The sequence below is a fragment of the Hydrogenophaga aromaticivorans genome, assembly GCF_013387465.1.
Lineage (GTDB): Bacteria > Pseudomonadota > Gammaproteobacteria > Burkholderiales > Burkholderiaceae_C > Hydrogenophaga > Hydrogenophaga aromaticivorans.
In genome coordinates this window covers 604,019-717,768 of sequence record NZ_VYGV01000006.1, presented here as the reverse complement: position 1 = coordinate 717,768, position 113,750 = coordinate 604,019, and the positions used below count along the sequence as shown (strand labels likewise).

Below are 113,750 nucleotides of genomic sequence, written 5' to 3'. Positions count from 1 at the left end.
CAGTGTGGAAAACAGATAGCCCGCGATGAACACCACGCCGAACATCAGCATGCCCTCGTAGAGCCAGCAGGCCATGCGGCGCGCGATCGGTGGGGCGGTGAGGGCGCCTGCGGTGGGCGCGAAAGAGGCAGTTTCGGTCATTTTTTGTGATCAGGACGGGCTCCGGATTGTCGCATTGCGGCCCAAGCCAACCGGTTTTGCTCAAAAGCTCAAGTCGCCGGCTGGCGCAAGGGCGTGTTGCAGTGCGATAATGTCAGGCTGCAATTCAAAAAGGCAAACGGGTCAAGGTCCGGCGGGGTATGTGTCCGCTCATGTCCATTGGCCTCAAGTCCTGACACCGCTTCACAAGAGTGGGTGGAGGGGCACCCAAGGTATTTCGTCAGAGAAATTCTCGAAAGGTTCATCATGGAAATCAACAAGGCCGAACTGGCCTCCGCTGCCGCTGCCCACGGCGCAGCCACCCAAGAACTCCGCGGCGCAGAGATCCTCGTCAAGGCCCTTCAGGCCGAAGGCGTGAAGTACATCTGGGGCTACCCCGGCGGTGCTGTGCTGCATATCTACGACGCTTTCTACAAGCAGGACACCATCCAGCACGTGCTGGTGCGGCATGAGCAGGCCGCTGTGCACGCCGCCGACGGCTATGCCCGCGCCACGGGCGATGTGGGCGTGTCCCTGGTCACCTCGGGCCCTGGCCTGACCAATGCCGTGACCGGCATCGCCACCGCCTACATGGACAGCATCCCGATGGTGATCATCGCCGGCCAGGTGCCCACGGCCGCGATCGGGCTGGACGCCTTCCAAGAGTGCGACACCGTCGGCATCACGCGCCCCATCGTCAAGCACAACTTCCTGGTGAAGGATGTGCGTGACCTGGCCATGGTGATGAAGAAGGCCTTCCACATCGCGCGCACCGGCCGTCCCGGCCCCGTGGTGGTGGACATCCCGAAAGACGTGTCATTCAACAAGACCGCCTTCGCCGGCTACCCCGAGTCGGTCGAGATGCGTTCGTACAACCCGGTGCGCAAGGGCCACGGCGGCCAGATCCGCAAGGCCCTGCAACTGCTCCTGACGGCGAAGCGTCCCTACATCTACACCGGTGGCGGCGTGCTGCTGGGCAATGCGGTGCAGGAACTGCGCACGCTGGTGGACTTGCTGGGCTATCCCGTCACCAACACGCTTATGGGCCTGGGTGCCTATCCCGCCTCCGACCGCAAGTTCCTTGGCATGCTGGGCATGCACGGCACGGTGGAAGCCAACAACGCGATGCAGAACTGCGATGTGCTGCTGGCCGTGGGCGCGCGCTTTGATGACCGCGTGATCGGCAATCCCAAGCACTTCGCGCAGAACGAACGCAAGATCATCCACATCGACATCGACCCGTCGAGCATCTCCAAGCGCGTCAAGGTCGACGTGCCGATCGTCGGCGACGTGAAGGATGTGCTGACCGAGCTGATCAACATGGTGCGCGAAACCACCATCCGGGCGGATGAAAAGGCGCTGGCGGGGTGGTGGGAAACCATCGAAGGCTGGCGCTCGACGGACTGCCTGAAGTACGACCGCGGCAACAAGGACGTGATCAAGCCGCAGTACGTGGTGGAAACGCTCTGGAACATGACCAAGGACGCCGATGCCTACATCACGTCCGACGTGGGTCAGCACCAGATGTGGGCCGCGCAGTACTACAAGTTCAACGAGCCGCGCCGCTGGATCAACTCCGGTGGCCTGGGCACCATGGGCGTGGGCATTCCCTACGCCATGGGTATCAAGCTGGCCAAGCCCGAGAGCGAAGTGTTCTGCGTGACCGGCGAAGGCTCGGTGCAGATGTGCATCCAGGAACTCTCCACCTGCCTGCAGTACAACACGCCGATCAAGATCGTGGCGCTCAACAACCGTTACCTCGGCATGGTGCGCCAGTGGCAGGAGCTCGACTACGAGGGCCGCTACAGCCACAGCTACATGGACGCACTGCCCAACTTCGTGAAGCTCGCCGAGGCCTACGGCCACGTTGGCATGCTGATCGAGCGCCCGCAGGACGTGGAAGGTGCCTTGCGCGAGGCGCGCAAGCTCAAGGACCGCACGGTCTTCATGGACTTCCGCACCGACCCGACGGAGAACGTCTTTCCCATGGTGCGCGCCGGCAAAGGCATCACCGAGATGACGCTGGGCGCCGAAGACCTCTGAGCTTTTCCCCCTGCCACCCCGAGTGGCAGTCCCTTCGACGAATCTATTTGCAGCCAAGCCTGCGCATTACCGTGCGCAGGGTAGGGCTCAGAAAAGAGGAATCTCATTCATGAAACACATCATCGCTGTCCTGCTCGAAAACGAACCCGGTGCGCTCTCGCGCGTGGTGGGCCTGTTCTCCGCGCGGGGCTACAACATCGAATCCCTCACCGTGGCGCCCACGGAAGACCCCAGCCTCTCGCGCATGACGATCCAGACCACCGGTTCGGACGACGTGATCGAGCAGATCACCAAACACCTGAACCGGCTGATCGAAGTCGTCAAGGTGGTGGACCTGACCGAAGGCGCCTACACCGAGCGTGAGCTCATGCTGGTGAAGGTGCGCGCGGTGGGCAAGGAGCGTGAGGAAATGAAGCGCATGGCCGACATCTTCCGTGGCCGCGTCATCGACGTGACGGAGAAGAGCTACACCATCGAACTCACCGGCGACCAGGGCAAGAACGACGCTTTTCTGGAAGCCATTGATCGCGCGGCCATTCTGGAAACGGTTCGCACCGGTTCCTGCGGCATCGGTCGGGGTGAGCGCATCCTGAGGGTTTAGATAAGCCCACCCCTGCGCCGCTGCGCGGCTTCCCCTCAAGGGGACGGCGCCAGTGGCCCGGCGAAGCCGGTTCCACGGCACCCGCTGGATAAGTCACTTCCGCTGGTTACCATTAGCGGTTTTTTTCAAGATTTCAACTGGAGCAACCTCATGAAAGTTTTCTACGACAAAGACTGTGACCTGAGCCTGATCAAAGGCAAGACGGTTGCCATCATTGGCTACGGCTCGCAAGGCCACGCACACGCCCAGAACCTGAACGACAGCGGCGTCAAGGTGGTGGTCGGCCTGCGCAAGGGCGGCGCCTCCTGGGACAAGGTTGGCAAGGCCGGCCTGACCGTGATGGAAGTCAACGACGCCGTCAAGGCCGCTGACGTGGTCATGATCCTGCTGCCCGACGAGCAGATCGCCGAGGTTTACACCAACAACGTGGCGCCCAACATCAAGCAGGGCGCTTCGCTCGTGTTCGCCCACGGTTTCAACGTGCACTACAACCAGGTCGTGCCCCGCGCCGATCTGGACGTGTGGATGGTCGCCCCCAAGGCGCCCGGCCACACCGTGCGCAACACCTACACCCAGGGTGGCGGCGTGCCCCACCTGATCGCCATACACCAGGACAAGAGTGGCAAGGCCCGTGATCTGGCCCTGAGCTACGCGATGGCCAACGGTGGCGGCAAGGCCGGCATCATCGAGACCAACTTCAAGGAAGAGACCGAGACCGACCTGTTCGGCGAGCAGGCCGTGTTGTGCGGTGGCGCCGTCGAACTGATCAAGATGGGTTACGAGACCCTCGTCGAAGCCGGCTACGCCCCTGAGATGGCCTACTTCGAGTGCCTGCACGAGCTCAAGCTCATCGTCGATCTGATCTACGAAGGCGGTATCGCCAACATGAACTACTCGATCTCCAACAACGCGGAGTTCGGCGAGTACGTGACCGGTCCTGAAGTCATCAACGACCAGTCGCGCGCCGCCATGCGCAACGCCCTGAAGCGCATCCAGAACGGTGACTACGCCAAGATGTTCATCCAGGAAGGCCGCCTGAACTACCCGAGCATGACCGCCCGCCGCCGCAACACCGCCGATCACCAGATCGAAGTGGTGGGTGCCCAGCTTCGCGCCATGATGCCCTGGATCGCCAAGAACAAGCTGGTCGACCAGACCCGCAACTGATCTGGTTTTCCGCTTGCACAAGGGCCACTTCGGTGGCCTTTGTGTTTTCTGGGGTCCATGCACTGGCTTACACTGCCAGCCTGCGCTCTGCGCGCTCCATTGCGGCTGACGCCAAGAACCACCCATGCACGACGGATCCGATCCCCTGAACGAACCCAGCGCCGACATCCCCCGGCGCCGCAAGGGCATCTACATGCTGCCCAACATGATCACGCTGGCCGCTTTGTTCGGCGGGTTCTACGCCATCGTCATGGCCATGAACGGGCGCTTCGATCTGGCCACGGTGGGCATTTTTGCGGCCATGGTGCTGGACAGCCTGGACGGCCGCGTGGCGCGCATGACCCATACCCAGAGCGCCTTCGGTGAACAGATGGACTCGCTGTCGGACATGGTGTCGTTTGGCGCCGCGCCGGGGCTGGTGGCCTATGTCTGGGTGCTCAAGGACATTGGCCGCTGGGGCTGGATCGCCGCCTTCGTCTATTGCGCCTGTGCGGCGCTGCGTCTGGCGCGTTTCAACGTCAACACCGGCGTGGTGGACAAACGCTATTTCCAGGGCTTGCCCTCACCCGCCGCCGCGGCGCTCGTGGCCGGCTTCATCTGGCTGGCGACCGAACTGGAGCTGGACCGGTCCGTGCTGACGTGGCCCATGTTTGCGCTGACGCTGTATGCGGGCCTGACGATGGTGACCAATGTGCCGTTCTACAGTTTCAAGGACCTGAGCCTGAAGAAGAGCGTGCCGTTCGCCGCCATCGTGCTGGTGGCTCTGGGCATCGCTGTGATCAACATCCATCCGCCCACCGTGCTCTTCGGGCTGTTTGTGGTCTATGGACTGTCGGGCTACGCGATGTACTTCTGGCGCAAGGCCAAGGGACGCCCGACCAGCGTCATCAGCACCTCCACCGACGAGCCCGACGAGCGCGGTCTGCACGAATAGGATCCGCGCATGATGCCCATGGTTTTCCTCCATGCGGAACGCCGGGGCTTTGTGATACATTGCCAGCCATGAAACAAGTTTCGCTTTCGCTACTACTGGGTGTCCGACACGGGCAGGTCTGGTAACGCGAGAGTGATTTCCAACAACGGCCCGTTTGCACCCGCAGCGGGCCGTTTTGTTTTGGACTGCGGGTTTTTTCAAGCGCTGCCCACGAGGCAACCCACCGGAGAATCACATGACGGACAAGCTCATCATTTTTGACACCACCTTGCGTGACGGCGAGCAGTCGCCCGGCGCGTCCATGACCAAGGACGAGAAGCTGCGCATTGCGCGCCAGCTGGAGCGCCTGAAGGTTGACGTGATCGAAGCTGGTTTTGCCGCCAGCTCCAATGGTGACTTTGATTGTGTGCATGCCATTGCCAACACCATCAAGGATTCCACGGTGTGCTCGCTGGCCCGTGCCAATGACCGCGACATTGCCCGTGCGGCCGAGGCCCTCAAGGGTGCCAACAGCGCCCGCATCCACACCTTCATTGCGACCAGTCCGTTGCACATGGAGAAGAAGCTGCGCATGACGCCCGAGCAGGTGCTGGAGCAAGCCATCCAGTCGGTGCGTTTTGCCCGCAACCTGTGTGCCGACATCGAGTTCAGCCCTGAAGATGGCTACCGCAGCGACCCGGATTTTCTCTGCCGTGTGCTCGAAGCGGTGATCAAGGAAGGAGCCACCACACTCAATATCCCGGACACCGTGGGCTACGCCATTCCCGAGCTGTATGGCGAGTTCATCCGCAGTCTGCGTGAGCGCGTGCCGAACTCCGACAAAGCCATCTGGTCGGTGCATTGCCACAACGACCTCGGCATGGCCGTGGCCAATTCGCTGGCCGGTGTGAAGATTGGCGGTGCGCGCCAGGTCGAGTGCACCATCAACGGTCTGGGTGAGCGCGCGGGCAATTGCTCGCTGGAGGAGGTCGTGATGGCGGTGCGCACGCGCCGCGACTATTTCAACCTCGATGTGGGTGTGGACACCACGCAGATCGTGCCAGCCAGCCGCATGGTCAGCCAGACCACTGGTTTTGTGGTGCAGCCCAACAAGGCGGTGGTGGGGGCGAATGCCTTTGCGCACGCCAGCGGCATCCACCAGGACGGGGTGCTCAAGGCACGCGATACCTACGAAATCATGCGCGCCGAGGACGTGGGCTGGGCCGCCAACAAGATCGTGTTGGGCAAGCTCTCAGGTCGCAACGCCTTCAAGCAACGCCTTCAGGAGCTCGGCATCGAGATGGAGTCGGAGAGTGAGATCAACACCGCTTTCGCCGCGTTCAAGGAACTGGCTGACCGCAAGAGCGAGATCTTCGACGAGGACATCCTGGCGCTGTGCAGCGATGAGAGCGTGAGCGCTGAAAAAGAGCAGTACGGGCTGGTTTCCCTTTCCCAGCGCAGCGAAACGGGGGAGCGCCCGCACGCTGAGGTGGTATTCACCATCGCAGGCAAGGAATACCAGGGCATCTCCGACGGCAACGGGCCGGTGGATGCTTCGCTCAAAGCCATCGAAAGCCACGTCAAGAGCGGGGCCGAGCTGGTGCTGTATTCGGTCAATGCCATCACGAGTGGTTCGACCGAAAGTCAGGGCGAAGTGACGGTGCGTCTGCAGCACAGCGGGCGGGTGGTCAACGGCGTGGGAGCCGACCCGGACATCGTTGTGGCGTCGGCCAAGGCCTATCTGAGCGCGCTCAACAAGCTGGAAAACAAATCCGACAAGGTTGCGGCTCAGGGTTAAATCCAATGGAATCAAGGACTTGTAACAAAGCCAGGTGATATGCGTGAAACAGATACCAAAAGTAGCACCTGTTCCACCGTTCACTGAAGAAGATGTCGCAAGTTTTTGATATTGCTAGTTTTTTTGACATCTCATATACTCCGCTCCAGCACAACCCGCGCGCTGGAGTGGAGCGATGACTTATTTCCCCGACTGCTTTCAGAAAACCTTGCAGATTGCCGTCTGTACGGTGCTGGCTGCTGCATTGCTCATGCCGATGAGTGGTCAGGCTGCCTCTGAACGAAAGCAGTCCGGAAAGAGCAAAAAGCCGGTGGCCACCAAGGTGGTCGAGCGCAAGAAATCGACGACCCGGAAGATCTCTGTGGTCAAAGTGCCGCGCAAACAGGTGGTGGCGACCAAGGGGAAGCGGCTTAGCCGTGAAGAGGCCCGCCAGATCCAGCGCCTGGAGGCGCGCAGGCTGGCCAAGACGCCGATGACGGCCACGGCCCGTCGCCTTGAGGCGCGCAAGGCCAGTCGTCTGGCGCGCAGCAACAAGGGCAGCATGCAGCTTGCGGCGTACCCGCGGGCAAGCCGCTCCAGCATGGTCCGTGTGGCGAGCCTTCCGAGCCTGTCCACCGGTGAGCGTCTGGGTTTGCGTTCAGTGAACGACCCACTGGAACTCAACTCCAGCGTGGCGCTGGTGATGGACCAGGACACGGGCGAAGTGCTGTTCAGCAAGAACGATTCGGCGGTGTTGCCCATTGCTTCGCTGACCAAATTGATGACGGGCCTGGTGATCGCCGATGCCAACCTGCCGATGGACGAAATGATCACCATCACACAGGATGATGTGGACACCCACAAGGGCAGCCGATCCCGTCTGGCCGTGGGCACCACGCTGAGCCGCGGTGAAATGATGCACCTGGCGCTGATGTCCAGTGAAAACCGGGCGGCCAATGCCTTGGGGCGCACCTACCCTGGCGGTCTGGCGCATTTTGTCCGACTGATGAACGCCAAGGCCCGTGATCTGGGCATGATGGACACACGCTACGTCGAGCCTACCGGATTGATGAGCCAGAACCAGTCCAGTGCCCGCGATCTGGCCACACTGGTGTCGGTGGCTTATGAGCGCCCGATCCTTCGCGACCTTTCCACATCGCCCAGCCACCTGCTGGAGCTGGGCAACCGCACCCTGCAGTTCAACAACTCGAACCGCCTGATCCGCAACCCGGATTGGGACATCGGTCTGCAAAAAACCGGCTACATATCGGAAGCCGGGCGTTGTCTGGTGATGCAGGCCAAGGTGAGCGGTCGCAAGCTCATCATGGTCTTCCTGGATTCGGCCGGTAAATTCGGTCGGGCGCAGGATGCTGAACGGGTCCGCCACTGGGTCGAGGCCCAAGGCGCCAGCCAGCGAGTGATGGCCAGCAGACCGCAAGGCTGATCGATCTACCTGTAGCCAAACAAAAAAAGAGGGACCCTTTGCGGGGTCCCTCTTTTTTGCTTTTGTAAGGTCAACGGTTGTTGGCGATGGTAGCCGTTGCCTTCGGGCAACCCAGAGAGACCGAGATGTCGGCGGCGGTTGCACGCAGCTTCGGAACCCAGCTTTCGTCGATGCGGTCGGCGGGCGCAGAAATCGACAACCCTGCCACCAGTTTGCATTGGTCGTCGTAGATGCCTGCTGCCATGCAGCGCACGCCGAGTTCAAGCTCTTCGTTGTCCCTGGCCAGTCCGGCCTGGCGACACTGCGTGAGTTCACGTTCCAGCGTGGCCAGCTGCGTCAGGCTGTTGCGCGTGTTGCCGGCCAAGCCGGTGCGCGCGGCGTAGGCGCGAACGCGCTGGGGGTCATCGGCCGCCAGGAAGAGTTTTCCCACCGACGTCAGGTGCAGGGGCGCACGACCACCGATGGCGCGCACGACTTGCATGCCCGAGCGTTCGCTGTAGGCGCGTTCCACATACACGATTTCGTCGCCCTGGCGCACGCTCAGGTTGACCGGCTGCTGGATCAATTTGTGCAGCTCGCGCATGGGAGCGAGCGCTGCGTCGCGCACGCTCAGGCGCGCCTTGACCAGATTGCCCAACTCGAGCAGCCGCATGCCCAGTCGGTAACTGCCCGCCTCGGGCCGGTCGACGAAACGGCCGATCGTGAGGTCGTTGAGGATGCGGTGGGCGGTGGAAGGATGGAGCCCCGTCTTTTCGCTGATGTCCTTGAGTGAAACAGGCTCTTCGCGTGCTGCCAGCACTTCGAGGAGGTTGAACATGCGCTCGATCACCTGGACGGTTGGCGTGCTGGGGAGGGAGTCTGAACGTTTGGTCATGGCAGCAAGAGGTTGACCTGTATTTTACAAGATGAAATTGCGTGGCGCGAATGTGCAATCACCCGCCGCGGGTGCGGTCGGTTGCCAGGCGATCAGGCAACCGGGACCCAGGTGCCGTTGAGCAGGACTTCGTGTGGCCGAAAGCCCGCCTTGTAGCTCATCTTGCTGCTCTGCGCGATCCAGTAACCCAGGTACACATGGGGCAGGCCGAGGGATCGGGCCTGTTCGATTTGCCAAAGCACGCTGTAGGTGCCATAGCTCGCCTTGTCGTCGGGTTCGTAGAAGGTGTAGACCGCCGAGAGGCCATCGTTGAGAACGTCCACGATGGACACCATCTTGAGCCGGGCCGGACGGCCGCTGACCGCCGGTTCATAGAACTCGACGAGACGCGAATTGACCCGGCTCTGCAGCAGGAACTGGGTGTACTGGTCGATGCTGTCGTGGTCCATGCCGCCGCCCGCATGGCGGCTGTTCTGGTAACGCAAGTACAGCTGGTAATGTTCGGGGATGAAGCAGAGCTTGAGCACCCGGGTCTGCAACTGGGCGTGGGTCGCCCGGCTGCGGCGCTGGCTGCGACTGGGCTTGAACTGGGCCACCGGCAAGCGTAGGGGAACGCAGGCCTTGCAGTCATCACAGTTCGGGCGGTAGGTGAACATGCCGCTGCGGCGAAAACCGTGCGTCACGAGATCCGAATAGGCATCGTTGTGGATCAGGTGGCTGGGGGTGGCGACCTGTGAGCGGGCCATGCGGCCCGCCAGGTAACTGCACGGGTACGGTGCCGTGGCGTAAAACTGCAGCGCCTGCAGTGGAAGTTCTTTGAGGTGGGTCACGCTCGTTCGCCGTCTTCGGAGAGGAGGTGTTTCCAGTATACGGGCTCGAAGCGCCAAACCGGCGCCGGTTGCGGCGTGGCCTGTTGCAGGTGCCGGCTGAAGACTTCGCGCGGCATCAACTGTCCGCCCAGAGACGAGAGGTGGGGCGTGTCCTGCTGGCAGTCGATCAGGGGAATGTCCTGCGCCCGGCAGAACGACACCAGCGCCATCAGTGCAATCTTGGATGCATCGCTCTGGCGGCAGAACATGGACTCGCCAAACACCATGGCGCCCAGGTTCACGCAGTACAGACCGCCGACGAGCTCACCATCGATCCAAGTCTCTACGCTGTGCGCCCGGCCCGCCCGATGCAGCTGGATGTAAGCCTGCACCATGGCGGGCACGATCCAGGTCCCGTTTTGACCCTCGCGGGGAATGTGGGCGCAGGCCTGGATCACCCGGTCAAAAGCGCTGTCGAAACGAACTTCCAGCCGGCCTTGCAGCAACAGCTTGTGGATCGTCTTGCGCAGGGAGCGGTGCAGCCGCACGGCATGGCAGTGCAGCACCATGCGCGGATCGGTGCTCCACCACAAGATGGGCTGTCCGGCGCTGTACCAGGGGAAGATGCCCTGGGAATAGGCGGCGACCAGCGTCGGCACGTCCAGCACGCCACCGGCGGCCAATAGACCGGGGGCCGGATCGGCAGGTCCCCAGGCTTGTTCAACCGGGGGGAAAACGTCACCGGGTTCAAGCCAGGGCAGTGCGGGCAAGGTGGGTGAAGACGACATGCCGCTATTGTGCTTCGCCGTTTTCACCTGCTGGCGGAGAACCTGCCATCAACCCTGGTGTCGGACATGGCGGGAAGCCGCAGCGAGCAGCCGGCGCAACGGCCAGCTCAGGCCACCACCGAGCACAATGCCCACCGCGTCGGCCAGCAGGTCAAGCAGATCACCCTGTCGCCAGCCCGTGGCTGACTGGGCGAACTCGATCGCGCCCCCCAGCAGCAGCAAACCCAGACACACTCGCAGGACCGGGGTGGCGGGATACGCCGCCAGTCCCAGCACCGCGAGGACGAGAAAGCCTGCGGCGTGCTGGGTCTTGTCCCAGATGTCGAAGCTTTGTGGTGGCAGGTAGGCCACCGGCAGCAGGGACAGCACGACCACCGCCATGGTGCTGAGCCAGAACGATGTCTTGAGCAGGAGGGGCATGGAGCTTCTTGTCGGGTAGGGTGCTGAAGCCCCCTTATGTTTTGCAGTGTACCGACGAACCGTGTGGTTTCTTGAACTGACCAATGGGTCGGAGTATGTTGTGCCTCGCGTCGAGCTGTCTGCGACGTCAACAAAAGGAGACTGTCATGCGACTTCGGATCCAACGTGCCGTTTTGCTTTTGCCCATGGCTGTTCTGGGTGTGAGTCTGTCGACACCCGCGGTGTCGCAAAACGCGATGAGCTTTTTTCTGACCAGTGCCAACCCGGGTCAGGGCGCAGACCTCGGTGGGCTGGCGGGCGCCGATGCCTATTGCGAGAAGCTCGCCGCTGCGGTCAATGCGGGTGGCAAGAACTGGCGTGCCTACCTCAGTGCCACAGCGAGTGGCGGAAGCCCCGCCGTGAACGCCCGCGACCGCATCGGCCGTGGACCCTGGCACAACGCCAAGGGCGCGCTGGTGGCGGCCAGCGTGGACGAACTGCATGGAACCAACATGCTCAACAAGCAGACGGCGCTGACCGAAAAAGGCGAGGTCATCAGCGGCCGGGGTGACCCGGTCAACATGCACGACATCCTGACGGGATCGGCACCGGACGGGCGTGTGGCCATGGCGTCGGGTGACACGACCTGTGGCAACTGGAGCCAGAGCGGCGCTGGGTCTGCCGTCGTTGGTCACCACGACCGCATGGGCCTGGACGACTCCGCGCCCGCCAAGTCGTGGAACGCGTCGCACGGCACACGGGGTTGCGGCATGGACGCGCTCAAGGCCACCGGAGGGGCAGGGCTGTTCTATTGTTTTGCTGCGAACTGAATCGCCATCAGGCAAGAAAAAAGCACTTGGGTCGTGAGACTCAAGTGCTTGATTCGATTTCGAATTTCTGGCTCCCCGACCTGGACTCGAACCAGGGACCTGCGGATTAACAGTCCGTCGGGATGGGATTATACGGGACTTCCTGATACAACTTGCCATCCATAGAGCCTTTACAAATCAACAACTTGCGTCCAAAGTGATTTCAGGCCGTCCCAGGCCATCCCAGCCCAAACTGGCACCAGACTGGCACCAGACTGGCACCAGAGCAACCGCGGACTATGGCAAAAGATCAACTTTCGGCAGCAGCGGCAGCCATCCAATCGCTCGATGGTAGAGCCTTCGTGACCCTGCACAGCCGCCTGGATCGGGGTGGTGCTCTTCAGGCGCGCAAGCTGGCCAACGGTGCGGTGCAGCTGTACTGGCGGTATTCGTATGCCGGCAAGACCAGCCGAGAACCCATCGGCGTCTATGACCCGACGGCTCCACCCAAGAAGCTGCAGCCCACCGTTCGCGGCTTCGGCATCGCTGCCGCGCTGGAGAAGTGCAGGGCTCTGGCCGAGGTGCATGTTGAACGTGCCGACACGGGTGGGCTGCAGGAGGCCAAGGCCGAGACACGAAAAGCCTTTCTCGCCAAGAAATCGGAAGAGGCCGAGAAATCCACGCGCACCCTTGAGAAGCTGCTCGATACCTATGTGGAGTACCTGAAAACTCAGGGTCGTCGCAGCCACGTGGATGCGCAGGGGATTTTTCAGAAGCATGTGGCGGAAGCATGGCCGGCGGTGGCCAAGGCGCCTGCGGTGGACCTCACGCCCGACCAGGTGCTTGACATGCTGCGACGGCTCATCGAAAGTGGCAAAGGGCGCACTGCGAACAAATTGCGGTCCTACTTGCGAGCTGCCTATCAGTGTGCGCTGGATGTGCGGACCCTGGCCGCCATTCCAGTGGCCTTCAAGACATTCGCGGTAACGTTCAACCCTGCAGCTCAGACACGGCGTTCCCCGCAGTTCGACCGTGCCGACAAGCGCCCGTTGTCTCAGGCAGAAATGAAGGCGTACTGGAAGCTGATCGTTGACCGTCCAGGCATCGAGTCGGCAGCGCTGAGATTGCACCTGCTGACCGGAGGACAGCGAATTGAGCAGTTCATCCGACTGAAATGGGCGGATGTTGGCAACGACGCCATCACACTCTTCGACGGAAAAGGTCGGCCCAGCCAGGGCGCGCGCCCGCATCAGGTGCCCTTGGTTTCCCTCGCTGCCACAGAATTGAAGCGATTGGAGCGTGAAGGGGAGTACGTTTTCTCGACCACAAAGGGGGAAAAACCCATCAGCGCGCGCACGTTGACGGGGTGGGCCCATGGGATTGTGGGCACGGAGATTGAGGGGTTTCAGCTCAAGCGCATCCGCTCGGGTGTAGAGACCTTACTGGCCCGGGAAGGCGTCAGCCGCGAGGTCCGCGGGCATCTGCAATCACACGGCCTTACAGGGGTTCAGGCCAGACACTACGACGGGCACGACTACATCCCTGAAAAGCGGCATGCACTTGTGTTGTTGCTTGCATTGCTGGGTGACAGCGCTTCTGGCGCGCCTGCAGAATGATCGAGGTTCTTTCGGTTGCCATCACTGTCCATCGGCTGTTTCGCCAAGCCTCGCCGCCTCCAGACCTGCCGTGGCCGCATCAATGCCGCGCGTGATGCGCACACCGGTGTAGAGCGGCAGCGTCGCCATGGCGCGGTAGGCGGCGCTTTCCCGCTGGGCCAGCGGCATTTGCAGCGACTGGCCCAGAAGATCGACCTGGGCTGCCGGTGTCTCATTGAGGGCGGTGTAGCCGGCTTCCAGCGCCACATTCGGCAGACGGGCGGATTTGGCTGCGTCAAATTTCAGAAAAGAGATTCGGGCGATGATTTCACCCGAACTGCCGCTTAAAGCGCCAGACGCCGAAACCGAAGATCACGATTCCCAGCAGTACCAGACTCAGCAGCGAATCCCACAACACGTCCAGCCCGGCGCCCTTCAACAGGATGCCATAGCCCATTTCAATAAAGTGGTAGAGCGGCGAGAGGAACATAGCCTCACGCATCCCGGCGGGCATGGCTTCCGGCGGGGTCCAGGCACCGGAGAGGAAGATCATCGGCATCAACACGAGAATAGCCAGCATGGCCGCCTGGGCGAGGTTGCGGCTCAAAGTGGCGATGTAGAGACCCAGACCCGCCGTGGTGAAGGTGTAGAGCGTGGTCACTGCAAAGAACAGCACGAGGCTGCCTTTCATCGGCACGTCGAATATTCCGCGCAGTACGAAGAACAGGCTCACTGCGGTGCCCAGCAGGATGACCAGGGACATGGCGATGACCTTGGGCAGCAGGATCTGGATCGGCGTCAGGGGAGACACCAGCAACTGTTCGATGGTGCCGCGCTCCTTCTCGCGCACGGCGGCGGCGGCGGGCAGCATGATGGCCATGATGGTGATGACGGTGAGCAGTTCGGCGATGGGCATGAACCAGGCATCTCTCTGGTTCGGGTTGTACCAGACGCGGTGCTGGCTCTGGATTATGGGGACGTTTTGCATCGAATGCTCGGTGACACCCAGGCGGGCGAGCGCCTGATCGAAGCCGTACTGCCCGATGATCTGCGCGGCGTAGCTGGAGGCGAGAAAGCCCAGCACGGTATTGCTGGCATCCACCTGCACCTGCACATCCGTGGGCTTGCCCTGAAGGATGTCGCGCTCGAAGTGCGGCGGAATGTCGAGCACCACCAGTGCCTGCCCCTGATCCAGCAGGCGCTGCCCTGCGCGGTGGTCCTGCACCTCGCCGCCCAGCCTGAAGTGGGGCGGACGGAAGTGATAAATGAGCTCGCGCGAGGCCGCGCTGTGGTCGGCGTCATGCACCACCACCACGGCGTGATTGAGCTGCATGCTGACGTTGCCCGCCATATAGGTGTCGAAGACAAACAGATAGGCAATGGCGACCAGCAACAGCGTATCCCGCCCGAACTGGATCAGCTCTTTGGCCGTCATCGCTGCGAGGCGCGACCACCACAGGTAAAGCCGCGCGCGGTTTTCTGCCGGGTCGCCGTTCATGATTTCGGCCGCTTGTGAAACATGAGGAAGCTCGCCGTCCACAGCCCGACGGCGTAGATCAGCAGCGCCAGCACCTTGCCCCACAACTGTTCCAGCCCGACGCCCTTGAGAAAACTGCCGAGCACGATGTCGGTGTAATACATGGCGGGGAACAGATGGGCCTCGAACTGCCCGGCCGCATCCATCGAGGCAATCGGCACCAAAAGCCCTGAGTACAGCACGGAAGGAACAATGGTGACGATGACGGTGAGCATCATCGCCGCCACCTGGGTGCGCACGAAGAGCGACACCAGCAGGCCGATGCCGGTGGTGCAGCTCACATAGACCACCGAGGCGAGGAAGAAGAACAGCGGATCGCCCTTGAAGGGTGCGCCAAAGAGCTGCGTGGCCATGAGCCAGAGAATCAGAAAATTGATCACCGAGATCGCCACGTAGGGGGCGAGCTTGCCGATCAGGAACTCGCCGCGCGTCACGGTCGAGGCATAGATGTTGTAGATGGAGCCGTTCTCCTTTTCGCGTACCACGCCCAGCGCGGTCAGGAAAGGCGGGGCTACCATCAGCACGAACATCATCAGCACGGCCGCGATGGACCAGACGCTCTTCACTTCCTGGTTATAGAGATAACGCAGTTGCACCCCGACCGGCTGTGCCATGGCTTGCGCCGTTTGCGCCGACACGCCGAGCCGGCGCGAAATATAGTTGCCCAGCAGTTCGCCGTTGAAGGCCGCATTGATGGCGACCACGTAACCCTTGCTGCTGGAACTGCGAAACGGGAAGGTGCCGTCGATCAGGGTCTGTACCTCCACCGCCCGCCCGGACATCAGGTTTTCCTGGAAGCGCGGCGGGATGACGATGGCGAGCCGGATGCGGCTGTCGGCGAGCAAGGGTTCGATCTCGCGCTCGCTCGCCACGTCGCCCTGGTAGTCGAAGTAGCGCGAGTCGATGTAACGATGCAGATAATCGCGGCTCATGGCGCTCTTGTCGTGATCGACCACCGCGAACGGGATGTGCTCCACATCGAGGGTGAGGCCGTAGCCGAAGATCAGCATCAGGGACGCCGGCACCACGAAGGCCAGCGTGAAAAACAGCCGGTCGCGCAGAATCTCGCGCCACTCCTTGCGCGCCAGCGCGATGATGCGACGGACCTTCATGTGGATGCCTCCTGATGTTCCTGTTGCAGGATGCGATGCACGAACACATCTTCCAGGGTCGGGGGGCGCGGGGCGCCGTCAGGCGGCAGCCATGCTTCTTTTTGCAGCACGGCCTTGAGCGCGGCCGGGCTGTCGTCGGCGATGACGCGCCCGGCGTGCATCAGCACCAGATGGTCGCAATGCTCGGCCTCGCTCATGTAATGGGTGGTGATGAGGATGGCCACCTGCTCGACGCGCGCCAGATGCACTAGGATTTTCCAGAAACGGCGCCGGCCGATGGGGTCAACGCCAGAGGTCGGCTCATCGAGGAACAAGACGCGCGGCCCATGCACCAGGGCGCAGGCCAGCGCCAGACGCTGGCGGATGCCCATCGGCAATTTGCTGACCAGCTGAGCGGTGACGTCAGACAGCCCCGCCAGCGCCACCACGCGGGCCATGCGCTCAGCCAAGCGGCTGCCCGGCACGCCGTAAATGCGCGCAAACAGGCGCAGATTCTCCTGCACCGTCATGTCCTGATAGAGAGAAAACGCCTGCGATACATAGCCGATGCGCTCCTTGATGGCCTGGCTGGCGTGGCGCATGTCCGCCCCCGCCACCGTACCCGCGCCGCCGGTGGGCGGCAGGATGCCGGTGAGCATCTTGATGACCGTGGTTTTGCCGGCGCCGTTGGCCCCCAGCAGGCCGAAAATTTCCCCCTGACGTACCTCGAAACTGACCCGGTCGACGGCGCGAAAGTGGTCGAAATCGCGGCTCAGTTCCCGCGCCGCGATGGCGCTGCCATCGCCCTTGGGTGGCTCGCCATCCAGCCAGACCTGGGTCTGCCGGGCATCGTCCAGCCCGGCCAGTTGCCGTTGCTGCAGCAGGGCGATGAAGGCGTCTTCAAGCTCGGGCGCGCCGGCCTGCATCTCGCTCACTTGCAAGCTGGCAAGCTGCGCTGCGACCTGGGTACGGGCGGCCTGCGGCGTTGCCCCCGGCACGAACACGCGCAGTCCGGGGCCCACCGCTTCGGCCTGCGGGAACAGCGTTTGCAGTTGGCGCAGCGCCTCGACCTGCGGCTCAGCCACCAGCTCGACCAGCGTACCCGGCACCTCGCGCAGGATCGCGTCCGGCGCGCCCTCGATCAGCACCCGCCCGTCGAACATCAGGGACAGACGGTGAAAGCGCGCCGCTTCGTCCATATAGGCGGTGGAGACCAGCGCCGTGATGCCGCGCTCGCGCAGCAATTGAGTGAGGATCTTCCAGAAATCCCGCCGCGACACCGGATCCACGCCGGTGGTCGGCTCGTCCAGGATGATCAGCTCGGGTTCGTGGATCAGCGTGCAGACCAGACCGAGCTTTTGCTTCATGCCGCCGGAGAGCTGCTTCATCGGCCGGTCGCGGAACTTGTCCAGGCGCGTCATGGCCAGCAGATTGCCTTTGCGCCGGGCCAGTTCCGCAGGCGGCACATCGCGCAGTTCGGCAAAGAAGTCGATGTTCTCCTCGATAGAGAGTTCGGGGTAGAGATTGAGACCCAGGCCCTGCGGCATAAAACCGAGCCGACCCTTGACCCTTTCGGCAGCAGCTTCGGAGTCGATCTTTTCGCCGAAGACCTGAAGCGTGCCGCCCTCGAAGGAGAGCACCCCGGCGATGGCCTTCATCAGGCTGCTTTTTCCTGCGCCGTCGGGGCCGATCAGACCGTAAATCTCACCGCGCTCAATGCTGAGACTGGCACCGTCGACCGCCGTTTGTTTGCGGTAGCGTTTGACGAAATCCTGCACCCGCACGGCGGGCGCGTCCTTGCCTACCATCGCGGCCTGGCCCATGGCGCATCCTCTTTCCAGCGGATCACGGCATCGGCCGGCAGGCCGGGCGTGGCGCGATGCTGCGGGTTCGCGTCCAGATAGAGCTTGACCGCGTACACCAGCTTGACGCGTTCATCCGGCGTTTGCACCTCCTTGGGGGTGAATTGGGCCTGCGAGGCGATATGGCGCACGGTGGCCGCGAGCGGTTCGTCCGGAAACGCGTCGGTGTAGATGCGCGCCGGCAGGCCCAGGCGCACCTTGCCGATTTCGTTTGCCGGGATGAACACCTTGAGGTAGAGCCGGTCCAGATCAACGATGTCGAACATCGGCGCGCCGGGCGCGATGACTTCCCCCACATCAACCATGCGGGTGGTGAGCACCCCGGCCGCCGGTGCCTTGAGGGTCAGGTCGTCCCGCATGCTCTGCGCCTCGGCCAGCGCCGCTTTGCCCTGGTCGCGCTGTGCGGCCAGGGCCGCCACTTCATCCTCCCTGGCGCGGATGCGTTCCAGGCCCAGCCGGGCTTGGGCGAGTTGTTTTTCGGCGCTGGTCACCCCTTGGCGGGCAGCAATGGCCTGGTTTTGCGCCACCTGGCTGGCGAGTTCCATTTGTTCGTAACGATGCCGGTCCACCGTGCCGGATTCCGCGAGCCTCTTGAAACGGGCGGCATCCCGCTCCGCCTGTGCCGCGTTGGCGAGCGCCGTCGCGCGCTGGGAACGCGTGAGTGCCGCGCCAGCCTCGGCGGTCTGAACGGTCAGCGGCGCATCCTTGCGCAGAATCGCAAGCCCGGTCTTGGCCGCCTTGAATTGCGCTTCCAGTGCCACCACCGCCTGCCGCGCCTGCTCCACCCTAGCGTCCACCTGCGCGGCATCCAGCCGCAGCAGTACCTGGTCTTTTTGAACCGCGTCGCCTTCCCTGGCGAAGAGCTCGGCTACGCGCCCCGGCATCTTGCCTGCGACGAGGTAATGATCCCCCTCGATGCGGCCGTTGGCCTGGATCAAGCCTTCGGGCAGCGGCGACTGGCGCAGAAGAAACCACCAGGTGGCGAATCCAGCCAGAACCAGCAAGACCACGATGGTGGTCAGGAAAAATCGGTCTTTTTTTATGTTCATTTCGAGTCCTCCGCTTTGGTGGGTAGCGGCGAGTTGGCCCCTGTAGCAGTGGCCAGGTGCGCAGCAATGGAGTTTTGATCAGAACGCACGTGTTGCAAGTTCGGATCAGAGGCTGACTGAGCGATAAACACATGTGCCCGGCCAACCCCCACAGGATTGTCCGGACTCTGTTGCCAGCAACGAACCCCAACGGCTGCGATACGTTTGCCGACACGATGCATGTCACATACGGCGTACAGATCCATTGGACCGGCTGAGCTCAGATAGTCGAGCGAGAAATCCACCAGCTTGGGCAGTCGCTCCCCGCGCAAAAACGAATAGGTTGAGGCCAGTGCCGCGACCTGCATAAAGGCTGCAATAACGCCACCATGCAACGCCGGTAGAGTGACGTTTCCAACCAACCGCTCTTCGAACGGCAAGTGAAACACCACTGCCCCGGCCTCGCTGAACTCGGCAACGCGGACTCCAAGATGCCTCGCATAGGGAATCGCAGCCAGCGTCGAAGAGACCCTGTCGCCGTTCAGCAGAGCTGCGCCGTCGTGCACTGAATTCTTGTTCATGACTGGTGATCTTTCGCGAATTTGTTGATATCGAATGCATCTGATGAACTCGACGAGAGCACGAAAGTACCCATCGCGATGGCAACCAACCGACGCTGGGGACCACTGAGCAACTCGCAACGTGCGAAGGCGATGGGCGTGGTCAGCCGGTAGCACTCAGCCACGGCGATCAAATCGGCATCCATCGTGGCTGGTGCCAGATGGTCAACGCGCATATCCAGCGTCGCAATGGGCGCAAAGCGTCCCAGAGAACGGAAAACCGCCAGGCCGCAGGCAGAATCAGCGAGGCTGAACATCACGCCCGGAAAGAAGAATTGTCCAGCAGGGTCACCAGCAAGAAAGTCCTGTGCAGGCAAATGCATCCGAGTTTTGCCATCGGCGTCAATGTCGTCCAGACACATCCCGGTATCGAGTCCATGCGGCATGTGCTGTGAGAACAGGCGTGCCACTTCTTCGATAGAGATGGCGATTTTTTTCGGACTGGTCATGTGATGCGGTCTCCAATAAAGACGGGGGTTGTTCAGAGTTCGCCCGTGGCGCGCTTCAGACGCAGCCCCGCCAGGGCGGCATCAAACAGCGCAGTGGCGTGGTTGCTTTCGCTGCCGGTGCGCAAGGTCTCAGCATCCAGCACCTCGGTATGGGTGGACAGGCCGTTGGCGTAGCGGTCACGCGCCACCAGCAGGTTTTCCTCGGCCTGGGCGATGGTCGACTGGGTGACGATGAGGCGCTTGCGGGTCTCTTGCACATCCAGCCAGGTCTGGCGCACCTGCAGGGCAATGAGGGAGGCCAGTTCGTCGCGCTGTTCCGTCAATGCCGCGGCCTGGCGCTCAACCGCGTTAGCGCGGTGGCCGACCACGCCACCGTCGAACAGATTCCATTTAGCCCCCAGGGTGACCATCCATTGCCCCGGGTGTACTTGGTAGCGGTTCGCCTGGTAGCCGTAGCCGCCGGAAAGCGCTACCTGCGGGGCGGTTTCACCACGCACGGCGGCGGCCTGATGGCGCATCGCTTCAATCTGCCGCGCCAGTGCCGCCAGCTCGCTGCGCTGCGCCAATGCCCGCTCGGTCAGGGCGGGGGGCGGCTCCGGTGTCGTTGCCTCGGGTGAAAGCTCGTCGAGCGAAACGGGTTGATCCAGCGGCCGCCCCAGCAGGCGGTTGTAGACGGCGCGCGCCAGATCCAGTCCATTGGCCACTTGCAATTTGCGCTGCTGCGCATCGGCCAGGGCCACCCGAACAGAAAGCAGGTCGCTTTTGGCCACCATGCCCTGCTCATGCAGGTTTCCCACATCCTGTGCATGGGCCTGCAGGCTGGCGACGTGGCTCTCGGTGACCTTCAACATGCGGCTGGCGCGCAGCACGTTGACATAAGCATCGGCCACGCGCAGTTTGAGGTTCTGCGCGTCGGCTGTTTCACCCAGCCGCGCCGCCTCCAGACCCGCCGTGGCCGCATCAATGCCGCGCGTGATGCGCCCGCCGGTGTAGAGCGGCAGCGTCGCCATGGCGCGGTAGGCGGTGCTGTCCTTCTGCGCCAGCGGCATTTGCAGCGACTGGCCCAGAAGATCGACCTGGGCCGCCGGTGTCTCACTGAGCGCGGTATAGCCCGCCTCCAGCGCCACATTGGGCAGACGGGCGGATTTGGTTGCCTCCAGCAGGCTCGCCGCCGCGGCGGTGCCTTCATGTGACGCCTTGAGCCCGCGGTCAACGGCCAGTGCGGTGTCCCAGGCCTGTTGCAGCGACTCAGCGGCGGCGTTGCCGGCGAGCAGGGCAGCGGCCAGGCCGGCCAGCGGCAACAGGCCGCGAACTTTTATCGAGCGGTTCATACGATTCCTTTTTCCATGCTTGCTTCCTTCCGGTCCTTGTAGCGCAGCAGCAGATACAGCAACAGCGGCACCACGACCAGGGTGAGCACGGTGGAGGCCAGCGTGCCAAAAATCAGCGAAATGGCCAGCCCGCCGAACACCGGGTCGGTCAGCATCACGGCGCTGCCCAGCACGATGGCCAAAGCAGTGAGCAGGATGGGCCGCAGGCGCACCGCGCCAGCTTCGAGGATGGCCTCGCGCAAGTCCATGCCTTGCCGCCGGTAGTCCAGCACGAAATCGATGATGAGCAGCGAATTGCGCACCACCACGCCGGCCAGGGCGATGATGCCGATCATGGAGGTGGCGGTGAAGGGCTGCCCCATGAGCCAGTGCCCCGGAAAGATGCCTGCCAGTCCCAGGGGGATCGCCGCCATGGCGACCAGCGGCAGGCTGAACGACTGGTAGTAAGCCACCAGCACCAGAAAGATGAAGGTGAGCGCCAAGCCCAGCGCGCCCAGCATGTCGCGGTAGGTATCCAGCGTCATGCGCAGCTCGCCGTCCCACAGCAGGCGGGGGCCCTCCAGGGTGTCGGGCGCCACCGGGTTCAGGCGCAGGTTGCCGGTGGTCAGGCGGCTGCCATCGGCGAGCAGCAAGCCGTCCAATCGCCGGTCAAGGTCGAGCACGGCGTACACAGGGGCGGTGGATTCGAGCTCGCCGCCGACGTAGGTGACGCGCTCGCCATCCTTGTGCGAGATCGCCCGGTCGACTGAGCCGGGGACGACTTGCACCAGTTCGGACAGCGGCACCCGCTGGCCCTGCCGGTTGGTCACAGACACGCGTGCCAGCAGCGCGGGATCGATCTGGTGGCGCCGGGGAATCTGCAAGCGGATGGGCACCGGGTTCTTCTCGCCGGCGATGCGGGCCCGGCCCATGTCCTCGCCGTCGATCAGCCGACGCAGCGCGACGGCCACCTCAGCCACGCTCAGCCCGGACAGCGCGGCCTTTTCCCGGTCCACCGTCAGGCGGTACTGGTAGACGTCCTGGGCCTCGGAGTCGGTCACCTCCACCATGTCGCGCGTCTGCTGGAAGGCCGTCTTGACCTGCTCGGATAACGCGCGCAACTGCGGTAGATCCTTGCCATAGATTTCGGCCAGCACCGTGGCACGCACCGGCGGCCCCGGCGGGTCTTCCACCAGTTGCACCGTACTGCCAGGGTAACGCGCAGCCATGGCCTGCAGCGTGGGGCGCAGCTCGCGCACGATGTCGATCGAGGTCTTGCTCCGATCAGCCTTGTTCAGCAGGTTGACGCGGATCTCGGCGACGTGCGCCCCCTGCTTGTTGCCGGCGCCACGCAGCAAGCCGTTGAAGTCGATCACGCCGGCCTCGCCGATCCAGCTCTGGTAGTTGCGAACGTAGGCGTTCTCCCGCAACACGGCGCCGATCTCGCGCGCGAACCGATCTGTCGTCTCCACCGGCGCGGTCTCTGGCATGTCCAGGGTGATGTTGAAGGTGTTCTTGTCGTCCTTGGGCATCATGGTCATCTCGACGCCAAACCAGGACTGTGAACCGCCCACGCCCGCCGGGCGCAGGAACTGCCAGGCTGGCTGCAGAAGCGACACGGCAATGGCCAATCCGGCCAACAGGAACGCGAGCCAGCGGCTGCGCGAGCGATCCACCAGCGGTGACATGACAGCGCGGTAGAACCGGTGCAGGCGATCCTGGGTGTCGTGGTCTTCCAGATCGTGCCCTTCACCGGGCTTGAGCCAGCGGTTGGCGGCCCAGGGCACCACCGCGTAGGCCACCAGCAGCGAGACCGCCATGGCGACCGGCACGTTAAATGCGACCGGGTAGAAATACTGCCCCGGCATGCCGCTGACCACCAGCAGCGAGCCGAACACCAGCATCACCGCCAGCGTCGCCAGGTTGGTGGGGTTGCCGATTTCGTTGGTGGCCTGCACCGTGACCAGGCGTTTGTCCTGTTTGCCAAGACGGCTGTAGTTGCGGTGGATGTTTTCGATCACGACAATCGCGCCATCGACCAGCAAGCCCAGCGACAGGATGAGTGCGAACAGCGAAACGCGGTTGATGGACAGGCCAAAGAGATAGGCAGCGCCCAGGGTCAGGGCCAGGATCAGCGGCACGGTCACGCCCACGATCAGTGCTTCCTTCAGTCCCAGAAACGCGGCAGTCACCAGGAACACGGCCAGCACCGCGATACCCAGGTGCTCAATCAGCCCGCTGACGGCGGCGTCCGCCTTCTCGCCGTCGTTACGGGTGACGACCAGTTCGACCCCTGCCGGTACGAATTGCGCCTTCATGCGCTCGATGCGCTCCAGCACATCGTTGGCAACAAAGACGGCGTTGCTGCCGGCTTTCTTGGCCACGGCCAACGTGACGGCCGGCATCTCCGCCTGCTGCGCCTTGCCAAAACGCCCGTCCGCCGGGCCAAATGCGAGACGGCTCAGGTGCGTGCGCTCTTGCGGCGGACCGTCGACGACCTGTGCCACATCGCCCAGATAGATGGGGCGCCCGGCATGGCTGCCCACGATCACGCGCTTGAGGTCTTGCGCCGAGCTCAGAAAGCCGTCCAAGAACACCTGGCGGTTTTGGCCCTGTTGCACCACCGTGCCCAGCGGCGCGGCGACATTGCTTGCGCGCAGGGTGGCATGCACCTGGTCCAGCGTGACGCCGAAGGCCTGCAAGCGCTGCGGGTCCAACTCGATGCGCAGTTCCCGGTCGCGCCCGCCCTTGACGGAAATGGCAGAGACCTTGTCCAGGCTGCGTAGTCCTTCCATCAGGCGGTCGGCCAGACGCTTCAGGGCGTAATCGTCGTATATCTCGGAGGCCAGCGTGACCGTGACGATGGGCACGTCGTCCACATCCACGCTGCGAATGAGCGGCTCGCCCGCGCCCGCAGGCAGGCGCTCGCGCTGCCCCAGCACCCGGTCGTAGAGTTTGACAAGGGATTTTTCCTTGTCCTGGCCGACCTTGAACTGCACCATCAGCACGCCCATCGAATTCACGGCGGTCGCGTAAGTGTGATCAACGCCGGCAATCTGCTTGACGATGCCCTCCAGCGGGCGGATCACCAGTTCCTCTACCTCCTCGGCGGAGGCACCGGGCAGTGCCACCCATACCTGAGCACCGGGCACCACGATTTGCGGGTTTTCCTCGCGCGGGGTCAGCGTCACGGCCAGCAAGCCCAGCAGAGCGCAGGCCAACATGAAAAGAACCGTCAACTTGGACGTGGCAAAGAGATTCGCCAGCCGCCCGGCGCTGTTGAGCTTAGGGTCGCTCATCGCGCCTCCTTGACTGAGGTGACCAGATCGCCGTCACGAAGCGCGGGCACAGGCGCCGCCACAAAACGTTCGTCGGCGACAAGGCCCGCGTTCACCTCGACCTGATCGGGCCACTCGCGGGCTATGCGCAGCCAGCGAAAGCGTGCCCGGCCTTCGGCATCCACCACGAAGACACCGGTGAGCCCGCCGCGCTCGACCAACGCTTGTCTGGGCACCAATGGCGCCTGGCTCGCACCGAGCCCGAACGCCGCGCGCCCGAACATGCCCGACATCAGCCCCGCCGTTTCGGGCAGGGCGATCTTGACCTGGTAGCTGCGGCTGACGGGGTCGCCCGAGCGCACCACCCGGCTCACCGTGCCCTTGAGCGGCGCGGGCACGCCGTCGATGTTGACTTGCACCGGCTGGCCGGCCGCGATGGCGGCGACTTGGCCCTCCGCCACGAAGGTCTCGAACAACAGGCCGCTGCCCGACTCCAGGGTCAGCAGCGGCATGCCGGGCAGGGCGAGGTCGCCCGTTCGCTTGTGGCGCGCCACCACCACGCCGTCCACCGGGCTGGTGATCTCGGCGTAGGCGCGCTGGGCCAGCGCCGTGTCGAGACCGGCGCGCGCCTGGTTACGGGCTTCGCGCGCGGCCTCGAACTTCAGGCGAACCTTGCGCAATTCGTTGTCCGAGACGCTGCCGCGCTCGAACAAACGCTGGAAGCGCTCCAGGTCAATCTGTGCATCGCGCAACGCCGCCTCTGCCGCGCCGCCCGCCGCCTGGCCCTGGCGAATGCCGCCTTCCACGTCAGCGGCGTCGAGGCGGGCCAGCAACTGCCCGCGCCGCACCCGGTCGCCCTCTTGCACCAGCATGTCGCGGATATAGCCGCTCAGCCGCGAGGCGACTTCGACGCGCTGGGCCGACACCACCGAACCGACCGCCGTGTACTCCAGCGGCGCCCCGGCAGACGCGGTCATGACCGGCAGGGGGCGGCTGGTCGCAGCCGGTGCAGCCGCAGTCTGCGGCGCCTTGCCGCAGGCGCCCAGGAGTGCGGCCAGCGCCAGCGGCGCCAGGCAGGGGAGGCGGTTTTTTCTTTTTTCCACAAGAGGGTCTTTCATGATGATGTCGAGGTACAAATTTCTGGGTTGCATGCCGATGCCTGGGCGCCAAGGCTGGCCGCGATCCGTTCAGCCAGTTCGAGCGGGCGTTCGTTGTCTGTGGCCGCCGCGATGGCCCGCGCTTCCCGCGTCGCCTGGCGGCACAAATCGAGCGCGGCGTCCTGCAGGGCCGTGCGTGCCCTGGAAGGGGGCATGGCATCGGCTTCCAGTTGCAAAACGTGGCTTGAAACAAGGTATTGGCCGTAACGCCGGGCCGCGCCGGCGAGCGGCTCAGGGTAGCCCGCGAGGGTGGCGCCCGTGGCACCAGCCGCCTCACCCAGCGGCGCAGCCAGTTGTTGCCGGGTCTGCAACAGCCGCGACGGATCGTCTCGGGCATCTGGATCCAGGCCCAGCTGGGTGGCCTCCAGCTCCGAGGCCCGGTTGACCGCATCGGAAACCAGCGTCAGGACGCGCATGTCAGCGCAGCGCACCAGCAGGCGAAAAGCCCCGGTGGTCAGGTAGTCACCCGCCAGCACGGCGGCGGCGTTGCCCAGCAGCGCGGACGCGCCGCTCGTCGCATCGATGTGGGCATGCAACTGCTGCAGGCTGATATGGATCAGGTCCAGCGCCGTGCCCGCGTCGATGCCCGGCTGCGCTGGATAGAGACTACAGGTCACCAGCGCCCGGATCGGCGTATGTTGGCCAGACAGCAACAGGCGCAAGGCGCCGCGCACCGGCAAGGCCTCACAGGTCAGGGTACTCGCCACGGCGGCGTGGACGCTGGCGATCACGGTCTCGGGGAAGTTCGTGGGATGGTCGTCAATCATGGGTTTTTGTTCTTGTCCAAAGGGCCAGTTGTTCGACCGCGCTGCGGTAGCCGATGTCGATGATTTCTTCGGCGCGGTCGAATTCCATGAAGCGCACCGCGCCCAATGGCGGCTGAATCAGGATCTCTGGCCGGTCTTGCTGCAAGCCGGCTTCGGTGACGCGCGCCTGCATGATGTAAAGCGAGGCCAGCAGCACGTCGAAAATGCCGGGCAGTGGCTCCAGGGGCGCCTTGTGCAGCCAGGCCTCGAACTGCGCCAGCACCGGACTGTTGATGGCCTGCAGGCTCTCCAACAGGCGCGCCATGATGGGTGCATGGCCGTTGCTGTGGGCAGCGGGGTGGGACAGTCGGCCCGCCACGATGTCGTGGTTGAGGTCAACGGCGATGACCAGGTCAGCGCCCATGGCGCGCGCCACGCTCACCGGCACCGGATTGACCAGACCGCCATCGGCCAGGATGCGGCCATTGCTGCGCACCGGGGTCACGATACCGGGCACGGCGATGCTGGCACGCACCGCTTCGGTCAGGTCGCCCGTCGTGGCCACCACTTGCTCGCCATTGGTGATGTCGGTAGCCACGGCAGCAAAGGGCAGCAGCAGGTCCTCAATGCGGGCGCTGGGCACGTGGGCGCGCACGAATTCGGCGATTTTCTGGCCGTCAATCAGCCCCGAGCGGGGGAACACTGGGTCGAGCAGAGCGACGATGCCTGGCCAGTCGAGATTGCACAGTCTGGCGCTCAGGCCGTCAATCTTGCCCGAGGCAAAGACGGCACCAATGACCGCCCCCATGCTGGTGCCGGCCACCACATCGACCTCAATGCGGGCTTCCTTCAAGGCGCGCAGCACGCCGATGTGCGCCAGACCACGCGCCGAACCGCTGCCCAGTGCCAAGCCGATCCGGGGCCGCCTGGGTGGCGTCAGGCCTGCTGCCGGGGCTTGGCTGGTTTGTGGTTCGTTCATTGGCTTGCCCCCTTGTCCAGCCCCTGACCCGTGGGCCGGTGCCGCCCAGCGACGCGCCGGCGCAGACGCCGGATACCGTAGCGCAGTGAGCGCCGGAGCATCGTGGCCCGCGCGGGTCGCGTGCCATGGCGGGCCGGGAATTCACGCCCCACGGCGGCCTCGAAGACCTGAAAGCGCTTGAGATAGGCCTCGATCTCCTGGCGCTGCAGGCGCCAGGCGTCGATACGGCCGTACTCGTTCACGAGTTCGGTGAACAGCACCCGCATGCGCCGCGCCCCCCGGTCTTGCAGCACCTCGTCGGCCCGCTCGGTGGCGATGCGCGCCAGCGCCAGGCTGCGCTCCAGCAGGCGTCGGACGTCCTGTGCGCCGTCAAGATCACCCAGGCGCCCGATCTCCCGCAGAGGCCGTCTGGCCTGGGCCGCCAGCAAGCGCCTCAGGTCGGTCGCCAGGGCGTCGGCCAGGCTGCGCTGCACGTGGCTGAAATGCACCGGATCGCCGGCCAGGGCGCCAGCCCCGTGGCCGCGCAGATCCTCGAAATAAAGCTGGTGGTCGCCGAAATAACCGGTCAGCTGTTTGGACGCGGCCGCTTCGAGGGGTTCTTGCGGCGCCTCGCGTAGCGCCCGCGCCACCGAGCGCAGCGGTTGCCCGAGCGACAGCGGAAAACGCGAAAAGCGATAGGCTGCCTGGGCGCCCGGCACCTGCCGGTAGGCCACCAGTTCCATGCGCAAGGAAGCGTCTTCCTCGCAAACCTGGCGTGCCTCCTCGAAAATGTCCAGCGGCATGACCGGCAGCCACCGCCGCCCCAGCGGTGGCGAGCGGTCATAGCCGCCCGCGCGCAGGATGCGCACCACCACATCGGCGCAATTGAACTCGCTGCGATCCCACAGCAGGCGGCCTTGCCGGAATTCGTCTTCGATCCGGTGCGCCTCGGCCACCATCGCCGCCTTGCGCTCTGCCGCCACGCCCGCCACCCGCAAGCCGAGCGTCTCGCGGCCGTAGGCCATGCCGTAGGTGTTGGTGTGCACCTGTGATGGCGACGGCGGCTGCACACCGTACAGGTAGTCGGCCAGCGTCACGTGCTGCAGCAGGTTCGGGTCGTGTCCCGGCACGGCCACATAGTTGGCGCTGTAGACGGTGTCGTCGACGCGGATGGCAATGTGCCCGAACGGGTTTTCCAGCACCACGCGCTGCGGTGTTTTGGCGGTCGAGTAGGACAGCAGCAGCTCGATGTCGCAGGGTGCCTCGTCCTGGAGCCGCGCCAGCGCCGCGTCGATGTCGGTGACGGCGCTGCCGTGCTCGGCGCCGAAGTCCGGCGTCATACCCGGCGCGGGCAAGGCCGGGTCGAGCGCGAAGCGGGCGATGCGCCCGAGGTCGGCACTGTCGTGAAAGGCACGCTGGGCGTGGCGCATCGCCGCCTGCCGCTGCGGGCTGGCCAGCACAGCGGCGGCCAGTTCGCCCGCCTGCGCCAGCGTGTCGGCCAGCTCGGCCACCCCCAGCCGGACGAACAAGGCGGCGTTTTCCCGCTCATGGCCGCTCACCACGTCCAGCAGAATCGTGGGTGTGCCCACGGCGAAGGCCTCGGCCGGCGTCATGCCCCCGGCCTTGGTGATCAACAGGTCGGCCATGCGCATCCAGGCCAGCAGGTCGCCGTGCGGCACCAGGCCGCAGACCTTCAGCGCCACCGGCTCGGGCAGGCGCTTTTGCAGTGCCGTGAGCAGCGCCTGCTGCCGGGCGTTGGCGCCGCAGACGGCAATGATCTGCAGCGGGCCCTCGTGGTGGCGGGCCAGGCTCTCCACCACAAGCGTGTAGTCGCCGACTCCCTCCTTGCCGGAGGTGATGAGAACGGTGGGCACATCCGGGGCCAGACCCATCGCCGTGAGCGCCATCTCCCGGGTTGCGCCGTCGGCGGCCGGGGCGCGCACCGGCATGCCGCTGGTGGTGACCTTGTCGGGCGGAACACCCGCCGCCAGCCAGCGCGCTTCCAGGTCGGGGTGGGCGAGAAAGGTGCGGTCAATCCGTTTTGAGATGCGCGGAAAATAGCCCTCGAAGAAGTCCGTGTGCAGCCAGCCGATGCTCACCTGCGCCAGCAACCCGCGCTCGCGCAGGGTCCCGAGCACCTGCGCCGATCCGTAATGCGTGGCGAGGATCGCGTCGGGCGCCTGCGCCTCCAGAAAGGCGCGCACCTTGTCTTGCGGGTAGTCGTTGGACAGCCATGCCAGCGAAGGCACCCGGTTGCCGCGCGCCTGCAGGGCATGGAACAGCGCGTCGAAGCTTTCCGGGAGATTGCCGGCGATGAACCAGTAGAGCCTCTCGTCCACCCAGCGCCAGAGCGGGTGCATGAACTCGCGGATGTCCTGCAGGACCACGCGCGCGTCCGGCGCCAGCCGGACGATCTCCTGCTTGATGGCCTGCGCGGCGCTGATGTGGCCGTGGCCGATGGACGAGTAAAAAATGACGATCTTTCGGGGTGGAGTGGTCCCGGCATCGCCCGCCGCCAGCGGGTGCGCAGCCAGCTGCCGCACCCGGTGACGTCGCCGCGCCAGCGCCAGCCATGCCAGGGCAGCCAGCAGGGTGAATGCGACCACCAGCGCCAGCGCGATGAGCGGGTCCACGCCCAAGGTCTGCGGTCCGCTCATTCCTCGCCCCCGCTGCGCCAGATCGAGAGCAGCAGCCAGATACTGCCGATGACGGCGCCGACGAAGCCGAGCAGGCCGAAGAAGGGCAGCCCCAGCCAGGTGGGGCCGCCGGGTACGGTCATGACGATGGAGGAGCCGATGATGAGCGCCGCGATGACGATGACGATGCCGACCGTGAGTCGGCTGGCGGCGTTGTCGAGCTGGTTGCCGACGCGCTTGAGGTGCGTGACATCAATGTGAATTTCCAGCCGCCCGCGCCGGGCAGCGCGCAGCAGCCGGGAGATATCCTGGGGCAGACCGGCCACCAGGGACAGCGCCTCGCTGACCCCACGCCAGCCGCGCTGGAGGATGGCCGTGGGGGTGTAACGTGCGCGCAGCGCCTGTTCCAGCAAGGGCATCGCCTCACCGGCCATGTCGAAGTCGGGGTCGAGCTCGCGGCCCATGCCTTCGAGCGAGATGAAGGCCTTGATCAGCAAGCTCAGATCGGGCGGCAAGGCCAGTTGGTGCTGACGCAAAATGGCCACCAGGTCGGAGAGCATGGCACCGAGTCGCAGCTGCTTGAGCGCCACGCCATGGTATTGCTGCACAAAGGTCTGGATTTCCACAAGCAGGCCGTCCTCGTCCATGGCACCGTCGCCGGTCCAGTCGAGCATCACGTCGGCGACGCGGCGCGGCTCGTGCTTGACCAGCCCCAGCAGCAGGCCGGTCAACTGGTCGCGGCGCACCTCGGTGAGCCGCCCCACCATGCCGAAGTCGATGAAGGCGATGCGGTTGCCGGGCAGGTAAAACACGTTGCCGGGGTGCGGGTCGGCGTGAAAGAAGCCGTCCTCGACAATCATCTTCAACACTGCGTGCGCGCCCCGACGGGCGAGGACCTTGCGGTCGAGGCCGGCCTGGTTGACTGCGGCAAGCTTGCGCCCGGAAATGCCGGCGATGAATTCCTGCACGCACACGCGCTCGCCGGTCCACTGCCAATAGACGCGGGGAATGACGATGAGGGCGGGCCGCTCCTCGGGTGCCTCTGTTTGCACCACTTCCCCGCTGGACGGGAGGCCGGGCGAGTCCGGGTCGGCATAGCCGGCAAAATTCTCTGCGATGTGCTCGGCGTTGCGGCATTCGCCGGCGAAATCGAGTTCGCGGCGCAGCGACTGGGCAAACTGGCGCACCACTTCCTGCGGGCGAAAGGCGCGCAGTTCCGGACTTTCCCCCTCCGCGAGTTGTGCCAGCCTGGCGAGCCAGCGCAGGTCGGCTTCGATGATCGGCCGGATGCCGGGCCGACGTACCTTGACCACCACCTCGCTGCCGTCTTCGAGGCGGGCGCGGTGCACCTGTGCGATGGAGGCCGCCGCCAGCGGCTCGGGATCGAAGGTGGCGAACACCTCCTCGGGCGGGGCGCCCAGATCCTCGCAGAGTTGCTGACGGATGTCGGCCCAGGGCGCAGCGGGCGTGCTGTCCTGCAGCTTGCCGAATTCAATGATCCATTCCGGCTCGAACAGGTCGATGCGGGTAGCCAGCACCTGGCCTAGCTTGACAAAGGTCGGGCCCAACTCCTCCAGCGCCCGGCGCACCCGGGCGGGCGGCTCCAGGTGCGCCAGTTCCTCGGCCTCGCGCCAGTGCAACGCCCGCCCGGCCCGCTCCAGCGCATTGGCCAGCCCCATCCGGCGCACCATGTCGCCAAAGCCGTAGCGGATCAGGATCGAGGCGATGTCGTGCAGGCGGCCCAGGTCGCGCGCCGTCGTCAGCGTCTGCCACAACATCAGTCGCCGTTGCCTTTGGGATGGCCGGGTTTGACGTGATCGGCCAGACCGGTGAGCACGCCGGCAGCGATTTGGCGCAGCAGGTCGGAAGTGGCTTGCGCCAGATGCAGGCCGGCAACAACCTGAGTGCGTCCCGCCGTGCCAAGCTGGTGCGTGATGACGGCCAGGGTTTCCTTCAACTGTGCGCGCACGGCGGAGCCATAGAGGCGGGCGTGCCTTGCCAGATCGGACAGGATTTCTCCTGTGGCATCCTTGGCACCCGAGGCCGAGGTTTGCAGGGTTTCCAGGAACATCGCCTCCAGGCTTTCCAGGTCGTTGCGCGCGCGGGCGAGGTCCTCACTGGAAAATGTCTGCGCCCGGGCCGCCGCTTCTTCCAGCGCCAGTTTGGAGGCTTCGGCCAACTGCGCCAGCGCCGCGTCCAGCCCGGCGACAGCCTGTTTGAGGCGTGTCCGTGTGATGTCGGTTTGCGCCGCTGACTGCTGCAACTCCTTTTGCGCACCGGCCCGCGCGCCGCGCAAAACCGCACTTGCGATCTGCCGCAGGGATTCGATATCGAGCGAGCGCGCGCTGATCCTGCGCAAGGTGAGCTGCCGCACCATTTCCTGCACATCGTGACCCTGCTCGACGGCGCTACGCACTTCAGCTTCGAGCGTGCCGGTATCGTCACTGCCGCCAATATTGTTGCCTGTTTCGTTTTGCATGATGGTGATCCTCCTGAAGTGATGACCTGAACAACCGGGTGTCATGGCGGTGCCGCGCATAAAAAATATCGGCAGCCCTGATGGCTGCGATAGTTGTTACCTCATCGTCGCCTAGCGCGGGCCTTCCACGACCCGTCCGCCGATGCGACCAGGTCGTGCTTGCCAAAACCTCTACTCGATGCGACCAGGTCGTGCTTGCCAAAACCTCTACTTGTTGATGGCGTCTTTGGTTTTCCTGGCCATCTCCGTGATCGCATTCAGTGCCTTGTTGGCGGCATCCCTGGCGGCTTCTGCCGCATGCTGGGCTGCTTCCTTGCCAGACTCAGTTGCTTTTTTGACCGAGTCCTCGGCTTTCTGCGCCGCTTCGCTGGCGGCTTCAGCCGCCTGATTGGCCGCGTCCGAGATTTTTTGCAGCGCGTCCCGGAGGTCTTGCCTGGTTTTGTCGACGTCCGCAGCCGCGAACTCGGCAAGGCGGCCTGAGGCCACCTTCAGGTTTGCCTCAAGGCGGGTGCGCAAGCCGGCGACCTTCTCGCCCGCTTGATCGGCGGTGGCCTGCAAGAGCGCATCGGCATCGGCAACAATCTGCTTTATGTCGGCGATCAGTTTGTCTTTGGGCGTGGAACTGGGGGTGTTGGATTCAGACATGGGGTACCTCACGATTAGTGATGAAAATAGAAAATGAAAGCGCAACGCTGTGAAAATTTATCGGGCAGGCTGCCTGCCCGCCCGGAAAGGCTTATTTCGTCACGGCATCCTTGACGTCCCGCGCCGTTTCCTTGGTGGCTTCAAGTGCCTTGTCGGCGGCTTCCTTGGTCGCTTCCCAGGCCTTCTGTACGGCGTCCCGCGTGGCAACGGCAGCTTCCTGTGCAGCCTCCTTGCCGGACTTGGCCGCTTTTTTCGCGGCTTCTTCAGCCTTCTGAGTCGCCTCCTTGGTGGCTACAGCCGCTTTTTTGGCGGCTTCTTCGGCCTGCTGTGCGGCCTCCTTGGTGGCTGCGGTCGCTTTCCGGGTGGCTTCCCCAGTCTTGCGTGCCGCCAGCTTGGCGGCATCCTCGGCCTCCCGCGCCGCCTGCCGGGCAGCTTCCGCGGTTTTCTGCGAGGCGTCACTGACGGCCTGTTCAGCCTTCTCTACAGCCCGCTGGGCGGCTTCCGCGGCTTTGCGCGTTGCCTCTTTAGCTTCCTCGGCCGCTTTCTTCGCGCCTTCCTCCGCTTTCTGCAGCACGGACACCTTGGCCGGCTCGACCGGCTTTGCCGCGGGGTCTTCCGCCGCCTGTGCACTTGCGCCGACCAACAATGCAGACAGGATCAACCATTTTTTCAATTTCATCGCTTTTTCTCCTTGCAGTCATGGAGCAGGGACGTCTGCTCCGCACGTTTGCCCTGGGCAGGGCGTTGTTACGATTTTTCCTCGATAGTTCCGCCAAGACCGTTGCGCAGCAAGCCGACGATATGCCTCGCAATGGCCTCGGGGTCTTCGTGCTGGCGCTGGTAGCCCGGCAGGAAACGTCGCACCGACTGGGTTTCAAAGGGATAGATCACCAGACCAATTGTCGAAACGGCAAGCAGGTGGGCGTCATGGCTCGGGGCGAGTTCACCGGCAAGATTGCGCAGTGCTGTGAACAGGTCCCGAAAGACGCAGTCCACCAGGCTTTGCATGCGCTGCTCATTGCTGTCCAGCAGCACCCACTGCATCAGGCGTCTGAAGTCCTTTTCCCTGGCGAGCATGCGCGTGAAGAGTGCGACGAACGCTTCGAGCCGATCCCAGGGTTTTTCTCCACCTTCCAGAAGGGACTTCAAGGGCCCCACTTTTTCTTCGAAGGCATGGCCGACCGCATCCAGATAGAGCTGCTCTTTGTCCGAAAAGTGGTGGTAGAGGGCGGCAGGCGTCACACCCACGGCAGCCGCGATATCACGCATCGAAACCCCGTCAAATCCGACCGTTGCGAAGAGCGGAACTGACAGCCCGAGGATCTCTTTGCGCGTATGCCTGAAAGCTGGCTTCGCCATTGGATATCACCTGTATTTTGTACGTTACTTAACGAACGTTCATTAAACACCGGTTTTCATTATTCCACAACGCTTGGGAATACAAATTGAAGCGATGAATGGGTCTGGGCCATCAATCGGCATACGCTGCCGCATCTATGGCACACGCGCTATGTCAACATGGCCCGATACGCCACACCGAACTGTCTGGAACCCACACATGAACGAGTCCCCCACCTAGATGCTTTTTCACGTCGAGTCCGAGCGCATCGATGCCCACCTGAGCCAGTCCTTGTGCAAATCGGTCCGGATCGGCCTGGACACCGACATGGCCGGCAACCCCGACGCCTTCAACCCGGCCGAGCTGCTGCTCGCGGCGCTGTCGGCCTGCATGATCAAAGGCATTGAGCGCGTGGTGCCCATCCTCAAGTTTGAGTTGCGTGGCGTGAAGGTGATCGTGGACGGTGTGCGCCAGGACGTGCCGCCCAAGATGGACAGCATCCGCTATCAGATCGTTGTGGACACCGACGAAACGGACCGCCGCATCGACCTGCTGCACGACAACGTCAAGAAGTACGGCACGGTGTACAACACGGTGGCGCCGGGGACCGATCTGGCGGGCGCGATGCGCCGCGCGTGAGAAAGGCCAAGCGATGAGTGCCGGACACGAGCACAGCCACACCCCCGCCAATTTCAACAAGGCCTTTGCCATCGGCATCGGTCTGAACATCACCTTCGTGGCGATCGAAGCCTTCTACGGCTGGAAGATCAACTCGCTGGCCTTGCATCGCGGATGCCGGGCACAACCTGAGCGACGTGGCTGGTCTGGTGCTGGCCTGGGGCGGTGCACTGGCAGGCAAGCTGCGACCCAACCCCCGTCACACCTACGGTTGGAAGAAGGGTAGCATCCTGGCGGCGTTCGCCAATGCCTTGCTGCTGCTGGTGGCGATGGGAGCGCTGGTCTGGGAGGCCGTCGGCCGCCTGCTCGCGCCCGAACCGATGGCGGGCAGTGAAGGTCTGACCATCATGGCCGTGGCGGGCGTCGGCATCGTGGTGAACACGGCGACGGCCCTGCTGTTCATGCGCGGACGCGAGCGCGACCTGAACATCCGGGGCGCGTTTCTGCACATGGCCGCCGATGCGGTTGTGTCGGCCGGCGTGGTGGTCGCCGGTGCGCTCACGCTGTGGATGGGCTGGTTCTGGCTCGACCCGGTGGTCAGTCTGCTGATTGCGGCGGTGATCCTGTGGGGCACCTGGAGCCTGTTCCGGCAATCCCTGCACCTGCTGTTTGACGGCGTGCCTGACGGCGTGGACCCGCAGGCGGTGCACGACTACCTGGCAGGTCTGCCAGGTGTGAGCCGCGTGCACGACCTGCACATCTGGGCCATGGACACCTCGCAGGTGGCCATAACAGCCCACCTGGTGATGCCCGGCAGCCATCCGGACGACGCATTCCTGCAGGCGGCTACCGATGGCTTGCATGACCGGTTCGAGATCACCCATGTGACGCTGCAGGTGGTGCAGGTGCCGTTCACCGAACCCTGTGGATCGTGGGCCGCCCCGGGTATGCTTGGGCAGCCGTAACACCCCTGCCTGCCCCGGCCCCCGTCCATGTCCCGCGCCACCGCTCCCGCCCCCGCTTGTCCCATCGCCCCGCCCGCCGAGGAGGCGCGTGCGCGCGCCGAGGCGCTGGATGGCCTGCTGCACGCACAGGCAGCGGAACTCTGGGGCGGTCTGTCGCCCATCACGCTGGCGCTGGCCGCCACCGACTGGGCGCTCCACCTGGCCACCCAGCCCGCACAGACGTCGCGGCTCGTCAGTGAGGCCCTGGGAATGGCCACCCATTCCGCCAGGGCCGCGTTGACGCAGAGCCACCTGCCGCGCGGCGCCAGCGAGCGGCCCGATGACCAGCGCTTCCAGGCCGACGCCTGGCAGGCGTGGCCCTATGCATGGATCGTGCGCAACTACCTGGACGCCGAGCGCTGGTGGCGCGACGCCACCCACCGGCGTGGCATGACGGCCCACCACCGCGACGTCGTCGCCATGTTCGCGCGCCAGTGGCTGGACATGCTTTCACCGGCCAACGCCGGCCTGGCCAACCCCGAGGTGCTGGCACGCACGCTGGAACGTCGCGGGGACAACCTGCTGGAGGGCTGGGCGCACGCCTTTGACGACTGGCGCCGCCGCCAGGGTCTGGCGCAAATGTTTGACCACGGCCAACGCTTTGAGCCCGGCGTGGACGTGGCAGTGAGCCCAGGCCGCGTCGTGCACCGCAACCACCTGGTAGAGCTCATCCAGTACCGCCCGACGACGCCCGCCGTGCACGCCGAGCCGGTGTTCATCGTGCCGAGCTGGATCATGAAGTACTACATCCTGGACCTTTCGCCGCACGACTCGATGGTGCGCTGGCTGGTCAATCAGGGGCACACCGTGTTCATGCTCTCCTGGCTCAACCCCGACGAGAGCGACGCGCTGCTGGACATGGACGACTACCTGCAACTCGGCGTGTTCGACGCGTTGGCGGCCATCGGGCGGCGTGTGCCCGGCGAAGCGGTGCATGCGGTGGGGTACTGCCTGGGCGGCACGCTGCTGGCCATCGCCTCGGCGGCGCTCGCGCGGCCCGGGCGGGTGGCCGACGTCGAAGCGCTGCCGCCACTGGCGTCCTTGAGTTTTCTCGCCGCAGAGACCGATTTCACCGAGCCCGGCGAGATGGGCGTGCTGATCGACGAAAGCCAGGTCGCGCTGCTGGAGGAGATGATGGCCGAGCGCGGCTACCTCACGGGCCGGCAGATGGCCGCGAGCTTCCAGTTCCTGCACTCGCGCGAGCTCATCTGGTCGGCCACGCTGCGAGAACTCTGGATGGGCGAGCCGCTGCGGCCGAACGACCTGATGGCCTGGAACGCCGACACCACGCGCATGCCGGCGGCGATGCACAGCCAGTACCTGCGGCGCCTGTACCTGCACAACGAATTGGCCGAGTCGCGTTACTGTGTAGAGAGCCGGCCGGTGTCGCTGGACGATGTCCACCAGCCGATGTTTGTGGTGGGCACGGAAAAGGATCACGTGGCGCCCTGGCGCTCGGTCTACAAACTGCACCAGCTGACGGACGCCGAGATCACGTTCGTGCTGACCAGCGGCGGCCACAACGCCGGCATCGTCAGCGAACCCGGCCATGCGGGCCGACGCTGGCGCGATGCGGTGCGCCGCCCAGGTGACCCGTGGCTGTCGCCGGACGAATGGGAAGCCGCAGCCAAGCTACACGAAGGCTCGTGGTGGACCGCCTGGGACACCTGGATCAAGGCCAAGGGCAGCGGCCGAGAGGTGTCGGCGCGCCAGCTGACTGGACGCGACGGCCTGTGTGGCGCACCGGGAGCCTACGTGCACCAACGGTGTGAGGACTGAGCGCCGGCCCCGGCGGCAGCGTTCTTCAGGCTTCCGGTACGCTGACCCGCACCTGCCCGGACTTCACGCTGACCTTGTAGGTCTGCAGCGCCTTTTCGCCGCGCACGACGTTCAGCAGTTGGATGCCCGGCGGGAAGTTCGCCCAGTCCAGCACCGCGCCGGTGCGGATGTCGAAGCGCGCGCGGTGCAGCGGGCATTGCACCTTGCAGTCTTCCAGCAGCTTGCCGCGCGCCAGCGGCGCGAAGGTGTGGGTGCAGCTGGCTTGTGTCGCGAAAAAGCCATCGCTGAGGTGGTACAGAACGATCTTGTGCTTGTCGACGATAAAGGACTTCATCTCGCCGACGGGCAGTTCGTCCGAACGGCAAAGGGTGTGCCATGTCATGCTGGGGCTCCGTTTGCAGGGAATGGTTGATTGTTGGGCCACGGTGCGCGTCTGGCTGCGATGCGGCCTCTCTTGCGCAGGGCGTGCGGCGGGGCAGTTAGACCGACTGTCACGATGCCATCAACCGCACCGGCATGGACGCCAGTCGGTCGAAGAGGCGCGCTTCGGCGCGGATCGGCCACCAGTCGTAGAGGAATAGTTCCATCGGCCGCCACATCGCGACCCAGCCGGCGATCGACAGGCTGGCGCGCACCACCTCGAGCATGCCGCCCGGATCGAGCCAGTTCTCGGCCAGCTTGCTCGCGGCGAGGGTGGCGGCCAGGAACGCCAGGCCGATCAACAGGCTGAGCCTGCCGCGGCGGAACAGTTCGCGCAGTCGCCGCCGCGCCGAGGCGCCCTGCAGGTGGAAATGCGCGTGGACCGCGTCGCTGACGGATGCCGTTTCGGAAGACGGGTGTTCGAGATGCACGACCAGGCCGAGCGCCTCATCGCGCGGCAGGTCCTTGGCCGCGTCGACGATGAAGCGCTCGGCGCGCGGATCGAGGTTGCGGGTCGCGAGCGGCGACGCGTCCATGTGGTCGAAGAACTGCTCCAGCTCGGCCACATGCACTTCGATCTCGTTCACCGCCCGGCCTCCCGCGACCGCAGCATGCGCACGGTCTCGCTCTCGCCAAGAGGTGCGGCGCGCTTGACCCTCATGCTGTCCTGCCACTCGCGCGCGAAGTCGCGGCGCAGGCGGGCGTTGATGAGCGCAGTCAGCAGCATGGCGATGAACGCGCCGAGACCGGCCAGCGACATGTCCTTGTGCGCATCCCAGACGTCGCCCTGGGTTCCGAGGTAGGCCACCCCCAGGCCGCCGCCGAAGATCTCGGCCGCGGCCCACTCGAACAGTTCGAAGAGTGCAGAGGTCGAGAGGGTCATGTCCAGAGGCAGGAAGTAGCCCCAGAAGCCGCGGGCGTCGGCCACGCGCAGGAACAGCTCGCGCATCGGATAGGCCAGCAGCAGCCCGTACATCAAGTGCACGAAGCGGTCGAAGTGATTGCGCTCCCAGCCCATCACTTCGTTGAGCGAGCGTCCAGTCAGCGCCTTGATCCATGCGTCGTATGGAACCTCGGCGTAGGTGTAGTGCGCACCCACCGTGTGCAGGCAGAGAAACAGGAAGATCAGCGTATAGGACAGGCGCGACATCACAAAGCGGCGACGCGACGCCGACAGCGCGACCGCGAACACGACGACCAGCACGTTCTCAAGCGCCCAGTCGTCCCGGTACCAGGGGTCGATGGCGAGCGCGACCCACACCACGGCGAACAGCGCAGCGAGGAGGGCGAGGTAGCGACCGTGGGAGATCATGCGGCACGATACTTGATTTCAAGGTGGCCGCTGGTATCGATCAAGCATCAGTTGCCGCGAAAAATGGCATTTCATCGGGCGGAGGCGCGAGCCAATGGCATACGCTCTCCCAACATGGGCGCGAGCACATTCTGCAGCCAATCCGCGCAGCTACTTGGCATCAAGCTTTCGCGCGATCGCGATGAACACCCAGACAAGTGCCAATGGAACGAGCACGACGAGCAAGTACGGCAGCGAAAGCGCCACCCAGACGAGCCCGACGAACATGGCGCCACCCACGACAAACACGCCGACTCCAGCAAACACAAAGAGCAGGAGGATTGCGACACAGAACAGAGCAACGAGGTCGGCGATCAAACCCGCAACAAGTCCGTCTGGAGGGTGCGCAGTGAGCGCCAGATGAGCGTAAAAAGCCCTGCAAATGCGTAAAACAGCCCCCCTGGATGGCGCATGGCGCGACCGCGACCGACCAAATCTTCCGAAACTGGCTCATCGTGCTGAGGCGGTCAGCTTCGGCAGGGGTATTTCAGTAGCCTGCTAATCTTACTGTGTCATAAATGACATAATTCGATCTTCCAGACTTCGAGCTGGAGGATCTATGAGTGCAGCGGAACGCTTTGATCTCTACCTTGAACACCTGAGCGCAGGCTTGGGTCACGCAGACCGGCACGCCGGCCTTCGGGGCTACTGCACGGGCCTGATGCTCCCCCTGCCGCGCAAGAGCGTGGAGCCGATGGCTGCGAGAGTGGATCCGACACACGCCAGCGCACGGCATCAAGCACTGCACCACTTCGTGGCCAAGGCAGAGTGGTCAGACACCCAGATGCTGCGCCGCGTGTGCCAGTGGGTGATGCCCAAGATGGACTTCAGCCAGGGCGGCTGGTGGATCATCGACGACACCGGGTTCCCGAAGAAGGGTCGTCACTCGGTCGGTGTCACCCGTCAGTACTGCGGGATGCTCGGCAAGCAGGACAATTGCCAAGTGGCCGTGAGTATCTCGCTTGCGAGCAAGCAGGGCAGCTTGCCCGTGGCTTGGCAGTTGTACCTGCCCAATGACTGGGCGGCGGATCCTGAACGGCGTGCCAAGGCCGGCGTTCCAGATGAAGTGCGCTTCGCCACGAAGACGCAGATCGCATTGCAGCAGTTGCGCTCTCTGCTGGACGAAGGCGCGCCGCGCCACTGCGTGCTGGCTGATGCCGGCTACGGCGTGGACAACACCTTGCGCCAGGCGCTCAGCGATATGGGCTTGCTCTATACGGTAGGTGTCACATCTGCCGTCGTGGTCTGGCCGCCTGGTGTTCAGCCGCTGCCACCCATGCCTTACAGCGGCATGGGCCGACCGCCAGTGATGCCCAGGCGCACGGCGGCACTGCAACCGATGAGCGTCAAGGCGTTGGCGCAGTCGTTGCCAAGCCGAGCGTTCCAGAACATCAACTGGCGCGAGGGAACCAACGATTCACTGAACGGCCGCTTTGCGGCCGTGCGAGTGCGCCACGCTGGTGGCAATACGGGCAAGGCACGTCTGCGTCCCGAGCAGTGGCTGCTCATCGAGTGGCCGGCAAGCGACGCTGAGCCAAGCAAGTACTTCTTGTCCACCCTGCCAGAGGACACCTCGATCCACGAGTTGGTCGACATCGCCCATCAGCGTTGGCGCATCGAGCGTGACTACCAGGATCTGAAGCAGGATTTCGGCCTCGGCCACTACGAGGGCCGAGGATGGCGGGGGTTCCATCATCACGCCGCGTTGAGCATCGCGGCCTACGGATTCCTCATGGCCGAACGCCTCGCCGCCGACAAGTCTGTCGGCGGTAAAAAAAACTTCATCGAACGCCAAGTACCTGCCCTTCCCGAGGATTACATCCCCCGCGGAAGTCCTACGCGCGCAGCGCCACGTGGCGACGTCGATCACGACACTGCGTCATCGACTGAGCTACCAACTGATCGCTCGTCTCGGTCAGTGCCCCTGCTACGGAAGGGCAAGCGAAAAACTGGGCGGATTCAAGTCTGAAGTGCAACACCCTGGGGTTCAATGAACGAGGGTGGAATGTTGCGGGCTGTTGAGCAGGAGTTCTCGATAGACCGCCAGCGGGGATCGTACGCCCAGACCTTTGCGAGGTCGGTTGTTGATCTGATCGGCAATGGCATCGAGTTGCTCCTGGCTGTAGCCTGAGAGATCGGTGCCCTTGGGCAGGTACTGACGCACCAGCCCATTGGTGTTCTCGTTGGAGCCGCGCTGCCATGGGCTGTGCGGGTCGCAGAAGTACACCGCGATTTCCGTGCGGCGGCTGAGCTCCTTGTGCATCGCCATCTCCCGGCCCTGGTCGTACGTCATGCTCTGGCGCATGGGCGCTGCGATCCCCAGCAGCTTGTCAGAGAAGGCCTGCATCACGTTGGCTGCGCTGGCAGGTTTGAACTCAGGCAGTTTGATGAGCATGAGCAGCCTGCTGGTGCGCTCGACCAAGGTGCCCACCGCACTGGCGTTGGCCGCTCCCTTGATGAGATCGCCTTCCCAGTGGCCCGGAAACTGCCGATCCTCAATCTCAGGCGGACGCAGGTGGATGCTCACCATGTCGGGGATCTGACCGCGCCGGTCTTGCCCTTTGCTGCGAGGTACGCGCTTGTTGTGGGCGTGGCGCAGGGTGGCGATCAGCTCGCGCTTGAGCTCGCCCACGGGCTGGGCGTAGATGCAGTTGTAGATGGTCTCGTGTGACACGCGGTGCTCATGGCCTCTGGGGAGGATGCAGGCCAGTGTCAGGGCAATCTGTTCAGGCGACCAGCGCTCGCCCAGAAAGTGGCGCATCAACCCGAACAGGATGCCATCGCGATGGAGCTTGCCCTGTGGGCGGCCTTGCAGGCGTCGCCGTCGGGCGCAGGCACGCGCTGTGGTGCTCGCGTAGCCTGCGGGCTGAGCGTTGCGCCGCAGCTCCCGGCTGATGGTGCTTGGTGAACGACCCAAGACTTGGGCCATGGCGCGAACGCTGTACTTTTGCTGGGCCAGACTGGCCAGGGTCACGCGGTCTTCAGGCTGAAGCTGTTGATAGCGCTTGGATGGGGTGCTTTGCATCTGCGGACCTTACTCGGTGGCAGGTGTTGCACTTCAGACTTGAATCCGCCCTGCTCTTGTGACACAGTAAGACTAAGACCTTTGCCCGCCTGACCTGATGACGTCGAATCTCACCCGCCTGTGAATCCACCTGGTAAACTTGAAAGATGCTCTTTGCGATATCCAGGCCAATGATGGGGAGCGATGCTGCTTCGAACATGATGAACCTCCAAAGTGGGGTGGAAACACCCTCACTTTGGCATCCGCTGCCTGTTCAAGCCAGAGACCGAGATCGAGTGCACTGCACAGCACGTGATAGGTGGGGTGACCATGCCATCTGACTGGCTCAGAAATTCGAGGGGACTTCAGGCTAACAAAATCAAGTCCGGATTGCCGGGGGGGCTTGTATGCACAGGGCTACCACTGCGTCGGTCAGGTCATCAATCGAGATTCCCTTTTTAGGATTGAACCACAGCGCTGACCCGTTCAATAGTCCGAAGATCAAATGGCGCGCAAGCGACACCTCGCCTTGCAAGCAGCCGGTCGACGCGAGTTCTTGGAGCACGGGCGTCCATGTCGCTTCGTAGTCACCTTGCAGCTTCGCGATGACGTTGTGCTGCCTTGTGTTGAGAGAGCGGGACTCGTAGAGCACCGCATGCATGAAGTCGCTGCTTGGCCCCAGTAGCGTATCGAAATGCGATCGGATCAATTGCCGCAGCGTAGTCGCAGCGTCATGTTCGGCAAGGAGCACGATCGTCTGGCGCGCCAGCGCGCTACGCATGCCTTCCTGCATCACCTCATACAACAGCGCATCCTTGCTTTTGAAGTGACAAAACAGTGATCCGGAATGCATGCCAACGGCGCAGGCGATGTCGCGCGTGCTCGTGCCGTTGAAGCCGTTGCGTCGAAACAGTTTGGCCGCAGCCTTGACGATATCTTGGCGGCGGTTGCCTTCATTTCGCTCTTGCGGCGTCTTGCGTGGGCGGCCTCGCGGCCGCTTGGTTGCTGCGAAAGTGGGAAGGGAGCGCGCGGCACACATCATCCGCAAACGAGTAGCGACGCCTGCCAAAGGTGCCGGTTCGTAAGCTCAGGCCAGCCCGAAAGCGGCGGACGGAGGACTCGACCGTGTTGCGAACCTTGGTCCGGGTGGTCGGCGCCGGGGATGACGACCATCGGCTCAGTACGACTTCGGCAAGCCCAGCACATGTTCGCCGATGTAGTTGAGCAGCATCTCGTTGTTGATGGGCGCGATTTCCAGCAGGCGCACCATGGGCCACAGCGTAACAATGTCGTAGTCGCGGTCGAACCCGTAACCGCCGTGGGTTTGCAGCGCGGCCTCGACGGCGGCCACCGCCGCTTGCGAGCCCAGCAACTTGGCCATGTTGGCGTGGGCGCCGGCATCCTCTCCGGCGTCGAAGCGCTCGGCGGCGTTGTAGGTCATTAGCCGCGCTGCCTCGATCTGCGCCTTGGCCTGCGCCATGCGGTGCTGCAGTGCCTGGTAGGAGCCGATCGGCTTGCCGAAGGGCTTGCGATCCTTGGCATAGGCCACCGCCTTGGCCAGCGCATAGTCGCCCAGGCCGATGGCGGCTCCGGCGGCCAGCAGGCGCTCCGAGTTCAGGCCTTCGAACATCAGCTTGGCGCCCTTGCCGGCCTCGCCGATCAGCGCGTCGGCGGGCAGCTTGACGTTGTCAAAGAACACCATGTACTGGCGCTCGGCGGTCTCGACCTGGATGTTGAGTTGCGTCAGCTGGATGCCGGGCGTTTTCATGTCGAGCACGAACAGCGAGATGCCGTCGGTGCGGTGCTTCACCTCGCCTGCCTTGGTAGTGCGTGCGATCACCAGCATGTAGTCGGCATCGCGCGCGCCAGAAATGAAGACCTTCTGGCCATTGAGCACCCAGCCATCGCCGTCCGGTGTGGCCAGCGTGGTCATGGCAAAGCTGTTGGTGCCGGCATTGGGTTCGGTGATGGCAAAGCACAGTTTCTTCTCGCCGGTGCAGGTGGGCGTGACGAACTTGCGGATTTGCTCGGGTGTGCCGTTGCGCATGATTGGCACCCGGCCCAGGCCGGTGACGACCAGAAACAGCGTGGGAACGCCGGCCAGCGCCAGGGCTTCATTGAGCGCGGTGATCTCCAGCACGCCGCCGCCTGAGCCGCCGTACTCTTCCGGAACCGACAGGCCTAGCAGGCCGAATTCGCCGAGCTTTTGCCACAGCTCGTCGGGGAAGCGGTCTTCCTTGATGCACTGCAGGATGTAGCTGCGTGGGTACAGGGTGGTGACGCCGCGGGCGGCTTCCTGCACGTCGCGGATGCGATCACGCAGGGCTGCGGAAGCGGTGTTGGCAATGGCGGTGGTGGCCGGGGTGTTCATGGTTTGTGTCTCCGTCTTGGGTTAGTGGGTGAACGTTCTCAAAGAGCCATGTCGGCTGGAATGGGTACCGGAAAATCGAGCAGCATCTGCGCAAAGGCTTTGCCCTGCGAGTCCATGCGAACCGAAGCGATGCCGCCGCCGCCCAGGGCTTCGTGCATCAGAAAATTCAGCGCGTGCGTGCCGGGCAAATCGAAGCGCTGCACGCTGCCCTTGACGAGGTGGGCGAACCAGGCCGCCACCGCCTGCTCGCTCAGGGCGGCGCGGATGAAGGGCAGGTAATCGGGCTGGCGCGCCAGGATGCCGATGTTGGCGGCGTCGCCCTTGTCGCCGCTGCGGCCCCAGGCCAGCTTCACCAGCGGCACTATCCGCGTGCCGCGCGCATAGGCGTCGGCGGCAGGCAGCGGGCCGCCGACCTGGGGCAGGGTCGCCGGATCAAACGCCTGGCCGTGCCATGGCGGTGCCGCCACGGTCTGGTCGCCCATGTCGATGCGCGCGGCCACCTGGGTCTTGGGGATCAGACAGGAAAACAGCCGAACCACTGGTTGCACCTTGGGTCGGCCACCGGTGAAGCCCGTGATGGCCGGGGCCGACATCAGGGCCATCGGCGCCACTTCGCGCGAAAACAGTTCGAGCGCGTCCTTGACCGGGTGGCGCACGCCGACCTTGAGCATCACTTCGCGCGCATTGGGCCGCGCGTGGGGGCCGTAGGTATCTTCGGCGCCGATGGCCTCGACACAGGTTTCGGTGAAGTCGGGCCAACCGCGCTGCGCATAGTGGCGCCGCATGCGCGCCAGTGTGGCGGCGCCCACGCGCTGCGCCTTGGCGCCGGCATCGATGCCGCCGATCATGAACAGGCTCATGGCCCGAAAGCCGTCGGCGTAGGTGACGCTGACTTTGGCCTGATCGGTCGGAGGGAGGCCGCGCGCGCCCTTGACCTCGACGCGGTCGGGGCCGATCTGCGTCAGCGTCACGCCGGTGAAGTCGCACACCACATCGGGCAGGATGTAGGCGCGCGGGTCGCCGATTTCATAGAGCATCTGCTCGCCCACCGTGGAGGGGCAGACCAGCCCACCCGAGCCTTCGGGCTTGGTGATGACGAAGCTGCCGTCGGCGCGGCACTCGGCGACGGGAAAACCCATGTCGTCCCAGCCCGGTACCGACTCCCAGTCGGTGTAGTTGCCGCCGGTGGTCTGTGTGCCGCACTCGATCAGGTGGCCGGCCAAGCTGCCCTGCGCGAGCAGATCGTGGTCGGTGGCGGCCCAGCCAAAGGCATGGATCAGCGGCGCCAGCGTGACCGCGCTGTCGACGCAGCGGCCCGTGACCACGATGTCGGCGCCGGCATCGAGCGCCGCGGCGATCGGGAAGGCGCCCAGATAGGCGTTGGCGCTCATGACCTTTTGTGGAAAGGGGCTGCCCGCGAACATCTCCTGGGTGTTGGCCGAGCGCAGTGCCTCTACCTGAGGCATCAGGTCGTCGCCCAGCACGGCGGCGATTTTCAGATCGACACCTTCGGCCTGGGCTGCCGCCACCAGCGCGGCGCGGCAGGCCGACGGGTTGACGCCGCCGGCATTGGCAATGACCTTGATGCCGCGTGATTTGATCTCCTTCATCAGGGGCTGGAGGGTGGTCACGAAATCCGGTGCATAGCCCAGTGCCGGATCCTTGGCCTGGGCGCGGCTGAGCAGCGACATGGTGATTTCGGCCAGGTAGTCGAACACCAGGACGTCGATGTTGCCGTGCTGCACCAGTTGGGCGGCGGCGAACTCAGAGTCGCCCCAGAAGCCCGAGGCGCTGCCAATGCGAAGGGTGTCTTTTTTCATGAATGTCTCCAGTTGATTGGGGGAGTGGGGTCAGCGCGGGGTGGTGGCAAGACTGCGTGGCCAGAACACGCGCCAGATACCTTTGGCTGTGGCGCAGACGGTGCCATGGGCATCCAGGAACTCCCCTTCGGCAAATGCCGTCGTGCGGCTGATGCGCACCACCTTGCCGCGCGCCTCAAAGCTATCGCCCAAGGCAGCGTTGAGGAAGGTGATGTCGAGGTTGATCGTGAACTGGCGCAGCTCGAAGGGGTCAATGTCGGCCGCCTCAGGCATGTCCAGCAGCGAGGAGATGATGGCCCAGCCCAGCGCGCCGTCAAACATATAGGAGATGACGCCGCCATTGATCACGGTGTCCGAACCGCCGCCGCCGCGTTGGGTGGGGAGGGCTTTGGGCAGTCGCACAATGGCTCTGCCCACGCCTGTTTCTTCCACTTCCAGCCCTTGCGCCTTCAGAAAGGGGTTGTCGTTCCAGCTTTTCTTGTAAGCGGCGATGCGGTCAAGGTGGGGGGCGTTGGCATTCATATGGGGTTCCTGAGGCTTGTTTAAAAATCGTAGGGGATTCAAAGCATCGCCAGTTGTTCGATGCGTTGCACATGGGCCGCCAACGAACGGCGCGCCAGTGGCCAGAGCGCTGCGGGCGTGTCGTCATAGGCGAGTGGCAGCCAGTCGTCCAGGCTGCCTTGCGGGACGGCGCGCATGGCCGCCAGCACCTTGGCCTCGCGCCGCAGGCGGTGCGCCTTGAGCTGCGCAATGGACTGCGCCGCCCAGCCGATGACGTGGCCGTGCGCCGGCAGGATGAATTCGATACCGTCCTCTTCGCAGGCCTGCGCCAGGCGGTCCAGCGAATCGAGGTAGGCGCTCATGTCGCCGTCGGGCGGGTCGATGATGGTGGTGCTGCCGCTGAGAATGTGGTCGCCCGAGAACAGCAGACCGTCTTCTTCGAGGATGAGGCAGAGGTGGTTGGCGGCGTGCCCTGGGGTATGGACCACGCGCAGGGTGCTGTGGTGCTCGCCATCGTGCAGCATCAGGCGCTCGCCGTCGGCCAGCGCGCGGTCGGGGGCGAAGGCTGCCGTGGAGCGGGCGGTGGCGGCGCTGGCCAGGCCCAGCACGGGCGGCGTACGGCCCGTCAGGCGGGCGCAGGCCTGGGCCAGCGGCCGTGCGGCGGGGGAGTGGTCGGCGTGCGAGTGGGTGCAGACGATGGCCGTGATCTGGCCCGCCGTGAACGCCAGCAGGCGCTCGATATGGTCGTTCAGCAAGGGGCCCGGATCGATGACGATGTAGCCACTGGCCGCGTCACCCACGATGTAGCTGTTGGTGCCGGGGCCGGTCATGACGCTGGCGTTGGGGGCGGTGAGGCGATGCAGGTGCCGCAGCAGGGGCACCGGCCGTTCGTGCTGCCAGTCCAGCGCATGTTCCAGTTGTCCGGATGGGCACACCAGCGCGAGCTCGGCGTAGGGCAGGTCCTGCTCCATGAAGCGCTGCGGTTGACCGCCGACCAGACCACCACGGGGGGTGGAGTTCCACAGTGGTTCGTCCTCGGTGCAGGCCGCCAGGGCCTGCCCGGCCTGTTCGAAGGCCGACAGCCAGTGCAGGGTGCGGATGGTGGGGAAGATCATGAAGAAGTTGCCGGCCTGGTGCTGCGCCAGCGCATCCTGGGGCCGGACCCAGACCGGCTCGAACTGCTCCATTTCGTCGGCCACCGGTTCCTGCTGGTCGGGCATCAGCGCAGCGAAGAAGACGGTGTCGAAACGCTTGGGCACGCTGCGGTCGGTGGTCCAGCAGGCCAGCATGCGCGCCTGATCGACCGCCAGTGACCAGCCCTGGGCTTGCAGTTGCGGGTACAGCGCCCGGCTGCGGTCCAGCGCTTGAAGGTGGGTGCGGGTGATGGGCCTGCCATCGGCCTGCACGGCCAGCAGGATGCCCAGTTCCTCGAAGGTTTCCCGCAGCGCCGCCAGCGCCGCCGTGCGGTAGCGTCCGCCCGCGTCGGGGGCGCGCGCCAGCGTGTGTGTCTGGTGGTCGTCGGCGTCCACTCGCCCGCCGGGGAACACATAGGCGCCGGGCAAGAAGCTGGCGTTTGGCGAGCGCCGGGTCATCAGCACTTCGACGCCCAGCGCTCCGTCACGCAGCAGCAACAGGGTGGCCGCTGGGTGCGCCACGGCCGGTTCTTTGCGGGGGTGCAGTTGCAGGGTGGGGCGGGCCATGGCGGTGTTCCTTGCGCGGGGGATGGGGGCTCTACGCGCTGGCCGAATGGGTGCGCAGCAAGGCGTCGAGTGTGCTTTCCAGGTGGGTGAGGGAATTGCATTCGCGCGCGATGTGGCAATAGGGCGCGTAGCGCTTCATCTCCGAATCGCCCAGGCCCCAGAACGAGGTGGGCTCGGGATTGAGCCAGATCACCCGGCGCGCGCGCTCATAAAGCTGCTTCATGACCTCGACATGCGCCTCGCCGCGGTTGTTGCGCGCGTCGCCCAGGATCAGCACCGTGGTGCGGCGGTCGATGTCGCCCAGCAATTGTTCTTCAATATCGAGCAGGGTTTGACCGTAGTCGGTGCCGCTGCCGCCCACGGCCTGCATCACTTTGTCGACCGCTTGCTCGACCGGCAGCAGCTCGAAGGTGTCGCTCACGTCCACCAGGTGGTTGGTGAAGGCGAAACTGCGCACGTCGCTGACCTGCTCGCCCAGGCTGTGCAGGAACAGCAGCAGAAAGCGCGCGTACTGGCGCACCGAGCCGCTGACGTCGCAAATGGCCACCACGCGTGGCCGGTCCACCACCTTGGAGCGCCAGAAGGTCTCGAACATCACGCCGTCGTAGGCCGCGTTCTTGCGCAGGGTCTTGCGGAAGTCGAGCTGGCCGCGCACCCGCTGCTTCTTGCGCCGCGAGTGGCGATCAGCCAGCCGCTTGGCGATTTTGCTGACGATGACGTGCATGCGCGCGAAATCGCGCTTTTCGATGTTGGAGAGCTTTTGCGTTTGCAGGAAGTCGTCGTGCAACTGGCGCGTCGGGGCCGTGCCGAAGAGCGCGAGTTTGCGTTCGACAAAATTGCGAACCTCCTCGAACAATTTCTTGCGCGCCAGTTCAAGCTCCTTGGCGCGCTCGGGCGCCAGCGTCTGGCGTTTGGCGTCAGAGATTTCGCGGTCCAGCAGTTCCAGGCCCATGGCCTGCTGGATCTTCTGGGTGTAAAAGCCCTTTTGCGTGAAGAACCAGATGTCGGTCAGGCCCACCTCGCGCGCGGCTTCCTGCATGCGCTTGGCCAGCGCCGCCGAGTCGCCCGACAGCAACAACTGCGACAAGGCCTGGCCACCGCTGCCCTGGCAACCGCCCGGCCCGCCGGAGCCGGTGGCTGTCTGGTTTTTGGGGCTTTGCTCGGGCGGGTCCTGCGCTGGTGTGGCGTCGGCGCCGGGTTGGACGCCGGGCCGGACCGCGCCGCCAGGGGCTGCCAGGTTTTCAAAAGAGCTGAAACGAAAGAAATGGTCAAAGGCCTCGTCGAACAGGGCGCGGTCGACCGTGGTCTTGGCCAGCGTGGTGCCCAGCGCGCTCTTGAGCAGGGCGCGGTCGCTCCAACCCACCAGTTCGACGGCACGCGCCGCATCGACCTGGGCGTTGAGATGGATTTCAAGGTCGCTGCCGCGCAGCGCCTTGAAAAAGTCTTCAAGCGTGGCTTGCACGGGGACTCTCCGCATCCTTGCGCGCTTGTTGCAGCAGGGTGGACATCTGCGCGTTGGCGGTGGCGATGTCTTGCTCGAACTTGAGGAAGACATTGAGCGTGTCGCGCACCACGTCCAGGTTCAGGTGTTCGGCGTGCAGCAGCAGCAGCGTCTTGGCCCAGTCGATGGTTTCGCTGACCGAGGGCAGTTTTTTCAGGTCCAACTGGCGCACCGCCTGGATGAAGGCCACCAGCTCCCGGTTCAGTGTTGCCGACAGGCCGGGCACGCGCCGCTCCAGTATGCGCCGCTCCAGCGCGGCTTCGGGGAAGGAGATGTGCAGGTGCAGGCAGCGGCGCTTGAGCGCGTCGCTCATTTCGCGCGTGTTGTTGCTGGTGAGAAAGACGAGGGGCTTGACCTTGGCCTTGATGGTGCCGAGTTCGGGTACCGAGACCTGGAAGTCGGACAGCACTTCGAGCAGGAAGGCCTCGAATTCGGGGTCGGACTTGTCGATCTCGTCGATCAGCAGCACGCAGCCGCGCTCCTGGTGCAAGGCCTGGTAGAGCGGGCGCGGTTCGAGGAAATGCTCGCTGAAAAACAGGTCGTCGTGCGCATGCAGCTTGTCCATGGAGGCGGCCAGGCCGACGGCGCCCTGCATCATCTCGCCCAGCTTGTCCTTGAGCAGTTGCGTGTAGAGCAATTGCTTGCCGTATTTCCACTCGTACAAAGCCTTGGATTCGTCCAGGCCTTCGTAACACTGCATGCGGATCAGGGGCACGTCGAGAATCTCGGCCATGCCCTTGGCCAGTTCGGTCTTGCCGACGCCGGCCGGGCCTTCGACCAGGATCGGCTTTTCCAGGTTGAAGCCCAGGTAGACCGAGGTGGCGATTTCGCGGCTGGCGATGTAGTCGACCGAGGCGAAGGCTTTGGAGACTCGGTCAACGGAATCAAAGTGGGCTTGGTGCAGTGTTTTCATGGGTTGTCGTTGATTCCAAAAGGGTTTCTCCGGCCTGGAATTGCCGGGATTCGGCGATGCTGCGGGCGATGCCCTGCACCAGGCGCAGGTCGCGCGCCAGGGTGAGCAGGGCCGGTTCATGGTCGTCCAGGGCTGCGGCAAAGGATTCACAGGCGCCTTGCCAGCGATCAAACAGGCGGCGCGCGCCCAGGTTGAACGCCGCCAGCGCCTCGTCGGGCCCGTGCTGGTCCAGGTGCTGGGCGGCATGGCGTGCCACGGGCGAGAGGGCGTCGAGTTCGAGTTGCAAGCCACCCAGCTCCCGGGTCAAAGCCGGCGTGCGGGCTGCATGGCGAAACCAGCGTGCCAGGGTATCCAGCTCGGCTTGCATGGCGCCGAGCATCGGGCCCAGCAGCAGCGCGTCTTCGATCGCGCGCAGCGGCCGAGCGATGGTGTCGAAAGCCTGTCCAGGCTCGCCCAGGCGCTGGCTTTCCGGCACCCGGCAGCCGACCAGGCGCAGGCCGCAATGGCCCAGCGGCGCCAGTCCGCGCACTTTGTCGTCCAGTTCGCGGGTCAGGCCCGGTGTGTTGGCCTCAACGACGAAAGCATCGAAGCGCTTGCGCCCTTCTTTTTCGCCGCTGACGGCCAGCACGATGATGGCATCGGCGGCCGGGCCGTTGCTGACGAAGGCCTTGTGGCCGTCAAGAAGCCAGTCGTCGCCGTCCCGTACCGCCCGGCAGCTCAGGTGTTTGGGGTGTGCGCCGGTGCCGGGCTCGGAGATCGCGAGTGCCAGCAGGGTGTCGCCGACCGCCATGGATTGCAGCAGCGCACGATGCCGGTCGCTGCGCAGATTCGGCGACAGCACGAAGCGCGCCAGCATTTGCTGCATCATCCACGCCATGCCCAGCCCCAGACTGGCGGATTCCCGGGCGACGATGCCGGCCAGCGCGCTGACCAGCGCGGAGTCCGCTACGGGCGCCCCACCGTCGCTGTCGAAGCCCACGCCGAGCAGGCCACTGGCGCCGAGGTGGCGCCACCAGGCGCGGGGGAAGCCGTGCGTGCAGTCAGGCGCTGGCGCGTTCGCCAGGGCCAGGCGCATGGCCTCGGGCAGCGCCGGGTCCGACTTGGGTTGCTCAGGGGATTGAGAGCGGCTCATAGGTCCATCCAGATCAGGCGTAAAACCCGAGCTGTCGCGCCGCCAGGTCGCGCATCACTTCTTCGGCGCCGCCACCGATGGCGTTGACCTTGACTTCGCGGTAAATGCGCTCCACCTTGACGCCGCGCATGAAACCGGCGCCGCCGTGCAGTTGCACCGCCTCGCTGGCGCAATAGGCCATGGTCTGGGTGGCCTGGTTTTTCAGCAGGCAGATTTCGCCCACCGGCGTGTCGCCCTGTTCGACGCGCCAGGCGAGCAATTCCAGCATGGCCTGGGTCGCCTCGACGTGCATGGCCATGTCGGCGAGTTTGTGGCGGGTGACCTGCTGGTCGATCAACTTGCCGCCAAACATCTCGCGCTCACGCGACCAGGCTAGCGCCTCGTCCAGGCAGACACGGGCAAAACCGTTGGCGCCGGCGGCGAGAAAGATGCGCTCGCGGTTGAAATTCTTCATGATGGCTTTGAAGCCCTGGTTTTCCACCCCCACCAGGTTCTCCACCGGCACGCGGCAGTTGTCGAAATACAGGGTGGCGGTGTCGGAGCACCACCAGCCCATTTTTCTCAAGGGCGTTTGCGTAAAGCCGGGCGTGCCTTTCTCGATCAGCAGCAGCGACACGCCGCCCGGCCCCGGCCCGCCGGTGCGCACCGCCACGGTGTAGAAGTCGGCGCGCATGCCGGAGGTGATGAAGGTTTTCGAGCCGTTGACGACGTAGTGGTCACCATCCCGGCGCGCCGTGGTCTTGAGGTTGGCCACGTCCGAACCGCCGGAGGGTTCGGTGATGCCGAGTGCGCTGATCTTCTCGCCCCGCAGCACCGGCGGCAAGACGCGCTGCTGGAGCGCCTCGCTGCCCACGTTGACGATGGGCGGGCAGCCGATGGTGTGCGACAGCAGACTCGCCAGCACACCGCCAGCACCGCAACGCGCCAGTTCCTGCGCGGCGATGATGGTCATGAACAGGTCGCCGTCGTTGCCGCCATGGCTTTGCGGAAAACCCAGGCCCAGCAGGCCGATTTCGGCCGCCTTGCGGTACAGATCGACAGGAAAGGACTCGGCTTCGTCCCAGGCATCCACGTGCGGACTGATTTCTCGGGCGACGAAGCGGCGCATCGCGTCGCGGAACGCCAGGTGCTCGGGCGTATAGAAGGGACTCTTGGCAGGCAGGGTTTCGGCAGGCATGGGTATTACTCCTCGTGGGTGTGGCGGGTGTCGTGCGTGCAGGGCGGTGCGCGCCTCAATCAGGCTGCTCGACCAGCGACACCAACAAGGCGCGCGTGGCCACCTGGTCGCCAGCGCGCACCGCCACTTGGTCCACCACGCCGTCGCGACGGACCAGCAGTTGGTGCTCCATCTTCATGGCTTCGAGCACCACCAGGCGTTGCCCCTTGGTGACGGTGTCGCCAGGTTGGACGTCAACGGCCAGTACCCGTCCATTCATGGGGGCGAGCACACGTGACTCCGCGCTGCCTGCAGCTGCGGCCGGTGGGTCATAGGTCAGGTCTTCAAAGCTGGCGCTCAGGTCGCCCAGTTCCAGGTGCAACACGCCGCCGGCAAACACCGCAGCCGCGTGCTGTTGCACGCCATCGGCGATCAGGTGCAGGCACTCGCCTTGACGCCCGCTGAGGGTGACGTGGTGCAGCGCCGCGCCCACTTCGAGCGTGTAGCGGTGGGCGCCAGTGACCGTGATGTGCACGGCATGTCGGTGTTCGCCCTCGCCGATCAGCATCGGCCAGCGTGCCGGTCCGCTGGAGCGCCACGGCGCGGCTGCGACCGGCGTGGCGCTGGCTTCAAACCACAGCGTGCCGGCCAGCGCCAGCGCCAGCGAGTCGGGCTGGGGCCGCACCAGCGCCGCAGCGCCGAAGTGCTGGGCGATGAAGGCCGTGGTCGTTTCGCCAGCGGCGAAGGCCGGGTGGCTGGCCACGGCTTCGAGGAAGGCACGGTTGTGGGGCAGACCGAGCAGGCGGGTGCGTTGCAGCGCACCGATCAGGCGTCGCCGGGCTTCGTCGCGGGTGGCGCCGTGTGCAATGATCTTGGCGATCATCGGATCGTAGTGAGGGCTCACGGTCTGACCCGATGCCAGGCCGTGGTCAACGCGCACGCCTTCGCCCGTGGGCGGGCTCCAGAGCGCAACATCGCCACTTTGCGGCAGGAAGCCCGCGTACGGGTCTTCGGCATACAGGCGCACTTCGATCGCGTGCCCGTTCAATTGCACTTGCTCCTGCGTCAGCGGCAAGGGCTCGCCACGGGCCACGGCGATCTGCCAGGCCACCAGGTCCAGTCCGGTGATGCACTCGGTCACCGGGTGTTCGACCTGCAGCCGTGTGTTCATCTCCAGAAAGTAGAAACGCCCTTCGCGGTCGAGCAGAAACTCGACCGTGCCGGCGCCGACGTAGTTCACGGTGCGCGCCGCCGCCACCGCCGCCGCGCCCATTTGCGCGCGCAGCTCGGGCGTGACCGCCGGGGAGGGCGCTTCTTCGAACACCTTCTGGTGCCGGCGCTGGATCGAGCAGTCGCGTTCGCCCAGGTGGATGATGTGGCCGTGCTGGTCGCCGAAGACCTGGATTTCGACGTGGCGCGGCTCCATCACCGCGCGCTCCAGGATGAGCTCTTCGCTGCCGAAGGCGTTGCCGGCTTCCGAGCGGGCGCTGACCAGGGCGACCGCCAGGTCTTGCGGGTGTTCGACCAGCCGCATGCCGCGCCCGCCGCCGCCCGCCGCCGCCTTGACCATGATCGGGAAACCGATCTCGGCAGCTTTCGTGAGCAGCGTGGCATCGGATTGGTCGGTGCCCTGATAGCCCGGCACGCAGGGCACGCCCGCCGCCAGCATCAGGCGTTTGGCGCCGGCCTTGTTGCCCATTTTCAGGATGGCCTGCGGGTCCGGGCCGATGAACACCAGCCCGGCGTCCAGGCAAGCCTGCGCAAAGCCGTCGTTCTCGGACAGGAAGCCGTAGCCGGGGTGTACCGCGTCGGCGCCTGTGCTGCGCGCCGCCGCCAGCAGCGCCGCAACGTTGAGGTAGCTCTCGCGTACCGGCGCCGGGCCGATGCACACGGCCTCGTCGGCCAGGGCGACATGCAGCGCCCGCGCATCGGCTTCGCTGTAAACGGCCACCGTGCGGTAGCCCAGGGCCTGGGCTGTGCGGATGATCCGGCAGGCGATTTCTCCGCGGTTGGCGATCAGGATTTTTTTAAACATGCTCAGCTCCCGCGGAAAAATCCCCTGCGCACGCTGTGCGTGCCATGCGATGTGGCTTTGCCGCTGCGCCGACTGGCGTCGGCTGGTCGCCGCGGTTGGCAATCAGGATTTTGGTGAAGTTCATCGGGGTTCTCACATCCGTGCCACGCCAAAGGTGTTCGGGTTCAGTGGCCGCAACGCGGCTTCGCGACACACCGCCAGGGTGGTGGCGAGCGCGCGGCGGGTGTCGCGCGGGTCGATGATGCCGTCGTCCCACAGGCGCGCGGTGGCAAACAGCGAATGCGATTCGAGGTCAAAACGTGCCAGGATCTCGCTTTTCATGGTGGCCATGGTTTCGGCGGGTGGCTCCTTGCCGGTGCGGGCAAATTTTTCTTCGGTGACTATGCGCATCACGGTCGCGGCCTGCTCGCCGCCCATCACAGCCACCCGCGCGTTGGGCCAGGAGAACACGAAGCGCGGATCGTAGGCACGGCCACACATGCCGTAGTTGCCGGCACCGAAGGAGGCACCGGTCATCACGGTGATTTGCGGCACGGTGGCATTGGCCACGGCCTGGATCATCTTGGCGCCATGCTTGATCATGCCGACCTGCTCCACATCCTTGCCGACCATGAAGCCGGTGGTGTTCTGCAGGTAGACGATCGGGGTGCCCGACTGGCAGCACAACTGGATGAACTGGGTCGCCTTGGTGGCGCCTTGCGGATCGATGGGGCCGTTGTTGCCGATGAAGCCGCATGGGTGTCCCTCGATGGCGCCGTGGCCGCACACGGTGCTGGAGCCATACAGCGGCTTGAATTCAAGGAAGTCGGAGTCGTCGATCAGCCGTGCCAGCATCTCGCGCATGTCATAGGGCTGGCGGAAGTCGGTGGGCACGACGCCGGCCAGTTGCTCGACCGGATAACGCGGCTCTTTCCAGGTCTTCACCGCGCGCATCGGCAAGCGGTCGTTCCAGGGCAGCCGCGCCAGGATGTCGCGCGCGATGCGGATGCCGTCGGCATCGTCCTCGGCCAAGTACTCGGCCACGCCCGACATCGAACAGTGCATCTCGGCGCCGCCCAGCTCTTCGTCGGTGGCGATTTCGCCGGTGGCGGCTTTTAGCAAGGGTGGGCCGGCCAGGAAAGCCTTGGCTCGTCCGCGCACCATGATCACATAGTCGGACATGCCCGGCAGGTAGGCGCCGCCGGCGGTTGAGTGGCCGTGCATCACGCAGACCTGCGGAATGCCCCTGGCCGATAGCCGCGCCTGGTTGGCAAAGCCGCGGCCGCCTTCAATGAACACCTCGCCCACATGCATCAGGTTGGCGCCGCCGGACTCGACCAGTCGCACCACTGGCAGTTTGTTCTCCAGTGCGATGGCTTCGGCGCGCAGGCTCTTCTTCATGCCCATTGGTGTGATGGTGCCGCCCTTGATCGCGCTATCGGAGGCGATCACCATGCAGCGGATGCCCGACACCACCCCGATGCCGCAGATGATCCCGCCGCCCAGCACGTTCTTCTCGCCGTCGTCATCGTGCATCCTGAAGCCGGCCAGGGTCGAGAACTCCAGCCATGACGAGCCGCGGTCGAGCAGCAGCGCGATGCGCTCGCGCGGCAGCAGCTGCTTGCGGGCGCGGAACTTGGCTTCCTGGCTGTTCGATGTGTTGCGTACACGGTCTTCGAGCGTGCGGAAACTGTCGATCAGCGCGAGCATCTGTGCGCGCTCGCGACGGAAGCTCTCTGACTGCGGATCGACTTGACTTTGAATGGCGGGCATGGGCGGTTCTCGCTGAACTGAAAGGTCGCAGTGAACGAATGGGGTAGCAGGCCTGCTTAGATCGTGAGTACGTTCTTACAGGTCGTAAAAACGTTCACCCTGATCGGCCATTCGGCGCAGCAGTTGCGGCGGCGCAAAGCGCGCACCGTGCCGCTCGGCCAGGGTCTCGCAGGCCTTGACAAAAGCGGCCAGCCCCAGGCTGTGGATCTGGCCGATCGGGCCGCCCAGGTAGGCCGGGAAACCCCAGCCCAGGATCGCGCCGACATCGGCATCGATGGGCGCCAGCAGCACTTTTTCTTCGAGGCAGCGCGCGGTTTCGACCGATTGGATGAACATCAGGCGTTGCTTGACCTCTTCGACCGTGGGTTGCGTGGCCGCCAGCGGGAACGCCTGCGCCAGGCCTGCCCACAGTTGCTTCTGGCCATCTTGCGGGTAGTCGTAGAAACCCTTACCGGTCTTTTTACCCAGTCGTCCCAACTTGTCCACCATGCGGTCGCAGACGTCGTCGATGGCGCTGCGCTGGTAGGCCTTGCCGAGGTCGGCGGCGGTCTGTTTCCGGATGCGCGCCATCAATTCGAGCGAGACTTCGTCGGCCAGCGCCAGCGGCCCCACCGGCATGCCGGCCATGCGCCCGGCGTTGTCGATCAGCGCCGGCTTCACGCCTTCGGCCAGCAGCGCCAGGCCTTCGCCGACGTAGGTCGAGAACACCCGGCTGGTGTAGAAGCCGCGGCTGTCATTGACGACGATGGGCGTCTTGCGGATCGCCTTGACGAAGTCCATGGCACGGGCCAGGCATTCATCACTGGTGGCCTGGCCGCGAATGATCTCCACCAGCGGCATCTTGTCGACTGGCGAGAAGAAATGCAGGCCGATGAAATTGGCCGGACGTGCGGACGCCTCGGCCAGCCCGCTGATGGGCAGGGTGGAGGTGTTGGAGGCGAAGATGGCGCCGGGGGCGATCACCGCCTCGGCCTTGCGCGTCACGTCGGCCTTGATGGCGCGGTCTTCAAACACCGCTTCGACCACGATGTCACAGCCTGCCAGGTCGGCGAAGTCGGTGGTCGGTTTGATCAGGGTGAGCTTGGCATCACGCTCGGCCTCGGTCATGCGCTTGGCGGCCACGCGCTTGTTCCACAGGTTCTCGCTGTAGGCCTTGCCCTTGGCCGCGCTGTCGGTGCTGCTGTCGAGCAGCACCACTTCCATGCCGACCTCGGCGGCGGCGAAGGCAATGCCCGCGCCCATCATGCCAGCCCCCAGAATGCCGACCTTGCGGTAGCTGGCCTGAGGCACGCCCTTGGGCCGGGAGGCCAGCTTGCTGGCGGCGGGAATGCCAAAGAACAGCGAGTGAATCATGTTCTTGGCCTCTTTGCCGGTCGTCAGCTTGACGAACTCGCGCATCTCGACCTTGCAGCCGGTGTCGATGTCGACCTGGCAGCCGTTGTAGACGCAGTTCAAGATCGCCTCGGGCGCGGGATAGTTGCCAAAGGTCTTGGCGCGCAGCATGGCGTTGCCTGCGGTGAAGGTTTCGTAGCCCATGGGGCTTTGCACGGCGCCGCCCGGCAGCTTGAAACCCTTGCGGTCCCAGGGCTGAACAGCGGCAGCGGCACCGTCGGTCAGCAGCCACTGCTTGGCGCGGGCCAGCAGTTGGTCGGCCGGCACGACTTCATCGACCAGACCCGCTTCCAGGGCTTTTTGCGGGGCGAGCTTTTTGCCTTCGAGCAGGAAGGGCAGCGCGTTGCGCACGCCGATCATGCGCGGCAGACGCTGCGTGCCGCCTCCGCCCGGCAGTAGGCCAAGGCCCACCTCGGGCAGGCCGATGAGGGCCTTAGGGTTGTCGGCGGCAATGCGTCGGTGGCAGGCCAGCGCGACCTCGTAGCCGCCGCCCAGCGTGGTGCCGTTGAGGGCCGCGACGAAGGGCTTGCCGCTTTTCTCAATGCCGCGCATCAGGGCGTGCAACTGGGTGACAAAGTCCATCATGCCGGCCACGTCGGTGATGGCGAGCATCATGTTGAGGTCGGCGCCGGCGATGAATTCGGGCTTGGAGGATGTGACGACCACGCCCTTGACGGCAGAATCCGCTTGGGCACGCTTCACGGCGTCGGCGAAGGCGGGAATGGATTGCCCGTTGAGGACGTTCATCGGCACGTCCTGCATGGCCCAGGTGATGGTGGCGATGCCGTCGGCATCAACCTTGTAGTCAATAGTCATGGTGGTGGTCCAGGTCTGTGATGAGGATCGCGTCGTGCCGGGGCTTCAGACGCGCTCGATGATGGTGGCGGTGCCCATGCCGGCGCCCACGCACAGCGTGATCAGGCCAGTGGACAGGTTGCGCCGCTCGAGTTCGTCGAGCACGGTGCCCAGAATCATGGCGCCGGTCGCGCCCAGCGGGTGCCCCATGGCAATGGCACCGCCGTTGACGTTCATCTTGTCGTGCGGGACGTTCATCACTTCCATGAAACGCAGCACGACCGAGGCGAAGGCTTCGTTCAGTTCATAGAGGTCGATGTCGCTGGCCCTCATGCCGGCGAGCTTGAGCGCCTTTTCCGCCGAGTAGGAGGGGCCGGTCAGCATGATGGTGGGTTCGCTGCCGATGGAGGCGAACGAGCGGATGCGTGCACGGGCTTTCAGGCCCAGCAGCTTGCCGGCCTCGGCGTTGCCGATCAGCACCGCGGCCGCGCCGTCAACAATGCCCGACGAGTTGCCGGCGTGGTGCACGTGCGCCATGCGCTCGATCTCCGGATAGCGCTGCATGGCCACCGCGTCGAAGCCGTATTTCTCGCCCTGCACCTTGAACGCAGGCTCCAGCTTGGCCAGCGACTCCAGCGTGGTTTCGGCGCGCATGTGTTCGTCGCGATCCAGTACGACGCAACCGTTCACGTCCTTGACGGGAACAATCGACTTGGCGAAGCGGCCTTCGGCCCAGGCGAGTGCCGCGCGGCGCTGGCTTTCGACCGCGTAGCTGTCAACATCGTTGCGGCTGTGGCCGTAAAGGGTGGCAATCAGATCGGCTGAAATGCCCTGCGGCACAAAATAGGTCGGAATCGCTACCGCGGGGTCAGCCGCCCAAGCGCCGCCGCTGGTGCCCATGGGCACACGGCTCATGCTCTCGACGCCGCCGCCGATGACCAGTGGCGACTGGCCCGACATCACCTTGGCGGCGGCCATGTTGCAGGCCTCCAGGCCCGAGGCGCAAAAGCGATTGATCTGCACACCGGCAGCGCTTTCGTGGTACCCGGCGGCGATGGCCGCAACGCGGGCGATGTTGGCGCCTTGCTCGCCGGCGGGTTCGACGCAGCCGAGGATGATGTCGTCCACGAAGGCGGTGTCCAGGGTGTTGCGGTCGCGCAGCGCCTGCAGCGCGGTGATGGCCAGACTGATGGGCGTGCTGCCGTGCAGCGCACCCGAGCTGCGGCCCTTGCCGCGCGGCGTGCGCACGGCATCAAAAATGAATGTTTCGGTCATGGTGGGTTTCCTTCTTTCTGAATCTGTGGAAGCGATAGGCAAGATGGCGGAAAGCGGCTGGCGGCGTGTGCTACAGCGTACGGCTGATGATTTCCTTCATGATTTCGTTGGCGCCACCGTAGATGCGCGCGACGCGCGCATCCGCATAGGCACGGGCAATCGGGTACTCCCACATGTAGCCGAAGCCGCCGAACATCTGCAGGCATTGGTCGATCACCTTGCAGTGCAGGTCGGTGGTCCAGTACTTGGCCATCGCGGCGGTGGCGGCATCAAGCTGACCATCCATCAGCAGGCCGAGCAGGCGGTCGACAAAGACCTGTGCGATCTGCACCTCGGTTTTCATTTCGGCGAGCTTGAAGCGGTTGTGCTGGAAATCGATCACGCGCTGGCCGAAGGCCTTGCGATCCTTGGTGTAGGCCAGCGTCCATTCGAGCGCGGCCTCGGCGCCCGCCACCGCGCCGATGGCGATCTGCATGCGCTCCCAGGCCAGTTCCTGCATCAGCAGGAAAAAGCCCTTGCCCTCGCCGCCGAGGATGTTGCTGACCGGCACGCGCACGTCTTCGAAGAAGAGTTCCGAGGTGTCCTGCGCCTTCATGCCGATCTTTTCGAGGTTGCGCCCGCGCGTGAAGCCGGGGCGATGGGTCTCGACCAGCACCAGCGAGGTTCCCTTGGCGCCTTGCGTCGGGTCGGTCTTGGCGACAACGATCACCAGGTCGGCGTTCTGGCCATTGGTGATGAAGGTCTTTTGACCATTGATCACCAGTTCGTCGCCGTCACGGACCGCGCTGGTGCGCACGCTTTGCAGGTCGCTTCCTGCGCCCGGCTCGGTCATAGCGATGGCGCCAATCACCTCGCCGGTGGCCATTTTCGGCAGCCAGCTGTGCTTTTGCTCCTCGGTGCCGTAGGCCAGGATGTAAGGTGCCACGATGTCGGAGTGCAGGCTGAAGCCGATCCCGCTCGTGCCGGCGCGCGCGACTTCCTCGATCAGCACGGCACTGTGCAGGCGCGTGCCGCCACCGCCGCCGTATTGCTCGGGTGTGGCGGGGCACAGCAGGCCCGCGGCGCCGGCCTTGCGCCAGACGGCGCGCGGCACGATGCCATAGGTTTCCCAGCCAGCGTGATGGGGGATGACCTCTTCTTCCAGAAAGCGGCGGGCCTGGTCCCGGAAGAGTTCGTGTTCTTCACCGAAGAGGGTGCGGTTGAGCATGGGCCTGTCCTTGAAGTTAGATTGAGATTGACACTGGCATGGCCGACGGCTGCGAAGAGTGGCTCGTCCACGCGGGACGGCGCCGGAAGCACCCAGCACGCGATGGATAAGACCATCAACCAAACGCTTGTTAGATGATATAGTATATGGCATGACGAAGGAGCAAAACAACCCACTCCCGCGCAGAGATGCGATCCTGGCGGCTGCGGCGAGTCGGTTCCGGCGACAGGGTTTCGAGCGCACCTCGGTGCGCGAGATTGCCCAGGCCATGGGCATGACTTCGGGTTCGATCTTCTACCACTTCGCCACCAAGGAGGAACTGCTGGTGGCGATCATGGAGGAGGGCGTTCGCGACATCATGCAGTCGGTGCGCGACGGGCTGGCTGGCGAGACGCGCCTGCCCGAGCGGCTGCTGTCGATGGTGCGCAGCCACCTGAAGGCATTGCTGGGTACGAGGCTCGACGCCATGACCGTGCTGCTCTACGAGTGGCGCAGCCTTTCGCCGACCGCCCAGACCCGGGTGATGGCATCGCGCGACGCCTACGAGGCCTTGTGGACGGCTCCGATCAGCGAGGCTGCGGCGCTGGGGCTGGTCGATGCCGATGTCGTGCTGGTGCGCCAGACGGTGCTCGGCGCCCTCAACTGGACGGCGCAGTGGTACCGACCTGGCGGGCGTCTGGATATCGACACGTTGGCGCAGCGCATGTACACGATGCTGTTTCCTCGCGTGGTCGCATCCGATGTGCAAGGTGCGGCATGCGCAAGTAGGTCGAAGGCTATCGGTACCCCTTCGGAGAGCCCGGGAGCAGGGCCGTCCGAAACAGTACCTTCTTTGAATTGAAAGCTAAACAGGAGAAAAGCAGCTATGAAATCGACCATGATGCAAGTGCCGCTCTCGCTCAATCATTTCCTGGAGCGGGCCAAGCTGTACCACCCGAAGGTGGAGATCGTATCGAGGATGCCCGACAAGTCCCTGCATCGCCATACCTACGCCGACTTCCACCGTCGGGCCAAGGGTCTGGCCGAGGCGCTGGTCAAGGCCGGCATCCAGCCCGGTGACCGGGTCGCAACCCTGATGTGGAACCATTACGCCCACCTCGAGTGCTACTTCGGCATTCCGGCGGCCGGCGCGGTGATGCATAACCTCAACTTGCGCCTGTTCCCGCACGACATTGCGTTCATCGTCAACCACGCCAAGGACCGTTTCCTGATCGTCGACGATGTTTTGCTGCCGTTGCTGGCGCAGTTCGCCAAGGATGTCAACTTCGAGCGCATCATTGTGGTGCCGCTGACAGGCAAGCCGGTGCCGCGGGGGTACGAGGACTATGAAGGCTTCATCGGTGGAGCGACTGATGACTTCAAATGTGTTGAAGTCGATGAAAACGCGCCCTGCGGCATGTGCTACACCTCGGGCACCACGGGCAGCCCCAAGGGTGTCGTCTATTCGCACCGCTCCACCGTGCTGCACACGCTCGTGGCGGCACTGCCAGGGGGGATCAACGTGTCGGGTACTGACACAGTGCTGCCGGTGGTGCCAATGTTCCACGCCAACGCATGGGGTTTGCCATTCGTCTCAACTTTCGTCGGTGCCAAGCAGGTGTTTCCCGGCCCGCACCTCGACTCAGAATCGCTGCTCGACTTGTACCAGCGCGAGCGGGTCACCGTCACCGGTGGTGTGCCCACTATCTGGTTGTCGCTGCTGCAGACGCTGCGCGCAAACCCGGGCAAGTACGACCTGGTGCCTGGCATGCGCATGATGGTGGGCGGCTCTGCGGCGCCCGAATCCTTGTTCCGTGGTTTCGATGAGTTTGGTCTTGAAGTCGGCACTGCTTGGGGCATGACCGAGACTTCGCCGCTGGGTACCGTGTCCTCGCTCAAACCTTCCATGCGGGCACTGCCCAAGGAAGAGCAATATGCCTTCCGTATCAAGCAGGGCATGGCCGCGCCATTGGTTGAGATTCGGCTGGTCGGCGACAACGGTGAAGTACCGTGGGATGGGCGGTCGGTCGGCGAGATTCAGGTGCGTGGGCCATGGATTACCGGCTCCTATCACGATCTGCCCATCAACGAAAGCAGCTTTACTGCCGATGGCTGGCTGCGCACAGGTGATGTCGGCTGCATCGACTCCGAGGGTTTTCTGCAGTTGACCGATCGCACCAAGGATTTGATCAAGTCGGGCGGCGAATGGATTAGTTCGGTCGATCTGGAAAACGCCGTGATGGGGCATCCGGCGGTGCTGGAGGCATCTGTGATCGCGGTGCCGCACCCGCGCTGGGCCGAGCGGCCGCTGGCGGTGGTGGTGTTGCGCCCTGGCATGAGTGCCACTGGGGAAGAGATTCGCGATCATCTGGCCAAGACGTTCGCCAAGTGGCAGTTGCCCGAAGGTTTCGCTTTCGTGAATGAAATCCCGCGTACTTCGACCGGCAAGTTCCTCAAGACCAAGCTGCGGGAGATGTACAAGGACTGGAAGTGGGAGTGAGCCGGGATTGAAGGGGCCGGCTTCGGGCTGCGTTCTTGCCGGTTTTGAATTGTTTATTTTTTAACCCTATGGAGTTAAAGTGAAGATATTGGTCGCTGTCAAGCGGGTGCTGGACTACAACGTCAAGGCCCGCGTCAAATCCGACGGTTCGGGAGTCGATCTCGCGAACCAGAAATTGTCCATGAACCCGTTCGACGAGATCGCCTGCGAAGAGGCGGTGCGCCTCAGGGAGGCCGGTGTCGCTTCTGAAGTGATCGTCGTGTCCTGTGGCCCGACCGCTTGCCAGGAGACGCTGCGCAGCGCGATGGCCATCGGCGCCGATCGCGCCGTGCTGGTTGAAACCGACGCCGCGCTCGAACCGCTCGCGGTGGCCAAGCTGATGCAGCATGTGGCCCAAAAAGAGGGCGTTCAGTTCGCCATCTTCGGCAAGCAGGCGATTGATGACGACGCTGGCCAGACTGGCCAAATGTTTGGCGCGCTGATGGGCTGGGCCCAAGCCAGCTTCGCCTCCAAGGTGCAGATCGGCGGCGACACCGCCACCATCACGCGCGAGATCGACGGCGGCCTGGAAACCCTGGCCATGAAGCTGCCGGCCGTGATCACGACCGACCTGCGCCTGAACGAGCCGCGCTTCATCACGCTGCCCAACATCATGAAGGCCAAGAAAAAGCCGATGGAGGTGATCAAGGCGGCCGAGCTCGGCATCGACATCGCGCCGCGCACCGTGACCCTGCACGTCAGCGAGCCGCCGACCCGCAAGGCCGGCATCAAGGTGGCCGACACGGCCGAACTCGTCAAACGACTCAAAGAAGAAGCGAAGGTGATCTGATGACAACCCTGATCATTGCGGAACACGACAACGCCGTACTCAAAGCGGCCACGCTGAACACGATTGCCGCGGCCACGCGCATCGGCGGCGACATCCATGTGCTGGTGGCGGGCAGCAACTGTGCGGCCGTTGCCCACGCTGCGGCGGCGGTCGCGGGTGTCACCAAGGTGCTGCACGCCGACGCGGCGCACTACGAGGCCCATATGGCCGAGAGCCTGGCCGAGCTGGTGCGCTCACGCGTGCGCGCCGATGCGGGCTACACCCATGTGCTGGCACCGGCGACGGCCTTTGGCAAGAACGTGCTGCCGCGCGTGGCGGCCTTGCTGGACGCCTCCCAGGTGTCGGACGTGATCGCGATCGAGTCGCCCGACACCTTCCTGCGCCCGTTCTATGCCGGCAACGCGCTGGCCCGCGTGCAATCAAAGGATGCCATCAAGGTGCTGAGCATTCGCACCACCGCCTTCGACCCGGTCGGTTCGGGCGGCACGGCAGCGGTCGAGACGCTGGACGCGGCTGGCGATCTCGGCTTGACCACCCTGGTCGGGCGTGAGGTGGTGAAGCTGGAGCGCCCGGAACTCGCCGCTGCAACGGTCATCGTATCGGGCGGACGCGGACTGGGCGCGGCCGACAAGTTTCACGCCGTGCTGGAGCCGCTGGCCGACAAGCTTGGCGCGGCGATCGGCGCCTCGCGCGCCGCCGTCGACGCCGGCTACGCGCCCAACGACTACCAGGTCGGCCAGACCGGCAAGATCGTGGCACCCCAGTTGTACGTGGCGGTCGGCATCTCGGGCGCCATCCAACACCTGGCCGGCATGAAGGACAGCAAGGTGATCGTTGCGATCAACAAGGACGCCGAAGCGCCGATCTTCCAGGTGGCCGACTATGGGCTGGTGGCGGATCTGTTCACAGCGGTGCCCGAATTGGTGACTGCGTTATAGGTCGCAGCGGATGCCGAGGTAAAGCAGAGGCCAGGCTTGTTCCTGGCAGGATGGTCGGCGGCACCGGTCAAACAATTCAAAATGCAGGAGACATCGATCATGAACCCATCAACCTCCGTCATCGCTGGTGTGCCATCCCCTGGCGCAATTGCCCGCGTGGCCATCGGCGACTTCCTGCGCCGCTCGGCAGCTCGAGACCGCGCCAAGACGGCGTTCGTGCTCGGCGATCAGCGCATGAGCTACGGTGAGCTCGATGAGCGCGTGACCCGCTGCGCCAATGCCTTGCTGGCCGCTGGCTTGGTGCGAGGTGACCGCGTGACCACGCTATGCAATAACTCGCTTGAGTTCCTGGTGGCCATGTTCGGCATCCATCGCGCCGGCCTGATCTGGGTGCCGATCAACACCGGCCTGGGGCTGGATGACGTTCGCTACATCATCGACCACTCTGAGGCGCGCTTCCTGCTGGTGGATGCCGCTCTGCTGGTGCGCCCGGAGTTGCGTGCAGCCATCGAGGCGCAGCCCGGTCGCGGATGGGTGCTGGAAGGCGAGGGGGCTGGGGCTTTCAGCAGCTTCGCTGCAGCGATTGCTGCGCAGTCTGCCACTGAGTCCGAGGTTGAAATTCATGACCGCGACGTAGCCCAGATCATGTACACCAGCGGAACCACCGGCCGCCCTAAGGGGGTGATGCAAAGCCATTTGTCGGTGGTGATGGCAGCGATGAACAACGCGCTTGAGTTGGGGGTGTGGCGCGATGCCGTGAACATTGCCGTGCTGCCCCTCTTTCATTGCGCCCAGCACACGCTGATGTGCGGTGTGCTGGCGGGCGGCGGCACGGTGATTGTGATGCGCGCTTTCGAACCCGCCGCCATGCTCGACGCCATCGAGCGTGAACGGGTGACCTTGCTGGTGGGCTTGCCGCTGATGCACCAGGCCATGCTCGATCATCCCTCGCGCCCGGGGCGAGACCTGTCGAGCCTGCGCATGTGCGTGTACGCCATGGCGCCCATGGCCGAGACCCTGCTGCGCCGCCTGATCGCCGAGTTCTGCCCGAATTACTCATTGGCCACCGGTCAGACCGAGATGTACCCGCTCACCATGGCCTTCCGGCCGGAAGAGCAGCTTAAACGCTTTGGTTCCTACTGGGGCGTCAGTGCATTGATCAACGACACGGCGGTGATGGACGACGCGGGCCAGCTGCTCGGCCCCGGCGAGGTCGGCGAGATCGTGCACCGCGGTCCGAACGTGATGGAGGGCTACTACAAAAATCCCGAAGCCACCGCCGAGGCACGCGCTTTCGGCTGGCACCACACCGGTGACCTCGGCATGTGGGTCGATGGCCAGATGATGTTCAGGGACCGCAAGAAGGACATGATCAAGACCGGCGGCGAAAACGTGCCGTCCATCAAGGTCGAGGCCACGTTGCTGCGCCACCCGGCGGTGGCCAATGTGGCGGCGGTAGGTTTGCCGCACCCGCGCTGGATCGAGGCGGTCACCGCCTTCGTGGTGCTCAAGCCAGGGGCGCAGGCCGACGAGGCCGGGTTGATCAACCACTGCAAGGAGCATCTCGGTGGCTTTGAGGTGCCCAAGGCGATCCGCATCGTCGATGCCTTGCCGATGACCTCCACCGGCAAGATTCAAAAGCATCCGCTGCGTGACAGCTATCGCGCCCTGTACGAAGACATTGAACGATAGGTGTCGGGAAGGTCATGGGGTGTGCAACACACGCCCGCGCCTGTGACCAGGCTGCTTGCAAGGCGTGCTTCGGCTTGCGGTCCTAACTAACCACCGTTCTATCAATATGTTCGCATGACGTTTATCGAAACCAGCCGGTTTCCGGCAGGCGCGGACAGTCGCCCTTGATCCTTGATCCTTGTTCATCCCACCGTCAGAAAGGTTTTCCATGTCCGTCGTTCCTGCCATCTTGCTTGCGGTTGATGCCGACGGCATTGCGACCCTGACCCTCAACCGGCCCGATCAGCTCAATGCCTTCGATCTTGAGATGGTGGATGCTTGGCGCGCAGCACTTGAGCAGGCCGAAGCTGATGAGCGAGTCAAGGTGATCGTGGTCACCGGTGCCGGACGCGCCTTCTGTGCGGGTGGCGACTTCGAGGAAATGGCTAAGTTCAGTGAAATGGACAGCATGGGACGCAAGGATTTTCTGTACCGCCACGTGCATCGCATTGCGCTCACGCTGGAGCGGATGGAAAAACCGGTCATTGCCGCTGTCAACGGCGCTGCGCGAGGCGCTGGCTGCGACATGGCCTTGATGTGCGATATCCGCTTGATGGCCAGCTCGGCCACGCTGGCCGAGAGTTATATCAACATCGGACTGATGGCCGGTGATGCCGGTGCCTGGTACTTGCCGCGACTGATAGGCACGGCGCGCGCGCTCGAGCTGTTCTGGACCGGTCGCGTGGTGGGGGCGGAAGAGGCCGAACGCATTGGCATGGTCAATCGCGTGGTGCCCGATGCCGAACTGATGACCGCCACCTACGATATGGCGCGCACCATTGCCGCCAAGCCGCAGCAGGCGGTGCGCTTCTTTCGCCGCGCCGTCTACCAAAGCCAGACCATGGCGCTCGCCACACACCTGGACATGGTGTCCTCGCACATGGCGGTGCTCGAAGACACGCCCGAGCATCGCGCCGGCATTGCGGCCTTCCGCACCCGCTCACGCGCCAGCAAGTAGAAAAGGGCGTTGCCGTGCAAGGTATTCTGAGTGGCATCACCGTCGTCGATCTGTCTCGCTTGATAGCCGGGCCTTACGCGGCCATGGTGCTGGCCGACCTGGGCGCCCGCGTCATCAAGGTCGAAGCCATGACCGGCGAGGAGGGGCGGCATTTCGGCCCGCCGTTTTATGGCGACTCCAGCGTCGCTTTCATGACCTGCAACCGGGGCAAGGAGTCGATCGCGCTGGACATACGCACCCCCGCCGGGCGCGCGGTGCTGGAGCGGCTGATTTCAAAAGCCCAGGTGCTGGTGCACAATTTTCGCCCCGACTTTGCCGAGGCTCATGCGCTGACCTACGAGGCGGTGCGGCGCATCAACCCGACGCTGGTGTACTACATGGTCAGCGCCTTTGGTGAGCAGGGCGACTACCGGCTCAGACCCTCGGTCGACAGCGTGGTGCAGGGCATGACGGGGGCCTTCTACGCCAGTGGGGAAGAGGGCAATCCACCGGTTCGTATCGGCTTGCCGATCATCGATGTGGCCTCCGGCATGTGCGGCGCGCTGGGCGTGCTGGCCGCAGTGATGCATTGGCAGCAGACCGGCCAGGGGCAGCGCGTGGAGTTGTCACTGGCGGACACCATGTTCAATTTCATGGCGAGCAAGGTGGGTGAATATGCGGTTGAGCAGCGCGAGCCGGTTCGTGCGGTGAACCTGCCGATTGCTGTGCCGAGCCGTCACTTTCGAGGCTCCGACGGTGCCTGGTTCAGCGTGTCGGTGGTGAACGAGGGTGCGTTCAAGCGGTTTTGCACCGCCATCGAGCGGCTGGAGTGGCTCAACGATCCGCGTTACCAGCGCAATGCGGTGCGCATTGCCAACCGGCCGGCGCTGCTGGCTGAACTGGAGGCGATTTTCATCACCCGTGCGGCGGCCGCCTGGGTGGTCGCCTTCGAGGCCGCCGATATTCCCTGTGGTCCGGTGAACACGGTGACCGATGCCATGGCCGATCCGGTGCTGGCCGCCCGTTTCGTGGAGCACCCCGAGATGCCGGGGCTGCCGCTGATCCCTTTTCCGGCGCAGCTGGCTGCAGGCATGCGCAAGATCGGTGAGATGCCGGCGCCTCCTGCGCTGGGGCAGCATACCGGGCAGGTGCTGGGCGAATTGGGCTACGGTGCGCCCGAGATTGCCCAACTGGTGCGCGACGGGGTCGTGCGCCTGCAAGAAACCGCCATGGCAAGCACAGCAGGAGGGAAGCCATGAGCCCGTCTTCCACCGACATCTTGTGGACCCCCCGCGCGGATCGCATCGCGGGTGCCGAGGTGACCCGTTTCCAACAATGGCTGGAACGCGAAAAAGGCCTGCGCTTTGCCGACTACGAGGCCTTGTGGCAATGGTCCGTGGATGACCTGGAGGGCTTCTGGCGCGCCATCGTCGAGTATTTCGAGTTGCCGCTCGACGACTGGAATGGCCCGGTTCTGAGCGATCGCCGGATGCCGGGCGCGCAATGGTTTGTGGGCGCGCGCACCAACTATGCGCGGCAGGTGTTCCGGCACGCCACGGACGCCAGACCGGCCATCGTCTTCCGCAATGAAGCGGGCGAGCGGGCGGACATGTCCTGGCGCACGCTGCAAGACCAGGTGGCGGCGCTGGCCCAGTGGCTGCGCGCGGCGGGCGTGGGGCCGGGCGACCGCGTGGTGGCCTACCTGCCCAATATTCCGCAGACCATCGTGGCTTTTCTGGCCACGGTTTCGGTGGGGGCGGTCTGGTCGGTGTGCTCGCCCGACATGGGGGCGCCCACGGTGCTGGACCGTTTCCGGCAGATCGATCCGAAGGTGTTGATCGCGGTCGATGGCTACCACTGGGGTGGCAAGCGCTTCGACCGGCGCGAAGCCGTGGCCACGCTGCTCGACGGGCTGCCAAGCGTCGAGCGCTGCGTGCTCTTGCCCTGCCTGGAGCGCAGCGCCAGCGCGGACGCGCTGCGCGGTGGCGTGCTCTGGAGCGAGGTGGTCAGCGCCCCGGCTGAACTGCGCATCGAGTCACTGCCTTTCGACCACCCGCTGTGGGTGGTGTATTCGTCGGGCACCACCGGCTTGCCCAAACCCATCGTGCACGGCCATGGCGGCATTGTGCTGGAGCAGGTCAAGCTGATGCGCCTGCACAACGACCTCGGTCCCGAAGACCGCTTCCACTGGTTTTCCACCACCGGCTGGATCATGTGGAACTGCCAGGTGGGCGGTTTGCTGGTGGGGGCGACGGCCTGCCTGTACGACGGCAACCCGGCCTGGCCCGACTACACCACGCTGTGGCGTTTCGCTGGGGAAGTCGGCGTGACGTTTCTGGGTGCCGGTGCGGCGTTTTATGCGGCCTGCCAGAAAGCCGGTGTCGAGCCGCGCGAGGTGGGCGCGCTGGGGCCGCTGCGCACCGTGGGTTCGACCGGCTCGCCACTGTCCCCGGAAAGCTACCAGTGGATTGCCAAGCATGTCGGGCGCGATGTCTGGATCAACCCGATCTCCGGCGGCACCGACTTCGCCGGGGCCTTCGTCGGCGGCGTGCCGACCCTGCCCGTTGTCGTGGGAGAAATGCAGGGGCGCTGCCTTGGGGCGCGCGTCGAGGCCTTCAGCGAGCAGGGCCAGCCGGTCGTGGACGAGGTGGGTGAGTTGGTCTGCACCGCGCCCATGCCGTCCATGCCCCTCTACTTCTGGAACGACCCCGGCAACCGGCGCTATCTGGACAGTTATTTCGACATGTACCCCGGCATCTGGCGGCATGGCGACTGGATCCGCATCACACCGCGCGGCGGCGCCATCATCTACGGCCGCAGCGACACCACCATCAACCGCCACGGCGTGCGCATGGGCACGAGCGACATCTACAGCGTGGTCGAGGCGCTGCCCGAAGTGCTCGACAGCCTGGTGGTCGACCTTGAATATCTGGGGCGCGAAAGCTACATGCCGATGTTCGTCGTGCTGCGTCCGGGCGTGGCGCTGGACGCGCCGCTGATCGGGCGCATCCAGAGCGCCATCCGCGCGGCCGCGTCGCCGCGCCATGTGCCGGACGCGGTGTTTGCCGTGGCCGAGGTGCCGCGCACGCTCACCGGCAAGAAGCTCGAACTGCCGATCAAGAAGCTGCTGCTCGGCCAGCCCATCGACAAAGTGGTCAACCGCGATGCACTGACCAACCCCGCCAGCCTGGACTGGTTTCTGGAATTTGCACGCGTGCATGCCACGCAGACCCGCTGATATCCCCCCAACCCTTTTTTCACGAGGAAACACCATGAGCGATCAGGAAGTCATTTACGAAGTCAAGAACTTTGTCGCCACCATCACCATCAACCGGCCCAAGACGCTCAACGCCTTCACCGGCGATACGATCAAAGAGATGGAGCGACTGTTGGCCCAGGCCGGCAATGATCCGAAGGTCGGCGTGATCGTGTTGACCGGCACCGGCGAGCGTGCCTTCTGCGTCGGCGGCGACGTCAACTGGGAAAAGGGCGACAGCAGCGGCAAGAGCGGGCTGGAAGACCTGGAGTTCAACTTCAACCGCCAGATCGCCGAGTGCCCCAAGCCCGTGATCTGCCGTGTCAACGGCTACGCCATCGGCGCCGGTCACCACATTGCCTATTTTTGCGACTTCACCATCGCCGCCGAGCACGCCATCTTCGGCCAGAACGGTCCGCGTGTTGGTTCACCGGCGGGCGGCTACATCGTCTCGCATTCGGCCAATGTGCTGGGTCACAAGCGGGCGCGCGAACTGTGGATGTTGTGCCGCCGCTACAGCGCCAAACAGGCGCTGGACTGGGGGCTGGCGAACTCGGTGGTGCCGATGGCCGATCTCGACGCGGAGGTGCAGAAGTACTGCGACGAATTGCTGTCGCTGTCGCCGACCTGCCTGAAGATCGTCAAGCGTTCGTTCTACCACCACATGGCCCCGATCATGGGCAAGGGCATGAACGACCTGATCCAGGAAGTGGCACCCAACTATTTCAGTACCGGCGAGCAGCAGGAAGGGGCCAGCGCCTTTCTTGAAAAACGCAAGCCCGACTTCAGCAAATTCCGCTAAGCCACGGTAGTGGGCGCACGGTCATCCATAACACCGTTCCGGTAATGGGCGCACAGCGTTTCAATCAGCGCCTCGGCGTAGTGCGGCAAGGCGTCGCGCTTGCGCACCAGGATGAAGCGCTCGCGTACGCTCCAGGGCTCCAGCAGTTCGACCAGCGCGATGCCGGTGTCGGCCTGGTTGCGCCGCGCGGCGGACTCCGGCACGATGCCGACGCCGACGCCGGCGCCGATCATGCGGCACATCGCTTCAAAGCTGGAGAGCTGGATGCGCAGCTTCAGTGGCTTGCCCAGGCTGTCCACGACCTGCGCCAGAAAGGTCTGCAGGGTGCTGCCGTGTTGCATGCCCACGGCGTCTTCGTCCAGCGTTTCGGCAAAGGCAATTTTTTTGCGGCGTGCAAAGCGGTGGTTTTTTGCGGTGGCCAGCACCAGTCGGTCGGTGCTGAAGAGAATCGCCTGCAGGCCCAGCGTATCGACCCGGCCGGCCACGATGCCGATGTCGGCCCGGCCGTCGAGCACGCCGTGCGCAATCTCGGCGTTCGGCTTTTCCTGCAGGTCGATGTTGATTTTGGGGTGGGCCGACAAAAAGCCGGGCAGGATTTCTGGCAGAAAATCCGTTACGGCGGTGGTGTTGGCAAACACCCGCAAATGCCCGCGCAGGCCGCCGCCATACTCCTGCAGGTCGCTGCGCAGCAGCTCGGCCTGCCGCAGCACGCCGCGGGCGTGGTACAAAAAAGCTTCACCGGGCGGCGTCAGCCGAACGCCCCTGGCCTCGCGGTAGAACAGGCTCAAGCCGCACTGAGCTTCCAGCGACTTGATGCGGGCGCTGGCCGCTGCCAGCGACAGGTGCTGCCGCTGAGCGGCACGGGTCATGTTGCCCTCATCGGCTGTCGACTCAAAAAGCCGCAGGTCGGTCAGGTCAAATTGCATCGCCCCATGCTAATGCAAAACTGGCGCAGCCTTCGGTGCAGATTGAGCCTTTAAGGAAAACATCCCTTGAGTCTTCGGAAATTTGGAATCCTTTGTGCTGAATTTGCAGATTGTTGATGTCCCCGGTGTCGGCGATGATTTCCCACTTTTGCGCCACAACGCGGTGCGTGACCTATCAGGAGATTTGAGGCAATGAACAGGGTAGAAGGGCCGGAAGGCCAGGTGGCGGTCGGCGCCGGGGGCGGTGCGACGAACGCTGACATGATTTTGCCGGTGACTGATACGTCGACCCTGTTCGCCAAGGTTCCCTTCAACGGGCTGCTGGGCATGCGGCGGGAGTTCTGCGAGGCGGGGCAGGCCCGGATGGTGCTGGAGACCCGTGACGAACTGACCAATAACTTTGCCGCCACGCATGGTGGTGTGATCATGACCATGCTTGATGTCGCCATGTCCAGCGCCGCGCTCTCCAAATCCGATTTTCAGCGGGCCGTGGTCACCATCGACATGTCCACCAGCTTCATCAAGCCGGGGCGCGGACGCCTGGTGGCCCACGGTACGGCGGTGGGTGGCGGGCGTTCGGTGTGTTTTTGCGAAGCGCGCGTCGAGGATGAGGCCGGTGACCTCGTGGCCAAGGCCATGGGCACCTTCAAATACGTTCAACCGTGATGGGCCGTGCAGCGATGACCCACAGCGGCAAGGTGCTCAAACGCAGCTTGCTTGACCAATATCCACAACCCTGAGTCCCACAATGAAAACCCACATTCCCTCCCACGACGCCCACCAGGACATGCGCGAAGCCCTGCGCAGCATGTTTGCCGGTTTCGATTCAGCCTACTGGCAAAAAGTTGACCACGAGCGCGGCTACCCTGAAAAATTTGTCAATGCACTGACCGAGGCCGGCTGGCTGGCCGCGCTGATACCGGCTGAGTACGGCGGCTCGGGCCTGGGTTTGGCCGAAGCCTCGGTGATCATGGAAGAAATCAACTTTGCTGGCGGCAACGCCGGTGCCTGTCACGGCCAGATGTACAACATGGGCACCTTGCTGCGCCACGGCTCGGACGCGCAGAAAAAACTGTACCTGCCCAAAATCGCCAGCGGCGAACTGCGCCTGCAGTCCATGGCCGTGACCGAGCCAACCACAGGCACCGACACCACCAAAATCAAGACCACCGCGGTCAAGCAGGGCGACCGCTATGTGGTCAATGGCCAGAAGGTCTGGATCTCGCGCATCCAGCACTCCGACCTGATGATCCTGCTGGCCCGCACCACGCCGCTGGCCGAGGTCAAGCGCAAGTCCGAAGGCATGTCGATCTTCATCGTCAACCTGAAAGACGCCATTGGCCAAGGCATGGCGGTGCAGCCGATTGCCAACATGGTGAACCACGAGACCAATGAAGTCTTTTTCGACAACCTGGAGATTCCCGCCGAGAACCTGATCGGCGAGGAAGGCAAGGGTTTCAAGTACATCCTGGACGGCCTGAACGCCGAGCGCACCCTGATTGCCGCCGAATGCATTGGCGACGCCTACTGGTTTTTGGACAAGGCGCGGCACTACGCCAGCGAGCGCGTGGTGTTCAACCGCCCGATCGGCCAGAACCAGGGCGTGCAGTTTCCGATGGCCGAGGCCTACATCGAAACCGAGGCCGCCAACCTGATGCGCTTCAAGGCCTGCGCCCTGTTCGACGCGGGTCAGCCCTGCGGCGCCGAAGCCAACATGGCCAAGTACCTGGCCGCCAAGGCCTCGTGGGAGGCGGCCAATATGTGCATGCAAACCCATGGCGGCTTCGGCTTTGCCTGCGAATACGACGTGGAGCGCAAGTTCCGCGAGACCCGGCTGTACCAGGTCGCCCCCATTTCCACCAACCTGATCCTGAGCTACGTGGCCGAACACGTGCTTGGGCTGCCACGTTCATTCTGAAAGAAATTGCCATGCGTCCATTGGAAGGAATGCTGATCGTCACGCTGGAGCACGCGATTGCCGCGCCGTTCTGCACCCGCCAACTGGCCGACCTCGGCGCGCGCGTCATCAAGGTCGAGCGCCCGGGCGAGGGCGACTTCGCCCGCGCCTACGACAGCCGGGCCCACGGCTCGGCGTCCCACTTCGTCTGGTGCAACCGCTCCAAGGAAAGCCTGGCGCTCGATCTGAAAAATCCCGATGCCCGCGCCGTGCTGCAAAAGCTGGTCGAGCGGGCAGATGTGCTGGTGCAAAACCTGGCGCCCGGTGCTGCCGCGCGCATGGGGCTGGACCACGCCAGCCTGGCGCCGGTCAATCCGCGCATCGTGGTGTGCGACATCTCCGGCTATGGCGACGGCGGCCCCTACACCGAGAAAAAAGCCTATGACCTGCTGATCCAGAGCGAGGCCGGTTTTGTCTCCGTCACGGGCACGCCCGAACAGCCCTCCAAGGCCGGCCTGTCGATTGCCGATATCGCCGCCGGCATGTACGCCTACAGCAGCGTGCTGGCCGCCTTGCTGCAGCGCGGGCGCACGGGGCGCGGCCAGCGGCTCGAAATCTCCATGCTCGAAGCCATGTCTGAATGGATGGGCTTTCCTCTGTACTACACGCTGGACGGCCAGCCGCCGCCGCCGCGTGCCGGTGCCTCGCACGCCGCCATTTACCCCTACGGCCCCTTTACCTGCGGCGACGGCAAGCAGGTGGTGCTGGCGGTGCAGCATGACCGTGAGTGGACCACCTTCTGCAACCAGGTGCTGCAATTGCCCGAGCTGACATCCCAGTACCTGGGCAATGCCAACCGGCTGGCCCAGCGCGAGAAACTGGGCGGCATCATCGAAGGCGTCTGCGCCACCTTGACCGCGGCGCAACTGGTGGAGCGGCTCGACGCGGCGCAAATCGCCAACGGTCAGCTCAACGAGATGGCCGACCTGTGGAAGCACCCGCAACTCGCGGCGCGCGGACGCTGGACCGAGATCGGCTCGCCCGGCGGGGCGCTGCCGGCGTTGTACCCGCCGCACCACGTCAATGGCAGCGAGCCGCCGCCGATGGGGCCGGTGCCGGCGTTGGGCCAGCACACCGAAGCCATCCTGACCGAACTCGGCTATGGCGCGACCGACATTGCACGGCTGCGCGCGGACAAAGCCATCTGACTGAGAGCTTGACACCATGACCCTGGATACAAACCCGAGCGCGACGCTGGCCGCCTTTGCTGCGGGCTTACAGTTCGACGCCATTCCCGCCCCGGTGCTGCGCCGCACCGAAGACCTGTTCCTCGACTGGTATGCCTCCGCCTTGGCGGGCAAGGGCGCGCGGCCGGTCGAGGCCATCGAGGCTTACGCCCGCAGCATGGGGCCGGACTCGGGCCGCGCCGAGGTGTTGATCTCGCGCCGCACCACCTCGCCCCATTTCGCCGCGATGGTCAACGCGGCCGCCTCGCACTTCGCCGAGCAGGATGACGTTCACAACGGCTCGGTGTTTCATCCCGCGGCCGTCGTGTTCCCGGTGGCGCTGGCCATCGCGCAGGACATCGGTGCCAGCGGCCGCGAGTTCCTGGCCGCCGTGGTGGCGGGCTATGAAGTCGGCATTCGCGTCGGCGAGTTCCTGGGCCGCTCGCACTACCGCATCTTTCACACCACGGCCACCGCCGGCACGCTGGCCGCCGCTGCGGCGGCCGGACGGCTGCTCAAGCTCGACGCCGCCACCATGCTGCACGCCTTCGGTAGCGCAGGCACCCAAGCCGCCGGGCTGTGGGAATTTTTGCGCGACGCCGCCGACTCCAAGCAGCTGCACACCGCGCATGCGGCGTCCAGCGGGCTGGCTTCCGCCTACCTGGCGCGAAGCGGTTTTACTGGCGCGCGCCAGATTCTGGAAGGGGCGCAGGGCATGGCCTCGGGCATGTCGAGCGACGCCGACCCGGCGCGCCTGACCGACCGCCTGGGCCAGCGCTGGGCCACGGCCGAAACCTCGTTCAAATACCACGCCTCGTGCCGCCACACCCACCCCAGCGCCGATGCGCTGCTGACGCTGATGCAGACGCACGGCGTGGAAGCCGACGACATCGAAAGCGTCACCACCCAGGTGCACCAGGGCGCCATCGACGTGCTGGGCCGCGTCACCGTGCCGGCCACCGTGCACCAGGCCAAGTTCTCGATGGGCACGGTGCTGGCGCTGGCGGCCGAATACGGCTTTGCCGGGCTGAATGAATTTGAAGCGCATTACCTCGCGCCGCGCGTGGCCGCCTTGCGCGACCGCGTGACGATGCAGCTCGACGCCGAGGTCGATCAGGCCTACCCGCAGCGCTGGATCGGCAAGGTGACGGTGACGACGCGCGATGGCCGCAGCTTGAGCGCGCGGGTCGATGAGCCCAAAGGCGACCCCGGCAACACACTGACGCGCGCCGAGATCGAAGACAAGGCGCAGCGCCTGGCAGCCTACGGCAAGGGGGCTACGCCTGCCGAGGTGCAGGCGCTGATCGCGCGCGTCTGGGCGGTGGCCGAGGCGCCGCGCATGGACCGCTGGTTGGAGGCACGCGCATGACAGCCCATACCTCTGGCCCAAAGGCTTTGCCGCATGCCTATCTTTTTGTGCCCGCCGACCGGCCCGAGCGCATTGCCAAGGCGCGCGCCAGCGGTGCCGACGCGGTGATTGTTGACCTGGAAGACGCAGTGGCCCCCGAGGCCAAAGTGCGCGCGCGCGAGGCGCTGGCGGCGCTGCTGGACGAGGCCGCGCCGCTGGTGGTGCGCATCAACGCCGCCGGCACGCCCTGGTTTGACGATGACCTGGAACTGTGCCGCCACCCCGGCGTGGCCGCCATCATGCTGCCCAAGGCCGAAGGCATCGACGCCGTTTGCACCGTGGTCGAGTCCACCTACCAGGACGTGCTGCCCATCATCGAGTCGGCGCGCGGCCTGCATGAGATGGACAGCATCGCACGCGTGCCGGGCGTGATCCGGCTGGCCTTTGGCAGCGTCGATCTGGCGCTGGATCTGGGCATTGAGTGTGCGCCCGATGGCACGGAAATCGAGCTGCTGGCCTTCCGCTCCCAACTGGTGCTGGCTTCGCGGCTGGCCGGGCTGGCGGCGCCGGTGGATGGTGTCAGCACCGCCATCGACGACCTGCAACGCTTGCAGGCCGACACCGAACGCTCACGTCGACTCGGCTTTGGTGCCAAGCTGTGTATCCACCCGAAGCAGCTGGCCACCGTCCAGGCGGTGTTCACGCCGAGCCCTGAACGGCTTGACTGGGCGCGCCGCGTCTGCAAAGCATTTGAAACGGCGGGTGGTTCCGCCGTGGCCGTGGACGGCCAGATGGTCGACCTGCCGGTGGTGCAGCGCGCGCGCGCCGTGCTGCGCGACGCGGGTCTGAGCGCCTGATTTTTTAACCCACTCCAATCGACTGGAATTCCTTATGACTCGCAAAGCCAAACCCATCCGCTCCGACATTGCCTGGAGTACCCCCGACCGCATCGAGGTGCACGGCAAGAGTCTGCCTGACGAAATCCTCGGCCATCTCAACCTGGGTGATATGGCCTTCTTGCAGATCGTCGGGCGCATGCCAACGCAGCAGGAGTCCAACGTCTTCAACGTCATCGCGGTGACGCTGGTCGAGCACGGCATCACGCCCAGTGCGCTGGTCGCGCGACTGACCTACGCCGGTGCGCCCGAGTCGTTGCAGGCTGCAGTGGCGGCCGGATTGTGCGGCCTGGGCAGCGTGTTCGTCGGCAGCACCGAAGGCACCGCCAAAATGCTCTACGAGGCCCTGCCACCCGGAACGAAAGGGGCTGACCTGGAGCGCATCGCCATCGACACCGTGGCAGCCTTTCGTGCCCGCGGCCAGATCATCCCCGGCCTGGGACATCCGCTGCACAAGCCGGTCGATCCGCGCGCCCCGCGCCTGTTCCAGATCGCCAAGGACAATGGCTTTTCCGGCGACTACATCCGGCTCGAACAACTGATCTGCGCCGAGGCCGAACGCGTCGCTGGCAAGTCGCTTCCCGTCAACGCGACCGGCGCCATCGGCGCCATCAGCTGCGAGCTCGGGCTACCATGGAAAATTGTGCGCGGCATCGGCGTCCTGGCGCGTGCCATAGGGCTGGTGGGACACATCCTGGAAGAGAGCAAGAACCCGATGGCGGTCGAGATCTGGCAGCGGGTCGAAGACGAGGCCACCCAGCACATCAGACCACAAGGCGCCTGAAGCGCTGTGGCTGGCCTTGCAGGCACGATGCGCCCGCGTCGACCTATCGATTGAATTTTGCTGGACACCACTGGAGTATTGCGCAATGAATGACACGATCCTGAGAGAAGAACCCATCCACTGGGTGCAATCACCCCCGCAGCCTGCCGAGGCATCGAGCGTGGGAACCTTGTCGGTCGAGGCCCGCCAGAAGGCCTGGCCGGTGGCCGAGGTGCAGGCCCTGCTGGACCTGTCATTCCCTGAGCTGATGCACCGCGCGCAGACCGTGCACCGCGAGCACCACGACCCCACCGAGATGGAGCTGGCCACGCTGCTGTCCATCAAGACCGGCGGCTGCCCGGAGGACTGCGGCTACTGCCCGCAGTCGGTGCACTACGAGACCGGCGTGCCCGCCACCAAGATGATGACGCCCGAGGAAGTGCGCGAGGCCGTGCTCGGCGCCAAGGCGGCCGGCGCCTCGCGCTTCTGCATGGGTGCCGCCTGGCGAGCGCCCAACGACCGCGACCTGGAAAAGGTCGAGGAGTTGGTGCGCGTGATCAAGGACGAGGGCCTGGAGGCCTGCTGCACCCTGGGCATGCTCACGGGCGACCAGGCGCAACGCCTCAAGGGCGCTGGTCTGGACTACTACAACCACAACCTGGACACCGCGCCCGAGCTGTACGGCGACATCATCACCACCCGCGACTACCAGGACCGGCTGGACACGCTGGGCCACGTGCGCGGGGCCGGCATCCACGTCTGCAGCGGCGGCATCGTGGGCATGGGCGAGTCCCGCGCCGGGCGCGCCGGCCTGATCGCGCAACTGGCCAACCTGGCACCGTACCCCGAGTCGGTGCCGATCAACCACCTGGTCAAGGTGCCCGGCACGCCGCTGGCCGACGAGCCCGACCTCGACCCGCTGGAGTTCGTGCGCACCGTGGCGGTGGCCCGCATCACCATGCCCAGGGCCAAGGTGCGCCTGTCGGCCGGGCGCCGGCAGATGGACGAATCGACCCAGGTGCTGTGCTTCCTGGCCGGCGCCAACTCCATCTTCTACGGTGACAAGCTGCTGGTGACCGGCAATCCCGACGTGGAAGCCGACCAGGACCTGCTGGCCCGCACGGGCATGCACACCACGCGGGCGCACGCCTGACCTTGGCCCTGTCGATGGCCGAGGCTCCCTCCGTTCAAGCAAATCCCCTATGTTCCGCACCCTGCTGAAATCCAAAATCCACCGCGCCATCGTCACCCACTGCGAGCTGCACTACGAAGGCTCTTGCGGCATCGACGAAGACCTGCTGGAGGCGAGCAACATCCGCCCCAACGAACAGGTTCACATCTGGAACGTCAACAACGGCGAACGGTTCATCACCTACGCCATCAGGTCGCCGCGCGGCAGCGGCATCATTTCGCTCAACGGCTCGGCCGCCCGGCGCGCCAGCGTGGGCGACCTGGTGATCATCGCGGCCTTCGGCATGGTGCACGAAGACAAGCTCGACGAGGCCGTGCCCCAGCTGGTGTTCCCCGACGCTGCCAACCGCATCGTCGAGACCCGCAGCGAGCCCGCAGGTCCGCAGGCCGGCGACCCGGTCATCCTGCCCCTGGGCGCCGAGCTTTGACGCAGCCCGTGTCGGCCAACGCCGCCTGGCGCCAGCGCAGCCCTGGTGGGTCAACCTGTTCGGCCACAACCACCCCGCGATCCGCGCCGCGCTGATCGACCAGCTGCACACACTGGGCCACGTGATGCTTGCAGGCTTCACCCACGGGCCAGTGGTTGAACTCTCCGAACGCCTGGCCGCGCGCACCGGCCTGGGCCACGCCTTCTACGGCAGCGACGGTGCTAGTGCCACGGAGTTCGCGCTGAAGATGAGCGCCCACCACTGGCGCAATGCGGGCCGGGCAGGCAAGTGCCGGTTTGTCAGTGTCGCCGGGGGCTACCACGGAGAGACGGTGGGCGCGCTGGCCGTGACCGACATCGCGCTGTTCCGTGAAGCCTACGCGCCGCTGGTGCGCATGGCCGCCACCGTGCCCAGCCCCGACGCCAGGCAGGCCGCGCCCGGCGACACCCCGGCCGACGTGGCCGAGGGGGCCGCCGCCTCACTGGGCGACTGGCTGGCCGAACACGCGCACGAGACCGCTGCGGTGATCATCGAGCCGCTGATCCAGTGCGCCGCCGGCAAGGCCATGCACGACCCGCTGTACCTGAAATGTGAAACGCGCGCGTGAGCTTTGCGACCGGCACCAGGTGCACCTGGTGCTCGACGAAATCGCGGTCGGCTTCGGCCGCACCGGCACACTGTTCGCGCACGAGCAGGCGGGCATCCGCCCCGACTTTCTCTGCCTCTCCAAGGGCCTGACCGGCGGCACGCTGCCACTGTCGGTGGTGCTCACCACCGACGCGGTCTATGCCGCCTTCTACGACGACGAGGTGGCGCGCGGCTTCCTGCATTCGCACAGCTACACCTGCAACCCGCTGGCCTGCCGCGCCGCGCTGGCCACGCTGGACCTCTTCGCGCAGACCGACGCGCTGCACCAGAACCTGGGCACCAGCGAGCGGCTGGCCGCGCAGTTCGCGCCGATCTCCAAGCACCCGCGTGTGCGCTTCGATCGACGCAAGGGCATGGTCTTCGCGTGGCACGTGCTCAGCACGCCTGCCCGACTTCGGCCGCCGCTATGCCTGCCGCGCGCTGGCGCAGGGGCTGCTGCTGCGCCCCATCGGCCACACGATCTACGCCATCTTATCGACGATGCCCTGGTGCGACAGTAGTGGTCACGCCACCTCCAAATCCACCATCGCCTCGATGCACAGGTTGCGTTCGTACAGCAGCAACGCGCGGATCGCGCGCAGCCTGACCGCCAGGCACGAGGCGTCGGGAGCGAAAGCCAGCTCTTCGGTCAGCGCCGAGGTGCTGTCTGCCAGGGCCTCACGATGCCGCCCCGCCTTGAACAGCAAGGCGGAAAAGATCACCCGCACCCACATGTGGCCGAAAGGCGAAGGAGCCTCCCCGAACTTCACTTGCACCTCGCGCAAGGACTGGGGGGCCACGGTGAAACGTCAATTGCATTTGTGCGCATAGGCCAGAACCGTTTGTGCGGCGCCATAGTGGAATGGGTCCTGATCTTGTGGTCCTGCCGGCCACTGGCGCACAAAGACCTGGCATAGCGGCGCAAAAAAGCATCATGGGACGACGACGTTGTCCAAGGGCCTGCAACAACGCCAGCAAGCCGCTCTCGACCACCGCCGCCGCGTCAATGGCCCCCATCGCTACCGGCTCCGACGGGCCTCCGACCGCATTCAACAAGGAGCGAACAAAGAACACCTGGTCGCGCCAGGAAGCATCGAGTCCCACCCACACGGGGTCTGCGTCTTTGCAAGCGCGAAACCATCCGCCCATCAATGTCGTCTTGCCATAGCCGACCGGCGCAACGATGGCCACGATCCGATCATGCATGGACAAGGGCGCAATCGCCCGCCGCGCCACTGTGGCCGTCGTCAGGTCAGGAGGAGCCCCCTCGACTGCCGCCTGGGAGGACGGCGCAGCAAGCTGCGGCCACCGAAATCCCGCGTTGGGTTGGGTCGTGTCCTCAGACACTCAGAAGGCGCACGACGACGCTGCTTCACGCTGGAGGTCCGGCCGCCCGGAATCGCGGCAGCGACACACCACCACCGACGGGTTCGCAAACCAACTCGACAGCCATGTCGAAAGTGACTGCTGAAGGGTCTGCGCCGATGAAGGAGCTGATCATCCGCGGACCTTCTTCGAGTTCGACCAGCAGCACCGCATAGGGCGTGTCCTGTTTGAAAGCCGGGCCGGGCGCCCGGTGAACCACGCTGAACGAATGCACCTTGGCGCGACCGCTGGCGGCGCGGTGCTCTAGGCGCTCGCTACCGCACTCACGGCAGATCGCCTGTTGGTAGAGCTGCACGTGGCCGCACGCTGGGCAGTGCTGCAGCAGCAGCTTGCCCTCCTGAATGCCGCGCCAATAGATGTCAGAATCTGCATCCGGCATCGGCTGTGGCTTGAGGTGGGCGTCTTTGAGGTTGATCACAGCGTGGCCTCCGTTCCCAGGATGGTGGTGGCGTTGGTCGCAAAACCGGCGCCCAGGCTGTGCACCAGGCCAAGTTCAGCGCCCGCGACCTGGCGTTCACCGCAGCTTCCGCGCAGCTGGTTGACGACCTCGTAGAAATGAAACAGCGAGCCCGGCATGCCCGAGTGCGCGAACGACAGCAGGCCGCCATGGGTGTTGCAGGGGATGGCTCCGCCGTAGGTGATCTGCCCGTCCTCGACGAAGCGCCCACCCTCGCCCTTGGGGCAGAAACCGAGGTCCTCCAGCATCATGATCACCGTGCCGGTGAAGCAGTCATAGACGCCGGCCACGTCGATGTCCTTCGGCCTGCAGCCCGCCATGTCGTAGGCCCTGGCACTCGACTGCACCGCGCCCGTGGTGGTCAGCGAGGGCATCAGGAAGATGTGCTCGTGCGTGTAGCATTCGCCGCCGCCGAGGATGTAGATGGGCTTGGCAATTCCCAGCGTCCTGGCGCGCTCGGCCGAGGTGACGATGAAGGCTGCTGCGCCGTCGGAGATGAGCGAGCAGTCGAGCTTGTGGTAGGGCGTTGTCACCCAGCCGGAATTCAGCACGTCATCGACGCTCAGCGGATCGGTCATCTGCGCCCCTGGCGTGCGGCGTGCGTGTTCGCGGTGGATCACCGCCACCTTGGCAAATTGCTCGGAGGTGGTGCCGAACTCCTTCATGTGGCGATGCGCTGTCATGGCGAAGGTGTTGGCCACGGGAATGCCGAAGGGCATTTCGTATTGCTGGTCCCGGCTTTCGGTCATCGAGCGCAGGGCCAGGTCGGGCGACAGACCGGTCAGCAAGCTGTCGCCGCCCACCACCAGAACGGTCTCGGCCAGGCCGCCAGCAATGGCGGCGGCGGCGATGTTGAACAGGGTGGCCGCCGTGGCGCCGGAGACCTGCATCGTGTTGGAGAACGTCGGCTGGATGCCGAGGTACTCACTGAAGGCTACGCTGAATCGGTGAAACGGCGAGGCGAAGGCGGAGCTGGAAAGCACGCCATCGACCTCGTGCTTGCCGATGCCGGCATCGGCCAGCGCCTTGCCTGCTGCGTCGGCGGCCAGCGCGAGCGCGCTCTTGCCCGGCACGCGGCCGACGGCCGAAATGCCGGCGCCGATGATCGCGGTTTTACCGCGAAGCGTGTGCGAAGATGATACGGATTTGATGTTTGCCATGAGAGTCCTCGTTCAGCGTGCGGTGTCGAAGCCATGGAAGCTGGCAAACGTCTCCACATCGGTTCGTTCGGTAATGAAGGCGTTCTCCGGGGCCGACAGATCCTCGTGCCCGAGGGCGATGCCGCAGGCGAGGATTTCGTGGTCACTGATCGGCAACTGGGCGCGCGCCACCTTGTGGAACCAGGCAAACGCGGCCTGCGCACAGGTGTGCAGTCCCTGCGCGCGCGCGGCCACCATGATGTTCTGGATGAACATGCCCAGGTCCATGAAGCTGCCAGTGTTCAAACGGCGGTCGAGCGTGACGAGCAGCCCCACCGGCGCGTCGAAGAACGTGTAGTTGCGCAGCATCTGCCGCTCGCGTGCCGCCGCGTCGTCGCGGGCGATGCCCAGGCTGGCATACAAACCGAAACCGCAGCGACGCCGGCGCTCCAGATAAGGCTCGACCCAGGTCGTGGGGTAATACGCGTACTCGGGCTGATGCCGGTCAGGCTCGTGCGTGGCCGCCTCAATGAAGGCATCACACAGGCGCTGCCGGGCCTCACCCGCCACCGCATACACCTTCCACGGCTGCACGTTGTTGCCACTCGGGGCACGCGCCGCCACGCTCAGAATGTGCTGCACCACCGAGGAAGGAACGGAGGCAGGTAGAAACCGCCTGACCGATTTTCGGCTGCGAATCGCTTCGTCGACATGCACGGATAGACCGCCTTTCTGACTACGTAGAGCTGCGGAGAAGAAACGACGCGGTGAGACTGCACCGCTGGACTCCAATACGACGTTCGGATAGGATTGCCACATGAATTCTACCAAACAACCGTTTGATTGGGCGCCTTCCCCTGAACTGATGGCGCAGTCCAACCTGACCGCTTTTTTGCACAAAGTGGGCGAGTCCGACTTCGAAAACTTGAGTGCCCGTGCCGACGCCGATCCGGCCTGGCTGATGCAAGAGGTGTTCGAGTTCTGCGACTTCCGCTTCTACCAGCCCTACACGCAGATGCTTGACACCTCGCGCGGCATCGAATGGGCACGCTGGTGCATCGGCGGCACCACCAACATCGTGCTGAACTGCCTGGACCGGCACCGCGGAACGCCGGTGTGGGACCAGCCTTTCCTGGTGTGGGAGGGCGAAGACCCGAAAAACCGCAAGTCCTTGAGTTACCGCGAGTTTGATGCCGAGGTTTGCCGCCTGGCCGGAGCGTTGCAGTCGCTGGGTATTGGCCGAGGCGACCGGGTCGGCCTGTACCTGCCCAACCTGCCGGAGACCTTTGTCGCGTTCTTTGCGGTCCTGAAGATTGGCGCCGTGTTGATGCCGCTGTTTTCGGGCTTCGGGCCGCAACCCATCGTCGCCCGCCTGAACGACGGCCAAGCCAAGGCGGTGCTGACGGTGGACGGCACTTGGCGGCGCGGCACGCCCGGCGTCATGAAGTCGGTGCTGGACGAAGCCCTGCGCGAGACACCCAGCGTGCAGCACGTGATGGTGCTGCGTCACCTGGGTGAAGCGTCCCCATGCCCGATGACGCCCGGGCGCGACCACGACTGGGCCAGCCTGGTCGCCGCCCAGCCCCATGACATGCCGACCGCCGAGATGGCCTCCGAGGCCCCCGCCGTGTTGCTCTACACCTCGGGCACCACCGGCAAGCCCAAGGGCTGCATCTGGACCCACGTGAGTTTCCTGGGCTCGATGGTCACGCGCGACATGCACATCTGTGCCGATTTCAAGTCGAGCGACCGTTTCTTCTTCATGAGCGACATGGGCTGGATGGTGGGCGCCATGTGCGCCTGCATTCCGAGCTATTTCGGCGGCAGCCTGCTGGTGGCCGAAGGCACGCCCGACTTCCCCGACACGGGCCGCTTCTGGCGCCTGGTGCAAGATCACAAAGTCACCTACCTGGGTGTCGCGCCCACGCTGATCCGAAGCCTGATGCGCTACGGCGACGAAGAAGTCCAGCGCTACGACTTGTCTTCGCTGCGCATCACCTGCTCCGGCGGCGAGGCCTGGACCGAGGCGCCCTGGCGCTGGTTCTTCAAGCACATCTGCAAAGAGAAATTGCCGTTCCTCAACATCGTCGGCGGCACCGAGGTGGGCGGCTGCAACTTCACCGGCACCCTGCACCATCCCTTGCGGCCAGGCTCGTTCGGCGCGCGCGGGCTCGGCGCCGGGGTTGACATCGTCGATGAAAGCGGCCAGCCGGTCGGCGCGGGCCAGGTCGGCGAGCTGGTGCTGCGCAACCCCAACATCGGCTTCACCAAGAGCCTGTGGCGCGACGACGAACGCTACCTCGACAGCTACTGGCGCACCATTGCGGGCGTCTGGGTGCATGGCGACTTTGCGATGCGCGATGCGGACGGCCTGTTCTACATCCTCGGACGCAGCGACGACACGATTAAGGTCTCAGGCAAGCGCACCGGCCCGTCGGAGATCGAAACCCTGCTCACCGGCACCGGCAAGGTGTCAGAGGCGGCGGTGATCGGCGTGCCCGACGAGATCAAGGGCTCGGCCATCGTCTGCGTATGCGTGCCGATGCCCGGCGTGGCGGCGGACGCGGCGCTGCAGGCCGAACTGTCGCAGGCGGTCGTCCATGGCATGGGCGCCTCCTACCGCCCCCGGCAGGTGCTGCTGGTCAGCGACCTGCCCAAGACGCGCAACATGAAGATCATGCGCCGCGTGGTGCGGGCGGTGTACAAGGGCGACAGTCCGGGCGACTTGTCGTCGCTGGTCAACCCGGAAACGGTGGCCGAGCTGCAGGGCAAACTTGCAAAAGCTTGAGCCTGGTTGTGCGCCACATCCTGCCCTGACGGGCAGGATGTGGCCCCGGATTTTTCACGCCTCTGACGATGTCGCCGCAGTATGCGACGCCGTCAGCAAATCGCAAACAACCTGCAGTTCCTCGTCGTCACGCGGCCCATAGACCATCACGATGTTCCCGGGCAGGCCATATTGACCCGCCAGCGGATGCAACTCCGCCCAGCCGTTTTCGATGACCTGGGGAACGATCTCGGGCGGCAAGGTCATGTGCAGACTGCCGTCACTGGGCGGGTGGATGTGGGCAAACTCCTTGCCGAACATGAAGGCGCCGAAGGACTGGCATCCGCATCGCGGTAAATATAAGGCGCGCGCTCCGGGAACAGACACCTGGCTCGGACCAACTTCCACGCCGCCCAGGGACTGCCCCCTCTCGAAAACCAGCTCTTGCAGTTCTACCGGCGCATTCTGTTCAAGCTGCGTATGCGGATTGCTTGGCGTCGTCCGCGGGCGAGCGCCACGGCGCTGATGGCTGAGATAACTTGTCATGCGGTTCTCCGTCTTCGCGCTTCATCGTTTGTCGCTGCACACCTGCCGCGTGGGTTACAGGAAACACCCCTCGGCGACAGGCGCCTACCGGCCCAGCAAGCCACCGCCACTCAGACCCCGCCTTCCTGGCCGAACCTGAAGCCGGAGACGGTGACGCCGCCAAAGAAGCCTTCCTCGTGGTACACGCACACGGCTTCATCATGCCCGGCGGCACCCACCGCCACCATCAGGGGCAGCAGATGGTCTTCTTGCGGATGGGCCACGTGGGCGGCCGGCGCGTCTTGCCAGTCGATCAGCCGCTGCGCACGCTGGTGCGGCTCGGTGGTGACCAAGGTCTGCTGCAGCCAGTCGTCGAATTGCTTTGACGGCACCGCGGCGGACGGCCCCATGCGGCGCAGGTTGTGGTAGCTCAGGCCGCTGCCGACGATCAGCACGCCCTGCTCGCGCAGCGGCGCCAGGGCACGGCCGACGGCCAAATGCTCCGCCGGGTCATAGCCCGCGCGCAGTGACAGTTGCACGACCGGCACATCGGCCAGCGGGTACATCACCACCAGCGGCGCGAAGCTGCCGTGGTCAAAACCGCGCTGGGCATCAAGCAGCGCCGAGAACCCTGCGCTCTGGATCAACTGCCGCACCTGCTCGGCCAGCGCTGGCAGGCCCGGTGCCGGGTACTGGACATGGTAGGTATGTTCGGGGAAGCCAGAGTAGTCGTAAACCATGGGCGGCCGTTCGGCGGCCATCACGGTGAACTCGCGCTCCTCCCAATGGGCGGAGATCACGAGCACGGCCTTCGGTTGGGCGCCGAGCTGGCGTGGCATATCCCGCAGGGACTGCGCCAGACGGTCGTACATGCCGTTGGACTGCGCCATCATGTATGGTCAGGGTCCCCCGCCGTGCGAGATGAAGTAGGTCGGCAATCGCTCCGTTGTCACGGGCATGGTCCGCTCTCACAGAGCTTTATGCGTGCCGTCGCAAAGCGCGCCGTTCTTGCTTTGCTTGCAGCCGCAAAAATAGACAGTCTTGCTTTCGTCGGCGCTGTACTTGGTAGGCACGAACTCGCCGCCCTTGTGGCTGCCGTCGCAGAACGGCTGCGATTTGCTGAGACCGCAGGCACACCAGTAGTAGTCCTTGCCTTTTTCCACGTCGATTGCGAACGGCGTGGTGGCGGCGATATGCGGCTTACTCATGTTGAGCTCCTGAGGATGATTAAGAAGTGATACGGCATTGGTTGAAGGCATCAACGAAAGCGCGGCTGATGGGCAGCCTCTTTGAGACTGGATGTCTACCCGACTGACCATGAGGAATAGCTTAATGTTTAATTTTGGTTAATCAATAGCTGGGCGGATTCAAGTCTGAAGTGCAACACCTGCCACCGAGTAAGGTCCGCAGATGCAAAGCACCCCATCCAAGCGCTATCAACAGCTTCAGCCTGAAGACCGCGTGACCCTGGCCAGTCTGGCCCAGCAAAAGTACAGCGTTCGCGCCATGGCCCAAGTCTTGGGTCGTTCACCAAGCACCATCAGCCGGGAGCTGCGGCGCAACGCTCAGCCCGCAGGCTACGCGAGCACCACAGCGCGTGCCTGCGCCCGACGGCGACGCCTGCAGGGCCGCCCACTGGGAAAGCTCCATCGTGATGGCATCCTGTTCGGGTTGATGCGCCACTTTCTGGGCGAGCGCTGGTCGCCCGAACAGATTGCCCTGACACTGGCCCGCATCTTCGCCAAAGGCCATGAGCACCGCGTGTCACACGAGACCATCTACAACTGCATCTACGCACAGCCCGTGGGCGAACTCAAGCGTGAGCTGATTGCCACCCTGCGCCACGCCCACAACAAGCGCGTGCCACGCAGCAAAGGACAAGACCGGCGCGGTCAGATCCCCGACATGGTGAGCATCCATGTGCGACCGCCAGAGATCGAAGACCGGCAGTTCCCGGGCCACTGGGAGGGTGATCTCATCAAGGGCGCGGCCAACGCCAGTGCGGTGGGCACCCTGGTAGAGCGCACCAGCAGGCTGCTCATGCTCATCAAGCTGCCCGAGTTCAAACCCGCCAGCGCAGCCAACGTGATGCAGGCCTTCTCTGACAAGCTGTTGGGCATCGCCGTGCCCATGCGCCTGAGCATGACGTACGACCAGGGCCGGGAGATGGCGATGCACAAGGAGCTCAGCCGTCGCACGGAAATCGCTGTGTACTTCTGTGACCCGCACAGCCCGTGGCAGCACGGCTCCAACGAGAACACCAATGGACTGGTGCGTCAGTACCTGCCCAAGGGTACCGACCTCTCGGGCTACAGCCAGGATCAGCTCGATGCCATTGCTGATCAGATCAACAACCGACCCAGAAAGGGCCTGGGCGTACGATCACCCTTGGCGGTCTATAGAGAACTCCTGCTCAACAGCCCGCAACATTCCACCCTCGTTCATTGAACCCCAGGGTGTTGCACTTCAGACTTGAATCCGCCATGGATCGTCTGACCAGCCTTCGCGTTTTCAGGGAAGTGGTCGAGGCTGGCAGCTTTTCCCGCGCCGCGGCGCGCCTCACCATGTCCGCTCCGATGGCCAGCAAGCATGTCGCCCAGCTCGAACGAGACCTCGGTGCGAGGTTGCTGCACAGGACCAGCCGCAAGCTCAGCCTGACGGAGGCCGGCGCGATGTACTACGCACAATGCCGCGAGGCGCTCGACACGCTGCAGGCTGCCGAAGCGGCGCTTCGGCAAAGCGCGCAGGCACCACGCGGACAATTGAAAATCAGCGCGCCCGTCTGGTGTGCAAACCGGCATTTCGCCAGCGTACTCGCGGCCTACCGCAACACCTATCCGGAGGTGCTGGTCGACATGCGACTGGAGAACCGCAAGATCGACCTGGTCGCCGACGGCTACGACCTCGCGCTGCGCGCCACGCGCGAACTGTCCCCGGCGCTGATTGCACGGCCGATTTGTCCCGTGCAGTTCCACCTGGTCGCAACCCCGGCTTACCTGAAGCGCGAAGGCTCTCCGCGCAGACCCTCCGATCTGGTCAGGTGCAGCGCCGTGGTACCCAACTACGTGAACCTCGATGGCCTCGAAATGCAGGGACCTGCCGGCAAGGCGCGGATCAAGCTGAATGCGGTGATGCGCTCGGACGACAGCACGCTCACCTATCACGCGATGCACGCCGGCATGGGCATGGCGTTCCTCCCCGAATGGACGGTCGACGACGATCTGGCCGCGGGCTGCCTCGCGCGCGTGCTGCCGACCTACACGGTGCCCCCTTTCACGCTGTATGCGGTTTACACGAATCGGCAGTACGTGACACCCAAGCTGAGAACCTTCATCGACTTCTTCAGTGAAGCGCTTGGCGGGGGCAAGTCGTTAGCGCAACAGCCGGATCGATGAACCGAAACTGTTGCAAGCCCCGGGTGTCGATCACTTCGCCGCTGATCGTGGGCACAAAAGCGGCGGCTAAACAGACCGCACAAAATCAACGATGGACACATCGGCAGCAAGCACGCGCTGGCCGATCAACACATTCCAGTGCGCCTCCGAGCCATGCGCCATGCGCCACTCGTGCAGGCGCCGGGTCAGCAATTGCAGGTCGTATTCTTCCGCAATACCGATAGCGCCGTGCAGTGCATGCGCGATGGAGGCGACCAGAACCGCCGCCTCACTGGTGCGGGACTTGGCCATCGCTGCGGCGAGCAGGGACGGTGCCGCAGCGTCGGTGTGGAAGGCCGCTTCGGCTGCCATCGAGGCAGCAGCCACATGTTCGGCCATGACGCTCAACTGGTGCTGCACCGCCTGGAACTTGCCCAGGGTTTTGCCGAACTGGATGCGGTCATTGCAGTGTTTCAGTGTCATTTCGAACACACGGGTCATGGCCCCGCTGAGCAGGGCGGCGTGCAAGGCCGCCGCGAACGTCGGCAGCAGCGGGCCAGCGCCGGGCACGTGCGTCGCGACGCGCGCATCGGACCAGCGCAGGGTGGCCGTCAGGCTCCCGTGCACGCCGCTTGCTTCACGCTGCGCCGCTGCGCAATGCAGCAGCAACAAGGCATCACCATCTTGGGCCAGCACGAAATCCGCCAGCATGCCGTAAGGTGTGAATGAGCACACGATAGCGCCACCGGCCTCGCGCCGCAACGCAGCGCCCAGCGTAATCATGCCGCTGGGCATCGCAAACTGCGACCCCAGCAGCGCTCGCGCCACAATCGTCTGCGCCACCGGCACCGGCACCGTGTAGCGGCCGAAGCTGCACAGTATCGGGAACAGATCGGTCAGCGGGAGGCCGGCACCGCCAGCGTCCTCGGACGCCAGCAGTTCGAGGAAGCCGGCACCTTGCAGCGCTTGCCACAGCTTAAGCGGCGAGCCGCCCGCTTCAATCGCGCGCACCACGGCGGGCGTGCACTGGTCCTGGAGGATATCTTCAATCGCTTGTGCAAACATGGAATGCTTTCTTTTTCAGCGCAGACCCAGACCGCGCGCGATCATGCCGCGCAGGATCTCGCGCGTGCCGCCGCGCAGGGAATAGGTGGGCGCCATCTGGCTCACATAAGCCACGGCGCGGTACAACTCGGCATCGACCAGGGCGTCCGGGTCCATGGCGAGGGCGGCTTCGATCACAGAGGGAATGCTCTGCTCGAATTCGGTGCCAATGTCCTTGACCAGGGCCGCTTCGACCAACGGGCTGTCCCCGTTGACGAGCTTGGCCGTGACGGCGATCGACATGTTGCGCAGCGTGGCCAGGTGCGTGGCGAAACGCCCGATGGTGGCGGCATGGACCGAGACCGCCGGTGTCTTGCGCAGGCAGGTGATCCAGTGCTCCAGCAGCACGATGCTGGAGTACACCCGCTCCGGGCCGCTGCGCTCGAAGGCCAGTTCGGCATTGACTTGCGCCCAGCCGCTGCCTTCATGGCCGATCAGCGCGTCGTCGGTCAGCAGCACGTTGTCGAAGAACACTTCGGAAAAATGTGCATCACCCGCCAGGTCACGGATCGGGCGCACCGTCACGCCGGGCAATGCCAGATCGACAATGAACTGCGACAAGCCTTTTTGCCGGTCCTGCGGCTCGCCCGACGAGCGCACCAGCGCGATCATGTAGTGGCAGTGCTGCGCGTTGGTGGTCCATATCTTGCGGCCGTTCAGCCGCCAGCCGCTTGAACCGTCAATTTGGCAGCGCGTGGCCCGCGTGCCGACGCTGGCGAGGTCGGAGCCGGCATTGGGCTCACTCATGCCGATGCAGAAAAACGCCTCGGCGGCGCAGATTTTCGGCAGGTAGAACTGGCGTTGCGCCTCCGTGCCGAACTTGAGGATCAAGGGCCCGCTCTGGCGGTCGGCGATCCAGTGCGCGGAAACCGGGGCGCCGGCGGCCAGCAGTTCTTCCACCAGCACGAAGCGCGAGAAGGCGTCCAGGCTGGCGCCACCGTATTGCGCCGGCAAGGTCACGCCGACCCAGCCCCGTGCGGCCAGCTTCTTGCTGAAAGCGGCATTGAAACCCATCCATGAACGGGCCCGGATGTCGGCGGGCATTGGCTCAAAGCTGGATTGGAGAAAGGCCTTCACCTCGGCGCGAAATGAATTCGTCCCGGCGGGCAGGGCGGCGAACCGGAAAGCGGACAGCAGGTTGTTCAAGAAATTTTCCTCCGAGGGGTTCATTCACCGCCGAGTTGAGGCGCCGCCCCAGGCGATACATCAGATCGGGCTGCGCTCCACCAGCTGGGCGGAAATGATCAGGCGCTGCAATTCGTTGGTGCCCTCGCCGATGCACAGCAGCGGCGCATCGCGGTAGTAGCGCTCGACATTCATTTCCTTCGAGTAGCCATAAGCCCCGTGGATGCGCAAGGCCTCCATCGAGTTCTCGACCGCCGCCTCGCTGGCGAACAGCTTGGCCATGCCGGCTTCCATGTCGCAACGCTGGCCGGCGTCATAAGCCCGCGCGGCCTGTTCAACCAGCAGACGCGCCGCCTCCGCCCGAGTGGCCATGTCGGCCAGCTTGAGTTGGATCGCCTGGTGTTCGCAGATCGGCTTGCCGAAGGTGCGACGCAGTTGGGCATAGGCTACCGACTCCTCCAGGCAGGCGCGCGCCACACCCACGCCGCGCGCAGCCACATTGATGCGCCCAAGTTCCAGTCCGCCCATCACGTGCTTGAAACCCTGTCCCTCCACGCCACCGACCAAGTTGGCGGCCGGCACGCGAAAGTTGTCGAACACCAGCTCGGCGCTGTCGATGCCCTTGTAGCCGAGCTTTTCCAGCTTCTTGGTGGACGTGAAGCCCGGGCCCTTCTCGCAGATGAACAGGCTCATGCCGCGATGGCGCGGTTGCGCTTCGGGGTCGGTCTTGACCAGCACGGCAAAGACCTGGCCATGGATGCCGTTGGATATCCAGGTCTTGGTGCCGTTGATGACGTAATGGTCGCCGTCGCGGCGCGCCACCGTGCGCACCGCCTGCAAGTCGGTGCCGCAATCGGGCTCGGTCAGCGCCAACCCGCCGCGCAGTTCGCCGCTGGCAAAGCGCGGCAAAAAATGCTGGCGCTGCGCCTCGGTGCCGTTGCGCTGCACGCAGGCGGCCATTATGAGGTGCGAGTTGATGATGCCCGACACCGACATCCAGACCCGCGCGATGCGCTCCACCACCTTGGCATAGGTGCTGGCCGACAGGCCCAGGCCGCCGTACTCCTCGCGGATGATGCAGCCGAACAGGCCCATCTCGCGCATGCCGGCCACAATGTCGGCCGGCCATTCGTCGGCATGCTCGAGCCGCTGCGCCACCGGCTTGATCTCGCGGTCCACAAAGCGTTCGACGGCGTCGAGCACCATATTTTCTTTTTCGGCATCAAAGGCCACGGACTGGCTGGTCGTCATCAGAGGGTTCCGGAAGTGTTGGAATGGGTCAGGGTCTGCGCTAGGACGGCGGCATCTGGGGCGCGGTCGGCCGTCAGCAGCGCGTCGAGCAGGCGTAGCGCCTGCTCGCGCGGCAAGGTCAGTAGCGCATTGCCCATGAATTTGGCTTCGATGTCAGCGGCCGTGATGGGGCGCCCCGGCGCGCCGCGGTGCGCGGCCTCGCGGTGGCGCAGCTCGCGCCCATCGTGCGTGCGCACGCGCAGCTCGCCGGAAAAGAAGGTGGGGTAATCGGCATCGGGGTCGGCCGCGTGTTCGATGCGGTCAGCCAGCGCCTGCACCTGCGGGTCGCTCAGGTTGGCGGCATCCAGTTCGGCCAGCCCCAGCTCGCCGCGCAGCAGGGCCAGCGCGACCAGATGGTGAATGCTGAACTGCGATTCATAGACGTTGGCCGGTCGCCGCTTGGCCGCCACCGGCTCGCACACCACCGGGTGCACCCCTTGCGGCAGCAGCACCTGTACCGAAGCGATCTCGTCAGTGCGCAGACCGGCCGCGCGCAGCGCCAGCGCGGCATCGATGCTGGCGTGCGTGAAGTGGCAGGTTGGATACAACTTGACCGCCACATCCATCAGTTCCCAGCGCTCGCCCAGGCCGCGCGCGCACAAGGACAAATCGGCGTTCAGGCCGCGCGCGGCCAGGTGACTGGCGTACAGACCAAAGCGGCCTTCATAGGGCTGCGACGGGCCGCGGAATCCGGCACCGGCCAACGCCGTGGCGGTCAGCCCGCTGACACCGGCCCAGCCCGGGTGCATGCGCTTGGTCCAGGCGCCGTCGCTCAGAAATTCCATGCTGCCTGATGCCATCGACAGCACCACGCCTTGCGCGTGCTCAAGGCCCGCCTGATCCAGTCCCATCAGCTTGCCGGCCGCCAGTGCGCACCCAAAAGCCCCCACCAGGCCGGTCGGGTGAAAGCCCACGTCGTGGAAGCGCCCCTGGGCCGCTGCACCCAGACGTGCCGCCACCTCGATCGCCAGCACATAGGTCATGATCATCTCGGCCCCGCTGGCATGCCGCTGCGCCGCCAGACCCAGCGCCAGCGGAAAGGCGCTGGCGCTGGGGTGGGTGATCGCGCCGGGGTGGGTGTCGTCGAAATCCAGCCCGTGGACCAGGATGCCATTCATCAGCACCGCATCGCGCAGCGGCAGGGGGGCAAAGGCACCCATGACGGCGCTGTCACCCGCGCCGCCCAGGGCGTGCAAGCCGCGGTAAGCGCAGTGCGCGAAGTCGTGCTGGGACGAAGCCAAGGCGATGCCCAGTGCGTCGAGCATCAGCAGCTTGGCCTGTTCGACCACGGCTGCGGGCAGCATGTCTGGCGTCAGGCCGTGCGCGAAGGCGGCCAGTTGGGCGGCGATGCTGGGGGCAGGGAGGGTTGTCGTGTCGTCTGGCATGTGGAATAACCTTTCTTGTATTCTTCGTATCACTCAGAGTGTGCCAAGCGCAGCAAGAGACTGGGCGTATTGCTTCTGCTGGTCCTGACCGCGGTTGACGCTGCCCCCGACCGGCCGCAGCAAGCCGTCGCGCAGGCCGTAGACCAACCCGTGCACCTCGACTTGCTGCCCGCACTCCCAGGCGCGGCGCAGGGTGGTGGTGCGGCACACGTTGCTGACCTGCTCGATCACGTTCATCTCGCAAAGCCGCGCTGCGCGCTCGTCAACGCTGGAAATGCCGTCGAACCGATCAGCGTGTTTGCGCGCCACGTCCTCCAGATGGCGCAGCCAGTTCTCGGCCAGACCGGTGCGGCGCTGTTCTATCACCGCCTGCACGCCGCCGCAGCCGTAGTGGCCCACCACGAGAACATGCTCGACCTTCAACACCTCGACCGCATACTGCAGAACCGTCAGGCAGTTCAGATCGGAGTGCACCACCAGGTTGCCGACGTTGCGGTGCACGAACACCTCGCCAGGCCGCAGGCCCAGGATTTCGTTGGCCGGCACCCGGCTGTCGGAACAGCCGATCCACAGGTAGCGCGGCATCTGCTGGTGCGCCAGCCGCTCGAAGTACTGCGGATCTTCCGCAGCGCAGCGCGCCGACCAGGCACGGTTGTTCTCCAGCAGAGGGGCCAGGCTGGACATGGCATCTCCACGGAGCGACATCAACGCCCCTTCCACACCGGCTTGCGCTTCTCGGCGAAGGCACGCGGACCTTCCTGCGCGTCCTCGCTGGCGTAAGCGGCACGGTAGATGTTGTGGGCCAGCGCCATACCGGCCTCGCAGCCGGCGCTCATCGCCGTCATGATCGATTCCTTGCCCGCCATCACCGACAGCGGCGCGTTGTCGCGGATGCGTTCGGCCAATGCGGTGGCGCGAGCGCGCACGGCATCCGGCGTGTCTTCCAGGTAGTTGATGAAACCGAGCCCATGAAAGGTTTCGATCGGATACAGGTCGCCGGTCAGCACCATCTCCATCAGCAGCGGCTGCGGCAGCATCCACAGCAGGGGAATGGCCCACGGGCTACCGCGCCCGGCGATGCGGGTTTCGGTGATGCCGACCTGCGTGCCCTTGAGGCCGACGCGCAAATCCGAGTTCAGGCTCAGCATCATGCCGCCGGCAATCAGGTGCCCGGTCATGGCCGCGATGATGGGCTTGGCCACACGGCGCTGGCGGCCATGGAACGGGTCCTTCATCTTGGTCAGGATGTCCACGCCTTCTTCCTTCTTGACACGCGAAGCCTCACGCAGGTCGAGCCCGGCGCAGAAGGTGCCGCAGTCGGCAGAAGTCAGGATTGCCACGCGTACGTTTTTGTCGGCATCGACTTCACCCCACAGATCGTGCAGCCGGTTGGCGGCGGCCGGTGACAGCGCGTTACGCATCTCGGGGCGGTTGATCTTCACGGTGGCAATGCCATCGCGCACTTCGTACAAAACCGTTTCTGCTGCACTCATATCCTGATCTCCTGTTAAAAAATTGCTTGCTCTGCTCATACGAACGCTGATTCGTCAGCGCCTTCGTCGCATGATTCACTCCGTGACCGATTTCACGCGTTGTAGACCATGTCACCTGCTCTTCGTGCGGCTGCTGAACGCACAAGCTCTTGCGTCAACTGCTCCATCCAGCGGTCGATGGGAACAGAAGGAACAAACCTCTGGTGAATGAGCTGGAAGTAGCGGGTGTTGGCGACCCAGTCGACAAAATCGGCAAAAGGCAGTTGCTGCTGATCCAGCAATTTGAACTTCAGCAACACCTTGACTGCGTGGTGCGCATGTCGGTCAGGGCTCTTGACAAAGGCGTTGAGGCGCGCGCGCGCGTAGGCCAGCACCTCGGCGCGGTAGCGGAATACCGGGCCGTGGCCAGGAATGACCCAGCACGGGTCAAGCCGCTCGATCAGGTCGAAGGTGGCGGCCACTTCGTCGAATGCGGCGTCGCCCTCAAGCTCCGGAAACACCACGCCGAAGCCTTTTTCCCACAAGGCATCTGCCGAGATCAGGGTTTGGGACTGCGGCTCAAACAGAATGACTGAATGGGGATCGTGGCCCGGCGCCGCATGAATTTGCCACGCCGTGTCGGCCAGCTGAATTTCCGTGCCAGGTAAAAGAAGACCATCGAACTTGAACCGGGGGCAGTGTTGCCCGGATGGCACATAGTTCAGGGCGACGGGGTCCCATGACGAGACAAGTGATGCATGGCCTGGCGGAATGAGGGTTTGAAGTTCAGGGTAATTGCCCTGGAGGACGGCATTGCCGCCGCAGTGGTCGCTGTGTAGATGCGTGTTGAGCAGCAAGTCCAGCGGACCCTGCTGCAAAGCGGCGCTGACCAGCCCGGTCGTTAGTTCCGCGTGCGTGCTGTAGCCACTGTCAACGAGTGCGCTGGACTGTGCTCCGATGAACAAAATATTGTTCGAGGACAGCCAGCCGCGCTCAAAAACCTGAATACCGTTCGGAAGTTGGATGCCGGTCATGGGCCGTCTCGGGCACGTCATTTTGAGCGGTGGATAACACCAGGTTTGCAAAGAGGGGCGCGCATGCTGGATTTGCTGCCGCTCATTCCGCGGCGCCCTCGGACTCAACCACGGCCACCACCAGGCCGCGCTCGACCATCTGCCCGGGCTGCACCGACAGCGAGCGCACCACGCCATCGTGATCGGCGTTGATGCGCATCTCCATCTTCATCGACTCCATCGTCGCCACCACGTCGCCGGCACGTACCCGCTCTCCAACCTCCACATGGGTCTTCAGGATCATTCCCATCATCGGCGTGCGCAACTGTCCGCTGGCCTGGCGGCCAGTGGCGACCTGGCTGAGGTAGGAGGTCACGCCGATGGCGTGGGCGGTGCCGCCGCTCTGCACAAACACGGCATCGTCGCTGCGCACGATGGTCAGTACCTCATGACAATCCCCTATGCGCAAACGCCAATCGCTCCCGGCGCTGGCGGTCAGCGCCAGGCGAACCCGTTCGGTGCCGATTTGCACCGTCACTTCGGACTCGGGCGAGACGGCGCCGAACCGGGCTTCGTGTGTTGTTCCTCCCGAGCGCAGCAACAGCGCCGGAACCGGCGTGAGCCGATCGTCGCCAGCGTGCATCTGCCAACCCGTCACGTCCAAGGCCGACCAGGCTCCGAATGGCTTGCTGCTGCGCCGCGCATCGAGCAACCACCAGGCCGCCGCTGCAGCCAGCCGCTCCAGCGGCGCGCTACCCGTGCCCTGACCCCCCTCTGCCAGCACCTCGTCAATCAGACGGGTGTGGAAGCTGGCGTCCCGCGTTGCAGGCAGGGCCAGCAGACGCTGCAGAAAAGCGCAATTGGTTTCGACGCCGTGCACCTGGGTTTCGCCCAGCGCCCCACTCAGACGGTCCAGCGCAGCCTCGCGCGTGGGCGCATGAACGATCAGCTTGGCCAGCATCGAGTCGTAGTAGGGCGTGACCACCATGCCGGCCCGCACCCCCGATTCAACCCGCACACCCGAAGTCGGGAACCGCACCGCGATCAGTTCACCGGTGGATGGCAGGAAATTTTGCGCTGCGTCTTCAGCGCAGACCCGCGCCTCAATCGCGTGGCCGCGCATCTGCACTTCGCTCTGACGCAAGGGTAATCCCTCGTTGGCAGCGATGCGCAGCATGACCTCCACAATGTCGATGCCAGTCACCTCTTCAGTCACCGGATGCTCAACTTGCAGCCGCGGGTTGACTTCGAGAAAATGGTGACTGTCGCCCTGCACGATGAACTCCACCGTGCCGACACCGCGATAGCGCAGTCGCTGCCCCAGGCGCACCGCGTCACCGAGCATCGCCTCGCGCAGCGCCGGGGCGAGATTCACCGCTGGAGCCTCTTCGATGACTTTCTGATGGCGCCGCTGCAACGTGCATTCGCGCTCGAACAGGTGAATCACTTCGCCGTGGCCGTCGCCGACAATCTGCACCTCGATGTGGCGCCCGCGCTCGACAAAGGCTTCGACGATCAACGCCGCGTCGCCAAAGGAACTTTTGGCTTCGCGCATGGCCGCCTCGATGGCCTCCATCAACCCGTCCAATTGCTGCACCACCCGCATGCCCTTGCCGCCGCCACCGGCGGCCGCTTTTAGAATCACCGGCAGTGGCAGGCCGCGTACGGTGGCCGCCACTTCAGCCGCGTCGCGGCTGGGCAGCTCGCTGCCGCCGAGCACGGCCGCGCCAGCGGCGCGCGCCTCGCGCTTGGCCGACGCCTTGTCGCCCAGGCGCTCAATGACCTCGGGCGTCGGGCCGATAAAGACCAGGCCGGCCGCCTCGACCGTGCGCGCGAAGACCGCGTTTTCGGCCAGAAAGCCAAAACCAGGATGAATGGCCTGCGACCCGGTCCGCCGGGCCGCATCGATCACCGCATCAATGCGCAGGTAGCTCTCGGCTGGCGTTGCCCCACCGATTTCGATCGACTCGCCGATCAGGTCAACGTGCAGCGCATCGCGATCAGCACTCGAATGCACACCGGCCACTGCAATACCGAGGCGCCGGCAGGTGTGTGCAATGCGGCAGGCGATTTCGCCGCGGTTGGCGATCAGGATTTTTTTGAACATGTCAGAGTCCGCTCCAGCGCGGTGGGCGCTTTTCATTGAAGGCCTTCACGCCCTCCAGCCTGTCGGCCGAGGACACCAGCACGTTGTAGGCGGCGATGTCGAGCATGTAGCCGCTGTGGAAGTCAATCTCGCCGCCGCGCGAGGCGGCGAGTTTGGCGTAGTGGGTGGTCATCGGTGCGGCCAGCACGATGTCGCGCGCGTCGGCGACTGCGGCGGCCAGCGCCGTACCCGGCTCGGCAAGGTCGGTGACCATGCCCCATTCGGCGGCTTCTTCGGCCGAGAAGCGGCGCGCGGTGAACAGCAGCTTCTTGGCGCGCCGCGCACCGACGGCGCGCACGAGGTTCTGGATACCCCCGCCGCCGGGCATGATGCCGCGCCGCAGCTCGGGCAGCGAAAATACCGCAGCGCGCGAAGCGACGATGTAGTCACACATCAACGCCAGTTCGCAGCCGCCGCCATGTGCGTGGCCTTCGACGGCGGCGATCACCGGTTGCGGGAAATCCTTGACCGCCAGCAACACCTCTTCGGCGAGCTGGTGTTGGCGCCGCCATTGACCGTCGGTCATGCCGTCGCGCTGCTTGAGGTCGCCGCCGGCCGAGAAAGCTCGTTCACCGGCGCCGGTGATGATCAGCACACGCAGGCCGTCGTCGAAGGCCAGTTCGTGCAGGGCGTTGCGCAGGTCGACGAACATCTGCGTGTTCATCGCGTTCATCACCTCGGGGCGGTTGAGCACCAGGCAGCGGATGCCGTCCTCCGGTGCGGTGCCCGGCGCGGGGTGGATCAGCAGGGTTTCGTGGTGCATCTGGGCCATCAGTAAGAGCGGGGCATACCCAGCAGATGCTCGGCCACCTGCGCCAGCACCAGGTTGTTGGAGATCGGCGCGGTGCGGAACAGCCGGCTCTCTTTCCATTTGCGCTCGATGTCGTACTCGCAGGCCACGCCATAGCCGCCGAAGGTGGTCATGGCCGCCTCGGCTGCCTCCCAGGCGGCTTCGCTGGCCAGGTACTTGACCATGGTCGCCTCGCGCCCGCAGGGCAGGCCGGCGTCGAACAGCGTCGCGGCCTTGTTGCGCATCAGTTCGGCGGCCTCGATGTTCATGTGGGCGCGCGCGATCGGAAACTGCACGCCCTGGTTGGCGCCGATCGGGCGGTCGAAGACGACACGCTCGCTGCCGTAGCGCGCGGCCTTGCCGACGAACCAGTGGCCGTCGCCGATGGCCTCGCTGGCCACCAGCAGCCGCTCGGAATGCAGCGAATCCAGCAGGTAGTAAAAGCCCTTGCCTTCCTCGCCGATGCGGTCGTCGTCGCTCAGTTCGAGGTTGTCGATGAAGACCTGGAAGGTGTGGTGATTGATCATCGTGCGGATCGGCGTGGCCTTGAGCGACGCGCCCGCCTTCTTGATGTCGATCAGGAACAGGCTCAGGCCATCGGTCTTCTTCTTCACCGCGTCGATCGGCGTGGTGCGCGCGATCAGCAGATACATGTGCGAGTGGCTGTAGCGCGAGGTCCAGATCTTCTGGCCGTTGATGACGTAGCCGCCCGGCACCTTGCGCGCGAAGGTCTTGATCGCCAGCGTGTTGGAGCCTGCGTCAGGCTCGGTCACGCCGAAGGCCTGCAGCCGCAGGCTGCCGTCAGCGATGCGCGGCAGCGTGCGGCGCTTCTGTGCCTCGGAGCCGTGGCGCATGATTGACGCCATCGTGTACATCTGCGCATGGCAGTGCACCGCGCTGCCGCCGTTCTGGTTGATCTCCTGCAGGATCAGGCAGGCGTCGAGCAGCGGCAACCCGGCGCCGCCGTATTCCTCGGGAATCAGCGCAGCCAGCCAGCCGGCCTTGGCCATCGCGTCGACGAAGGCTTCCGGATAGGCGCCGTCCTGCGCGCACTGGCGCCAGTATTCGGGGCCGAAGCCCTTGCACAACTCCTTGACGGCGGCGCGGATCTGGCCCTGGGTCTCGGTGTAGTCGAAGTTCATGGGGATGTCGGCCTTGTCATTCAATCGACGACGCGTTGCTGTCGCAGCGCCGCCAGTTCATTGGCATGCAGGCCCAGTGCCGTCAACACCTCGTCGGTGTTCCCGCCCAGCACTGGCGGCGGCGGGCCGCTGCGCCCGCGACGGCCCTGCGAACTGATGGGCAGGCCCATCGTCTGGTGTTGCGGTGCGCCCGGCAGCGGCAGCGCGCCCAGCATGCCGACCGCTTGCACCTGTTCGTGCGCCAGCATCTGGGCCACGTCGTGCATCTCGCTGCAGGGCGCACCGGCCGCGCGCAGCGCCGCCACGCAGTCGGCGGTGCTGCGCTGCCGGGTGCGCGCTTCCAGCGCGTCGTGCAGCGCCTCGCGGTGGCCGATGCGCGCCGACATGTCGATGAAGCGCGGGTCCTGCGCCAGCTCTGGGCAAGCCAGCGCGCTGCAGATGCGGCCGAACAGCCGGTCGTTGGCCGCGGCGATGAAGACCTTGCCGTCGGCACTGTCGAAGAGCTCGTAGGGCGCCATCATCGCCATGGCCGAACCCATCTTGCGCGGTAGGCGCTGGGTGGCCAGGTAGTTCGCCACCGGCACCGTCATCCACGACAGCCCGGTCTCGAGCAGGCTGGCGTGCACGCGCATGCCTTCGCCCGTTGTGGCGCGGCGCAGCAGCGCGGCCAGGATGGCCATCGTGGCCCACATGCCGGTGCCCATGTCGATGAGCGACACGCCGACGCGCGCCGGCTCGTCACCTTCGTGGCCGCTGACGCTCATGATGCCGGTGAAGGCCTGCATCAGCGGGTCGTAGCCGGGCAGCGCGCGCATCGGGCCGACCTCGCCGAAGGCGCTGATCGCGCAGTACACGAGGCGCGGATTGGTCGGTCGCAGGTGTTCGTCGCCGAGGCCGCGCGCTTCGGCGCTGCCGGGCTTGAGCGAATGCACCAGCACGTCGGCACCGGCCGCCAGGCGCGCAACCAGCTGCTGGCCGGCCGCGCTGTCGAGGTCGATGCAGACGCTCTTCTTGTTGCGGTTCAGCGCCACGAAGCCGGTCGAGACGCCGGCCACTTCGGGCGGTTTCCACTGGCGCGCATCGTCGCCGCTGCCGGGGCGTTCGATCTTGATAACCTCGGCGCCGAGGGTCTGGGTGCAAAACGGGCCGGCCACGTTTTGGGTCAGGTCGAGCACGCGGCAGCCGGAGAGAATGGCGTCGAGCATGTTCAATTCGGTGGGCCAAAGGATTACATGCGGAACACGCCGAAGTGCGTGTCGCGCGCCGGCACGCGGCCCGCCAGCTCCAGCAGCAAAGCCATGGTGTCGCGTGTTTCCAGCGGGTCAATCACCATGTCGCACCACAGGTTGGAGGCGTAGTTGTAGGGACTGGAAAAGCTCTCGAACTGCTCGCGTATCGGTTGCTTGAATTGCTCGCGTTCTTCGTCGCTCCAGCTAGTGCCCTCGCGCCGGTGGATGTTCTCGCGCACCAGGCCCAGGGTGGTGGCGGCCTGCTCTGGGCCCATCAGCGCGGCGCGGCCGGTAGGCCACATCATCATCACGTTGGGCTTGAACGGGCGCCCGCACATCGCCAAGTAGGCCGCCGCGTACGAGCCTCCGGTGATCAGCGTGTAGCGCGGCACGTTGGCCGAGGCCATGGCCGTCATGAACTTGGCGCCGTGCTTGGCAATGCCCTGCTGCTCCACGGCTTTGCCGACCATGAAGCCCGACACATCGGCCATGAACAGCAGCGGAATGTCGCGCTGGCAGCACAACTCAATGAAGTGCGCGCCCTTGAGCGCGCTCTCGGAGAAGATCACGCCGTTGTTGGCCAGAATGCCGATCTGAAAGCCCTTGATGCGAGCAAAGCCGCAGATCATGGTGTCGCCGTACAGGGGTTTGAACTCCTGCAGGTCACTGTCGTCGATCAACCGCAGCAGCACTTCGCGGTTGTCGGTCGGATGCCGGTTGTCGGCGCTGACAATGCCGTAGATCTCGCGCGGGTCATGGCGCGGCGGCAGCGGCGGCACCACGTCCCAGCGCTGCTTGGCTGCGGTACCGAGGTTGGCCACGATGCCGCGCACGATGGCGATGGCATGGCCATCGTTCTCGGCCAGGTGGTCAGTGACGCCGCTGATGCGGCTGTGCATCTCGCCGCCGCCCAGGGTTTCAATGTCAACCTCTTCCTTGGTGGCGGCGTACACCAGCTCGGGCCCGGCGAGGAACATCGCACCCTGGTTGCGCACGATCACCGCCTCGTCGCACAGCGCCGGGAGATAGGCGCCGCCGGCGGTAGACGGCCCGTGCACGGTCGCGATCTGGGTGATGCCCTCGGCCGACATGCGGATCTGGTTGTAGAAAATGGAGCCGAACTGGCCGTCGTCGGGGAAAATATGCGCCTGCTCCGGCAGGTTGGCGCCGCCCGACTGGACCATGGTGATGCACGGCAGCCGGTGCTGCCAGGCGAACATCTGGGCCCGCACATGCTTTTTAGCGGTGATGCCGTAGTAGGTGCCGCCCTTGACCGTGGCATCGTGGATCATCAGCATGCAGGCGCGCCCGCACACCAGCCCCACGCCGGTGATGATGCTGCCGCCCGGCGGCACGCCCTCGTACAGGCCGTCGCCGGCAAGCTGCCCGAACTCGAGGAAGGGCGAGCCGGGGTCGAGTACGGCAGCCAGGCGCTCGCGCGGCAGCAATTGCTTGCGCTTCTTGTGCAGCAGGCGCGCCTTTTCGGGGCCGCCGATCAGGGCACGTGCGCGGCGTTCATGCAAGTCGTCAATGCGCAGCTCATAGGCTTCGCGGTTTCGCTGAAATTCGGGCGAGTTCGGCGTGGCGGTGGATGTCATCAAGCTCATTTAGGCAGCCCTTCCAGTGACTCGGTATGGGTCGGTCATCAGGCAATCAGGCCACCGCACGCAGCGTCGCAAAGCGCTGCAGGTGGTGGTCGGTGCTGCCCAACAGGTTGCAAAAGAGCGTCAGGCGGCGAAAGTAATGGCCGATGTCCAGCTCCTCGGTCATGCCCACGCCGCCGTGCAACTGCACCGCTTGCTGTGCCACGAAGCGGGCGCGCTCACCAATGGCGGCCTTGGCGGCCGAGACGGCGCGCGAACGGGTGGCCGCGTCGGGGTGCTCGGCATGCAGGGCCGCCATCAGCACCAGGGAGCGGCTGGCCTCGACCGCGGCGAACATGTCGACCAGCCGGTGCTGGATGACCTGGAAGCTGGCAATCGGCACGTCAAATTGTTTGCGCGTGCTGACGTATTCGCCAGTTTTGCGCAACAGCGCGCCCATGGCACCCAGGGCGTCGGCGCAGGCGGCAACAATGCCAAGATCAACCAGGTGCTCAAGCAGCCCCAGGCCCTCGCCTTCCGTGCCCAGCAGTGCGTCGGCCCCGAGCACGACCTGTTCCAGTATCAGATCACCGGCGCGACTGCCGTCGTAGGACCGGTAGCCCGCCACCTGCACGCCCGGCGTTTTGGCATCGACCAGAAACAGGCTGATGCCCTGGCGCTCGTCCGCTGCGCCCGAGGTTCTGGCGACGACCACGAAGCCATCGGCCCAAGGGGCGCCCAGCACGCCGCTCTTGCGACCCGACAGCAGCCAGCCACCGTCCTTGGCCGTGGCACGCGTGATCACATAGCTGAGTTCATGACGGGCATCGGCCTCGCCGTGCGCCAATGCGAGTATCCGCTGGCCGGACGCGAGCCCGGGCAGCCAGGCCGCCTGCTGCGCAGCACTGCCCGCGCGCGTCAGCGCCTGCGCGCCCAGCACCGTGCTGGCCAGGTAGGGCTCGACCACCAGCGCAGCCCCCATCGCCTCGGCGATCTGGATCAACTCGACCACGCCGCCAAAGCCGCCATGCGCCTCGGGCAGCCCGAGCCCAAGCCAGCCGAATTCGCCGAATCGCTGCCAGTGCTCCCGGCTCATGCCGGACGCTGACGCAACGATCTGGTTGCGGGCATCGAAACGGTATTCGGTGCGCAGAAATTTCTGTGCCGCGTCGCGCAGCATCTTTTGTTCTTCGGAGAGATCAAAGTTCATGACGATCCTTAGCGCGTGCCGCCTGCCAGCAGCATCTTGGCCAATACATTCTTTTGCACCTCGTCGCTGCCGCCGTAAATCGTGGCAGCGCGCGAGAAACAGTAGTGCGGCATTGCATGGGCATGGCGTCCGCTGCCAAACTCGCCGCCGTCATGCCAGGGCCAGGCTTGCTCGGCGGCGATCTCGACGCCCAACTCGGCCAAGGTCTGTTGCACCGCCGTGCCCATGGTCTTGAGCAGCGAGGATTCCGGCCCCGGCGCCTTGCCCGAGGCGGTGGCGGCCAGCACGCGGAAGTTGGTGTATTCGAGCGCCATCAGTTCGATCTCGGCGCGCGCCAGCTTGAGCCGCATCGCCGCGTCCTCCATCAGCGGTTGGCCACCCGAGCGGCGCTCGGCGGCGGCCACGCGCAGGTTGGACAGGTGCGCCTTGCAGTCGGCCACGCCGGCAATGCTGGTGCGCTCGTGTGTGAGCAGGTACTTGGCAATGTCCCAGCCCTGACCTTCGCGACCCACCAGATTACTCTTGGGCACGCGCACATCGGTCAGAAAAACCTGGTTCAGGTGGTGTTCGCCGTCGATCGATACAATAGGTTTGACATCGATGCCGGGGCGGTCCATCTCGATCAGTAGGAAGGAAATGCCCTCTTGCTTTTTGCCGCTGTTGGCGGTGCGCACCAGGCAGAACATGTGCGTGGCCCAGTGCGCGTAGGTGGTCCAGATCTTGGAGCCGTTGATGACGTAATCATCGCCATCGGCCACGGCCGTGGTCTTCAGGCTGGCCAGGTCGGAGCCGGCGCCGGGCTCGGAATAGCCCTGGCACCACCAGTCCTCGCAGCGGCGGATGCGCGGCAGGTACTGCGCCTTTTGCTCTGGCGTGCCGAAGGCAATCAGCACCGGTCCGAGCATGATGACGCCCATCGACAGCCCCACCGGCGCGCTGGCCGCCGCGCGCTCCAGGTCGAAAATGTAGCGCTGCGTCGGCGTCCAGCCCGGCCCTCCATGCTCCTTGGGCCAGCCGGTGACCAGCCAGCCCTGGCTATCGAGTCGGCGCTGCCATTGAACGATGTCGTTCTTCTGCAGCATCTCTCCGGTGACGGCCTTGCGCTTGAGATCGGACGGTGTGTGGGCTTTGAACCAGGCGCGAACCTCTTGCTGGAACGCCATGTCTTCCGGGCTGAAATCGATGTCCATCGTGGGCCTTTCTGCGTTCGGCTTGCGCTTTAGATCGAGATGCCGCCGCCGCAGATCAGCGTCTGTCCGCTGACGTAGTTCGACTCGGGAATGCACAGCAGGTAGACCGACCCGGCTGCCTCCTCGGGCGTGCCGCCGCGACCCAACGGAATGGTGCGCTCCATCATTTCCAGCAGCTCGGGGTTGACGCCGACCTTGATCTTGCGACCCTCGACGTCGATGGAGGCATCGCCACTGGCTGGTGCCTCGGTCAGCCGCGTCTTGATCATGCCAAAAGCAACGGCGTTGACGTTCACCTTGTAGCGACCCCACTCCTTGGACAGCGCCTTGGTCAGACCAATGATGCCGGCCTTGCCCGCCGAGTAGTTGGCCTGACCGGCGTTGCCACCGGTGCCGGCGATGGACGAAATGTTGACCACCTTGCGAAACACCTCCTGCCCCGCTTCGGCTTCCTTGCGCGAGGCGACGCGGATGAACTCCGAAGCAGCGCGCAAAATCTTGAACGGCGCGGTCAGATGCACGTCGATGATCGCGTTCCATTGCTCGTCCGTCATCTTCTGAACCACGTTGTCCCAGGTGTAGCCGGCGTTGTTGATGATGATGTCCAGGCCGCCGAAGCCGTCGATCGCGGTCTTGACGAACTTTTCAGCGAAGCCGTCGGCAGTGACGCTGCCGGCACAAGCCAGCGCCATGCCGCCAGCGGCCTTGATGTCGGCCACGGTCTGCTCGGCCGGGCCGGCGTCCAGGTCATTGACGACCACCTTGGCGCCTTCGCTGGCGAGTTTCATGGCGATGGCGCGGCCGATGCCGCGACCCGATCCGGAGACGATGGCAACTTTGCCTTCAAGTGTTTTCATGGTGTGTCCTTGCTTGTGATTAAAAGGAAATAAATAAAAAGTCGGGCCGCCAAACGGAGGCCTCAGTTCAAGGCAACCAGTGCCTCGCCGGCCAGCGTGATTTCGCCTGTCGCCTTCGTCGCGCTGATTTGAACGCGCACGCAGGGCCGACCTGCATGCTCAATCTTTTCAAGCACCTTGCCCGTGCAGCGTATGCGGTCGCCGAGGTGGGTCATGGCCGCGAAGCGAACGCCATAGCTGAGGAGCTGGCGCTGCGGCACCCATTCGGTGAGCGCACGCCCGAGGTAGGCCATCGACAACATACCCTGCGCGAACACATCCTTCATACCCGCGCTGCGGGCGAAGTCGATGTCGATGTGGATCGGGTTGTGGTCACCCGACGCACCGGCGAACAGTGCCAGTGTGGTGCGGCTGATCGGTGGCAATTCCAGTACAGGCATGTCGTCACCAACATCCAGGATTTTTACTTGAGTGTTCATGAATAGTCCTTCAGGCGTGGCGCACGACGACCACCGAATGCAGGTCAGAGACATGCTCGCCGAGCTGATTGGTGACTTTCGTGTCGTTGACGACAAACTCGAGCGCGCCGCCCTTCTTGTCGTAGATGTCGGTGACGCGGGTCTGGAAGCGCAGCGTGTCGCCAGCGCACACCGGGGCGTGGTAGTCAAAGCGTTGCTCGCCGTGCAAGACCTTGCGCAAGTCGATCTTGAGCGTGTCGAGCAACGTCATCAACACCCCCGAATCGCTCTCGGCGCCAAAGATGAAGGTCGGTGGTGCCACGACGTTGCGGTAGCCAGCGGCCTGGGCGGCGCTCGCGTCGAAGTAGATCGGGTCGGTGGCACCGATCACCTCGGCGAAAAAGCGGATGCGCCCCTTCTCCACATCCCACAGCGTGGGCGGCACCTCGTAACCGATGAATTGTTTGTCAATCATGGGACTTCAGCTCCTGGTTTGCTGCGTCTGAGCTCAGCCGGCCTGGTAAAGCGTGACGACGCAAGCGCCGCCCAGCCCGAGGTTGTGCTGCAAGGCCACACGCGCACCCTTGACCTGGCGTTTGTCCGCCGTGCCGCGCAGTTGATGGGTCAGCTCGAAACATTGCGCCAGGCCGGTCGCGCCCAGCGGATGACCTTTCGACAACAGGCCGCCCGACGGGTTGGTCACCACCTTGCCGCCATAGGTGTTGTCGCCGTCCAGCACGAATTTCTCGGCGCCGCCCTCCGGGCACAGGCCCAACGCCTCGTAGGTGATCAGTTCGTTCTGCGCGAAGCAGTCGTGCAGCTCAACCACGTTCACGTCCTGCGGGCCGATGCCGGCCTGCTTGTAGACCTTTTGCGCCGCATCGCGCGCCATGTCGAAGCCGACCACGCGCATCATGTCGTGCGACTCGAAGGTGCTGGGGAAATCGGTCGTCATTGCCTGGGCGGTAATCGACACGCGGGTGTCGAGCCCATGCTTTTTGGCGAAGGCTTCGGAGCAAATCACCGCAGCAGCGGCGCCGCAGGTCGGCGGGCAAGCCATCAGGCGGGTCATCACGCCCTCCCACAGCATCGGTGCGTTCATCACGTCATCGACCGAGACCTCCTTGCGAAACAGCGCCAGCGGGTTGTTGGCGGCATGGCGGCTGGCCTTGGCGCGAATGCTGGCAAAGGTCGACAGTTGGGTGCCGTACTTGTCCATGTGCGCCTTGCCGGCGCCGCCGAAGTAACGAAGGGCCAGCGGAATTTCCGGGTGCCCGACGAGCTCGGCGGTGGCCCGGTCAAACTCCTCGAACGGCGTTGGCCTGTCCTCGAACTGGGCCTTGATGGCACCGGCGGCCATCTGCTCGAAGCCCAGGGCCAGCACGCACTCGGCGGCACCGCTTTGAATTGCCTGGCGCGCCAGGAACAGCGCCGACGAGCCGGTGGAGCAATTGTTGTTGACGTTGACGATGGGGATGCCACTCATGCCCACCGGGTAGAGCGCCCGCTGGCCGCAGGTGGAATCGCCATACACATAGCCCACATAGGCTTGCTGGATCATGGGGTATTCGACGCGCGCATCGGCCATGGCCTGGCGCACCGCCTTTTCTCCCATCACGTGATAGGGCTCGCTGGCGCCCGGTTTGGTGAACGGGATCATGCCCACACCGGCAACAATAACTTTCTGGTTCATCGCACTGACTCCTTGGGTTGAAATGTTTCGATCGAAACGTTTTGGACTCGGACACTGGGAGGCCGACGGCCTCAGCCGCCCTTGTCCGCGTTGGCATACTCGGTTTTGAGGTCCTTCTTGAGGATCTTGTTGGCCGCACTGATTGGCAGCGAGCTGCGGAAGTGAATCCGCTTCGGCGCCTCGAAGCCGGGCAGGCGGCCACGACAGAACTCGAAGATGACCGTATGTTTTTCTCCGGTTGCCTTCACCGCGAGGCGCAAGTTGTCGCCCACGTTCTGGCGGCGCAGCAGGTTCATCCCGAGTTCGTGGGTCAAGGCTGTTTCCTTAGGTCGAAGCGTCGTTTGTCACTGATGAAGGGTCGCGCCGCGAGCGGCGTGATCCGATAGGTGTCACGGGTGAATGCGGCACGGGTGACCACCTGCTTGAGCAACAGGTCGGCCCCCGCCAATGAATCCGCACCGATTCCGCCTCCCATGGCCGAAGTCTCCGGATCTCTGGCACTTCAGGTGAGCGCCTGCAACGAATCCTACCTAACGCTTGACAGTTTGGCAATCCCTCATTAAATTCGCGCAAACCCAAAGAGACCTCGTCCCCGCAGCTTGGGCGCGCGCCGTGACTCCTTGACCCGCAGCCCACGCATTGATAGGCATCCTTTATGTCCACGCCTCGCAGTTTTGCCCTCTCCGCCGACGACCGTGCCGTGCTCGAAGCCGCCGACAAGTTCGCGCGCAAGGAATTCGTGCCACTCGCGCGCCGCATGGACGACGAGGAGTGGTGGCCGTCTGATATCTTTCAGAGAATTGGAGCGGCTGGCTTCATGGGGGCCACCGTGCCTGCCGAGCATGGTGGCGCGGGCATGGACCTGTTCAGCTCGGGCCTGATCTGTCAGGCCTTTGCGCGCTGGAACCCCGCCATCGCCTTGTCCTGGGCGGCGCACGACAACCTGTGCGTCAACAACATCTACCGCAACGCCAACGAGGCGCAGCGCCGCCAATACCTGCCCGATCTGTGCAACGGCACAAAAATCGGCGCGCTCGGCCTGACCGAACCCGGCGCCGGCTCGGATGCGCTGGGCGCGATGCGCACCAGCGCGCGCCGCGAGGGCGACCTCTACATCCTCAACGGCACCAAGATCTACATCACCAACGGCCCGGTGGCCGACGTGCTGCTGGTTTACGCCAAGACCGCGCCGGAGTTGGGTGCCAAGGGCATTTCGGCCTTCATCGTCGAGAAGAATTTCCCCGGCTTCAAGGTGGCTCAAAAGCTCATCAAGATGGGTTTTCGCGGCAGCCAGACCGGCGAGCTGGTGTTCGACAACTGCCGCGTGCCGGCAGCCAACCTGGTGGGCAAGGAAAACGAAGGCGTCAAAATCGTCATGAGCGGGCTCGATCTGGAGCGCGCGCTGGTGGCTGGCTTGTGCGTGGGCATCTGCGAACGTGCGCTCGAATTGAGCGTCGAGTACGCCAGGACGCGCGTGCAGTTCGGCAAACCCATCGGCAGCTTCCAGATGGTGCAGGCCATGCTGGCCGAGATGTACACCGAGATCGAAGCCATGAAAACCCTGGTCTGGCGCACCCTGGCCGAGGTCAATGATCTGGAAGTGGGCGGCGGTGGCCGCGGCGATGCGCACAAGCTCACCGCAGCGTCCATCCTCTACGCCGGCGAAGCCTGCAACCGGGTGCTCAACAAGGCCGTGCAAGTGCATGGCGGTAGCGGCTACATCTGGGAGTCCGAGATCAACCGCCTGTTCCGTTGCATCAAGATCCTCGAGATCGGTGCAGGCACATCCGAGGTGCGCAAGATGATCATTGCCGAAGAACTCCTGCGCGGTTGATTCCCAAACCCGCATGGCAAGCGCAGCTGACCCCCACATAAGCAAGGATGCCTTGAAGATGCAACCCCCGTTGACCATCCGCTTTGAAC

The 113,750-nt window shown here is 64.7% G+C and carries 104 protein-coding genes and 1 pseudogene (2 of these 105 running past the window's edge); 35 read left to right on the top strand and 70 right to left on the bottom strand.

The genetic code is table 11. The features are described 5' to 3' along the window. A protein-coding gene (locus F3K02_RS07715; protein ID WP_425485574.1) for an RDD family protein crosses the window boundary here: on the bottom strand, nt 1–75 show its 5' portion. Its footprint begins 405 nt before the window's first position; 75 of the gene's 480 nt are visible here — the first part of the coding sequence; it begins with the start codon at nt 73–75; the stop codon falls past the left edge of the window. 330 nt (nt 76–405) lie between these two features. Here F3K02_RS07715 and F3K02_RS07710 point away from each other — a divergent pair, with 330 nt between their 5' ends. The 6 genes from F3K02_RS07710 (at nt 406) to F3K02_RS07685 (ending at nt 8,083) form a co-directional block, all read left to right on the top strand. Next, the gene (locus tag F3K02_RS07710; RefSeq protein ID WP_177134800.1) at nt 406–2,181 is read left to right on the top strand and encodes an acetolactate synthase 3 catalytic subunit; all 1,776 of its coding nucleotides are present in this window, start codon (nt 406–408) and stop codon (nt 2,179–2,181) included. Nucleotides 2,182–2,290: 109 nt separating this feature from the next. Continuing rightward, complete coding sequence (ilvN, locus tag F3K02_RS07705; RefSeq protein ID WP_068168656.1) at nt 2,291–2,782, top strand: acetolactate synthase small subunit; 492 nt, start codon at nt 2,291–2,293, stop codon at nt 2,780–2,782. A 150-nt stretch (nt 2,783–2,932) separates the two neighbouring features. Further along, nucleotides 2,933–3,949, top strand: a complete 1,017-nt coding sequence (ilvC, locus tag F3K02_RS07700; RefSeq protein ID WP_177134798.1) for a ketol-acid reductoisomerase — start codon at nt 2,933–2,935, stop codon at nt 3,947–3,949. Nucleotides 3,950–4,073: 124 nt separating this feature from the next. Next, nucleotides 4,074–4,883: a CDP-diacylglycerol--serine O-phosphatidyltransferase gene (gene pssA, locus F3K02_RS07695; RefSeq protein ID WP_177134796.1), complete on the top strand. Its 810-nt coding sequence runs from the start codon at nt 4,074–4,076 to the stop codon at nt 4,881–4,883. Nucleotides 4,884–5,118: 235 nt separating this feature from the next. Then, nucleotides 5,119–6,660, top strand: coding sequence for a 2-isopropylmalate synthase (locus F3K02_RS07690; RefSeq protein WP_177134794.1), 1,542 nt, complete (start codon nt 5,119–5,121; stop codon nt 6,658–6,660). Nucleotides 6,661–6,835: 175 nt separating this feature from the next. Beyond that, nucleotides 6,836–8,083 carry a serine hydrolase gene (locus F3K02_RS07685; RefSeq protein ID WP_246309230.1) on the top strand — a complete coding sequence of 416 codons (1,248 nt, stop codon included), beginning with the start codon at nt 6,836–6,838 and terminating at the stop codon, nt 8,081–8,083. A gap of 70 nt (nt 8,084–8,153) precedes the next feature. On the opposite strand, the gene F3K02_RS07680 is transcribed toward F3K02_RS07685, so the two are convergent. The 4 genes from F3K02_RS07680 to F3K02_RS07665 form a co-directional block, all read right to left on the bottom strand. Next, complete coding sequence (locus F3K02_RS07680) at nt 8,154–8,957, bottom strand: IclR family transcriptional regulator (RefSeq protein WP_177134792.1); 804 nt, start codon at nt 8,955–8,957, stop codon at nt 8,154–8,156. 92 nt (nt 8,958–9,049) lie between these two features. Further along, complete coding sequence (locus F3K02_RS07675) at nt 9,050–9,787, bottom strand: arginyltransferase (protein WP_177134790.1); 738 nt, start codon at nt 9,785–9,787, stop codon at nt 9,050–9,052. Then, entirely contained in the window at nt 9,784–10,554 is a 771-nt protein-coding gene (gene aat, locus F3K02_RS07670; protein ID WP_177134788.1) for a leucyl/phenylalanyl-tRNA--protein transferase, read from the bottom strand. The genes F3K02_RS07675 and aat overlap by 4 nt, the downstream gene beginning before the upstream one ends. Before the next feature lie 48 nt (nt 10,555–10,602). Further along, nucleotides 10,603–10,974, bottom strand: a complete 372-nt coding sequence (locus F3K02_RS07665; RefSeq protein WP_177134787.1) for a VanZ family protein — start codon at nt 10,972–10,974, stop codon at nt 10,603–10,605. A gap of 185 nt (nt 10,975–11,159) precedes the next feature. Between F3K02_RS07665 and F3K02_RS07660 the strand changes: the two genes are divergently transcribed. Together F3K02_RS07660 and F3K02_RS07655 are read left to right on the top strand one after the other, a co-directional pair. Then, the gene (locus tag F3K02_RS07660) at nt 11,160–11,783 is read left to right on the top strand and encodes a hypothetical protein (RefSeq protein ID WP_425485573.1); all 624 of its coding nucleotides are present in this window, start codon (nt 11,160–11,162) and stop codon (nt 11,781–11,783) included. Nucleotides 11,784–12,061: 278 nt separating this feature from the next. After that, nucleotides 12,062–13,378 carry a tyrosine-type recombinase/integrase gene (locus tag F3K02_RS07655; RefSeq protein ID WP_177134783.1) on the top strand — a complete coding sequence of 439 codons (1,317 nt, stop codon included), beginning with the start codon at nt 12,062–12,064 and terminating at the stop codon, nt 13,376–13,378. A gap of 21 nt (nt 13,379–13,399) precedes the next feature. Here the strand turns inward: F3K02_RS07655 and F3K02_RS07650 are convergent, their stop codons facing one another. The 18 genes from F3K02_RS07650 to F3K02_RS07565 all read right to left on the bottom strand — a co-directional run bounded on the left by F3K02_RS07650 (nt 13,400) and on the right by F3K02_RS07565 (nt 34,512). After that, entirely contained in the window at nt 13,400–13,624 is a 225-nt protein-coding gene (locus F3K02_RS07650; RefSeq protein ID WP_484496844.1) for a hypothetical protein, read from the bottom strand. A gap of 61 nt (nt 13,625–13,685) precedes the next feature. Then, complete coding sequence (locus F3K02_RS07645; RefSeq protein ID WP_177134781.1) at nt 13,686–14,855, bottom strand: ABC transporter permease; 1,170 nt, start codon at nt 14,853–14,855, stop codon at nt 13,686–13,688. Further along, a complete protein-coding gene (locus F3K02_RS07640; RefSeq protein WP_177134779.1) occupies nt 14,852–16,006 on the bottom strand; it encodes an ABC transporter permease in 1,155 nt (384 codons plus the stop codon). The genes F3K02_RS07645 and F3K02_RS07640 overlap by 4 nt, the downstream gene beginning before the upstream one ends. After that, nucleotides 16,003–17,808 (bottom strand): ATP-binding cassette domain-containing protein, encoded by a 1,806-nt coding sequence (locus tag F3K02_RS07635; protein WP_177134776.1) that lies wholly within the window; start codon nt 17,806–17,808, stop codon nt 16,003–16,005. The genes F3K02_RS07640 and F3K02_RS07635 overlap by 4 nt, the downstream gene beginning before the upstream one ends. After that, nucleotides 17,787–18,851 carry an HlyD family secretion protein gene (locus F3K02_RS07630; RefSeq protein WP_218179370.1) on the bottom strand — a complete coding sequence of 355 codons (1,065 nt, stop codon included), beginning with the start codon at nt 18,849–18,851 and terminating at the stop codon, nt 17,787–17,789. Before F3K02_RS07630 ends, F3K02_RS07635 begins: the two co-directional genes overlap by 22 nt. 41 nt (nt 18,852–18,892) lie before the next feature. Beyond that, nucleotides 18,893–19,456 carry a PaaI family thioesterase gene (locus F3K02_RS07625; RefSeq protein WP_177134772.1) on the bottom strand — a complete coding sequence of 188 codons (564 nt, stop codon included), beginning with the start codon at nt 19,454–19,456 and terminating at the stop codon, nt 18,893–18,895. Continuing rightward, nucleotides 19,453–19,944 (bottom strand): PaaI family thioesterase, encoded by a 492-nt coding sequence (locus F3K02_RS07620; protein WP_177134770.1) that lies wholly within the window; start codon nt 19,942–19,944, stop codon nt 19,453–19,455. The genes F3K02_RS07625 and F3K02_RS07620 overlap by 4 nt, the downstream gene beginning before the upstream one ends. A gap of 32 nt (nt 19,945–19,976) precedes the next feature. After that, the gene (locus tag F3K02_RS07615; RefSeq protein ID WP_177134767.1) at nt 19,977–21,275 is read right to left on the bottom strand and encodes a TolC family protein; all 1,299 of its coding nucleotides are present in this window, start codon (nt 21,273–21,275) and stop codon (nt 19,977–19,979) included. Then, nucleotides 21,272–24,553 carry an efflux RND transporter permease subunit gene (locus F3K02_RS07610; RefSeq protein ID WP_177134765.1) on the bottom strand — a complete coding sequence of 1,094 codons (3,282 nt, stop codon included), beginning with the start codon at nt 24,551–24,553 and terminating at the stop codon, nt 21,272–21,274. The genes F3K02_RS07615 and F3K02_RS07610 overlap by 4 nt, the downstream gene beginning before the upstream one ends. Further along, nucleotides 24,550–25,650: an efflux RND transporter periplasmic adaptor subunit gene (locus F3K02_RS07605; RefSeq protein ID WP_177134763.1), complete on the bottom strand. Its 1,101-nt coding sequence runs from the start codon at nt 25,648–25,650 to the stop codon at nt 24,550–24,552. The genes F3K02_RS07610 and F3K02_RS07605 overlap by 4 nt, the downstream gene beginning before the upstream one ends. Further along, complete coding sequence (locus F3K02_RS07600) at nt 25,647–26,456, bottom strand: polyprenyl synthetase family protein (protein WP_177134760.1); 810 nt, start codon at nt 26,454–26,456, stop codon at nt 25,647–25,649. The genes F3K02_RS07605 and F3K02_RS07600 overlap by 4 nt, the downstream gene beginning before the upstream one ends. Continuing rightward, nucleotides 26,449–27,414, bottom strand: coding sequence for a patatin-like phospholipase family protein (locus F3K02_RS07595; protein WP_177134758.1), 966 nt, complete (start codon nt 27,412–27,414; stop codon nt 26,449–26,451). The genes F3K02_RS07600 and F3K02_RS07595 overlap by 8 nt, the downstream gene beginning before the upstream one ends. Then, nucleotides 27,411–30,050: an MGDG synthase family glycosyltransferase gene (locus F3K02_RS07590; RefSeq protein ID WP_177134756.1), complete on the bottom strand. Its 2,640-nt coding sequence runs from the start codon at nt 30,048–30,050 to the stop codon at nt 27,411–27,413. Before F3K02_RS07590 ends, F3K02_RS07595 begins: the two co-directional genes overlap by 4 nt. After that, entirely contained in the window at nt 30,047–31,807 is a 1,761-nt protein-coding gene (locus tag F3K02_RS07585) for an ABC1 kinase family protein (protein WP_177134754.1), read from the bottom strand. The genes F3K02_RS07590 and F3K02_RS07585 overlap by 4 nt, the downstream gene beginning before the upstream one ends. Then, nucleotides 31,807–32,508, bottom strand: coding sequence for a DUF6781 family protein (locus F3K02_RS07580; RefSeq protein ID WP_177134752.1), 702 nt, complete (start codon nt 32,506–32,508; stop codon nt 31,807–31,809). The genes F3K02_RS07585 and F3K02_RS07580 overlap by 1 nt, the downstream gene beginning before the upstream one ends. A 207-nt stretch (nt 32,509–32,715) precedes the next feature. After that, nucleotides 32,716–33,153 carry an ElaB/YgaM/YqjD family protein gene (locus F3K02_RS07575; RefSeq protein ID WP_177134750.1) on the bottom strand — a complete coding sequence of 146 codons (438 nt, stop codon included), beginning with the start codon at nt 33,151–33,153 and terminating at the stop codon, nt 32,716–32,718. Nucleotides 33,154–33,244: 91 nt separating this feature from the next. Then, the gene (locus tag F3K02_RS07570) at nt 33,245–33,832 is read right to left on the bottom strand and encodes a hypothetical protein (protein ID WP_177134748.1); all 588 of its coding nucleotides are present in this window, start codon (nt 33,830–33,832) and stop codon (nt 33,245–33,247) included. Nucleotides 33,833–33,900: 68 nt separating this feature from the next. Next, entirely contained in the window at nt 33,901–34,512 is a 612-nt protein-coding gene (locus tag F3K02_RS07565) for a TetR/AcrR family transcriptional regulator (protein WP_177134745.1), read from the bottom strand. Nucleotides 34,513–34,732: 220 nt separating this feature from the next. Between F3K02_RS07565 and F3K02_RS07560 the strand changes: the two genes are divergently transcribed. The 3 genes from F3K02_RS07560 (at nt 34,733) to F3K02_RS07550 (ending at nt 37,893) form a co-directional block, all read left to right on the top strand. After that, nucleotides 34,733–35,131, top strand: a complete 399-nt coding sequence (locus F3K02_RS07560) for an OsmC family protein (protein WP_177134742.1) — start codon at nt 34,733–34,735, stop codon at nt 35,129–35,131. A gap of 176 nt (nt 35,132–35,307) precedes the next feature. Then, nucleotides 35,308–36,075, top strand: a complete 768-nt coding sequence (locus tag F3K02_RS07555) for a cation diffusion facilitator family transporter (protein ID WP_291187868.1) — start codon at nt 35,308–35,310, stop codon at nt 36,073–36,075. Nucleotides 36,076–36,102: 27 nt separating this feature from the next. After that, nucleotides 36,103–37,893, top strand: coding sequence for a PHA/PHB synthase family protein (locus tag F3K02_RS07550; protein ID WP_177134568.1), 1,791 nt, complete (start codon nt 36,103–36,105; stop codon nt 37,891–37,893). A 25-nt stretch (nt 37,894–37,918) separates the two neighbouring features. On the opposite strand, the gene F3K02_RS07545 is transcribed toward F3K02_RS07550, so the two are convergent. The 4 genes from F3K02_RS07545 to F3K02_RS07530 all read right to left on the bottom strand — a co-directional run bounded on the left by F3K02_RS07545 (nt 37,919) and on the right by F3K02_RS07530 (nt 39,982). After that, entirely contained in the window at nt 37,919–38,275 is a 357-nt protein-coding gene (locus tag F3K02_RS07545; RefSeq protein WP_177134566.1) for a Rieske (2Fe-2S) protein, read from the bottom strand. Between the two features lie 109 nt (nt 38,276–38,384). Continuing rightward, a complete protein-coding gene (locus F3K02_RS07540; RefSeq protein WP_177134564.1) occupies nt 38,385–38,900 on the bottom strand; it encodes a hypothetical protein in 516 nt (171 codons plus the stop codon). Further along, the gene (locus F3K02_RS07535) at nt 38,897–39,625 is read right to left on the bottom strand and encodes a DUF2238 domain-containing protein (protein ID WP_177134562.1); all 729 of its coding nucleotides are present in this window, start codon (nt 39,623–39,625) and stop codon (nt 38,897–38,899) included. Before F3K02_RS07535 ends, F3K02_RS07540 begins: the two co-directional genes overlap by 4 nt. A gap of 150 nt (nt 39,626–39,775) precedes the next feature. Further along, nucleotides 39,776–39,982, bottom strand: a complete 207-nt coding sequence (locus tag F3K02_RS07530; protein ID WP_177134560.1) for a hypothetical protein — start codon at nt 39,980–39,982, stop codon at nt 39,776–39,778. Between the two features lie 241 nt (nt 39,983–40,223). Here F3K02_RS07530 and F3K02_RS07525 point away from each other — a divergent pair, with 241 nt between their 5' ends. Beyond that, nucleotides 40,224–41,633, top strand: coding sequence for an IS701 family transposase (locus F3K02_RS07525; RefSeq protein WP_177134740.1), 1,410 nt, complete (start codon nt 40,224–40,226; stop codon nt 41,631–41,633). An 18-nt stretch (nt 41,634–41,651) separates the two neighbouring features. On the opposite strand, the gene F3K02_RS07520 is transcribed toward F3K02_RS07525, so the two are convergent. The 15 genes from F3K02_RS07520 to F3K02_RS07450 all read right to left on the bottom strand — a co-directional run bounded on the left by F3K02_RS07520 (nt 41,652) and on the right by F3K02_RS07450 (nt 62,218). Then, nucleotides 41,652–42,689 carry an IS30 family transposase gene (locus tag F3K02_RS07520; protein WP_177134467.1) on the bottom strand — a complete coding sequence of 346 codons (1,038 nt, stop codon included), beginning with the start codon at nt 42,687–42,689 and terminating at the stop codon, nt 41,652–41,654. 358 nt (nt 42,690–43,047) lie between these two features. Next, nucleotides 43,048–43,737, bottom strand: a complete 690-nt coding sequence (locus tag F3K02_RS07515) for a TetR/AcrR family transcriptional regulator (protein WP_246309228.1) — start codon at nt 43,735–43,737, stop codon at nt 43,048–43,050. Nucleotides 43,738–43,845: 108 nt separating this feature from the next. Then, a complete protein-coding gene (locus tag F3K02_RS07510) occupies nt 43,846–45,039 on the bottom strand; it encodes an acyl-CoA dehydrogenase family protein (protein ID WP_177134738.1) in 1,194 nt (397 codons plus the stop codon). A 38-nt stretch (nt 45,040–45,077) separates the two neighbouring features. Continuing rightward, entirely contained in the window at nt 45,078–46,859 is a 1,782-nt protein-coding gene (locus F3K02_RS07505; RefSeq protein WP_127806099.1) for an acyclic terpene utilization AtuA family protein, read from the bottom strand. Nucleotides 46,860–46,889: 30 nt separating this feature from the next. Beyond that, a complete protein-coding gene (locus tag F3K02_RS07500; RefSeq protein WP_008905367.1) occupies nt 46,890–47,381 on the bottom strand; it encodes a PaaI family thioesterase in 492 nt (163 codons plus the stop codon). A 38-nt stretch (nt 47,382–47,419) separates the two neighbouring features. After that, on the bottom strand, nt 47,420–49,060 hold the full coding sequence (locus tag F3K02_RS07495) for an MBL fold metallo-hydrolase (protein ID WP_127806098.1): 1,641 nt from the start codon (nt 49,058–49,060) through the stop codon (nt 47,420–47,422). A gap of 31 nt (nt 49,061–49,091) precedes the next feature. Then, nucleotides 49,092–50,522, bottom strand: a complete 1,431-nt coding sequence (locus F3K02_RS27880) for a vWA domain-containing protein (RefSeq protein WP_164868402.1) — start codon at nt 50,520–50,522, stop codon at nt 49,092–49,094. Continuing rightward, entirely contained in the window at nt 50,506–51,474 is a 969-nt protein-coding gene (locus F3K02_RS07485; protein ID WP_127806096.1) for an AAA family ATPase, read from the bottom strand. Before F3K02_RS07485 ends, F3K02_RS27880 begins: the two co-directional genes overlap by 17 nt. Then, nucleotides 51,446–52,606: an acyl-CoA dehydrogenase family protein gene (locus tag F3K02_RS07480; protein ID WP_127806095.1), complete on the bottom strand. Its 1,161-nt coding sequence runs from the start codon at nt 52,604–52,606 to the stop codon at nt 51,446–51,448. The genes F3K02_RS07485 and F3K02_RS07480 overlap by 29 nt, the downstream gene beginning before the upstream one ends. 13 nt (nt 52,607–52,619) lie before the next feature. Further along, a complete protein-coding gene (locus F3K02_RS07475) occupies nt 52,620–53,783 on the bottom strand; it encodes an acyl-CoA dehydrogenase family protein (RefSeq protein WP_177134736.1) in 1,164 nt (387 codons plus the stop codon). 55 nt (nt 53,784–53,838) lie between these two features. Next, the gene (locus tag F3K02_RS07470) at nt 53,839–55,797 is read right to left on the bottom strand and encodes an acetyl-CoA carboxylase biotin carboxylase subunit (protein WP_281362732.1); all 1,959 of its coding nucleotides are present in this window, start codon (nt 55,795–55,797) and stop codon (nt 53,839–53,841) included. A gap of 132 nt (nt 55,798–55,929) precedes the next feature. Beyond that, complete coding sequence (locus tag F3K02_RS07465; protein WP_127806093.1) at nt 55,930–57,549, bottom strand: acyl-CoA carboxylase subunit beta; 1,620 nt, start codon at nt 57,547–57,549, stop codon at nt 55,930–55,932. Between the two features lie 75 nt (nt 57,550–57,624). Continuing rightward, nucleotides 57,625–59,757: a 3-hydroxyacyl-CoA dehydrogenase NAD-binding domain-containing protein gene (locus tag F3K02_RS07460; RefSeq protein WP_127806092.1), complete on the bottom strand. Its 2,133-nt coding sequence runs from the start codon at nt 59,755–59,757 to the stop codon at nt 57,625–57,627. A 45-nt stretch (nt 59,758–59,802) separates the two neighbouring features. After that, nucleotides 59,803–61,011 (bottom strand): acetyl-CoA C-acetyltransferase, encoded by a 1,209-nt coding sequence (locus F3K02_RS07455; RefSeq protein WP_008905376.1) that lies wholly within the window; start codon nt 61,009–61,011, stop codon nt 59,803–59,805. Nucleotides 61,012–61,081: 70 nt separating this feature from the next. Beyond that, nucleotides 61,082–62,218: an acyl-CoA dehydrogenase family protein gene (locus tag F3K02_RS07450; RefSeq protein ID WP_177134734.1), complete on the bottom strand. Its 1,137-nt coding sequence runs from the start codon at nt 62,216–62,218 to the stop codon at nt 61,082–61,084. 151 nt (nt 62,219–62,369) lie between these two features. Here F3K02_RS07450 and F3K02_RS07445 point away from each other — a divergent pair, with 151 nt between their 5' ends. The 9 genes from F3K02_RS07445 to F3K02_RS07405 all read left to right on the top strand — a co-directional run bounded on the left by F3K02_RS07445 (nt 62,370) and on the right by F3K02_RS07405 (nt 73,190). After that, on the top strand, nt 62,370–63,059 hold the full coding sequence (locus F3K02_RS07445; RefSeq protein WP_177134732.1) for a TetR/AcrR family transcriptional regulator: 690 nt from the start codon (nt 62,370–62,372) through the stop codon (nt 63,057–63,059). Between the two features lie 24 nt (nt 63,060–63,083). Continuing rightward, entirely contained in the window at nt 63,084–64,697 is a 1,614-nt protein-coding gene (locus F3K02_RS07440; RefSeq protein ID WP_177134730.1) for a long-chain fatty acid--CoA ligase, read from the top strand. 79 nt (nt 64,698–64,776) lie between these two features. Continuing rightward, a complete protein-coding gene (locus F3K02_RS07435; RefSeq protein ID WP_008905380.1) occupies nt 64,777–65,526 on the top strand; it encodes an electron transfer flavoprotein subunit beta/FixA family protein in 750 nt (249 codons plus the stop codon). After that, nucleotides 65,526–66,464 (top strand): electron transfer flavoprotein subunit alpha/FixB family protein, encoded by a 939-nt coding sequence (locus F3K02_RS07430; protein ID WP_127806087.1) that lies wholly within the window; start codon nt 65,526–65,528, stop codon nt 66,462–66,464. The genes F3K02_RS07435 and F3K02_RS07430 overlap by 1 nt, the downstream gene beginning before the upstream one ends. Nucleotides 66,465–66,563: 99 nt before the next feature. Then, the gene (locus F3K02_RS07425) at nt 66,564–68,156 is read left to right on the top strand and encodes an AMP-binding protein (RefSeq protein ID WP_246309226.1); all 1,593 of its coding nucleotides are present in this window, start codon (nt 66,564–66,566) and stop codon (nt 68,154–68,156) included. A gap of 208 nt (nt 68,157–68,364) precedes the next feature. Then, nucleotides 68,365–69,153, top strand: a complete 789-nt coding sequence (locus F3K02_RS07420; RefSeq protein ID WP_056278432.1) for an enoyl-CoA hydratase/isomerase family protein — start codon at nt 68,365–68,367, stop codon at nt 69,151–69,153. 14 nt (nt 69,154–69,167) lie between these two features. After that, complete coding sequence (locus tag F3K02_RS07415) at nt 69,168–70,391, top strand: CaiB/BaiF CoA transferase family protein (protein WP_177134725.1); 1,224 nt, start codon at nt 69,168–69,170, stop codon at nt 70,389–70,391. After that, on the top strand, nt 70,388–72,370 hold the full coding sequence (locus tag F3K02_RS07410; RefSeq protein ID WP_177134723.1) for an acetoacetate--CoA ligase: 1,983 nt from the start codon (nt 70,388–70,390) through the stop codon (nt 72,368–72,370). Before F3K02_RS07415 ends, F3K02_RS07410 begins: the two co-directional genes overlap by 4 nt. A 34-nt stretch (nt 72,371–72,404) precedes the next feature. Next, a complete protein-coding gene (locus F3K02_RS07405) occupies nt 72,405–73,190 on the top strand; it encodes an enoyl-CoA hydratase-related protein (protein WP_177134721.1) in 786 nt (261 codons plus the stop codon). Here F3K02_RS07405 and F3K02_RS07400 read toward each other — a convergent pair. Then, nucleotides 73,187–74,116 carry a LysR family transcriptional regulator gene (locus tag F3K02_RS07400; protein WP_177134719.1) on the bottom strand — a complete coding sequence of 310 codons (930 nt, stop codon included), beginning with the start codon at nt 74,114–74,116 and terminating at the stop codon, nt 73,187–73,189. The two genes, F3K02_RS07405 and F3K02_RS07400, sit on opposite strands and share 4 nt — an antisense overlap. A gap of 192 nt (nt 74,117–74,308) precedes the next feature. Between F3K02_RS07400 and F3K02_RS07390 the strand changes: the two genes are divergently transcribed. The 9 genes and pseudogenes from F3K02_RS07390 to F3K02_RS07350 form a co-directional block, all read left to right on the top strand. After that, the gene (locus F3K02_RS07390; protein WP_246309224.1) at nt 74,309–74,782 is read left to right on the top strand and encodes a PaaI family thioesterase; all 474 of its coding nucleotides are present in this window, start codon (nt 74,309–74,311) and stop codon (nt 74,780–74,782) included. An 82-nt stretch (nt 74,783–74,864) separates the two neighbouring features. Next, on the top strand, nt 74,865–76,034 hold the full coding sequence (locus F3K02_RS07385; protein ID WP_177134714.1) for an acyl-CoA dehydrogenase family protein: 1,170 nt from the start codon (nt 74,865–74,867) through the stop codon (nt 76,032–76,034). Between the two features lie 11 nt (nt 76,035–76,045). Then, nucleotides 76,046–77,221, top strand: a complete 1,176-nt coding sequence (locus F3K02_RS07380; protein WP_177134713.1) for a CaiB/BaiF CoA transferase family protein — start codon at nt 76,046–76,048, stop codon at nt 77,219–77,221. A 16-nt stretch (nt 77,222–77,237) separates the two neighbouring features. Continuing rightward, nucleotides 77,238–78,608: an MmgE/PrpD family protein gene (locus tag F3K02_RS07375; protein ID WP_177134711.1), complete on the top strand. Its 1,371-nt coding sequence runs from the start codon at nt 77,238–77,240 to the stop codon at nt 78,606–78,608. Then, a complete protein-coding gene (locus tag F3K02_RS07370) occupies nt 78,605–79,444 on the top strand; it encodes an HpcH/HpaI aldolase/citrate lyase family protein (protein WP_177134709.1) in 840 nt (279 codons plus the stop codon). Before F3K02_RS07375 ends, F3K02_RS07370 begins: the two co-directional genes overlap by 4 nt. Before the next feature lie 34 nt (nt 79,445–79,478). After that, a complete protein-coding gene (locus F3K02_RS07365; protein ID WP_177134707.1) occupies nt 79,479–80,267 on the top strand; it encodes a citryl-CoA lyase in 789 nt (262 codons plus the stop codon). Nucleotides 80,268–80,352: 85 nt separating this feature from the next. Further along, a complete protein-coding gene (gene bioB, locus F3K02_RS07360) occupies nt 80,353–81,399 on the top strand; it encodes a biotin synthase BioB (protein ID WP_246309222.1) in 1,047 nt (348 codons plus the stop codon). Between the two features lie 49 nt (nt 81,400–81,448). Further along, nucleotides 81,449–81,865 carry an aspartate 1-decarboxylase gene (gene panD / locus F3K02_RS07355; protein WP_177134705.1) on the top strand — a complete coding sequence of 139 codons (417 nt, stop codon included), beginning with the start codon at nt 81,449–81,451 and terminating at the stop codon, nt 81,863–81,865. Further along, nucleotides 81,777–82,984, top strand: a pseudogene (locus tag F3K02_RS07350) (aminotransferase class III-fold pyridoxal phosphate-dependent enzyme); the annotation flags it as partial. The gene panD and the pseudogene F3K02_RS07350, both read left to right, overlap by 89 nt. A 32-nt stretch (nt 82,985–83,016) precedes the next feature. Here F3K02_RS07350 and F3K02_RS27450 read toward each other — a convergent pair. From F3K02_RS27450 to F3K02_RS07335, 4 genes are all read right to left on the bottom strand, one after another. After that, nucleotides 83,017–83,292 carry a hypothetical protein gene (locus F3K02_RS27450; RefSeq protein ID WP_008905394.1) on the bottom strand — a complete coding sequence of 92 codons (276 nt, stop codon included), beginning with the start codon at nt 83,290–83,292 and terminating at the stop codon, nt 83,017–83,019. A 572-nt stretch (nt 83,293–83,864) separates the two neighbouring features. Beyond that, a complete protein-coding gene (locus F3K02_RS07345) occupies nt 83,865–84,296 on the bottom strand; it encodes a Zn-ribbon domain-containing OB-fold protein (RefSeq protein ID WP_008905395.1) in 432 nt (143 codons plus the stop codon). Beyond that, nucleotides 84,293–85,495, bottom strand: a complete 1,203-nt coding sequence (locus tag F3K02_RS07340) for a thiolase C-terminal domain-containing protein (protein ID WP_177134703.1) — start codon at nt 85,493–85,495, stop codon at nt 84,293–84,295. The genes F3K02_RS07345 and F3K02_RS07340 overlap by 4 nt, the downstream gene beginning before the upstream one ends. 12 nt (nt 85,496–85,507) lie before the next feature. Further along, a complete protein-coding gene (locus F3K02_RS07335) occupies nt 85,508–86,293 on the bottom strand; it encodes a nitroreductase (protein ID WP_218179369.1) in 786 nt (261 codons plus the stop codon). Here F3K02_RS07335 and F3K02_RS07330 point away from each other — a divergent pair. Further along, nucleotides 86,292–88,262, top strand: a complete 1,971-nt coding sequence (locus F3K02_RS07330) for an AMP-binding protein (RefSeq protein WP_177134701.1) — start codon at nt 86,292–86,294, stop codon at nt 88,260–88,262. The genes F3K02_RS07335 and F3K02_RS07330 overlap by 2 nt on opposite strands. A 54-nt stretch (nt 88,263–88,316) precedes the next feature. On the opposite strand, the gene F3K02_RS07325 is transcribed toward F3K02_RS07330, so the two are convergent. The 3 genes from F3K02_RS07325 to F3K02_RS07315 form a co-directional block, all read right to left on the bottom strand. Next, nucleotides 88,317–88,787 carry a luciferase domain-containing protein gene (locus tag F3K02_RS07325; RefSeq protein ID WP_177134699.1) on the bottom strand — a complete coding sequence of 157 codons (471 nt, stop codon included), beginning with the start codon at nt 88,785–88,787 and terminating at the stop codon, nt 88,317–88,319. A 110-nt stretch (nt 88,788–88,897) separates the two neighbouring features. Continuing rightward, nucleotides 88,898–89,659: a DODA-type extradiol aromatic ring-opening family dioxygenase gene (locus F3K02_RS07320; RefSeq protein ID WP_246309221.1), complete on the bottom strand. Its 762-nt coding sequence runs from the start codon at nt 89,657–89,659 to the stop codon at nt 88,898–88,900. Nucleotides 89,660–89,734: 75 nt separating this feature from the next. Further along, entirely contained in the window at nt 89,735–89,974 is a 240-nt protein-coding gene (locus tag F3K02_RS07315) for a CDGSH iron-sulfur domain-containing protein (protein ID WP_177134697.1), read from the bottom strand. Between the two features lie 202 nt (nt 89,975–90,176). Here F3K02_RS07315 and F3K02_RS07310 point away from each other — a divergent pair, with 202 nt between their 5' ends. Further along, on the top strand, nt 90,177–91,214 hold the full coding sequence (locus F3K02_RS07310; RefSeq protein WP_177134695.1) for an IS30 family transposase: 1,038 nt from the start codon (nt 90,177–90,179) through the stop codon (nt 91,212–91,214). 35 nt (nt 91,215–91,249) lie between these two features. Then, nucleotides 91,250–92,161 (top strand): LysR family transcriptional regulator, encoded by a 912-nt coding sequence (locus tag F3K02_RS07305; protein WP_008905403.1) that lies wholly within the window; start codon nt 91,250–91,252, stop codon nt 92,159–92,161. A 66-nt stretch (nt 92,162–92,227) separates the two neighbouring features. Here F3K02_RS07305 and F3K02_RS07300 read toward each other — a convergent pair whose 3' ends face one another. The 20 genes from F3K02_RS07300 to F3K02_RS07205 form a co-directional block, all read right to left on the bottom strand. After that, the gene (locus F3K02_RS07300; protein WP_177134693.1) at nt 92,228–93,205 is read right to left on the bottom strand and encodes an acyl-CoA dehydrogenase family protein; all 978 of its coding nucleotides are present in this window, start codon (nt 93,203–93,205) and stop codon (nt 92,228–92,230) included. 15 nt (nt 93,206–93,220) lie between these two features. Beyond that, nucleotides 93,221–94,390: an acyl-CoA dehydrogenase family protein gene (locus F3K02_RS07295; RefSeq protein WP_008905405.1), complete on the bottom strand. Its 1,170-nt coding sequence runs from the start codon at nt 94,388–94,390 to the stop codon at nt 93,221–93,223. Between the two features lie 60 nt (nt 94,391–94,450). Beyond that, nucleotides 94,451–95,620 carry an acyl-CoA dehydrogenase family protein gene (locus tag F3K02_RS07290; protein WP_177134691.1) on the bottom strand — a complete coding sequence of 390 codons (1,170 nt, stop codon included), beginning with the start codon at nt 95,618–95,620 and terminating at the stop codon, nt 94,451–94,453. Further along, entirely contained in the window at nt 95,620–97,044 is a 1,425-nt protein-coding gene (locus F3K02_RS07285) for an MmgE/PrpD family protein (protein ID WP_177134689.1), read from the bottom strand. The genes F3K02_RS07290 and F3K02_RS07285 overlap by 1 nt, the downstream gene beginning before the upstream one ends. A gap of 33 nt (nt 97,045–97,077) precedes the next feature. Further along, nucleotides 97,078–97,728, bottom strand: coding sequence for a carbonate dehydratase (can, locus tag F3K02_RS07280; protein WP_034694598.1), 651 nt, complete (start codon nt 97,726–97,728; stop codon nt 97,078–97,080). 20 nt (nt 97,729–97,748) lie between these two features. Then, nucleotides 97,749–98,537 carry an enoyl-CoA hydratase/isomerase family protein gene (locus F3K02_RS07275; protein ID WP_177134687.1) on the bottom strand — a complete coding sequence of 263 codons (789 nt, stop codon included), beginning with the start codon at nt 98,535–98,537 and terminating at the stop codon, nt 97,749–97,751. 92 nt (nt 98,538–98,629) lie between these two features. Further along, entirely contained in the window at nt 98,630–99,550 is a 921-nt protein-coding gene (locus tag F3K02_RS07270) for an MBL fold metallo-hydrolase (RefSeq protein ID WP_177134685.1), read from the bottom strand. Nucleotides 99,551–99,632: 82 nt separating this feature from the next. Then, a complete protein-coding gene (locus tag F3K02_RS07265; RefSeq protein WP_177134683.1) occupies nt 99,633–101,636 on the bottom strand; it encodes an acetyl/propionyl/methylcrotonyl-CoA carboxylase subunit alpha in 2,004 nt (667 codons plus the stop codon). A 1-nt stretch (nt 101,637) separates the two neighbouring features. Further along, the gene (locus F3K02_RS07260; RefSeq protein WP_246309219.1) at nt 101,638–102,438 is read right to left on the bottom strand and encodes an enoyl-CoA hydratase/isomerase family protein; all 801 of its coding nucleotides are present in this window, start codon (nt 102,436–102,438) and stop codon (nt 101,638–101,640) included. A gap of 8 nt (nt 102,439–102,446) precedes the next feature. Next, the gene (locus F3K02_RS07255) at nt 102,447–103,607 is read right to left on the bottom strand and encodes an acyl-CoA dehydrogenase family protein (RefSeq protein ID WP_127806070.1); all 1,161 of its coding nucleotides are present in this window, start codon (nt 103,605–103,607) and stop codon (nt 102,447–102,449) included. A gap of 20 nt (nt 103,608–103,627) precedes the next feature. After that, nucleotides 103,628–104,812: a CaiB/BaiF CoA transferase family protein gene (locus F3K02_RS07250; protein ID WP_177134678.1), complete on the bottom strand. Its 1,185-nt coding sequence runs from the start codon at nt 104,810–104,812 to the stop codon at nt 103,628–103,630. A 23-nt stretch (nt 104,813–104,835) separates the two neighbouring features. Then, nucleotides 104,836–106,443 (bottom strand): acyl-CoA carboxylase subunit beta, encoded by a 1,608-nt coding sequence (locus F3K02_RS07245; protein ID WP_069047310.1) that lies wholly within the window; start codon nt 106,441–106,443, stop codon nt 104,836–104,838. Nucleotides 106,444–106,489: 46 nt separating this feature from the next. After that, nucleotides 106,490–107,629, bottom strand: a complete 1,140-nt coding sequence (locus F3K02_RS07240; protein ID WP_127806068.1) for an acyl-CoA dehydrogenase family protein — start codon at nt 107,627–107,629, stop codon at nt 106,490–106,492. Nucleotides 107,630–107,637: 8 nt separating this feature from the next. Next, entirely contained in the window at nt 107,638–108,819 is a 1,182-nt protein-coding gene (locus F3K02_RS07235) for an acyl-CoA dehydrogenase family protein (RefSeq protein WP_127806067.1), read from the bottom strand. Between the two features lie 29 nt (nt 108,820–108,848). Beyond that, complete coding sequence (locus F3K02_RS07230) at nt 108,849–109,676, bottom strand: SDR family NAD(P)-dependent oxidoreductase (protein ID WP_127806066.1); 828 nt, start codon at nt 109,674–109,676, stop codon at nt 108,849–108,851. 62 nt (nt 109,677–109,738) lie between these two features. After that, the gene (locus F3K02_RS07225) at nt 109,739–110,155 is read right to left on the bottom strand and encodes a MaoC family dehydratase (RefSeq protein ID WP_177134676.1); all 417 of its coding nucleotides are present in this window, start codon (nt 110,153–110,155) and stop codon (nt 109,739–109,741) included. A gap of 10 nt (nt 110,156–110,165) precedes the next feature. Further along, nucleotides 110,166–110,609 (bottom strand): MaoC family dehydratase N-terminal domain-containing protein, encoded by a 444-nt coding sequence (locus F3K02_RS07220; protein ID WP_177134673.1) that lies wholly within the window; start codon nt 110,607–110,609, stop codon nt 110,166–110,168. A gap of 33 nt (nt 110,610–110,642) precedes the next feature. Next, nucleotides 110,643–111,827 carry a lipid-transfer protein gene (locus tag F3K02_RS07215; protein WP_177134671.1) on the bottom strand — a complete coding sequence of 395 codons (1,185 nt, stop codon included), beginning with the start codon at nt 111,825–111,827 and terminating at the stop codon, nt 110,643–110,645. A gap of 71 nt (nt 111,828–111,898) precedes the next feature. Continuing rightward, nucleotides 111,899–112,141, bottom strand: coding sequence for a hypothetical protein (locus tag F3K02_RS07210; protein ID WP_177134668.1), 243 nt, complete (start codon nt 112,139–112,141; stop codon nt 111,899–111,901). Continuing rightward, nucleotides 112,138–112,302 carry a hypothetical protein gene (locus tag F3K02_RS07205; RefSeq protein ID WP_008905423.1) on the bottom strand — a complete coding sequence of 55 codons (165 nt, stop codon included), beginning with the start codon at nt 112,300–112,302 and terminating at the stop codon, nt 112,138–112,140. The genes F3K02_RS07210 and F3K02_RS07205 overlap by 4 nt, the downstream gene beginning before the upstream one ends. 180 nt (nt 112,303–112,482) lie before the next feature. Here F3K02_RS07205 and F3K02_RS07200 point away from each other — a divergent pair, with 180 nt between their 5' ends. Beyond that, the gene (locus F3K02_RS07200) at nt 112,483–113,661 is read left to right on the top strand and encodes an acyl-CoA dehydrogenase family protein (protein WP_177134667.1); all 1,179 of its coding nucleotides are present in this window, start codon (nt 112,483–112,485) and stop codon (nt 113,659–113,661) included. Nucleotides 113,662–113,719: 58 nt separating this feature from the next. After that, nucleotides 113,720–113,750, top strand: the beginning of a protein-coding gene (locus F3K02_RS07195; RefSeq protein ID WP_050813860.1) for an enoyl-CoA hydratase/isomerase family protein. Its footprint extends 770 nt past the window's final position; only the first 31 of its 801 coding nucleotides appear in the window; its start codon is at nt 113,720–113,722; the stop codon falls past the right edge of the window.

What these genes read in the sequence shown, in the direction of transcription:
- F3K02_RS07710 (WP_177134800.1), top strand. Translation starts at nt 406, where the DNA reads ATGGAAATCAACAAGGCCGAACTGGCCTCCGCTGCCGCTGCCCACGGC.
- ilvN (WP_068168656.1), top strand. Translation starts at nt 2,291, where the DNA reads ATGAAACACATCATCGCTGTCCTGCTCGAAAACGAACCCGGTGCGCTC.
- ilvC (WP_177134798.1), top strand. Translation starts at nt 2,933, where the DNA reads ATGAAAGTTTTCTACGACAAAGACTGTGACCTGAGCCTGATCAAAGGC.
- pssA (WP_177134796.1), top strand. Translation starts at nt 4,074, where the DNA reads ATGCACGACGGATCCGATCCCCTGAACGAACCCAGCGCCGACATCCCC.
- F3K02_RS07690 (WP_177134794.1), top strand. Translation starts at nt 5,119, where the DNA reads ATGACGGACAAGCTCATCATTTTTGACACCACCTTGCGTGACGGCGAG.
- F3K02_RS07685 (WP_246309230.1), top strand. Translation starts at nt 6,836, where the DNA reads ATGACTTATTTCCCCGACTGCTTTCAGAAAACCTTGCAGATTGCCGTC.
- F3K02_RS07680 (WP_177134792.1), bottom strand. Translation starts at nt 8,957, where the DNA reads ATGACCAAACGTTCAGACTCCCTCCCCAGCACGCCAACCGTCCAGGTG.
- aat (WP_177134788.1), bottom strand. Translation starts at nt 10,554, where the DNA reads ATGTCGTCTTCACCCACCTTGCCCGCACTGCCCTGGCTTGAACCCGGT.
- F3K02_RS07665 (WP_177134787.1), bottom strand. Translation starts at nt 10,974, where the DNA reads ATGCCCCTCCTGCTCAAGACATCGTTCTGGCTCAGCACCATGGCGGTG.
- F3K02_RS07660 (WP_425485573.1), top strand. Translation starts at nt 11,160, where the DNA reads ATGGCTGTTCTGGGTGTGAGTCTGTCGACACCCGCGGTGTCGCAAAAC.
- F3K02_RS07655 (WP_177134783.1), top strand. Translation starts at nt 12,062, where the DNA reads ATGGCAAAAGATCAACTTTCGGCAGCAGCGGCAGCCATCCAATCGCTC.
- F3K02_RS07645 (WP_177134781.1), bottom strand. Translation starts at nt 14,855, where the DNA reads ATGAACGGCGACCCGGCAGAAAACCGCGCGCGGCTTTACCTGTGGTGG.
- F3K02_RS07640 (WP_177134779.1), bottom strand. Translation starts at nt 16,006, where the DNA reads ATGAAGGTCCGTCGCATCATCGCGCTGGCGCGCAAGGAGTGGCGCGAG.
- F3K02_RS07635 (WP_177134776.1), bottom strand. Translation starts at nt 17,808, where the DNA reads ATGGGCCAGGCCGCGATGGTAGGCAAGGACGCGCCCGCCGTGCGGGTG.
- F3K02_RS07625 (WP_177134772.1), bottom strand. Translation starts at nt 19,456, where the DNA reads ATGAACAAGAATTCAGTGCACGACGGCGCAGCTCTGCTGAACGGCGAC.
- F3K02_RS07620 (WP_177134770.1), bottom strand. Translation starts at nt 19,944, where the DNA reads ATGACCAGTCCGAAAAAAATCGCCATCTCTATCGAAGAAGTGGCACGC.
- F3K02_RS07615 (WP_177134767.1), bottom strand. Translation starts at nt 21,275, where the DNA reads ATGAACCGCTCGATAAAAGTTCGCGGCCTGTTGCCGCTGGCCGGCCTG.
- F3K02_RS07610 (WP_177134765.1), bottom strand. Translation starts at nt 24,553, where the DNA reads ATGAGCGACCCTAAGCTCAACAGCGCCGGGCGGCTGGCGAATCTCTTT.
- F3K02_RS07605 (WP_177134763.1), bottom strand. Translation starts at nt 25,650, where the DNA reads ATGAAAGACCCTCTTGTGGAAAAAAGAAAAAACCGCCTCCCCTGCCTG.
- F3K02_RS07600 (WP_177134760.1), bottom strand. Translation starts at nt 26,456, where the DNA reads ATGATTGACGACCATCCCACGAACTTCCCCGAGACCGTGATCGCCAGC.
- F3K02_RS07595 (WP_177134758.1), bottom strand. Translation starts at nt 27,414, where the DNA reads ATGAACGAACCACAAACCAGCCAAGCCCCGGCAGCAGGCCTGACGCCA.
- F3K02_RS07590 (WP_177134756.1), bottom strand. Translation starts at nt 30,050, where the DNA reads ATGAGCGGACCGCAGACCTTGGGCGTGGACCCGCTCATCGCGCTGGCG.
- F3K02_RS07585 (WP_177134754.1), bottom strand. Translation starts at nt 31,807, where the DNA reads ATGTTGTGGCAGACGCTGACGACGGCGCGCGACCTGGGCCGCCTGCAC.
- F3K02_RS07580 (WP_177134752.1), bottom strand. Translation starts at nt 32,508, where the DNA reads ATGCAAAACGAAACAGGCAACAATATTGGCGGCAGTGACGATACCGGC.
- F3K02_RS07575 (WP_177134750.1), bottom strand. Translation starts at nt 33,153, where the DNA reads ATGTCTGAATCCAACACCCCCAGTTCCACGCCCAAAGACAAACTGATC.
- F3K02_RS07570 (WP_177134748.1), bottom strand. Translation starts at nt 33,832, where the DNA reads ATGAAATTGAAAAAATGGTTGATCCTGTCTGCATTGTTGGTCGGCGCA.
- F3K02_RS07565 (WP_177134745.1), bottom strand. Translation starts at nt 34,512, where the DNA reads ATGGCGAAGCCAGCTTTCAGGCATACGCGCAAAGAGATCCTCGGGCTG.
- F3K02_RS07560 (WP_177134742.1), top strand. Translation starts at nt 34,733, where the DNA reads ATGCTTTTTCACGTCGAGTCCGAGCGCATCGATGCCCACCTGAGCCAG.
- F3K02_RS07550 (WP_177134568.1), top strand. Translation starts at nt 36,103, where the DNA reads ATGTCCCGCGCCACCGCTCCCGCCCCCGCTTGTCCCATCGCCCCGCCC.
- F3K02_RS07545 (WP_177134566.1), bottom strand. Translation starts at nt 38,275, where the DNA reads ATGACATGGCACACCCTTTGCCGTTCGGACGAACTGCCCGTCGGCGAG.
- F3K02_RS07535 (WP_177134562.1), bottom strand. Translation starts at nt 39,625, where the DNA reads ATGATCTCCCACGGTCGCTACCTCGCCCTCCTCGCTGCGCTGTTCGCC.
- F3K02_RS07525 (WP_177134740.1), top strand. Translation starts at nt 40,224, where the DNA reads ATGAGTGCAGCGGAACGCTTTGATCTCTACCTTGAACACCTGAGCGCA.
- F3K02_RS07520 (WP_177134467.1), bottom strand. Translation starts at nt 42,689, where the DNA reads ATGCAAAGCACCCCATCCAAGCGCTATCAACAGCTTCAGCCTGAAGAC.
- F3K02_RS07510 (WP_177134738.1), bottom strand. Translation starts at nt 45,039, where the DNA reads ATGAACACCCCGGCCACCACCGCCATTGCCAACACCGCTTCCGCAGCC.
- F3K02_RS07505 (WP_127806099.1), bottom strand. Translation starts at nt 46,859, where the DNA reads ATGAAAAAAGACACCCTTCGCATTGGCAGCGCCTCGGGCTTCTGGGGC.
- F3K02_RS07500 (WP_008905367.1), bottom strand. Translation starts at nt 47,381, where the DNA reads ATGAATGCCAACGCCCCCCACCTTGACCGCATCGCCGCTTACAAGAAA.
- F3K02_RS07495 (WP_127806098.1), bottom strand. Translation starts at nt 49,060, where the DNA reads ATGGCCCGCCCCACCCTGCAACTGCACCCCCGCAAAGAACCGGCCGTG.
- F3K02_RS07485 (WP_127806096.1), bottom strand. Translation starts at nt 51,474, where the DNA reads ATGAAAACACTGCACCAAGCCCACTTTGATTCCGTTGACCGAGTCTCC.
- F3K02_RS07480 (WP_127806095.1), bottom strand. Translation starts at nt 52,606, where the DNA reads ATGAGCCGCTCTCAATCCCCTGAGCAACCCAAGTCGGACCCGGCGCTG.
- F3K02_RS07475 (WP_177134736.1), bottom strand. Translation starts at nt 53,783, where the DNA reads ATGCCTGCCGAAACCCTGCCTGCCAAGAGTCCCTTCTATACGCCCGAG.
- F3K02_RS07470 (WP_281362732.1), bottom strand. Translation starts at nt 55,797, where the DNA reads ATGTTTAAAAAAATCCTGATCGCCAACCGCGGAGAAATCGCCTGCCGG.
- F3K02_RS07465 (WP_127806093.1), bottom strand. Translation starts at nt 57,549, where the DNA reads ATGCCCGCCATTCAAAGTCAAGTCGATCCGCAGTCAGAGAGCTTCCGT.
- F3K02_RS07460 (WP_127806092.1), bottom strand. Translation starts at nt 59,757, where the DNA reads ATGACTATTGACTACAAGGTTGATGCCGACGGCATCGCCACCATCACC.
- F3K02_RS07455 (WP_008905376.1), bottom strand. Translation starts at nt 61,011, where the DNA reads ATGACCGAAACATTCATTTTTGATGCCGTGCGCACGCCGCGCGGCAAG.
- F3K02_RS07450 (WP_177134734.1), bottom strand. Translation starts at nt 62,218, where the DNA reads ATGCTCAACCGCACCCTCTTCGGTGAAGAACACGAACTCTTCCGGGAC.
- F3K02_RS07445 (WP_177134732.1), top strand. Translation starts at nt 62,370, where the DNA reads ATGACGAAGGAGCAAAACAACCCACTCCCGCGCAGAGATGCGATCCTG.
- F3K02_RS07440 (WP_177134730.1), top strand. Translation starts at nt 63,084, where the DNA reads ATGAAATCGACCATGATGCAAGTGCCGCTCTCGCTCAATCATTTCCTG.
- F3K02_RS07430 (WP_127806087.1), top strand. Translation starts at nt 65,526, where the DNA reads ATGACAACCCTGATCATTGCGGAACACGACAACGCCGTACTCAAAGCG.
- F3K02_RS07425 (WP_246309226.1), top strand. Translation starts at nt 66,564, where the DNA reads ATGAACCCATCAACCTCCGTCATCGCTGGTGTGCCATCCCCTGGCGCA.
- F3K02_RS07420 (WP_056278432.1), top strand. Translation starts at nt 68,365, where the DNA reads ATGTCCGTCGTTCCTGCCATCTTGCTTGCGGTTGATGCCGACGGCATT.
- F3K02_RS07410 (WP_177134723.1), top strand. Translation starts at nt 70,388, where the DNA reads ATGAGCCCGTCTTCCACCGACATCTTGTGGACCCCCCGCGCGGATCGC.
- F3K02_RS07405 (WP_177134721.1), top strand. Translation starts at nt 72,405, where the DNA reads ATGAGCGATCAGGAAGTCATTTACGAAGTCAAGAACTTTGTCGCCACC.
- F3K02_RS07400 (WP_177134719.1), bottom strand. Translation starts at nt 74,116, where the DNA reads ATGCAATTTGACCTGACCGACCTGCGGCTTTTTGAGTCGACAGCCGAT.
- F3K02_RS07390 (WP_246309224.1), top strand. Translation starts at nt 74,309, where the DNA reads ATGAACAGGGTAGAAGGGCCGGAAGGCCAGGTGGCGGTCGGCGCCGGG.
- F3K02_RS07385 (WP_177134714.1), top strand. Translation starts at nt 74,865, where the DNA reads ATGAAAACCCACATTCCCTCCCACGACGCCCACCAGGACATGCGCGAA.
- F3K02_RS07380 (WP_177134713.1), top strand. Translation starts at nt 76,046, where the DNA reads ATGCGTCCATTGGAAGGAATGCTGATCGTCACGCTGGAGCACGCGATT.
- F3K02_RS07375 (WP_177134711.1), top strand. Translation starts at nt 77,238, where the DNA reads ATGACCCTGGATACAAACCCGAGCGCGACGCTGGCCGCCTTTGCTGCG.
- F3K02_RS07370 (WP_177134709.1), top strand. Translation starts at nt 78,605, where the DNA reads ATGACAGCCCATACCTCTGGCCCAAAGGCTTTGCCGCATGCCTATCTT.
- F3K02_RS07365 (WP_177134707.1), top strand. Translation starts at nt 79,479, where the DNA reads ATGACTCGCAAAGCCAAACCCATCCGCTCCGACATTGCCTGGAGTACC.
- bioB (WP_246309222.1), top strand. Translation starts at nt 80,353, where the DNA reads ATGAATGACACGATCCTGAGAGAAGAACCCATCCACTGGGTGCAATCA.
- panD (WP_177134705.1), top strand. Translation starts at nt 81,449, where the DNA reads ATGTTCCGCACCCTGCTGAAATCCAAAATCCACCGCGCCATCGTCACC.
- F3K02_RS07340 (WP_177134703.1), bottom strand. Translation starts at nt 85,495, where the DNA reads ATGGCAAACATCAAATCCGTATCATCTTCGCACACGCTTCGCGGTAAA.
- F3K02_RS07330 (WP_177134701.1), top strand. Translation starts at nt 86,292, where the DNA reads ATGAATTCTACCAAACAACCGTTTGATTGGGCGCCTTCCCCTGAACTG.
- F3K02_RS07335 (WP_218179369.1), bottom strand. Translation starts at nt 86,293, where the DNA reads ATGTGGCAATCCTATCCGAACGTCGTATTGGAGTCCAGCGGTGCAGTC.
- F3K02_RS07325 (WP_177134699.1), bottom strand. Translation starts at nt 88,787, where the DNA reads ATGACAAGTTATCTCAGCCATCAGCGCCGTGGCGCTCGCCCGCGGACG.
- F3K02_RS07320 (WP_246309221.1), bottom strand. Translation starts at nt 89,659, where the DNA reads ATGATGGCGCAGTCCAACGGCATGTACGACCGTCTGGCGCAGTCCCTG.
- F3K02_RS07315 (WP_177134697.1), bottom strand. Translation starts at nt 89,974, where the DNA reads ATGAGTAAGCCGCATATCGCCGCCACCACGCCGTTCGCAATCGACGTG.
- F3K02_RS07310 (WP_177134695.1), top strand. Translation starts at nt 90,177, where the DNA reads ATGCAAAGCACCCCATCCAAGCGCTATCAACAGCTTCAGCCTGAAGAC.
- F3K02_RS07305 (WP_008905403.1), top strand. Translation starts at nt 91,250, where the DNA reads ATGGATCGTCTGACCAGCCTTCGCGTTTTCAGGGAAGTGGTCGAGGCT.
- F3K02_RS07300 (WP_177134693.1), bottom strand. Translation starts at nt 93,205, where the DNA reads ATGTTTGCACAAGCGATTGAAGATATCCTCCAGGACCAGTGCACGCCC.
- F3K02_RS07290 (WP_177134691.1), bottom strand. Translation starts at nt 95,620, where the DNA reads ATGACGACCAGCCAGTCCGTGGCCTTTGATGCCGAAAAAGAAAATATG.
- F3K02_RS07285 (WP_177134689.1), bottom strand. Translation starts at nt 97,044, where the DNA reads ATGCCAGACGACACGACAACCCTCCCTGCCCCCAGCATCGCCGCCCAA.
- can (WP_034694598.1), bottom strand. Translation starts at nt 97,728, where the DNA reads ATGTCCAGCCTGGCCCCTCTGCTGGAGAACAACCGTGCCTGGTCGGCG.
- F3K02_RS07275 (WP_177134687.1), bottom strand. Translation starts at nt 98,537, where the DNA reads ATGAGTGCAGCAGAAACGGTTTTGTACGAAGTGCGCGATGGCATTGCC.
- F3K02_RS07270 (WP_177134685.1), bottom strand. Translation starts at nt 99,550, where the DNA reads ATGACCGGCATCCAACTTCCGAACGGTATTCAGGTTTTTGAGCGCGGC.
- F3K02_RS07265 (WP_177134683.1), bottom strand. Translation starts at nt 101,636, where the DNA reads ATGTTCAAAAAAATCCTGATCGCCAACCGCGGCGAAATCGCCTGCCGC.
- F3K02_RS07260 (WP_246309219.1), bottom strand. Translation starts at nt 102,438, where the DNA reads ATGCACCACGAAACCCTGCTGATCCACCCCGCGCCGGGCACCGCACCG.
- F3K02_RS07255 (WP_127806070.1), bottom strand. Translation starts at nt 103,607, where the DNA reads ATGAACTTCGACTACACCGAGACCCAGGGCCAGATCCGCGCCGCCGTC.
- F3K02_RS07250 (WP_177134678.1), bottom strand. Translation starts at nt 104,812, where the DNA reads ATGCTCGACGCCATTCTCTCCGGCTGCCGCGTGCTCGACCTGACCCAA.
- F3K02_RS07245 (WP_069047310.1), bottom strand. Translation starts at nt 106,443, where the DNA reads ATGAGCTTGATGACATCCACCGCCACGCCGAACTCGCCCGAATTTCAG.
- F3K02_RS07240 (WP_127806068.1), bottom strand. Translation starts at nt 107,629, where the DNA reads ATGAACTTTGATCTCTCCGAAGAACAAAAGATGCTGCGCGACGCGGCA.
- F3K02_RS07235 (WP_127806067.1), bottom strand. Translation starts at nt 108,819, where the DNA reads ATGGACATCGATTTCAGCCCGGAAGACATGGCGTTCCAGCAAGAGGTT.
- F3K02_RS07230 (WP_127806066.1), bottom strand. Translation starts at nt 109,676, where the DNA reads ATGAAAACACTTGAAGGCAAAGTTGCCATCGTCTCCGGATCGGGTCGC.
- F3K02_RS07225 (WP_177134676.1), bottom strand. Translation starts at nt 110,155, where the DNA reads ATGAACACTCAAGTAAAAATCCTGGATGTTGGTGACGACATGCCTGTA.
- F3K02_RS07220 (WP_177134673.1), bottom strand. Translation starts at nt 110,609, where the DNA reads ATGATTGACAAACAATTCATCGGTTACGAGGTGCCGCCCACGCTGTGG.
- F3K02_RS07215 (WP_177134671.1), bottom strand. Translation starts at nt 111,827, where the DNA reads ATGAACCAGAAAGTTATTGTTGCCGGTGTGGGCATGATCCCGTTCACC.
- F3K02_RS07205 (WP_008905423.1), bottom strand. Translation starts at nt 112,302, where the DNA reads ATGGGAGGCGGAATCGGTGCGGATTCATTGGCGGGGGCCGACCTGTTG.
- F3K02_RS07200 (WP_177134667.1), top strand. Translation starts at nt 112,483, where the DNA reads ATGTCCACGCCTCGCAGTTTTGCCCTCTCCGCCGACGACCGTGCCGTG.